Source organism: Brenneria tiliae, assembly GCF_023347575.1.
In the GTDB taxonomy this organism is placed as follows: domain Bacteria; phylum Pseudomonadota; class Gammaproteobacteria; order Enterobacterales; family Enterobacteriaceae; genus Brenneria; species Brenneria corticis.
Genome location: NZ_JAKPCB010000095.1, coordinates 114,456 through 229,798, shown reverse-complemented (window position 1 = coordinate 229,798; position 115,343 = coordinate 114,456). Strand labels below are relative to the sequence as shown.

Below are 115,343 nucleotides of genomic sequence, written 5' to 3'. Positions count from 1 at the left end.
GGCTTAACGTCGGATTCCAAAGGCTTGTAAGGATCAAGCGAATGGGTCGTCTTCCAGGTAATCGCGGCAAGAATAACGATTATGATTATTGGCACTGTCCAGACAACAGCTTCGATCTTGTTGGAGTGGGACCAATTGGGCGTGTACTTTGCTTTCTCATTGGAAGCTCTGAACTTCCAGGCGAAAGCGATGGTCATGATGATGACGGGAATGACAACGATCAGCATCAGGCCGATGGCCGTCAGTATTAACGATCGTTGTTCCAACCCGACCTGTCCTTTGGGATTCATCAATGCCATATCGCAGCCGCTGAGCAGTGCTGTAGCTGCAAATAAAGACAACATCCCAAAAATTCTATTGTATTTCCTGAGTCTCATCTAGCGACCTCAATTACAAGGGCTCTATTGTCATTTTACGCGAGCGGGCATTTTACGGGAAGGTTACTGTACTGTAAACATGATTAAGGCTATGTCAGTCGGTTGTTGCCGCTTTTGGCACTGAATGTCACAAAGGCAGCGGTAAATAAAAAATGACATTTAAAAACAGGTAATTATCGTTTTACCCAGGCAAAAGTATGGATTGATAATAAAAAATTACAACCCATAGCGACTTTTATTTTCCCGCCAGCAGAAATTTTTGCTACAGGACACATTTGGCTCAAAAAGCAAGATTATTTCGCAGCAAATGTTTGGCGCTGTGAAATAAATCATTTCCTTACCAGACTATTAACAAAAAAATAATTTAATAAGGGGATAACAGCCCACAATAAGGCGCTTTTATCCCCTTGGCCGCCGCTCGGCCGGTCGGGCGGCGGGCGAGCGCAGAGAAAGATAGTCCAGCAGGCTGCCCAGCACAATGCCCAGCAGCGCCAGTCCGCCCCCCGCCATCAGCAGGTAATCGGCCAGCAGCGGCAGGGTCGTCCACGCCATGGCGTTGGCGACCAGCAGCGCCAGCCACAGCCCCAGCAGGCACGAACCGGCGGCGAGCGTGCGCAGCGCCGCGGCGTAGTAGCCGGGAAAGGCGTTGCGCAACAGGAAGGCGTCGGTTTTTTGCGTGTATTCCAGCGTCCCGCGGCAGACCATTAAAAGAAACAGGCCCGGCAAGGCGGCGACGATGGAGAACAGATAAAACCACGCCCAGCCGTGCGCTTCGACGAACCAGCCGGCGATGGGGCCGACATACACCCGTCCCACCGCGGAAAGGGCCGAGAGCAGGGCAAACTGCGTCGCGGAAAACGATTTGTGGCACAGCGTCATTAACAGCGCCACGAACGCCGCGGTTCCCATCCCGCCGCACAGGTTTTCCAGAAAAACGGCGCCGGCCATGGTGAAGATATTTTTATCGGTGATCGCCAACAGCCAGTAGCCGGCGTTGGACACCGCCTGCAGAATGCCGAACAGCATCAACGCCCTGAACAACGTCAGCCGCTGCATCAGCAATCCGCCATAAACCGCGCCGACTATGGTGGCGAACAACCCCAGCGTTTTGTTGACCAGGCCGACATCGCCGGCGTTAAAGCCGACGCCGCGAATCAGGAAGGTGGTGGTTAAACTGATGGCGAAGGCGTCGCCCAATTTATACAGCACAATCAACAGCAGGATCAGCCAGGCGTTGTTGCGGCCGAAAAAGTCGCGCAAGGGCGCAACGATAGCCTGTTCCATCGTGCGGGGCGCGGGCTGGCTGTTATGCGGCTCCGGCGCCAGCAGGGTGGAAAACACGCCGATAAGCATTAAGCCCGCCATCAGCCAGTACGTCGCCTGCCAGCCCAATAAGCGGTCGGCAATCCACAGGGCAAGGCCGCCCGAGACCAGCATGGCCAGCCGATAGCCCAATACCGAAACCGCGGCCCCGGTTCCGCGCTCTTTGGCGGGGAGCAGGTCGGTTTTATAGGCGTCGAAAACAATATCCTGCGAGGCCGAGCAGAAAGCCACCAGCACCGCCAGCGCGGCCAGCCACCACAGGTGGTCCGCCGGATTCATAAACCCCATGGCGATAATCGCGCCGACCAGCGAGAGTTGGCTGAGCAGCAGCCATCCCCGGCGCCGGCCGAGAAAAGGCGGGGTATAGCGATCCATCAGCGGCGACCACAGAAATTTGAATACGTACGCCTGACCGACCAAAGAGAAAAATCCGATGGTTTTCAGGTCGACGTTTTCCACCGTCATCCAGGCTTGCAATGTGCCGGAGGTTAACGCCAGCGGTAAACCGGAGGCAAAACCCAGCAACAGCAGAAACAGTGAATTACGCTGGCTGAACAGATTTACGATACGACTAAGCATGAAAGGTCCTTTCCCTTGCTCCGAAGAGCAAAGGAAGCGGAATAAAAAGATTAACGGGCGTTTTCTTTAATAAAGGTGCTGACGCTGGTGTCTTGCGCCATCTCGCTGATCACATCGGCCAGCACCGTGTTGACGGCATTGGTGATATTCTGATTATTGGCGGTGAAAGCGCCCTGGACGCTGTAGGTCGCCCGGTAGTTTTTCACCTGTTTATTGCCGTTGTTGGCCTGAGCGAGGATAGAGATATCGGCCTTGGTGGTGATGTTGTAGCGCAGGTTGCCTTCGGATACGTCAGCATACAGGTTGTTTACCACGATCTGTAACGCCACCGGGCCGCCGGTGCCGATCATATAGCCGCGGGCGGTCATCTGTTTTTCCAGCGCCTCCTGCAACAGGAAACGCAGGTCGCGCGATGGCGTCAGGGTAATCAGCTGTCCGTCGCGGTTTACCTTCGCCAGCGCCTGGTCGGCGCGCTGGTCGGCGCCGTTGATGCTGATGGTGATGCCCATCAGCGTCGGATCCTGCGCGGGCAGGCCGATCTGGGGCGTAATGTTGAGCGTATTACTCTTGTTTGCGCAACCAGCAAGCAGCAGTACGGCCAGAAGCGGGAAAAATAGTTTTTTTAACATTGGTATTTTCTCGGTAATGATTAGGGTGGTGAGCTGATAAAAATTGCTGATATCATATCATCGCCGCGGTGCGGGGAAAGAGCGAGTGCGGGTAAATTGTTCTGAAATTTGTCTTTTTCATGCCATTGCGCGGGCAAAATCGCTTTTCATCATCTCCGCGCTGCCGAAAATATGACATTGTATTGCTGTTTATTAGCTATCGGCGGCCGCGTCGCTGTGCCATAACAGTTTGAAAAACAGCTAAGATTGAAGGGAGCGGGGGCATGTCAAGCCGCCTGCGATGCTGAGCTGATACCGAACTTCTCCAAAGCCGAAAGGGTAGCCGTATGATGCGTAAAACGATAGAAGAAAAATTGCGTGTGGAATTCGAACCGCTCCACCTGGAAGTGATAGATGAGAGCTATCGTCACAATGTGCCCGCGGGCTCGGAAAGCCATTTCAAGGTGGTGATCGTCAGCGAACGGTTCGCGGGGGAGCGGGTGTTGGGACGCCACCGGGCCATTTACGCCGTACTGGCCGCGGAATTGGCGAGCACGGTGCACGCCCTGGCGCTGCATACCTATTCGGTAAAAGAGTGGGGGAGCTTGCAGAATAGCGTGCCTTCCTCGCCGCCCTGCGGCGGCGCCGGCATCACCTCGTAATCATCGGTATAACCCGTTGCGCGACGGGTTATTGATATAAAGTGCGTATGCCCCGTTGAATAGTCTGCCCGCCGTCCTCGACTCATCCTATCTATATCGCTATAATGCCGCGTCTATTTTTCCGGAATGTATTCGGGACGCTTCTGACTACAGGGAACAGGGTCTGGTAACAGCATGACGGCCGTCCCGGTTCTGTGAGGCTTTTTTCAACCAGGTGCCTGCCGGCACGGGGCGAAAGGGCTTTGCTGTTGTGAGAATAGTTTTGGGGTTGACCGAGCACTGTGATTTTTTGAGGTAACAAGATGCAAGTTTCTGTTGAAACCACTCAAGGCCTTGGGCGCCGTGTAACGATTACCGTGGCTGCTGACAGCATTGAGAGTGCGGTTAAGAGCGAGCTGGTCAACGTGGCCAAAAAAGTACGTATTGACGGCTTTCGCAAAGGCAAAGTGCCGATGAATATTGTTGCTCAGCGTTATGGTGCCTCCGTGCGTCAGGACGTGCTGGGCGATTTGATGCAGCGTAATTTCGTTGATGCCATCATCAAGGAAAAGATTAACCCGGTCGGCGCGCCGAACTACGTTCCGGGCGAATACAAACTGGGCGAAGACTTCACTTACTCCGTTGAGTTTGAAGTCTATCCGGAAGTGGAGCTGAAAGATCTGGACGCCATCGAAGTCGAAAAGCCGGTGGTTGAAGTCACCGAAGCCGACGTCGACGGCATGCTGGAGACGCTGCGTAAGCAGCAGGCTACCTGGAAAGAAACCGATCGCGCCGCCGCGGCGGAAGATCGCGTGACCATCGATTTCACCGGTTCCATCGACGGTGAAGAGTTCGAAGGCGGCAAAGCGTCCGATTTCGTGCTGGCGATGGGCCAGAACCGCATGATCCCGGGTTTTGAAGACGGCGTGGTCGGCCACAAGGCCGGTGAAGAATTCACCATCGACGTCAACTTCCCGGAAGACTACCACGCGGAAAACCTGAAGGGTAAAGCGGCCAAATTCGCCATCGTCCTGAAGAAAGTGGAAGAGCGTGAACTGCCTGAACTGACCGAAGAGTTTATCAAGCGTTTCGGCGTGGAAGACGGTTCTCAGGAAGGCCTGCGCGCCGAAGTCCGCAAGAATATGGAGCGCGAGCTGAAAGGCGCGGTGCGCAACCGGGTGAAAACCCAGGTTATCGACGGTCTGGTCAAGGCAAATGAAATCGACGTTCCCGCCGCGCTGATCGACGGCGAAATTGACGTTCTGCGCCGTCAGGCCGCACAGCGTTTCGGCGGCAACGAAAAGCAGGCGCTGGAGCTGCCGCGCGAACTGTTCGAAGAACAGGCCAAGCGTCGCGTGGTTGTCGGCCTGTTGCTGGGCGAAGTGATCAGCACCAACGAGCTGAAAGCTGACGAAGAGCGGGTTAAAACGTTGATCGAAGAGATGGCTTCCGCGTATGAAGATCCGCAGGAAGTGATCGAATTCTACAGCAAGAACAAAGAGCTGCTGAATAACATGCGTAACGTCGCGTTGGAAGAACAGGCGGTTGAAACGCTGCTCGCCAATGCCAAAGTGGTTGAGAAATCCGTCAGTTTTAACGAATTGATGAACCAGACGCAGACAACAGCGGCATAAGCATCGTTTTGCTGTCGTATCCGGGAACGCGTTTCCCGGTCAACAAAGCCCGTGGCCTTCCGGCTCGGGCTTTTTTTCTATGTGCATGATATGGGTAACCCGCCGCCGGCGGTCAAACGCGACGGCTTAAATTGCACTACTATAAAAGAGCGGGTAAAAACCGGCTGCTGATAACGCTTTAATATAAAACAATCGATAGTGTAAGCTTGAAAAGCGGTGCGGCTACCCCCAGTAAGTGAACAGAGAAGTCCGTCGTCCGGGGAACTCTGGTGAATCCCGTTGTCCCACAGATGAGCGAACCAATGCATGAGCATGGTCATCATCATTTATCTCAAGTAGAATCGGGTAATAACGGCGCGGACGTATTTTATCTAGGAGACGTGAATGTCATACAGTGGCGAACAAGAAACACAAGCACCCCACATGGCCCTGGTGCCGATGGTGGTTGAGCAAACCTCGCGTGGGGAGCGTTCTTACGATATCTATTCCCGTCTGCTGAAAGAACGGATCATCTTCCTGACCGGCCAGGTGGAAGATTATATGGCGAACCTGATTGTGGCGCAGATGCTGTTTCTGGAAGCCGAAAACCCGGAAAAAGACATTTTCCTGTACATTAACTCCCCTGGGGGCGTGATTACCGCCGGGATGTCCATCTACGACACCATGCAGTTTATCAAGCCGGACGTCAGCACCATCTGTATGGGACAGGCCTGTTCCATGGGGTCGTTCCTGCTGGCGGCGGGCGCGAAAGGCAAACGTATCTGCCTGCCCAACTCACGGGTAATGATTCACCAGCCGCTGGGCGGATTCCAGGGGCAGGCGACGGATATTGAAATTCACGCCAAAGAGATATTGAAAGTAAAAGCCAGAATGAATGAATTGCTGGCGAAACATACGGGTCAGCCTCTTGAAGTGATAGAAAGAGACACGGAGCGCGACCGTTTCCTCTCCGCCAACGAGGCGGTAGACTACGGCCTGGTGGATTCCGTATTCACTAATCGTGTATGACGCTCCGCTTATAGTGGCTGAAAAGCAGTGTTCGACCGATGGTCTGCGGTGCGATGCTTTTGCGCGTATTGGCTATAATATCGGCGTTTGCTGTAGCGATATTGCTGTGGTTGGCCTGCGGGCAAAAAGACAAAGAAGAGGTTTGACTCATGACAGATAAGCGCAAAGACGGTTCAGGGAAGTTGCTGTACTGTTCTTTCTGCGGCAAAAGCCAGCATGAAGTACGCAAGCTGATTGCCGGGCCGTCAGTGTATATCTGCGATGAATGTGTTGACTTGTGTAACGACATTATTCGCGAAGAAATTAAAGAAGTGTCTCCGCATCGTGAGCGCAGCGCGTTGCCGACGCCGCATGAGATCCGTCGCCATCTCGACGACTATGTCATCGGTCAGGAACAGGCCAAGAAGGTGCTGGCCGTCGCGGTATATAACCACTATAAGCGGTTACGCAACGGCGACGTCGCCAGCAACGGCATTGAACTGGGCAAAAGCAACATTCTGCTGATCGGCCCGACCGGCAGCGGTAAAACCCTGCTGGCCGAAACCCTGGCGCGTTTTCTGGACGTACCTTTCACCATGGCGGATGCCACCACCCTGACCGAAGCGGGTTACGTCGGTGAAGACGTCGAGAACATCATCCAGAAACTGCTGCAGAAGTGTGATTACGACGTGCAGAAAGCGCAGCGCGGGATTGTCTATATCGATGAAATCGACAAGATATCGCGTAAATCCGACAACCCGTCGATTACCCGCGACGTGTCCGGCGAAGGCGTCCAGCAGGCGTTGCTGAAGCTGATCGAAGGCACCATCGCCGCCGTTCCGCCGCAGGGCGGGCGCAAGCATCCGCAGCAGGAGTTCTTGCAGGTGGACACCTCCAAGATCCTCTTTATCTGCGGCGGCGCCTTTGCCGGCCTGGATAAGGTCATCGAGCAGCGCACCGATACCGGACGCGGCATCGGTTTCGGCGCCACGGTAAAAGGTAACGCTGAAAAAGCGACGGAAGGCGAACTGCTGGGCCAGGTTGAGCCGGGCGATCTGATTAAATTCGGTCTGATCCCTGAATTCATCGGTCGTTTGCCGGTGGTTGCAACCCTGCGGGAACTGAGCGAAGACGCGCTGATCCAGATTCTGCGCGAGCCGAAGAATGCGCTGACCAAGCAGTATCAGGCGTTGTTCAACCTGGAAGGCGTCGATCTGGAGTTCCGCGACGAGGCCCTGACCGCTATCGCCAAGAAAGCGATGGCGCGTAAAACCGGCGCCCGCGGTCTGCGCTCGATTGTGGAAGCCGCATTGCTGGATACCATGTACGATCTGCCGTCGCTGGAGAGCGTCGACAAGGTCGTTATTGACGAGTCGGTGATCGCCGGCCAGTCCGAGCCTCTGCTTATTTACGGCAAGCCGGAAGCGCAGCAGGCCTCCGGCGAATAATTAGCCAAACAAACCGTCTTGCAAGACAAAAATGGGGGATTTTATCCCCCATTCGCTTTTACGCGGGTACTGGTCGTTGAATGTAAGATATTTATCCCCATATACTCGAATACCTATTTGGTGAAACCCGTGAAGATCGCGTTTCACGAGATTCCCTTAACCTGGCGGAAACGAAACTAAGAGAGAGCTCTATGAACCCTGAGCGTTCCGAACGCATTGAAATCCCCGTATTGCCGCTGCGCGATGTGGTGGTTTATCCGCACATGGTGATTCCGTTGTTTGTTGGTCGGGAGAAGTCAATTCGGTGCCTTGAAGCCGCGATGGATCATGATAAAAAGATCATGCTGGTGGCGCAGAAAGAGGCCTCAACGGATGAGCCAAGTATTAACGATCTTTTCTCGGTAGGGACGGTAGCCTCGATTCTTCAAATGCTGAAACTGCCGGACGGCACGGTGAAAGTGCTGGTTGAAGGCTTGCAGCGCGCGCGTATCACCACATTGTCCGACAGCGGCGAACATTTCGCCGCGCAGGCGGAGTATCTGGATTCCCCGGCCATTGACGAGCGTGAGCAGGAAGTATTGATGCGCACGGCGATCAATCAGTTCGAGGGATATATCAAGCTGAACAAAAAGATCCCGCCTGAAGTCCTGACGTCGCTCAACAGCATCGAAGACGCCGCGCGCCTGGCGGATACCATCGCCGCGCATATGCCGTTGAAATTGACGGATAAGCAGTCCGTGCTCGAAATGTCCGACATCACCGAGCGGTTAGAGTATCTGATGGCGATGATGGAATCCGAGATTGACCTGTTGCAGGTTGAGAAGCGGATCCGCGGCCGCGTCAAAAAGCAGATGGAGAAAAGCCAGCGCGAGTACTATCTGAATGAGCAAATGAAGGCGATTCAGAAAGAGCTTGGCGAAATGGATGATGCGCCGGACGAACATGAGGCGCTGAAGCGCAAGATTGAAGCGGCGAAAATGCCCAAGGAAGCGCGCGAAAAAACCGAAGCGGAACTGCAAAAGCTGAAGATGATGTCGCCGATGTCCGCTGAGGCCACCGTGGTGCGCAGCTACATTGACTGGATGGTGCAGGTTCCCTGGAACGCCCGCAGCAAAGTGAAGAAAGACCTGCTCAAGGCGCAGGAAATGCTGGATACCGACCACTACGGCCTGGAGCGCGTGAAGGAACGCATTCTGGAATACCTGGCGGTGCAGAGCCGGGTCAGCAAGATCAAAGGGCCTATCCTGTGTCTGGTGGGGCCGCCGGGGGTGGGTAAAACCTCGCTGGGACAGTCCATCGCCAAAGCCACCGGACGCCAGTACGTGCGCATGGCGCTGGGCGGGGTGCGCGACGAAGCGGAAATCCGCGGTCACCGCCGTACCTATATCGGCTCCATGCCGGGCAAACTGATCCAGAAGATGGCGAAGGTCGGGGTGAAAAACCCGCTGTTCCTGCTGGACGAGATCGACAAGATGTCTTCCGATATGCGCGGCGATCCCGCGTCGGCGCTGCTGGAGGTGCTCGATCCGGAACAGAACGTGGCGTTTAACGATCACTATCTGGAAGTGGATTACGACCTGTCGGACGTGATGTTTGTCGCCACCTCCAACTCGATGAATATTCCGGCTCCGCTGCTCGACCGTATGGAAGTGATCCGTCTTTCCGGCTATACCGAAGACGAAAAGCTGAACATCGCCAAGCAGCACCTGCTGCCGAAACAGATTGAACGCAACGCGTTGAAGAAAAGCGAGCTGTCGGTGGAGGACAGCGCGATTGTCGGCATTATCCGCTATTACACCCGTGAAGCCGGGGTGCGTAATCTGGAGCGCGAAATCTCCAAGCTGTGCCGCAAAGCGGTAAAAACGCTGTTGATGGATAAATCCGTTAAACATATCCAGATAACGGGCGATAACCTTAAGGATTTCCTTGGGGTACAGCGCTTCGACTACGGTCGGGCGGATGAAGAAAACCGCGTCGGCCAGGTCACCGGACTGGCGTGGACGGAAGTGGGCGGCGACCTGCTGACCATCGAAACGGCCTGCGTGCCGGGTAAGGGCAAACTGACCTACACCGGTTCGCTGGGCGAAGTGATGCAGGAATCGATTCAGGCGGCGCTTACCGTGGTGCGCGCCCGAGCCGAGAAGCTGGGTATCAATGCGGATTTCTATGAAAAACGCGATATTCACGTTCACGTTCCTGAAGGGGCGACGCCGAAAGACGGCCCCAGCGCGGGGATAGCGATGTGTACCGCGCTGGTCTCCTGCTTGACGGGGAATCCGGTACGCGCCGACGTGGCGATGACCGGCGAAATCACCTTGCGGGGGTTGGTGCTGCCCATCGGCGGCCTGAAAGAGAAGCTGCTGGCTGCTCATCGCGGCGGTATCAAAACGGTGTTGATACCGGATGACAACAAGCGCGATCTGGAAGAGATCCCGCAAAATGTGATTGCCGATCTGGATATCCATCCGGTGAAGCGCATTGAGGAAGTTCTGGCGTTAGCGTTGGTAAATGCGCCCTATGGCATGCAGGTGGTTAGCGCCACCGCCAAGGCAAAATAGTGACCTATCGCAAAAACCCTTGAGAAAATCAGCGCTGGTAAGTTAAATCGTGCTTGCCAGCCTTTTTTTGTACCGCTAAGTTAGAGCACTGTTGGTTTTAGCGGTAACTTGCTAAGGTCTGACAGGATTGATATAAAGTTGGGTGTCGTGTTTTGGGAAATTTCAGCGCGACCGTAGAATTCCAGAGGGGATGAGAGAGTGAACAAGTCACAATTGATCGACAAAATTGCCGCAGATGCTGACATTTCCAAAGCGGCGGCAGGGCGTGTGTTAGATGCAATTATTGGTTCCGTTACCGAGTCTCTGAAAGAAGGGGACGATGTTGCTTTGGTTGGCTTTGGTACTTTCTCCGTGCGTGAACGCGCTGCGCGTACCGGCCGCAACCCGCAAACGGGTAAAGAAATCAGCATCCCGGCAGCTAAAGTACCCGGCTTCCGTGCTGGTAAAACACTGAAAGACGCCGTTAACTGATTTACGTCACCGGTTTTGCGGGCAACACGCCGTGTTGCCAAACATTACCTGACGCAACGATATTGGTAAGGTAAGATACGGGGCGCATCATTTTATGGTGTGCCTTTTTTTTATCGCGGGCAATTCAGGTGTTACTATTGTCAGACAGAGCTTAAACGCGTCCCGGCCTGGTGTGGGCTATGGCATCAGGGGATGCCGGCTTCGGCCGGCGCAGGGCGCGTTATCCATTCTACAGCGGAGTGTTGTCACATTATGATGGACAATTTACGCGCGGCCGCTAATAACGTCGCGTTGAAAATTATTCTTGCCTTGATTATCGCATCATTCATTTTGACCGGCGTCGGCGATTATCTTATCGGCGGTTCCGGAGACTATGCGGCAAAGGTTAACGGGCAGGAAATTACCCGGGCTCAGCTTGAGCAGGCCGTACAGAACGAGCGCAGTCGCCAGCAGGAGGCGCTGGGTGAGAATTTTTCTCTGCTGGCGAGCAATGACGGCTATATGCAGCAGCTGCGCAGACAGTCTCTCGCACAGCTGATTGATGAAGCTCTGCTGGATCAGTATGCCGACAAACTGGGGCTGAATATCAGCGACGAGCAGGTCAAGCAGGCGATTTTTGCCGTCCCGGCATTTCAAACCAACAACCGTTTCGATAATGAAAAATACCTGGCCCAGGTTCGTCGCCTGGGGCTGACGCCGGATGTGTACGCGCAGCTGTTGCGCAAGCAGCTGACCTCACAGCAGCTTATTCGCGGGTTTGGCAATACCGAGTTCCTGCTGCCGCAGGAGATCGACAATCTGGTGAAGCTGGCGGCGCAGGATCGGGTTGTCCGCCTGGCGACGATTGATATTTCCGCCGGAGCCGGGGCGCAAAACGTTTCCGATGACGAAGTCCGCAGCTATTACGAGCAGAATCAGGCGCGTTTCCTGGCGCCGGAAGCGTTCAAGGTCAGCTATATCACCCTCGACGCGGCGGGCATCATGGATAAAGTTACCGTCACCGATGCGGACATCGCCGATTTTTATGAAAAAAATAAAAATGACTACGCCCAGCCCGAGCGCAAGAAATACAGCGTTATTCAGGTGAAAACCGAAGCCGATGCGCAGTCGGTGCTGGATGCCCTGAAACAGGGCGCGGATTTCGCCGCGCTGGCGCAGGAAAAGTCGACGGATGTCATCTCGCGCCGCAATGGCGGTGATTTGGGCTGGATGGATGAGAATTCCACCATTGACGAGCTTAAGCAGGCCGGGCTGACGGAAAAAGGGCAGCTATCCGCGGCGATAAAATCCTCCGTGGGATATTTGATCGTGCGCCTTGACGATATTCAAGCGCAGCAGGTTAAGCCGCTGAGTGAAGTGCGCGATGATATCGCCGCCAAAGTGAAGCATGAAAAAGCGCAGGACGAGTATTATGCGCTGCAGCAAAAAGTCAGCGAAGCCGCCAGCAACGACAACGAGTCTCTGGCTTCCGCCGAAGAGGCCGCCGGGGTGAAGGCAACGCAAACCGACTGGTTTACCCGTGAGCAGGTTCCCGCGGCATTGAATTTCCAGCCTGTCACCCAGGCCATTTTTGATGGCGGATTGGCGGGTGAGAACGGCGCGCCGGGCAGTAACTCCGATGTGATCACCGTCGATGGCGACCGCGCTTTCGTGATTCGCATCACCGATCATAAGGCGGAAAGCACCCGGCCGCTGGATCAGGTACGCGACCAGGTGATACAGACGGTGAAACGTCAGAAGGCGGAACAGCAGGCGCGGGTAGAGGCTGAAAAGATTCTGGTTGAACTGAAACAAGGTAAGGATGAGGCGTTGAAAGCCGCCAACCTGAGCTTCGGCGAGCCAAAAACCCTCTCTTCCGTCTCCCAGGGCGATGCCATGGCGGAGTCCATTTTCGCCCTGCCGCATCCGCAGGGCAAGGATAAGCCGTCTTACGGCATTGCTCAGGACCAGGCCGGCAACGTGGTTTTGGTGGCGCTGGACAGCGTTACGCCGCATCAGCTGACCGAGCAGCAGCAAACGCAGTTCGCCAATCAGATCCAGCAAAGTTCCGTCGGATCGCTGTTTGACGCCTTGCTGAGCAGTTTGCGCAGCGAAGCCAAAATCAAGATGGGCAGCGCGGCTCAGGAACAGCAATAAGTTACGCATAAATTTGCAAACCGCTGCAACAGGAAAAGGCCGCCTTCGCGGCCTTTTCCACATTCCGCCAAAGCCATTTGCGATGCCATCCCGCCTGCGGCAAGGTAGCCGTGCTGTCACACACACGGAGGAAACAGCATGAGAAAGTCAGGAGTGAAGGCGCTTTGCGTGGTCGTTGGGTTGAGTCTGGCCGGGCTGTCGCCGTTGGTTCAGGCGGCTGTGCAAAGCGAAAACGCCGGGGGCGCTGCGCAGTCGGCGCCCGTGGCGCAAAAGACGGAAAAAGCGCTGCTTCCCGCGGCGGATGAAGATGAAGTAAGCGTTAATTTGGCAAGCGCGCAGGAGTTGGCGGAGGTGATGAACGGCGTCGGTATTAAAAAAGCTGAGGCAATCGTCAATTATCGTGAACAAAACGGTCCTTTCACCCAGATAGAGCAGTTGCAGGAAGTACCGGGGATCGGCGCGGCTTTGCTGGAGCGTAATCTGTCGCGCTTAAAGTTGTGATGATTTTCGCAACCGGGGGGTGAAACAAGCCACCGGTTGCGAACCTTCTGCTAGGCTGGATCTCAGAACGTAGTCGTTGTGCGCGTCTTCCGTCGCAGGAGTAGGGATTTATGCAGACTTTCATCACCGTGCGTGGTTACCACATTGACGTTTACCAGCACGTTAATAACGCCCGTTATCTTGAGTTTTTAGAAGAGGCGCGCTGGCAATGGCTGCAGAAGCCGGCGCTTTTCGACTGGATGACGAGCCATCGTATCGCTTTTGTGGTGGTGAATATCAATATCAACTATCGCCGGCCGGCGGTGTTGGGGGATGAACTGCGTATTGACAGCACATTGCTGAAGATCGGCGCCAGAAGCGGAACCATTAGCCAGACCGTCACCCGCGTGGCCGATAACGCTATTATCGCGGATGCGACGCTGACGTTTGTCTGCATCGATCTCGCCAGTCAACGGGCCTTGCCGCTGGAAGGGCCGCTGCTGGAGCATCTGGACGCTATCCGCCAGGCGTAGGCCGGCTGGCGGCGTGGTTGGCGGCTATTGCAGGCCGCTTTTCTGCTTGAGCGCGGCCATAACGCCGGCGGGATCGCGGCGGTACTGTTCCAGTCCATTGGCGCGCAGGTGACAGGCGGCGCACTGGCCGCAGCCTTCACCTTTAATCCCGTTGTAGCAGGTCAACGTGTGGTCGCGAACGGTTTCCAACTGCTGGTAATAGTCCGCCAGCGCCCAGGTTTCCGCCTTGTTGAGCCACATCAGCGGCGTAACGAAACGGATATCGCGCGCCATGCCCAGTACCACGGCCTGATTCAATGCCTTGATGAATTCGTCGCGACAGTCGGGGTAGCCGGAAAAATCCGTTTCACACACGCCGGTGATCACCGCCTGCGCGCCAACCTGATAGGCATAGATGGCGGCCAGCGTCAGGAACAGGATATTCCGTCCCGGTACAAAGGTGCTGGGCAGCCCCTGCGCCTCGCTGTCATAGTCAGGGACGGGAATGTTTTCACGCGTCAGGCTGCTGACGGCCAGTTCATTCAGCAGGCCGGCATCCAGCACCTTATGCGCGGTGGCGCCGAGTCGCCGCGCCAGTTCTCGGGCGATATCGATTTCCGCGCGGTGACGTTGACCGTAATCGAAGGTAATACAGTGAACGTCATCATACTGTTTCAGGGCCTGGATCAGGCAGGTTGTGGAGTCTTGTCCACCGCTAAAAACGACGACAGCACGCTTCATTTTTCATTCACCTTGACGCATTCGAGCCTCAATGCGGACAGGATGCCCCGAGGCGTAAAGCCGCTATGTTACCTGAAAAACCGTCGTCGTTCAGCGGGTAATGTCGCTCACGCCGGACTGGATTGCGCGGCGGGACGGCGTTCTGTTCCGCCATGCAACATGTCCAGATAAGGGGTGAGATCGCCGATGTTGTTCGCCACCCAGTCGCTGTGGTAGTAGGTATCCAGATAGCGTTCTCCGCTGTCGCACAGCAGCGTAACGATGGCGCCCTGTTTCCCCTGGGCCTTCATCTGGTTAGCCAGTTGCAGCATGCCCCAGACGTTGGTGCCGGTGGATGCGCCGACTTTGCGACCCAGAATGCCTTCCAGCCAGTAGAGGGTGGCGATGCTGGCCGCATCGGGAACGCGCATCATGCCGTCAATGACGTCGGGAATAAATGAGGGTTCCGCCCGCGGGCGGCCGATACCTTCAATGCGGCTGGCGCGCTTGCCGGTAATGGCGCGATCGCGCCGTTGATAGCAGTCGTAGAAAACGGAGTTTTCCGGATCGACCACCACCAGTTGGGTATTCAGTCCCTGATAGCGGATATAACGCCCCAGGGTTGCGGAGGTGCCGCCGGTTCCCGCGCCCATCACAATATAGTCTGGAACGGCATAGGGTTCCCGCGACATCTGGCGATAAATACTATCGGCGATATTATTGTTGCCGCGCCAGTCGGTTGCCCGTTCGGCATAGGTGAACTGGTCCATATAATGGCCGTTAAGCTCGCGGGCCAACTGCTCGGATGCCGCATAAATGTGGTCGGCCTGTTCGACGAAATGACAGCGGCCGCCATAAAAAGCGATTTGTTCTATTTTTCGTCTGGCGGTGCGGGCGGGCATAACGGCGATAAAGGGTAATCCCAGCAGGCGGGCGAAATAAGCCTCTGATACCGCGGTGCTGCCGGAGGACGCCTCGACGATCGGCGTCCCTTCTTTTATCCAGCCGTTGCAAAGGCCGTAGAGAAATAAAGAGCGGGCCAGGCGGTGCTTCAGGCTGCCGCTGGGGTGGGTGCTTTCGTCTTTTAAATAGCAGTAAATCCCCGGGTAATCCGCCAAGGTCAGCCGAATAAGGTGCGTATCGGCCGAACGTTGAAAATCGGCTTCTATGGCGCGGATAGCATTTTTTACCCAGGTATTGGTCATGATTCTTTCCGTTCTAACGATGATGATGGTTAGCTTAGCGAGTTTTCAGGGAAAAAAGATTGCTTTTTTACCTACAGATGGGGGAGATTGGAGAAAAGTTTTCTATGGTGTGGCGCCATGATAGATAAAATAGATCGCACGCTATTGGGTTTACTGCAACAGGACTGTACGCTTTCCCTGCAAAAGCTGGCCGAGTCGGTGAATCTGACCTCAACGCCCTGCTGGAAAAGGCTGAAGCGGCTGGAAGAAGAGGGCTATATCCGCGGCCGGGTGGCGCTGCTGGATAACGAGCTGCTGGGATTGAGTCTGACCGCCTTTGTGCTACTGAAAACGCAGCAGCACAACAGCGCCTGGTATCAAACCTTTACCAGCGTGGTGTCGGAAATGCCCGAAGTATTGTCTTTCTATCGCATGGCCGGAGAGTATGATTATCTGATGCAGGTGCAGGTCGCTGATATGAAAAGCTATGATGATTTTTATAAGCGGCTGGTGAACGGCATTCCCGGGCTGGTGGACGTGACGTCCAGCTTCGCCATGGAGCGCATCAAGTACACCACCGCGCTGCCGTTATCATGGTAATTTTTCCTGTATAATCATTTTCCCGGATTCATTACGACTCCCCTGAATATTGGAATTGGAATTAAAACTGCGTGAGACTCTTTGCTCAACTAGGCTGGTTTTTTCGCCGTGAATGGCGGCGCTATATCGGCGCGGTGGCATTGCTGATTGTGATTGCCGGCCTGCAGCTGCTCCCCCCCAGACTGGTTGGCGTGGTGGTCGATGGCGTCACGCAGCGCAATATGCCCACGGCCGAGATGATGCAGTGGATCGGCGTTATGCTGCTGACCGCGGTGATGGTTTATCTGCTGCGCTGCGTCTGGCGGGTGTTGCTGTTTGGCGCGGCCTATCAGCTGGCGGTTGAACTGCGCGAAGATTTTTATCGTCAGCTCAGCCGTCAGCATCCCGCTTTCTATTTACGCCACCGTACCGGCGATTTGATGGCCCGCGCCACCAATGATGTGGACCGCGTGGTGTTCGCCGCCGGCGAGGGGGTGCTGACGCTGGTCGATTCGCTGGTGATGGGGTGCGCCGTGCTGGTGGTCATGTGTACCCAGATAAGCTGGCAGCTGACGTTGCTGGCGTTGCTGCCGATGCCGGTTATGGCGCTGATTATCAACCATTACGGTACGCAGCTGCACCAGCGTTTTAAATTGGCTCAGGCGGCATTTTCCTCGCTGAACGATCAGGCTCAGGAAGGCCTGACCAGCATTCGAATGATTAAATCGTTTGGTCTGGAAGACTATCAGTCGGCGCGTTTTGCGCAGGTCGCGGCGGATGCGGGCGCCAAAAATATGTATGTCGCCCGGGTTGATGCGCGCTTTGACCCCACCATTTACATCGCCATCGGGCTGTCGCATCTGCTGGCCATCGGCGGCGGCAGCTGGATGGTGGTCAACGGCTCGTTGACGTTGGGGACATTGACCAGTTTTGTTATGTACCTAGGGTTGATGATATGGCCGATGCTGGCGCTGGCCTGGATGTTCAATATCGTCGAGCGCGGAAGCGCCGCCTATGGCCGTATTCGCCAACTGCTGACGGAGGCGCCCGTCGTGAAGGACGGTACGCAATCTTTGCCGGCCGGGCGCGGCGCGCTCAAGGTCAATATCGAGGCGTTTCATTACCCTGAGAGCCCGCGCGGGGTGCTGAAGGATCTCCGCTTTACGCTCAAACCGGGGAAGGTGCTCGGGCTGTGCGGGCCTACCGGTTCCGGCAAGAGTACGCTGCTGGCGCTTATTCTTCGCCACTTCGATATCGAGTCGGGGGATATTCGCTATCACGACCTCCCCCTGTCGCACATTCGCCTGGATGAACTGCGCCACCGCTTTGCCGTCGTGGGGCAAACCCCTTTCCTGTTTTCCGATACCGTCGCCCGCAATATCGCCCTGGGACGGCCCGACGCCACCCGGCAGCAGATAGAGCAGGCCGCCCGGCTTGCCAGCGTGCACGAGGATATTCTGCGCTTGCCGCAGGGATATGACACCGAAGTGGGGGAGCGCGGCGTTATGCTGTCCGGCGGTCAGAAGCAGCGTATCGCCATCGCCCGGGCGCTGTTGCTGGACGCGGAAATTCTGATTCTGGATGACGCCTTGTCCGCCGTCGACGGGCGAACGGAGCATCGCATTCTGAGCAATCTTAAGCAGTGGGGCGGACAGCGCACGTTGATTATCAGCGCCCATCGGCTCTCCGCGTTAACGGAGGCGAACGAGATCCTGGTCCTGCAGCATGGACATGCCATCCAGCGCGGCGGCCATCGCGAGCTGGTGGCGCAATCCGGCTGGTATCGGGACATGTACCGTTATCAACAGTTGGAAGCCGCGCTGGATGACGCGTCGCCGGCCGAAGGGGAAAAGGATGAATAGCCCGCGCAAGCTCTGGCCGACGTTAAAACGGCTGCTGGCCTATGGCTCACCGTGGCGCAAGCCGTTGGCGCAGGGCGTCGTGATGCTCTGGGTGGCCGCCGCCGCCGAGGTTTCCGGCCCGGTTTTGGTGAGTTACTTTATCGACCATCTGGTGGCGCAGGGGGAGTTTCCGCTGGCGTTGGCGGCGGGACTGGCCTCGGCCTATCTGCTGTTGCAGATTCTGGCGGCGCTGCTGCACTATTTCCAGCGGCTATTGTTTAACCGGGTGGCGGTCGGGGTGGTGCAGCAACTGCGTATCGACGTTATGGATGCGGCGTTGCGTCAGCCGCTCAGTACTTTTGACACCCAGCCGGTAGGTCAACTGATATCGCGCGTCACCAACGACACCGAGGTGGTGAAGGATCTGTACGTGATGGTGGTGTCGACGGCCTTGCGCAGCGCGGCGCTTATCAGCGCCATGCTGGTGGCGATGTTCAGCCTGGATTGGCGGATGGCGCTGGTGGCCCTGACTATTTTCCCGGCGGTGCTGATCGTTATGCTGATCTATCAGCGTTACAGTACGCCGATTGTGCGCCGGGTGCGCAGCTATCTGGCGGATATCAACGACGGTTTCAATGAAGTTATCAACGGCATGGGCGTGATTCAGCAGTTTCGCCAGCAGGCCCGATTCGGCGAACGCCTGGGCGGCGCCAGCCGGGAGCATTATCGGGCGCGCATGCAGACTCTGCGCCTTGACGGGTTCCTGCTACGTCCGTTGCTCAGCCTGTTTTCCGCCATGGTGCTATGCGGTCTGTTGCTGCAATTTGGTTTTAGCGCCGTGGGTTCGGTCGGCGTCGGCGTGCTGTATGCGTTTATCAATTACCTGGGGCGTCTAAATGAACCGCTAATTGAGCTGACCACTCAGCAGTCCATGCTGCAGCAGGCGGTGGTGGCCGGCGAGCGCATCTTTGAACTGATGGACGGCGTGAAGCAAGGCTATGGCGGCGATGAGCGCATGCTTACTCAGGGGCGCGTGGAGATCGACGACGTCTCCTTCTCTTACGGTAGCGGCAAAAACGTTTTGCAACATATTTCCCTGACTATCCCTGAGCGCGGGTTCGTGGCGCTGGTTGGGCATACCGGCAGCGGCAAAAGCACCCTGGCCAATCTGCTGATGGGGTATTATTCGCCGGATAAAGGCGAAATTCGTCTGGATGGACGTCCGCTGCAAACCCTGTCGCATCAGGTACTGCGCCAGAATGTCGCCATGGTGCAGCAGGATCCGGTGGTGCTGGCCGAATCCATGTATACCAACGTCACCCTGGGGCGCGATATCAGCGAAGAGGAAGTATGGCGGGTGCTTGATATTGTGCAGCTATCCGAACTGGTGCGTTCGTTCCCTGAGGGGTTGCATACCTGCATTGGGGAGCAGGGGAACAATTTGTCCACCGGGCAGAAACAGCTGCTGGCGATCGCCAGGGTGCTGGTGCTAACCCCCAAGATCCTGATATTGGATGAAGCCACGGCGAATATTGATTCCGGTACGGAACAGGCGGTGCAGAAAGCGCTGAGCGTCATCCGCGACCAAACGACGCTGATTGTCATTGCTCACCGGCTATCGACGATCGTCGAGGCCGACGCCATTATGGTGCTCCACCACGGACAGACCGTCGAACAGGGCACCCACGAGCAGTTGCTGCGCCGGCAGGGGCGTTATTACCAGATGTATCAGCTGCAGCTGGCGGGAGAAGAGCTGGCGGTTACGCTGACTAACGAGTCTGCCGCCACGCCGTGACCGGATGCACCCAGAAGTACAAGAGAAAACCCGAGGCAGCCGGCTGCTTCGCACCATCACCAAGCATATTCATGCGGTTTTTCGTCTTCATGCACTGAAATTACGCGCGGCGCACCGTAGTGGTGCGCCGCGTGCCCCGCTTTTTTGGTTTTTTTCCCCCAGAGATGATTTTTCCCCCGGTTAACCGACCTGAACCGCGTTCTTTGCGCTGATATCCGTCGGTTAAATCATTTATGGCACAGCCTTTGCTTTATTTACCGCGTGAAGATAATCCGAAATGAGAGTAATCCGAGATAGCGGCGGGCGAAAGTCTGAACTTAACGGTTAGGGGGATGATGAATGAAACTGGTTACTGTGGTGATAAAACCATTCAAGCTGGAGGATGTGCGTGAGGCCTTGTCTTCCATCGGCATTCAGGGACTTACCGTCACTGAAGTGAAGGGGTTTGGACGTCAGAAAGGGCATGCCGAGCTGTATCGCGGCGCGGAATACAGCGTTAACTTTTTGCCGAAAGTGAAAATCGATATCGCGATTGCCGATGATCAACTGGACGAAGTCATTGATGTCATCAGCAAAGCGGCCTATACCGGAAAAATTGGTGACGGTAAGATTTTTGTTGCTGAATTACAACGGGTTATTCGTATTCGTACTGGCGAAACTGACGAAGCCGCACTTTAACACCCGGCTTAGATGCGTAAATAGGGATGGATGAAAATGAAAAAACTTGTCTCCTCATTGGGTCTTGGTGTGGCTGCTTTGCTCCCGTCCTGGGCGATGGCCGCGGCACCAACGATCGATAAAGCGGATAATGCTTTTATTATGATTTGTACCGCGCTGGTACTTTTTATGACTATACCTGGAATCGCGCTGTTTTATGGCGGTTTGATTCGCGCCAAGAACGTCCTTTCCATGCTGTCACAGGTGATAATTTCTTTTGCGCTGGTGTGTATTTTATGGGTCGTCTACGGCTATAGCCTGGCCTTTAGCGAAGGTAACGCTTTCTTCGGCGGTTTTTCCAACTTCCTGCTGAACGGGATCGCCGTCGATTCGATTACCGGTACATTCTATCAGTACGTGCACGTGGCCTATCAGGCTTCATTCGCCTGCATCACCGTGGCGCTGATTGTGGGAGCCATCGCCGAGCGTATCCGTTTTTCCGCGGTGCTGATCTTCGTCGCGCTGTGGCTTACTTTCTCTTACCTGCCGATGACCCATATGGTGTGGGGCGGCGGCTATCTGGCCGCTGACGGCGCGCTGGACTTCGCCGGTGGCACGGTGGTGCATATCAACGCCGCGGTCGCCGGTCTGGTCGGCGCCTACCTGTTGGGCAAACGTGCCGGTTTCGGTAAAGAAGCGCTGAAGCCGCACAATCTGCCGATGGTGTTTATCGGTACGGCGATCCTGTATATCGGTTGGTTCGGCTTTAACGCCGGTTCCGCCGGTGCGGCAAATGAGATTGCCGGTCTGGCCTTCCTGAATACGGTGGTGGCGACCGCCGCGGCGATTCTGGCATGGGTTGCCGGCGAGTGGCTGGTACGCGGTAAGCCTTCGCTGCTGGGTGCCTGTTCGGGCTGTATCGCCGGTCTGGTCGCCATTACGCCAGCCGCCGGGACGGTGGGCGTCGGCGGGGCGCTGATTATCGGCCTGGCCGGTGGTTTTGCCGGCCTGTGGGGGGTAACCGTACTGAAAAGATGGCTGCGCGTTGATGACCCCTGCGATGTGTTCGGCGTTCACGGCGTCTGCGGTATCGTAGGTTGTATTCTGACCGGCGTATTCAGCTCCGCGTCTCTGGGCGGCACGGGGTATGCGGAAGGCGTGACAATGGCTCACCAGGTTTGGGTACAGCTGTTCAGCGTTATTGTCTGCTTCGTGTGGTCCGGCGTGGCGGCCTTCATCGCTTTCAAAGTGGCCGATCTGGTCGTTGGGCTGCGCGTACCGGAAGAGCAGGAGCGCGAAGGTCTGGACGTCAACAGCCATGGCGAGAATGCCTACAACCAGTAAGTAGTTAGTGTGAATATATTGGGCAGGGCGCAGGATAATCTCCGCGCCCTGTTTTTTTATTTATGACGGGCCGTCGCAAGCGACGGCGGCTATTTGCCCGCGGAGAGGCGGCGCATAACGCCTTCCTGTACGCTGGAGGCGACCAGTACGCCTTCGCGAGTATAAAACTGTCCGCGTACAAACCCCCGGGCGCCCGAGGCGGAAGTGCTTTCCACGCTATACAGCAGCCAGTCATCGAGACGGCATGGGCGATGAAACCACATCGAGTGGTCGATGGTGGCAACCTGAATACCCGGTTCCAGAAAGGCGATGCCGTGCGGCTGTAATGCGGTTAACAGAAAATTGCAGTCGGATGTATAGCCAAGCAGATATTGATGCACGAGTTCATCGTCCGGCAGCGGACCGTTGGCGCGGCACCAGACATGCCGTATCGGTTCTTCCACTTTCCCTTGCAGCGGGTTATGAAATTTTACCGGGCGCATCTCGATGGGTCTCGGCTGGGTGAACTTATCACGAAACTGCGGCGGCAGCAGGTGCGCCATGCTTTGCGCAATATCCTGCTCCGATCGGAGCTCTTCCGGCGGGGTAACCACCGGCATCACATTTTGATGTTCAAAACCCTCTTCATGGCTCTGGAAGGAGGCCGTCATATAGAAAATCGGCTTGCCATTCTGGATGGCGCTGACCCGGCGCGCGCTGAAACTATTGCCGTCGCGCAGATTTTCCACATCATAAATAATCGGTTTGCGGCTATCGCCCGGTAACAGGAAGTAGCTGTGAAATGAATGGATGCCGCGCTCCGTCGGCACGGTCTGTTTGGCCGCTGACAGCGACTGGCTTACCACCTGTCCGCCAAAGACCTGACGCAGTCCTAAATCATCGCTTTGTCCCCGGAATAGCCCTTCCTCAATTTTTTCCAGATTCAGGAGGTCGAGAAGGTTTTTTAATGCCTGGCTCATGCTGTCGGCCTCATTGGTTGCACGTTATTTAGAAAGAGAAAACCCATCACGCATTTTAAATCGGGGGCTAACGGGTTGATATAAGTAATTTAAATCATAAACCAGGAAAATATCAGAATTTTGTACCATCATTATTCTATTAAGTAACCCATACTACTTATACCCTTCATTTTTTCAGGTTGCAGGTGTGTTCCCGGTCCCTGGGGGGTTATTTGATTGCTCCCTTCCCGCACCCTGAAGTCTATTGGGTATAGCGAAAGCCGGTTTCTTTGTACCGGCATTCCGACAATAATAAAAGGAGACTGATCGCATGAAATTATGGCATATCGCAGGTGGAATCATGGTATCGATGACGTTGACCGCTTGTGCAGATAAGAGTGATTATGGCGTTTCTCCTCATACCGGCGCGCCGGTAACATCCAGTTCCGCTCAGCATGCAACCATATCCCAGCCGGCCGTTACCGGGACGGTGAATATTCGTCAGCGCATCGCCTTACCGGCCAATGCGGTGGTAACGGTGACGGTATCCGATGCGTCGCTGGCGGATGCGCCTTCAAAAGTGATTACCCAGCGAGTCACCCGTACCGAGGGGAAACAGGCGCCTTTCCAGTTTGTGTTGCCGTATAATCCGGGCGATATCCAGCCTAAAGCGCGCATTTTACTCAGCGCGGCCGTGGCGATAGATAACCGGGTGGTGCTGGTGACGGAGAATGTTTTACCGGTTATCACCAATGGTGTGAATAATGCCGATCTGGTCCTGGTGCCGGTACCCTCCGTGCCTTTACCCGCACACAGCTCGGCGCCGTTGTCGTCGGAATCGCCGTCAATAACGCCACCACAACCGGTTCAATCCGCCTGGTGATTTATCTAAACGGTATGCGCCGCGGTTTTACGGCGCGTACCGCCAACGGAACCTGTCAAGATCGATTCTCCCCTCTCGGGTAAAGCGCACCCCCTCAGCCCGCAACGCTGATTTCTGACGCTGATGGTCGCCGCCCACCAGCGATATCTCACCTTTGCGGTTTATCACCCGGTGCCAGGGGAGCTTACTGTCCTTGGGCAAGCGTTTTAGCACCCCGCCGACCTGTCTCGATGCTCGAGGAGAGCCGGTCAGCAGCGCCACGTCGCCATAGGTCGCCACTTTCCCGTAAGGAATCGCCGCCACGATTTGAAAAACGCGTTGGCGAAAATTGTCGTTTTCCCCTGTCATCCAAGGCTTCCTGTATTTCAATTGGTAAGGTAAATAATGTAGAACCTATAGTGGCATAGCGTGCTGGGCAAGAAAACAACGTTCAGACGGCGTTAGCTTGCAATTGGCCTGTCCATCACCCATAATGCCCGTCGCTCTGTTGTAACGAACGTTTGACGGAGCACTGTCAATGGGGGCCCTGTCGGTTCTCCCGCAACACTAACCTGTGGACTCGGTCAGGTCCGGAAGGAAGCAGCCGCAGCAGGAGACGTGTGTGCCGGGATGTAGCTGGCATGGCCTCCACCAATTTCTACCTACCCGCCATTCACTCGACAAGCCTTCCTGTCACTCGAATTATTTAAGTTATATATCTGTTTTATTGCTGATTGGGGATAAGATATATCGATTTAATAATCTTTATAAAAAAGCAGGATTCTAATTATTTCTTTTATCAGAAATACAGTTTGTTACAAATGCTGCTTTATTCAAGCGTTAAAAAGACAATAGAAACAAAGGCCGATAATGTTATCGGCGCAATGTATTTTATATCTGGGCTGATGTACTTTGCGTCAAAAATTAACGGACGTATTTCCACACTGCGGTAGGGACTTTGTCGTAAAGTTTGTTCATCGTCAGTTCTGCCAGACGATGATCTGCCGCGGAATAGAACATCTCCAGTTCATCGTTAGAGAGCTCATACTTGTTTTTCTCTATAACGCGTTCCAGCGTGTCAATGGTTGTGCATTTACGCAAACGCATCAAATAATCGATTTTTTTCATGTTGGCCTTTATGCGAACAGTACCTGGTGGTTAATAAATATAAGATAAATTATTGCTTAAGTTTTAGCAGGCGTACAGATGTTCCCTTCTGAGAACATTCCGAATAATCTTTTTTTAGATTTCTGCCATCCGCGCAGCTCGGCATCATTGATGCCGTAGTTGCTAAATAGTACGTAGGTATCATCTAAATACTGTTCAACCTGCTGAGAAAGCTCGCTTTCATTAGGATACTTTATTTTAAATGTCAGAATAAATGTAGCTATATGCTCGATAAGTTCATTTAACTGGAGGTTGATCGCAGATGTTGGATCATTGACCCAGCCGTGACTACTATCGCCTAACGTTGCAACGCTTTCATCGCATAGATTTTCACATAAGAATCTGAGTTGGGCAATATCATAATGTTTGGGTGTGTACTCATCCATATCAATCCCTCCGTTAAGCCGTTATTCAGTAACGCCTGACAAACAGGCAGACTGACAAAACTCATAAGAGAATAGTCTTGACCATGCTTCTACAATCATGGTGTCTATACCCGTCATACTTCAAGCTGCAGGTGCGTTGGCTGCATTACTCGGCCCCTCCCTGGGCCTCGCCCCGTTGGGGCCGCTGCAAGCAGCGTTCAAATCTGCTCCAGGCAGATTTGTCAGTCACCCGAATCACTTAGCTGTGTAAGCTCATCGGGATTAAATGAGAGACATCCTGTCTCTCACCGGAGGCCAGCCGTTGGCTGGTCAAATTCGTTCCCGACGAATTTGTCCTTCCCTTGCCGCCTTCCTGCAACTCGAATTATTTAGGGTATACAAGCAATATTTCAACGTCTGGGATTTCGACAACCACAATTTAGCCCGCAATGGTTTTTGCACCTCCCGATATCACAGAATATCTTTTGGTTTTAATGAAAACAAGTGACGCTCATGGTATGCCGCGCTGACGCAGGTCATGACGCACTGTATATAACTATAGCAAAAGAGCCGCCAAGATTCGCGGACATTAGAGAAGGTTTTTTGCGCTATTTGTGATGATTAAATCACAAAACTTTTCGGTTAAGGAATAGTGGGTGAGTAATATTAGTTTATTAAACGGGGTTGTGGATAGATCGCATTTCGATGGCCTGAGGAGGATGGCCGGTTATCCGCGGGTATAAGAAAACATATAATCTCTCTCATTATCCTATTGTTTTTTATTGTTTTATTTTTGTGCTTTAAAAGGCTCTGTGACAGATATAACAGAGCCGTGGTGAATTGTTACAGGAAATGGATTAGCGTTTTTTCTTTTTCCTGCCCTGTACGGCGTTAAAGCGCGGGTTGGTTTTACATATTACGTAGATACGTCCGCGGCGGCGTACCACGATGCAGTCTTTATGGCGGTTTTTCGCCGAGCGCAGCGAGCTAAGCACCTGCATTTGAATCTCCTCGCTTGTTTACTTGAAGAAATGGCCGAAGCGCTGCTGAAAGCGGGCGGTGCTGCCCTCTTTGGCATACTCTTTCTGCTTCCCGGTGTAGTAAGGATGGGACGCAGAAGAAACATCAATGGTGACGTAGGGATAACTCACGCCTTCCAATTCGATGGTGCGCTCGGTTTTGATGGTTGAACCGAGCCTGTAATAGGTATCGGCGCTGGTATCATGAAACACCACGGTCCGATAGTCAGGATGAATGCCTGTTTTCATATCGCCTCAATTGTTATGTTATAACATAACTTAATATTGCGCTTTTTTATTGTGAAGATCAACCATGATATTTATCGGAGCGGGGCTGGTTCAGCGCGTGGGTTGCGCGCGAGCTATGCAATAGGGGGAAGGGGAGTAAAAAAAAGGCCGCGGTTGCGGCCTTTTCAAATAGAGAGCGGATTAGTGATGTTCTATATGCTGGTTGGGGTGCTCAACATCTTCGTTTTTCTTGCCGAAGCGGCGGCGCACCACCACGAAGAATACCGGAACGAAGAAGATGGCCAGCACGGTTGCGGTAATCATCCCGCCCATTACGCCGGTACCAACGGCGTTCTGCGCGCCGGAACCCGCGCCCGAGCTGATAACCAGCGGCACAACCCCGAGGATAAAGGCCAGGGAGGTCATCAGGATGGGGCGCAAACGCATGCGCACCGCATCCAGCGTCGCCTCGATCAGGCCTTTGCCTTCTTTCTCCATCAGGTCCTTGGCGAATTCGACGATCAGTATGGCGTTCTTCGCCGATAGCCCAATGGTTGTCAGCATGCCCACCTTGAAGTAGACGTCGTTTTCCAGCCCGCGCATGGAGGCGGCAACCACCGCGCCCAGAATCCCCAGCGGTACGACCAGCATGACCGAGAAGGGAATCGACCAGCTTTCATACAGGGCGGCCAGACACAGGAACACCACAATCAGCGAGATGGTGTAGAGCGCCGGGGCCTGGTTGCCGGACAGCCGTTCCTGATAGGACATACCGGTCCATTCATAGCCAATCCCCTGCGGCAGCTTGGTGACGAACTCTTCCATCAGCGCCATGGCTTCACCGGTACTTTTACCCGGCGCGGCCGCCCCCTGAATCTGCATGGACGGCTGGCCGTTATAGCGTTCCAGACGCGGCGAGCCGTATTCCCAGTGGCTTGTCGAGAACGAGGAGAAGGGCACCATCTGACCGTTGCTGCCGCGCACATACCAGTTTTTGATATCGTCCGGCAGCATACGGAACGGCGCGTCGCCCTGTACGTAAACTTTCTTCACCCGGCCGCGGTCGGTAAAGTCATTCACATAGGTACCGCCCAATGCCGTCGCCAGCGTGGCGTTGACATCCGACAGGGCTACGCCCAGCGCCTGCGCTTTTTCCTGATCGACAGTAAGCCGGAACTGCGGGGTATCTTCCATGCCGTTAGGGCGTACCTGCACCAGCGTATCCGAGCGCTGCGCGGCCATACCCAACAGTTGGTTACGCGCCTCGGTGAGTTTTTCATGCCCCAGGTTGGCCTGGTCGATCAGCTGGAAGTCAAAGCCTGTCGCCGTACCCAGTTCGACAATCGCCGGGATGTTGGTGGCGATAACGATACTTTCCTTGATCTGGCTGAAAGCGGCGTTGGCTCGGGCTGCGATGGCGGCCACCTTATTCTCCGAGCCGCTACGCTCGTCCCACTCTTTCAGGCTGACAAACGCCAGACCGGCGTTCTGACCGCGTCCGGCGAAACCGAAGCCATTGACGGCAAACACCGATTGAACCGTGTCTTTCTCATTTTCCAGATAGTGCTTGGTTATCTTATCCAGCACTTTCTGGGTATTTTCCTGCGTACCCCCGGCCGGTAATTGCACGATGTTGAGCAGCACGCCCTGATCTTCTTCCGGCAGGAAGGAGCTGGGCAGACGCATAAACAGCAGGGCCAGGCCGACGACAATCAGCAGATAGAGCAACAGATAGCGGCCGGTGCTGCGCAGAATATTGCCGATGCTGTCGGTATAGTGGAGCGTACTTTTCTCGAACAGGTTGTTAAACCAGCCGAAGAAGCCTGTTTTAGCGCCGTGATCGCCTTTGGCGACCGGTTTTAACAGCGTGGCGCACAGCGCCGGCGTTAAAATCAATGCCACCAGCACCGACAGCGCCATCGCGGAAACAATGGTGATGGAGAACTGGCGGTAGATGGCGCCGGTTGAACCGCCGGTGAACGCCATCGGCACAAACACCGCCGACAGGACCAGCGCGATACCGACCAGCGCGCCCTGTATCTGCCCCATCGATTTCCTGGTGGCCTCCCTGGGCGGCAGACCTTCCTCCACCATCACACGCTCGACGTTTTCCACCACCACGATGGCGTCATCCACCAGTAGCCCGATCGCCAGGACCATCGCAAACATGGTCAGCGTGTTGATGGAGTAGCCAAACGCCGAGAGGATGGCGAACGTCCCCAACAGTACGACAGGGACCGCGATGGTTGGGATCAGGGTGGCGCGGAAGTTTTGCAGGAACAGGTACATCACCAGGAACACCAGCACGATGGCTTCCACCAGCGTTTTCACCACTTCGTTAATGGAGATTTTAACGAAAGGCGTGGTGTCATAGGGGTAAACCACGTTCAGTCCGCTCGGGAAGAATTCCTGCAGACGAGAGAACTCCTCCTTTACCGCCGTCGCGGTATTCAGCGCGTTGGCGCCGGTCGCCAGTTTAATCCCGATACCGGCGGCCGGCTGGCCGTTGTAACGCGCAATCAGGTCGTAGCTTTCACCGCCAAGCTCAACGCGCGCCACGTCTTTCAGGCGTACCTGCGAGCCGTCCGAATTCACCTTCAGTAAAATATTGGCGAACTCTTCCGGCGATTTCAGCCGCGTTTGCGCAATGATCGACGCATTCAGCTGCTGGCCGGCGACCGGCGGCGAACCGCCCAGCTGACCGGCGGCAATCTGGTTGTTTTGTACGGTAATGGCCGAGGTGACGTCACCGGTGGTCAGTTGATAGTTGTTCAGCTTGTTCGGATCCAGCCAGATACGCATGGCGTACTGGGCGCCGAACAGTTGGGCATCACCGACGCCGTTGGTACGGCTGATGGGGTCCAGCACGTTGGCGGCCGCATAGTCGGCAATGTCCTGCTGGGTCATTTTGCCGTCTTCGCTGATGAAGGCGGCGATCAGCAGGAAGCTGCTGCTGGATTTCTGAACGTTGACGCCCTGCTGCTGAACTTCCTGCGGCAGTAACGGCATTGCCAACTGGAGTTTGTTCTGCACCTGCACCTGCGCGATATCAGGGTCGGTTCCCGCTTCAAAGGTCAGCGTAATCTGAACCGTACCTGATGAGTCGCTGCTGGAAGCCATATACATCAGGTTATCGATGCCGTTCATATTCTGTTCGATAACCTGCGTTACCGAGTCTTGCAGCGTTGAGGCGTCCGCCCCCGGATAGGTTGCTGTAATTTCAATCGCAGGGGGAGCGATTGTCGGGTATTGGGCTACGGGCAAATTCACAATCGCCAACGCCCCGGCCAACATCACCACGATGGCGATTACCCATGCAAAAATGGGTCGATCTATAAAAAAATTAGCCATTGAATTACCGGCTCCTGTTAAGACTTCGCGGGTTCAGCCTGAGACTGCTGCGGCTGTTCGTTATCTTGAGCGACTTCTTTTCCCGTTACCTGAATGCCGGGTTGAATCTTTTGCAAACCGGTCACAATGATACGATCGCCCGCTTTCAAACCGTCGGTGACCAGCCATTTATTACCCACGGCCTTTGATGTGGTCACGTTGCGAATCTCAACCTTATCACCTTCACCGATGACCATGGCGGTTGCCTCGCCGCGCGCATTACGGGTAATGCCCATCTGCGGAGCCAGCAATGCGTCGTCTTTCACGCCGGAATCCAGGCGAGCGCGGACAAACATGCCGGGTAAAAGATCGTGTTGCGGGTTAGGGAAAATCGCCCTCAGGGTGATAGAGCCGGTGGTTTCATCCACGGTGACATCGGAAAATTCCAACGTCCCGGGCTGCGCATATTCAGAACCGTTATCCAGCAGCAGGCGCACGTTGGCTTTGCCTTCGCTTTGTTTCAGCGTGCCGTCTTCCAGTTCTTTTTTCAGACGTAGAAAGTCATTGCTTGATTGGGTTACATCGACGTAAATCGGATCGAGTTGCTGCACGGTGGTTAACGCGGTGGTCTGGCCGGTGGAAACCAGAGCGCCTTCCGTCACCGTTGATTTCCCCACCCGGCCGGATATCGGCGTATTGACTTTGGTGTAGGCAAGATTGATTAGCGCGTTATCCACCGCGGCCTGGGCGGCCTGAACGCTGGCGTCGGCCTGACGCAAGGTGGCGACGGCCTGATCGTAATCCTGTTTGCTGATGTAATTGGTTCCCAGCAGCGGTTTATAGCGGTTAACCGTCAGGCGGGCGATTTCGGCGCTTGCCTTAGCCTGGGCCAGTGATCCTTTGGCGCTATTGTGATCGGCCTGATAAGGAGCCGGATCGATTTGATACAGCGATGAACCGGCCTGGACGTCGCTGCCCTCGGTAAAGTTGCGCTTAAGAATAATACCGCCGACCTGAGGGCGGACTTCCGCGATACGATAGGCGTTGGTGCGGCCTGGTAAATCGGTCGTCACATTGAGAGGTTGCGCTTTCAGCGTTACGATGCCGACTTCGGGGGGCTGTTGTTGCGCCCCTGCCTGTTGTTCACTATTATCACATCCCGCGAGAATTAAGCCGCCAGAAAGCATCAGAACTGCCGCCAGAGGCGTTAGCCCTCTGTTTTTGTTCATAGATAAACCTCAAGTATCCGATTTGAAATTGACCAATGGATCACGCGTTTTAAAACCCATTGCTGCGATAATCTTATGTTGATGCTATGTTACATACATACTCGAATGTATGTAAATCATCCTTTGTTTCAAATACAACGATATGGCACGAAAAACCAAACAGCAGGCTCAGGAAACCCGACAACAGATACTGGATGCAGCGTTGAGAGCGTTCTCAGAGCACGGCGTGTCCGCAACATCGCTGGCTGACATTGCCGCTGCCTCCGGGGTAACCCGCGGTGCTATTTACTGGCATTTTAAAAATAAAGCCGAGCTGTTTGACGAAATATGGATTCAGGCCGAGTTGAAGCTCGGTCAGTTCGAATTAGAGTATCAAACAAAATTTCCTGATAATCCACTCCATGTGATGCGTGAGCTGTTGATTTATATGCTTCGTTTAACGGTAAATGACAACCAGTGGCGATTGATGATGGAGATTGTATTTCATAAATGTGAGTTCGTCGGTGAAATGCTACCCTCTTTCAACGCCCGCAAGGAGCTTTATTTCGGCTGCTACTCCGATATTGAAAGCCATTTAATACGCTGTATCCGCATGGGCTTGCTGCCCGAGGATATTCAGCCCCATCGGGCCGCCGTCGCGCTGCGCGCTTATTTTTCCGGCCTGATGGAAAACTGGCTGTTTATGCCGGAAAGCTTCGATCTTGCGCGGGACGCCCCGGTGCTGGTTGACTCCTTTATCGATATGCTGCGCTTCAGCGCGTCGTTTCGTCAGTCCGCGCCGACGGAAGCCCATTCGGTAAGAAAAGAAGAGGGCTGATTCTCCATGCCGAACGGGCACTATTCGACCGCGTCGCCTCTTTCCCGCTGCGCTTTTTGCTGAAAATCTTTGCGCACGATTTCCAGGGCGGCGAGCGCCACCTGCGGGGCGATGTGGTTATCCTCCAGCAGCATAATCAGATCGACCGCCAGCTTGACTTCCGGAGCCGCATTTTCCAGTGACATGTCGCTCTCCCCTTCAGGCTTATAGATATAGCAGAGAATAAAAAGAACCCGCCGGAATTTACAATCCCTGCTCCCGGCGTTCAATTACTCGCTCCAGGCGTGACAGGGCCTGGCGGCATCGGGCCAGCCGTCCTTCCAGCGCCGCCAGCTCTTTTTGCAGGCGTTGCTGCTCGCCCGGCCGCGTTTCAGCGTTCAGCAGGCTTTCCCGGTCATGGATCATCGACAGCAGGCGCCGCTCATAGTCCTGGTGTTCGGCCAGCTTATGGTAAAGATCCTGCTCTGGCGTTGCCGTCGCCCGCTCCTGACGTCGTAAAGACTGCGTCGCCAGTTCGCGTTGCAGCGCCGTGATTTGCCTCACCAGTTTGTCGGCCATAAACGCCACCCGATCGGAACGTTGCTCGGCGACCAACTGCCTGATGGATTGCAGATTCTGCTCAACCTCGTGGAAATAATCTTTCAGCCTTGTGCCATAGCTGCTGAACAGCTGACGATCGAAGCGTGATTGCGACACCGGCTTATCCGCCAGCGGCGCGATCGCTTTCGCCAGCGTGTCGATTTGTCGTTCAAGCACCAGCAGCAGTTTGTGGGTATTCACTCGGTTCCCTACCTATTATTGGCTTGCCTAAGCCGATAGCCTAGCTTGCCCGGGAATAACGTCCGACACAACTTATTCGCCGGGATATGCTGATTTCCGCACCGCCATTAACACTCGGCCAATGTTGATGATAAAGTGTGGTTGGCCGGGTTGCGCTTTATTTACCCATTAACAGCGGACGGACAAAAGGTGAATATGTATCGCGCGGTGCTGATTGTCATAGGGTGGGTGGCCGTCGTTCTGGCAACGTTGGGCGTCGTATTGCCGGTGTTGCCGACCACGCCCTTTTTATTGTTGGCCGCCTGGTGTTTTGCCCGTTCGTCGCCGCGTTTCCATCACTGGCTGCTGTACCGCTCCTGGTTCGGGGGATATTTGCGCCACTGGCAGCGATACCGGGCATTGCCGCCCGGAGCGAAATGGAAAGCGGTTATGGTTATTTTATTGACCTTTGCGCTCTCCCTCTGGCTGGTTAAAATCAACTGGGTTAGAGTCTTGTTATTGGTGGTCCTGGCGATTTTGCTGACGTTTATGCTTCGTCTGCCGGTGGTGGACGGTCATAAAAAAATACGCTGAGATCGTGGGGACGTGTTGCATTTATCGGCCAGTTTGACTAGATTTGAGCGTTTTCGTGCGCGGACCGCCACTTTTCCTGTTTCGAAAACCGCCATTACCTTCTGATGTTGATGGAAGGATGGGCGGGGAGCGGCCGGCATTGGTATGAGCAGAACGTTTTATCAGGCACAGAGATGATGACCGCAACGGCGCAACAGCAAGAATTGATTAAAAGCAGCATCAAAAGCATTCCCGATTATCCGAAGCCGGGCATACTGTTCCGTGACGTGACCAGCCTGCTGGAAGATCCGACGGCGTATGCCGCCAGTATCGATATGCTGGCGCAGCGCTATCGCAATACCGGGATCACCAAGGTGGTGGGCACTGAGGCGCGCGGCTTTCTGTTTGGCGCGCCGGTTGCGTTGGCGTTGGGCGTCGGATTTGTTCCGGTGCGTAAACCGGGCAAATTGCCGCGTCCGATCATCAGCGAAAGCTATGAACTGGAATATGGCTCGGATAGCCTGGAAATTCATGCGGATGCGATTAACGCCAAGGATAACGTCCTGGTTATCGACGATCTGCTGGCGACGGGCGGAACGGTAGAGGCGACGATAAAACTGATCCGTCGTCTGGGCGGCACGGTAACCGACGCCGCGTTTGTTATCAATCTGTTCGATCTGGGCGGCGCGCAGCGCCTGGAAGCGCTGGGCGTGACCTGCTATAGCCTGGTCGACTTCCCCGGTCATTAATCACAACGGTCTCGCCGATAACCGCGCGGCTGTGTTAGCATGGCCTCCTCAATAACTCGACTGTTGCGGTATTGATGAGCTATCAGGTTCTTGCCCGTAAGTGGCGTCCTCAAACCTTTGCTGATGTCGTCGGTCAGGAGCATGTCCTGACCGCCTTAGCCAATGGCCTTTCTTTAGGCAGAATTCATCACGCCTACCTATTTTCCGGCACGCGCGGCGTCGGCAAAACCACCATCGCCCGCCTGCTGGCGAAAGGACTCAACTGTGAAAACGGCGTAACGGCGACGCCCTGCGGCCAGTGTGACAATTGCCGTGAAATCGAGCAGGGCCGCTTTGTCGATTTGATCGAAATCGATGCCGCTTCCCGCACCAAGGTCGAGGATACCCGCGACCTGCTGGACAACGTGCAGTACGCCCCGGCGCGCGGGCGTTTCAAGGTATACCTGATCGATGAAGTGCATATGCTGTCGCGCCACAGTTTTAATGCGCTGCTGAAAACGCTGGAAGAGCCGCCGCCGCACGTAAAATTCCTGCTGGCGACCACCGATCCGCAAAAGCTGCCGGTGACGATCCTGTCGCGCTGCTTGCAGTTTCACCTCAAGGCGCTGGATGTCGAGCAAATCCGGGCGCACCTGGAGAAGGTGTTGCAGGCCGAAAATCTGGCGAGCGAGCCAAGGGCGCTGCAATTGCTGGCCCGCGCCGCCGACGGCAGCCTGCGCGATGCGCTCAGCCTCGCCGATCAGGCTATCGCCATGGGGCAGGGGCAGGTGACGACGGCCTCGGTCAGCCAGATGCTGGGAACCCTGGACGACGAGCAACCGCTGGCGATCATTGAAGCGCTGGTGCAGGCCGACGGCGTGCGCGTGATGTCTTTGCTCGATCAGGCGGCGGCGCGCGGCGTCGACTGGGAGTCGCTGCTGGTTGAAACCCTGACGCTATTGCATCGCATTGCGATGGTTCAACTGCTGCCGGCCGCGCTGAGCAATGATTATGCGGCGGTTGAAGCCCGCCTGCGGGATCTGGCCCGCGCCCTGCCGCCGGCGGACGTACAGCTCTACTACCAGACATTGCTGATTGGCCGCAAAGAGCTCTCTTATGCGCCGGATCGCCGTATGGGCGTGGAAATGACGCTGCTGCGCGCGCTGGCCTTTCATCCCCAGCAAATTATTGACACGCGGACGGCGTCGGCCGATGCGCCGCCGCAGTCCGCGCCGGCGCTGAAACCCACGCCGGCGGCTAACCCGGCGTTAACCGCCGGGCGGCAGGAAAGCGCGGCCGCGCCGTCTCACCCGGCCGGCGCGGCGGATGCATCCTCGCCGCCCGCCGCTGAATCGCCTGAGCCGCCACCGCCGGTCGATGACGGGCTTTCCGACGCCACGTCGCAGCTGTTGCAGGCGCGCAGCCAACTGTTGCGCAAGCAGGGGGCGACCCCGCCAAAAAAAACTGAGCCGGCGGCGTTAAATAAAACGCGGCCGGCGAATTCGGCACTTGAGCGTTTAGCCTCGGTGACGGAGCGCAGCATGCAGCGCAAAAGCGCCGCAGACGGCGCATCGGCCGCGGCGAAGAAACCGGAAGCCTATCGCTGGCGGGCGCAGAACAAGGTGGAGCACGTCAAAACCGATGTCGCCACGCCGAAGGCGCTGCGTTCGGCGCTGGAGCATGAAAAAACGCCCGAACTGGCGGCGCGCCTGGCGCAAGAGGCGATGGAGCGCGATGAGTGGGCGGCGGAAATCAATCGCCTGCCGTTGCCGAAACTGGTGCAACAGCTGGCGTTAAACGCGTTCAGGGAGTGCCCGCAGGCCGGTAAAGTACAGTTGCATCTGCGCTCTTCCCAGCGCCATCTCAACTCGCCGGCGGCGCAGCAAACCCTGACGGAAGCCTTGACGGCGCACTATGGCCACCCCATCGAGCTGTCGGTGATCGAAGACGACAACCCGGCGGTGCTGACGCCGCTGGAGTGGCGCCAGGCAATTTATGAAGAAAAGCTGGCGCAGGCGCGCCAGTCGATTATGGCTGATAATACGATTCAAACGCTGCGGCGTTTCTTTGATGCGGAACTGGACGAAGAGAGTATCCGCCCTGTTTAACCGCTGCGTGTGCGCAGCCCGACGTGATAGAGAGAAAACTATGTTTGGTAAAGGTGGAATTGGCAACCTGATGAAGCAGGCCCAGCAGATGCAGGAAAAAATGCAGCAGATGCAGGAAGAGATTGCAAATCTGGAAGTCACCGGCGAATCGGGCGCGGGGCTGGTCAAAATCACCATCAACGGCGCGCATAACTGCCGCCGGGTGGAGATCGATCCCAGCCTGATGGAAGACGACAAAGAGATGCTGGAGGACCTGATCGCCGCGGCGTTCAACGACGCCGCCCGTCGCGTTGCCGAAACGCAGAAGGAAAAAATGGCGTCGGTTTCCAGCGGCATGCAGTTGCCGCCGGGCTTTAAGATGCCGTTCTGATGCAAACCAGTCCGCTTCTTGAATCGCTGATGGAGGCGCTGCGCTGTTTACCGGGCGTCGGGCCGAAGTCCGCCCAGCGTATGGCGTTTCAGCTGTTGCAGCGCGATCGCAGCGGGGGAATGCGTCTGGCGCAGGCGCTGACCCGCGCGATGTCTGAAATCGGTCACTGCGCGGATTGCCGCACCTTTACCGAACAGGATGTGTGTTCGATCTGCTCGAACCCCAGGCGCCAGCAAAACGGTCAAATCTGCGTGGTGGAAAGCCCGGCGGATATCCACGCCGTCGAGCAGACCGGGCAGTTTGCCGGGCGTTACTTCGTGCTGATGGGGCATCTGTCGCCGCTGGACGGCATCGGCCCGGATGATATCGGGCTGGGGCGGCTGGAAGAGCGGCTGCAAAGCGAATCCGTCAGCGAAGTGATTCTGGCCACCAACCCGACGGTGGAGGGCGACGCGACGGCCAACTATATTGCCGAACTGTGCTCGCAGTACGGCGTGATGGCCAGCCGCATCGCGCACGGCGTACCAGTCGGCGGCGAACTGGAAATGGTGGACGGCACCACATTGTCTCATTCGCTGGCCGGGCGTCAGCCTTTCAGATTCTAATGCTTCCGGCTGTTGGGCTTTCTGCCCGACGGCCCTTTCATTGCTTCCTTTCCTGGCGATTTTTCTCCGTTCCGTCTTTTATCGCCCCTTGAAATCATCGCCATGTATCCCCACTTTATGCTCATCGCCAATGTAATCAGCCTGAATAATATTAGGATTGAGGTAAGCAATAATGAGTATGAAAGGCCAAGAAACCCGCGGATTCCAGTCTGAAGTAAAGCAACTGCTGCACTTGATGATCCATTCACTCTATTCCAACAAAGAAATCTTTCTGCGTGAACTGATCTCCAATGCCTCCGATGCGGCAGATAAACTACGTTTTCGCGCGCTCTCCTCGCCTGAATTATACGAAGGGGACGGCGAGCTGCGCGTGCGCGTTTCCACCGATAAGGAAAAACGCACGCTGACGATTTCCGACAACGGCATCGGGATGAGCCGCGACGAGGTGATCGACAATCTCGGCACCATCGCCAAATCCGGCACCAAGTCATTTCTGGAGTCGCTGGGCTCCGATCAGGTAAAAGACAGCCAGCTGATCGGTCAGTTCGGGGTGGGGTTCTACTCCGCCTTTATCGTCGCCGATAAAGTGACCGTGCGCACTCGCGCCGCGGGCGCCGCCGCCGATCGAGGCGTGTTCTGGGAATCCGCCGGTGAAGGGGATTACACCATTGCCGATATCACCAAAGAAGATCGCGGCACCGAAATTACCCTGCACCTGCGCGAGGGCGAAGATGAGTTCCTCGATGACTGGCGCGTGCGTTCCATCATCAGCAAATACTCCGATCATATCGCGCTGCCGGTAGAAATCGAAACGCGCCATGAAAGTGAAGAGGAAGGCGGCGAAGCCACCGTAAGCTGGGAAAAAATCAACAAAGCCCAGGCGCTGTGGACGCGCAGCAAATCCGAAATCAGCGATGAAGAATATACCGAATTCTATAAGCATATCGCCCATGATTTTACCGACCCGCTGATCTGGAGCCACAACCGGGTGGAGGGGAAACAGGAATATACCAGCCTGCTGTACATTCCCGCCCAGGCGCCGTGGGACATGTGGAACCGCGACCATAAGCACGGCCTGAAACTTTATGTGCAGCGCGTGTTTATCATGGATGACGCGGAACAGTTTATGCCCAACTACCTGCGCTTCGTGCGCGGCCTGATTGATTCCAATGACCTGCCGCTCAACGTTTCCCGCGAAATTCTGCAAGACAGCCGCGTTACCCAGAATCTGCGCAATGCGCTGACCAAGCGCGTGTTGCAGATGCTGGAAAAACTGGCGCAGGACGATAAGGAAAAATATCAGACATTCTGGCAGCAGTTCGGCCTGGTGCTGAAAGAGGGACCGGCGGAAGATGGCGGCAACCGGGAAGCCATCGCCAAGCTGCTGCGCTTCGCCACCACCCATTCGGATAGCTCGGCGCAGACCGTCTCGCTGGAAGAGTACGTCGGCCGCATGGTGGAAGGGCAGGAGAAGATTTACTACATTACCGCGGACAGCTATGCCGCGGCGAAGAGCAGCCCGCATCTGGAGCTGTTCCGCAAGAAAGGCATTGAGGTGCTGCTGCTCTCCGATCGCATCGACGAATGGATGATGAGCTACCTGACGGAGTTCGACGGTAAGCAATTCCAGTCCGTCAGCAAAGCGGATGAGGCGCTGGACAAACTGGCGGATGAAGAAACCGACGCGCAGAAAGAAGCGGAAAAAGCGCTGGAGCCTTTCGTTGAGCGCGTAAAAACGCTGCTGGGCGATCGGGTGAAAGAGGTTCGTCTGACCCACCGTTTGACGGATACGCCGGCGATCGTCACCACCGACGCCAACGAAATGAGCACCCAGATGGCGAAGCTGTTCGCCGCCGCCGGGCAGCAGGCGCCGGAAGTGAAGTATATTTTTGAACTCAACCCGGATCATGCGCTGGTCAGACGCGCCTCCGACGTGAGCGACGACGCGCAGTTCGCCGAGTGGGTTGAACTGCTGCTGGATCAGGCTTTGCTGGCTGAGCGCGGTACGCTGGACGATCCTAACCAGTTTATCCGCCGGATGAATCAGTTACTGAGCGCCTGATGCTGCTCTGAGTCTCTGCCGCACAAACCCCCGATGCATTCGGGGGTTTTTGATCCTGCGGTAAAAAACATATTTCACAAAGATAAATATTGCTCTCGCAAAGATAAAAAAATCGACCGTCCCCGCATAAATCCATGCGCCATCGAAAAATATCTGCCGCATTCGCCAGACTTACCTGATTTAAATCACACTTTGATGACTCTTTATCCTCTCAACCAGTCACTAACCCGCCGTCAGGCCTACTATTTAATGGATCCCGGTATTTTCTTTTTTTATGGCGGGCGTCCTGCCCGCCACCTTTCAGGCCATCGCAAGCGACGTTGAAAAACGCCGGGAGCGTTTTTTTAACAGAGGAAATAACATTTCCTCAACGAGGAGAGTGCATAATGTCATTAAAAATGAAGGCGCTGTTTTGTCTGCCTTTACTGTTGCCGTTTTCAACAGAAACCCTGGCCAGCGGTGATAATTTTGCCTTGGAGCAGGTCGTGGTATTTAGCCGCCACGGTCTGCGGGCGCCATTGGCGAGTCCGAGCAGTACCCTCGGCAAAATGACGCCGGACGCCTGGCCGCAATGGGATACCCCCAGCAGCTATCTGACTACCCGCGGCGGCGTGCTGGAAGCTTTCTTCGGCCACTATTTCAGCGAATGGCTGGTGGATAACCGCCTGTTGGCCGCTGATAGCTGTCCGACGGAAAAAGAGGTGCGTTTTTACGCCAACAGCCTGCAACGTACCATCGCCACCGCCCAATACTTCGCCGTAGGGGCGTTTCCGGGCTGCATCGTACCGGTGGAGCATAAAGAAAAATTAGGCACGATGGATGCGACCTTTAATCCGATTATCCGCGACGGCAGCGCTGACTTTAAGCAGCGGGCCATTGATTCAATTAATAAAACGGCCGGCGAAAAAGGCCTTGACGGCCTGAATGAGAGGCTGAAGCCAACCTACCAGCAGATGGCGCAGGTGATCCGCTATGCCGAATCGGCAAATTGCAAAGATGATAAACAGTGCGATCTTACGGCTCAGCCAACCACGGTAAAAATCGTTGCCGATCAGGAACCCGGCGTCTCCGGCCCGCTAAGAACCGGCACCTCGATTTCAGATGCGTTTATTCTGCAATACTATGAAGGCGCGCCGATCGAGAGCGTCGGCTGGGGCAGAATCAAAGACAACCAGCAGTTCGAATCGTTGGTGTCGATCAAGGAATACTATAACAGCGTGGTGTTCAGCGCCCCGGTGGTCGCCAAAGAAGTTTCGGTGAATCTGGTTAAGGAACTGGAGCGTTCGTTCGGCGAGAACACGCCGAAATTTACTTTCCTGGTGGGACATGACTCAAACGTCGCGTCGCTGTTTTCGGCATTGGGCGTCAAACCCTACACATTGCCGCATCAGTTTGAAACCACGCCGATCGGCGGCAAAGTGGTATTCGAGCGCTGGAAAGATAACGCCAGCGGCGCGTCGCTGCTGAAAATGGAATATGTCTATCAATCCACCGATCAGCTCAGAACCTTGGCACAGCTTAATCGGGCCAATCCGCCGCAGCGCGTCACGCTTGAACTGCAAGGGTGCCCGGTCAACGCCGACGGCTTCTGTCCGTTCAATGACTTTGAGAAAGTGTTGTCCGGCTTGACGGGTAAATAATAGACCTTATGGCGGCGGCCCACGGCTGCCGCCAAACGACATTAAACGGGTGTTCCGCCCGTTTGCCGTCGCCCCAAAACGTCGGCAATGAAGTTTTCTGACCGCCGCCGACAGGCTGAAACGAGCCCGTTCCTTGAGGATAAACGCCTGGAATGGTATGGTTTAGCGCTTTTCAAATTTATTTTATAAATACTCTATAGCAAGGGGATTTACGCAATGCGTATTATTCTGCTGGGCGCTCCGGGCGCAGGCAAAGGTACTCAGGCTCAATTCATCATGGAAAAATACGGTATTCCGCAGATTTCCACCGGCGATATGCTGCGTGCGGCGGTAAAAGCCGGCAGCGAATTGGGCAAGCAGGCCAAGGAAATCATGGATGCCGGCAAGCTGGTCACTGATGAACTGGTTATTGCGCTGGTAAAAGAGCGCATCGCTCAGGACGATTGCCGTAACGGTTTCCTGCTGGATGGCTTCCCGCGTACCATTCCCCAGGCTGACGCCATGAAAGAGGCGGGCATCAACGTGGATTATGTTATCGAGTTTGCGGTTCCTGACGAACTGATTGTCGATCGCATCGTCGGGCGTCGGGTGCATCCCGCTTCCGGGCGTGTCTACCACGTGAAATTTAACCCGCCGCGGGTGGAAGGCAAAGACGACGTGACCGGTGAAGAGCTGGTTACCCGCAAAGACGATCAGGAAGAGACGGTGCGTAAACGTCTGGTGGAGTATCATCAGCAGACCGCGCCGCTGGTGGCTTACTACCAGAAAGAAGCGGATGCCGGCAATACCCGCTACTTCAAGGTGGAAGGGACGCGTAAAGTTGCGGAAGTGCGCGCCGAGCTGGAAAAGATCCTGGGTTAATTCCCGACGGTTTACGATAGTGCCGCCAGGCGTTCGCCTGGCATTTTTTTGCCCGTCGCTGCGCGCCGGCATCATTCCCCCTGTTTTTCCTATTGGTGGCATCGGTTTTATCCCCGCTATCTTGCCGTTTTTATGCGGCGTTTTTCGCTACAATAGACAGTCTGATACCAGATACGGAGCGGGCAGTGGAAGCCTGCCGCTCCAGAAGAGGAAGGCTGTGATGACGCAACAGAAGTACGGCGTGCTGATGGTGAACCTGGGCACCCCCGATGCGCCCACCCCGCGGGCGGTGAAACGCTATCTGGCTGAATTCCTCAGCGACCGGCGGGTGGTTGATACCTCACGGCTGCTGTGGTGGCCGCTACTGCGCGGCGTTATTTTGCCTTTCCGCTCGCCGCGCGTGGCGAAGCTCTACCAGTCGGTGTGGATGGAGGGCGGCTCGCCGCTGCTGGTGATTAGCCGCCGCCAACAACAGGCGCTGGCGGCGCGCATGGCGGATGTTCCGGTTGAGCTGGGGATGAGCTATGGCTCTCCCAGCCTGCATTCGGCGCTGGATAAGCTGTTGGCGCAGGGCGTCACGCAGTTGGTGGTGTTGCCGCTCTATCCGCAATATTCCTGCTCGACGACGGCCGCCGTCTGGGACGGGCTGGCCAGGCTGTTGCGGCAATACCGCCGTTTGCCCGCCATCCGTTTTATTCGCGATTATGCTCAGCATCCCGCTTATATCGCCGCATTGCGATCCCGCGTAGAGCGGGCGTTTGCCGAACAGGGGGAGCCGGACAGGCTGGTGCTCTCTTACCACGGCATTCCGGCGCGCTATGCCAGCGAGGGGGATGACTACCCGCTGCGCTGTATGGCGACCTCCAGGGAGCTGGTGGCGGCGTTAGGCTTGCCTGAAGAGAAGGTGCTGGTGACCTTTCAGTCGCGTTTTGGACGTGAGCCCTGGCTGACGCCCTATACGGATGAGACGATGAAAGGCCTGCCGGCGCAGGGCGTTAAGCATATTCAGGTTATGTGCCCCGGCTTTGCGGCGGACTGTCTGGAAACGCTGGAAGAGATTCAGGAGCAAAACAGGGAGATATTCCTGCACGCGGGCGGTGAGAAATTTACCTATATTCCGGCATTAAACGACGATCCGCTGCATATCGATCTGCTGGAACAACTGGTGGCGAAAGCGGAATAGGCGAAAAGAGCAGGCGGGCAACGCCCGCCTGATAAGGATTAGATCGGGCACTCCTGCGGCGTCGCCGGCATTTCTTCAAGCTTGAGCAAGGTAATCATGCTGTTGGCGATCTCTCGTTCGCCCATTACCACCTGATTGGCGCCGTGCTCGGTGATATAGGCGACTTCGTCGTCGTAATGCGCCCGGGCGATAATTTCCAGATCGTCCCTTCTTTCACGCGCCGCCGCGACGATTTCACCGGCTTCATAGCCGTTGGGGATGGTCAGCAACAGCCAGCGGGCGCAGTCCAGACGGGCGATCTCCATAATCTCCGGTTTGGTGGCGTTGCCGAGCACCGCCTTGATGCCCTGCTCACGCAGCGCGTCGACGCGCGCGCGGGAGTTCTCCACCACCACCACCGGGATACCCGCCTGATGAAGCTTGGCGCCGATCAGGCTGCCGACGCGCCCGTAACCGACCAGCAGCGCGTGGTTGCACATATCGACGGGGATCTGTTTCTCTTCTTCGATCGCTTCTTCCACTATCTGTTCTTCAATGGTTTCATTTTTCGCCAGATAGCGTTCGAGCATGGTAAAAAGCAGCGGGTTAAGCATGATGGAAAGGATGGCGCCCGCCAACACCAGGCTGCGTCCCTCTTCGGACAGCAATCCCAGGGCGATGCCCAGCCCGGCGAGAATAAAGGCGAATTCGCCGATTTGCGCCAGGCTGGCGGAGATGGTCAGCGCCGTGCGCTTCGAGTGGCCGAAGAGCCGCACCAGCAGAAACGCGGCGGCGGATTTACCAAAGACGATAATCGCCAGGGTAACCAGCACCGCGACCGGATCGTTGATCAGAATCATCGGGTCGAACAGCATGCCGACGGAAACGAAGAACAGCACCGCGAACGCGTCGCGCAGCGGCAGCGTATCATGCGCGGCGCGCTGGCTTAGCTCGGACTCGTTCAACACCACGCCGGCAAAGAACGCGCCCAGCGCAAAGGAAACGTCAAACAGTTTCACCGCTCCGAAAGCGATCCCCAGCGCCATGGCCAGCACCGCCAGCGTAAATAGCTCGCGGGAGCCGGTGCTGGCGCTTTTTGCCAGCACCCAGGGCACCAGGCGGCGCCCGACGACGATCATCAAGGTGATAAAGGCGATGACTTTACCGATGGTCCAGGCCAGATCGCGCAGCAGTTTACCGGTGTCGGCATGTTCTGCGCCGATCATGTCGCCAAAGGCGGGCAGCAGAACCAGCGTCAGCACCATGGCCAGATCTTCGACAATCAGCCAGCCGATGGCGATTTGGCCGCGCTGGCTGTCAATCAGCTGACGCTCTTCCAGCGCGCGTAATAACACCACGGTACTGGCGGTGGAAAGGCAGAGTCCGAACACCAGCCCGCTCGCCAGGCTCCAGCCCAGCAGGGCGGAAAGCCCCATCCCGAGCAGCGTCGCCACGGCAATCTGCGCAATCGCGCCGGGAATGGCGATCGATTTAACCGCCATCAGGTCTTTCAGGGAGAAATGCAAGCCAACACCAAACATCAACAGAATAACCCCGAGCTCGGCTAACTCAGACGCCAGCGAGGTATCGGCGACAAATCCCGGGGTAAAGGGTCCGACAAGCACACCGGCGGCCAGATAACCGACAAGAGGGGAAATGCGCAGGCGGTTTGCCAAAATACCGAGCAGGAAGGCGAGAACCAGCCCTCCGGCGATCGTTGAAATTAGAGGTGTTGCAACATGCATCCCGACTCCTTTTGCCATGTATGAAAAGTGAATGAGCGGACTTCTGGTATAAATTCTATTGCATATAGAGAAATGTTGCTTGGGTAAAACAGGTATTCTGTCAAAAATGTTAGCTTATCAGCATATTTCCATGGTAACACAGATTTACGGAGGGTTTCTCCGGAGAAGCATTGATAAACATGCGTAATTATCACTATAAAGCCTGCTTCTTGGTCAGTATACCTTATGATTTCTTTCCTTGTTTAGTAAAAAAACGCTCTCCGTCAGTCCGAGACCATAGAAAATAGGGAATAAAACGCATATTAACGGATTATTCCGATGAAGCATCCATATTATGAGGAATTCGTTACAGTGCGAAGACAGCCGGGCAAAACGGCCGGGGCTGTGTTTCTGGCGATATGTGTCTATTATACAATGCTGACGACAGGGAGAGGGCGGCTGCACGCTTTGCGTATGGCGCGTTGTCGGTATGTTCTGATAATGCTCTCTAGCGGCATATTTAAAATAAACGGGGATTTTTTCTGATGCGTTTTTCAACGAAAATACTGGGCTGTACTTTGGCGATATCGCTGGCGCTGGCGCCGTTTGGGGCCATGGCCTGGGAAAAAGATAAGACGTACGCCATCACCATACTGCACACCAACGATCATCACGGCCATTTTTGGCACAACGAACACGGCGAATATGGGCTGGCCGCGCAGAAAACGCTGGTTGATCAAATTCGTCAGGAGGTTGCCGCCAAAGGCGGAAGCTTACTGTTGCTTTCCGGCGGGGATATTAATACCGGCGTTCCCGAGTCGGATTTACAGGATGCCGAACCCGATTTCCGCGGCATGAATATGGTGGGTTACGATGCGATGGCGCTGGGTAATCATGAATTCGATAATCCGCTCAGCGTGCTGAGACAGCAGGAAAAATGGGCGCATTTTCCCCTGCTGTCGGCCAATATTTATCAAAAAAGCACCAGTAAACGCTTATTTAAGCCCTATGCGCTGTTTGATAAACAAGGCGTCAAAATCGCCGTTATCGGCCTGACCACCGATGACACGGCCAAATTGGGCAATCCCGAATATTTCACCGATATCGAATTTCGTCAGCCCGCCGCGGAAGTGAAGCAGGTCGTCGAGGCGTTGCGCGGCAATGAAAAGCCCGACGTCATCATTGCCGCAACCCATATGGGGCACTATGACGACGGCAAGCACGGTTCGAACGCGCCGGGCGATGTGGAAATGGCGCGCAGCCTGCCGGCGGGTTATCTGGATATGATCGTCGGCGGCCATTCGCAGGATCCGGTCTGTATGGCCGGCGAGAATAAAAAACAGGTGGACTATGTGCCGGGTACGCCATGCGCGCCCGATCGCCAGAACGGTATCTGGATCGTTCAGGCCCATGAGTGGGGAAAATATGTCGGCCGGGCGGATTTCACCTTCCGCAACGGAGAACTGACGCTGCGGCATTATCAGCTGATCCCGGTCAACCTGAAGAAAAAAGTCGCCGCTGAGGACGGTAAAACAGAGCGGGTTTTCTATACGCATGAAATCAAACAAGATTCGTCGGTACTGAAAATGTTGACGCCGTTCCAGGAAAAAGGGCAGGCGCAGCTGGATGTGAAAGTGGGGAGCGTCGAGGGAAAACTGGATGGCGATCGCAATCAGGTCCGTTTCCACCAGACCAATCTGGCGCGGGTGCTGCTGACCGCCCAGCGTGAGCGCGCCAATGCGGATTTTGCCGTTATGAGCGGCGGCGGCATCCGTGATTCCATTGAATCCGGTGATATCACCTATAAAAGCGTGCTGCAAGTGCAGCCGTTTGCCAACACGCTGGTCTATGTGGATTTGACCGGCAGCGAGGTCGAAAAATACCTGGCCGTGGTGGCGAATAAAGAGGTGGACTCCGGCGCCTATGCGCAATTCCTTAACGTCAGCCTGACGGCGGACGGCAAAGGCGTGCGGGATATTAAAATCAACGGCGAGCCATTGCGGGCGGATAAGGTCTACCGCATGTCGACGTTGAATTTTAACGCCATGGGCGGCGACGGATATCCGCGCATTGATAACCTGCCCAGCTATGTCAATACCGGCTTTATCGATGCGGAGGTGCTGAAACAGTACATCGAGAAGCATTCCCCGCTGGATGCCGCCGCGTTCCAACCCAAGGGCGAGATTGTCTATAAATAGCCGTTGGTCTGAGACTGCGTAAAGCGCAGTCTCAGATTGCTGACGAATCGCGGAGAATGTCTTTCTGGCGGGGAGTAACTTATTGATTTTTTATTTTAGTTTTTTGGGTGGGATTAAATACAATAATTTCTGTAGAACTTTAATATTCTGGGGTGAGTAAAGTCCGATAGGCCAAAACCATCAAGTACGCGCTGAAAAGTGGCTTCGGACATGTCTGCTCTCGGTATTAGCTCGCCACTCTGTTGTCGAGAAATGACATTTGGAACTTTCCAAATAATTGCATCTGTATAATAAATGTAACTATCATGTCGAATAAAATCATGATCCCCAGACCGCAAAATGCATGCAGGATCATGATAAGCTGGCGGCGGATATATCGTGGTTATATTGACAACCAAGATACAATCACACCCATTTATCGCATAATAAACAGGATCATTACAAATGACATGAAGATGGTTAGACCCACCAACAGGGGCCAATATGGTGCCCTTTCTGTATGGTAGGTATTGAGTCATGATAATTGATGGCTAAATTCTTGAACGGCATTGCGTTCGCGCATTCTTTCGATTAGTGCGTTAGCTTCTGCTTCTGTTTTTCCTCCTGCCATAAAAATATCTTTTGGGCTAATCGGAACGGAAGAACCATGCGGATTTTGCCATTCTGCACACATCTTGTGAGTAAGATCGCACAATTCAAAACGCTTGTACCCACCAAACTCTGAAAATACCTTATCCAATATTCTCAAGTCGGCCTTACTCAATTCATCAAATGCCTCATCGTCATCCAGACCGCGAACTTGTTTCTTGATTGATACCTCGTAATCCTTTTCCCCCGCAATCCATTCGCTCCATGGCGATTCATCTTGCGGACTTCCTGATTTTAACAGGTCATAGGTTTTCGAGAGCACAGGCCCATTATCCATGGACACTGCGCGATCGCCAGTCATAGAGTCGCCGTATGTCAGCATGTATTCTCGATCGGCCAAGTACAACAATTTCATGAGTTTGATGTATGCCATGCGTCCGCCGCGCTTGAGCAGCAGGTAACCAGCCATTTGAGCGGTTTTATTTTCGCTGAACATATTCATTCAACCTCCAAAACAATAACCAAAAAGGTAATTGTGTATACATTATGAGTACTAGCCATGCCGTAGTCAATTAACCCGCAGCGCGACGGGCTTTACATAAAACCCTATAAAACCAATCATCGTCAGACTTCCATGTCTTCTGTAGTCGATCTTTAACTTTTCGTTGCCGAGCGTGATTTCGGCGCCCTCTGTTAACTGTATTTATATACAGTATTCTATTATAAGAGACAAGAAACGGTTTCTGCAATAAAGTATTTACAATCATTTATGATTCAATGAATTGCGAATTTATCAACCCGGCTTAAGCCATTTTTCGGCGCGGCCAGAAGCTGTACAGCAGCAGCGCGACGGCGAATGTCGCCGGCGCGGAAAACGATTGCAGCGCCGCGCCGCCGTGCATCAGCGCGATGCCCGCGGCTACGCTTACAAACCAGGCGCAGAGCCCGCGCGGGCTGAAGGTCTGTTCGGTATGCTGCTGCGGCGTCCGACCGGCGAAAAAAATATGCCCCAGCGCCACGCCGACCCATGCCACCACGAATACGCCCTGATAAGCCAGCGCCTGGAGGATGTAGGCGAAAATATCCGCCAGCATCAACAGATACACCACCGCGCCGACGATGCACGCCCAGACGATCTTACGAGCGCGGATGCGCAGCAAGCGGTCGAAAAACACCTGCATATTCACCGTCGCCAGATAATAATTGGCGGTGTTGATGCGCGTCTGGCTGATCCAGACAAACAGCAATCCCCATAGCCCCAACAGGTTCAGGATCGCCACCACTACCGCGACTTCGCTCACCTCGCCCTGCGGTTCAAAGCTGCTGACCAGATAAATACCGGCCACGCCGTTCAGCAGGAAGGTGATCAGATAGAACGGCATGCCGAAGTTGAATTGCGCATGATAATTGATGTCTTGCTGTTTACCGAAGCGGGCATAGTCGAAGGTATACATCATCAGGATCCATACCCCCATATAGTAGGTGAAGCAGTTCCACCAGCCGTAAGCCGGCGGCGACTCCGGTCCGAAATCCAGCCATTGCGGCTGATAGCCGTAGTGGTTGATCGCCACCAGCACGGTTAGCAGCAGGCCCGCCAGATAGAAGGGCAGCAAAACGCCGTTAAACTTGTCCAGCCAGTGCTGTACGCTGCCGAAAATCAGCGGCACGCTGTATAGCACCACGATCAGCGCCGCCCAGTAATAGGCCAACTGGGGGAAGAGATGATGGATGGCATAGGCGATGACCGCCCCTTCAAACACTGCGTAGTAGATGGCGGTGGAGAAGAAAATCAGCGTGGCCAGCGCCGAACCAAGACGTCCGAACAGCAGATTGGAAAATAGCGCCACCGATAAACCGCTGCGAATGGCGAAACGGCTAATCGCCCCGTTTACCAGCCCGTAGCTGATTATCGACAGGACCATGCCGATAATGGCGTTTTTCGCGCCATAGCTCAGCGCCAGAGACGCCCCGACCACGATATAGAAAATGGCGCTGCAAACGGCCCACCAGGCCATCGTCAGGGAAAATTTCCCCATCCGCTCCGCATCGCTGACCGCTTCGGCGGCCGTGACGTTCTGCGAACCTTCAATTTGAGATAAATCAGCCATCGTAAACCTCCGGAAAGCAGGCGATGCCTTGCCGGACGGCAGAGGCGGCCTGATTGCGATCGTCGATATCAAGGGCGGGCACTTCTATCGTCCCGGCATAGCCAAAACCGACGGGAGAGACGTCCGGCCCGTGTGGGTTTAGTGCACCAACAAATGTTCCAGCCGCGCCAGGCGCTGACGATAGCGCCGTCGCGCCTCCAGCGCGTCTTCCAGCGAGACCGGCTCAAAACGTACGCGGTAATTGGGCTGTAGCTGGCCGACAAGATCCAAATCGGCGGCGATCACCGTGCCCAGCGTCATATAACCGCCGCCGGAAACCGCATCGCGCAGCAGGACAATCGGCTCCAGTCCGCCGGGCACCTGCACCGAGCCAATCGGATAGCAGGCATCGACGATATTGGACGGGTCCGATCCCGCGCCAAACGGCGGGGTACGCGGCTGGAAGGCCAGCGGACTTCCGCCTTTCAGCCGATAGCCGATACGGTCCGCTTCGGTTCCCACCGACCAGTCATCGGCAAAAAACTGCGCCGTTGCTTGCGAGGTGAGGCGATGGATATACAAACCGGGCACCATGCGCAGCGAGACTTCCTTGCCGAGCGCCGGCAGACAATCCGCGGGGACGGCGGTTCCCGCTTTGGCTTTGCCGACGGGCGCGCCTACGGGAAGCACGTCATTCGCCGCCAGGCGGCGCCCCTGATGCCCGCCCAGCGCGCCCAGGGTATAAGTGGAACGGCTTCCCAGCGCCAGGGGCACCTCGATACCGCCGGCGACGGCCAGATAGCTGCGGCAACCCGCGGCGGCGTAACCAAAACGCAGTATCTGTCCCGCCTTGACGCTAAAGGCGGTATGCATGGGCATCTCCGCGCCGTCCAGCCGCGGTTGCATGCTCGCCCCGCACAGGGCCACCAGCCCGGCATCGCTAAACTCCAGTTCCGGCCCCAGCAGCGTGATTTCCAGCACCGCGGCGGATGCGGGATTTCCCACCAGCAGATTCGCCATACGCAGCGAATACTGATCGAGCCCGCCGGAAGGCGGAATGCCGAGATGGTAATAGCCTTCGCGTCCCGTATCCTGCACGGAGGTCGCCAGCCCGGGTTTAAGGACCTTAATCTGCATACAGCACCTCCTGGAGATATTTTTTATAGCCGGCGGGGTCGGCGGCGAATTTATCCGCTTCGAAGGTTACGGGCCGGATGCGCAGGCCGAAGGTGCCGGCCTCGACCGCCTGTATCGCCTCGTCATAGCGCTGCCGGTCGATGGGCTTGAACTGCACGATGTCCCCGGCGCGAAAAAACACCAGCGATTCGCGTAAATAGTCCAACTGCTGCTGCGGGTCGTAAATGGGGGCGGGGGTGACGCCGAATAACTGATAGCCGCCGGCGCCGCGTACCGAATAAATACAGCCGAAGCAGCCGCCGTGCCCCAGCGACAGGCGCGGCGTATCGGTGCGCGGGCGCAGATATTTGGGCACCTGAAGCTGTTTTTCCCGTTCGACCATCTGAAACATAAACGGCAGACCGGCGACGAACCCGACCATCGACACAAACCACGGCGTGGCGCTGTGGGCCTCGATAAACCCGGCGATATCCTGATAACCATTGATGCTGGCGGCGTACTCCAGATCGGTGGCGTCGGGATCCTGATGGCGATCGCGAAAACGCATTAGCGTGTCATGCGTCCAGGGATCGTTGTACAACACCGGAATTTCAATAATGCGCGTTTCGAGCCGGTTAACCGTTTGCGCCTGACTTTCCTCCTGTTGCACCGCCTCCAGCAGCGTCTGCGGCGCAACCACATCCGGATTGAAACGGATCTGAAAAGAGGCGTTGGCCAGGCAAATATCCAGAACGCCGGGGATCGCCCGCCGCTCGATGGCGCGGGTAATCGCCAGCCCGCGAAAAAACGCGGACAGCGACATGGCCTGATCAATTTCGGCGAAAAGATGCTCGTCGCCGCCAAAGCTGTAACGAATTGCGGTGTTATCCATCTCAGGCCTCCCGGGAAAGCGGCGTCTTGGCCGACGCGCGTTCCGTTAACCACGCTTCCAGCGCGTTAGTGTCGAACCGTCCGGCCTGCAGGCGCGGATCGGCTATCAGCCACTGATGCAGCGACTGGGTGGTGGCGATCCCCGTCAGGCGCAGCTGGCGTAGCGCCAGATCCGCGCGCGCCAGCATTTGCCGGCGATCGCCGCCGTGAATCACCAGCTTCGCCAGCAGGGAATCGTAGTAGGGCGGGATGCGGTAACCGCTGAACAGGTGGCTGTCGATACGGACCCCATCCCCCTGCGGCCAGACCAGCTTTTCCACCACGCCGGGGCAGGGGAAAAAATTGCGCTCAGGATCCTCGGCGTTGATGCGCAACTCGCAGGCGTTGCCGCTGAGAGTAATATCCTGCTGACGCAGGCTGAGTTTTTCGCCCTGCGCGATGCGCAGCATCCATTGCACCAGGTCGATTCCGGTGACCATCTCGGTCACCGGATGCTCCACCTGAATACGGGTATTCATTTCAATGAAATAGAACTCGCCGCTCTCCTCATCAAACAGGTATTCCAGCGTTCCCGCCCCGCGATACCCCAGCTGCCGCGCCAGCTGCAGGGCGCTATGGCAAATGGCCTGGCGCTGAGCGGGGGAGAGCGCCGGCGAGGGCGCCTCTTCAAATATTTTCTGGCGCCGCCGCTGTAATGAGCACTCCCGCTCATACAGATGCACAACCCGTTCGCCGTCGCCGAGTATCTGCACCTCAATGTGCCGCGCATGCTGAATAAAACGTTCCAGATAGACGTCGCCGCAGCCGAATGCGGCGTTGGACTCGCTGCGGGCGATGGGGAAATCACGCGCCAGCTCCGCCGCATCGGCGGCAATACGGATGCCCCGGCCGCCGCCGCCGGCCGCCGCTTTAATCAGCAGCGGATAACCGATCTCTTGCGCGCAGCGCAGCGCTTCATCGATGTCGCTCAGCGCGGCGGCGGAGCCGGGCACCACCGGAACGCCGGCCGCCTGCGCGGTGCGCCTGGCGACGGCTTTGTCTCCCATCATGCGGATGGTGTGCGGCGCGGGGCCGACGAACAGCAGCCCGGCCTGTTCAACCGCCTGGGCGAAGTCGGCGTTTTCCGACAGGAAGCCATATCCCGGATGAATGGCGTTGGCGCCGCAGCGGCGGGCGCCCTCAAGCAGCGCATCGCTATTCAGATAGCTTTGATCGGCGCGGGCCGGGCCGAGAATACAGACTTCATCGGCCAGGCGGGCGGGCAGAGAATCCGCGTCCGCTTCGCTGCATGCCGCCACGGTAGGGATCCCCAGGCTCTTAGCCGCGTGGATAATACGTACCGCTATTTCACCACGATTGGCGATAAGTAATTTGGTTATCGGTATTTTCATCTCCCCTCCGCAGACAAACGTTATTGTGGTATTTATGTATTCGTTTTTATGATGGCTATTACCTGCCCTGGTTCGACCGCCTCGCCGTTGCCGACGTTAAACGACATTAATTGCCCGGCCTGCTCTGCATAAACTTCACTGAATTGCTTCATGACCTCAATTAATCCAATGACGGTATTTTCAGTAACAATATCTTTTTCCTGGATAAAAACGGCTGCATCCGGCGCGGGCTGCCGATAAAAAATACCGGGTAAAGGGGAACGCACCTCATATTCTTTCATCTCAGCTCTCCTTATATTATTAAGATGTGGGATAAGAAATTATTCTGGCCGGCGATTTAACATTAATACCGGCGTCATTAAGCCGTTCGCGCGTGCTCTTGATTAATGCCAGCGCCCCTGGGGTATCGCTGTGAATACAGACTGAATCAAACGCCACGGGAATATCGTCGCCTTCAACGGTACGCACTTTCCCTTCCCGGCAGGCGCGTAATACTTTCTGCGCCACCTGCTCGGGATCGAGCGGATTGACCCGGCGCACAAAGACGATCGATCCGCTGCGGTCATACTCTCTGTCGCCATAAAGCTCGCAAATAACAGGATGTTGTAGGTTTTTAGCCTCCTGCCACAGCGCGGAGCCGTGCAGGCAGTACAGCAATAAATCGGGAGACAGCGCATGGAGCGTGGCCGCGAATAGCCGCGCGGCGGCCCGATCCCGCGCCAGGTGCATATACAGCGCGCCGTGCGGTTTTATATGCTGTAGCGGCATCTGGTGCAGGCCGGCGAATTCGCGTAACGCACCTAATTGATAAATAATGTCATTAGTCAGCTCCTGCGGCGTAATATTAATATTACGTCGCCCGAAACCCACCAAATCACGAAATCCGGGATGGACGCCAATCGCTACGCCATGATATTTCGCCAATTCAATCGTCTGGCTTATGGTATTGGGATCGCCGGCGTGAAAACCGGCGGCAATATTGGCGGAACTTATATAAGGCATAATTTCTTTATCGACATTATCGCCTATTACCCAGGGGCCGAAATTCTCACCCATATCGGAATTCAGATCGATTTCGTGTTTCATAACTATTTCTTATTTGTGATGGCTTTGTTTAAAAATAATATAGAGTGAATATTTTCCATTCGGAAAGACGTATTTTCAGATGGTTGAATATCTGAAAAACAGAACGCAGCAACAATAAGAGAAAGATATGATCACACTACGTCAGGTTCGGTATTTCGTGGCGACCGCCGAGATGGGGCAAATATCCCAGGCGGCCATCCATTTGAATATTTCACAGTCGGCGGTGACCGCGGCGATCCAGGAACTGGAAAATATGCTGGGGAAACCGCTGTTTCTGCGCTCGGTCCACGGTATGACGCTGACCGAAAACGGCAGCTACTTTCTTAATCATGCCTATTCCATTCTGCGCAGCGTCGATGACGCCATGATGGTGCCGCTCACGGATAATCGCACCAAAGGGGCGCTGAATATGGCGGCCAGCTACACGGTAATGGGGTACTTTTTGCCGTTTCATCTGCAGCGCCTGGCCTACGGCTTTCCGCAGGTCACCATCAATCTGAATGAACGGGAACGCAGCGACATCGAGCAGGGGCTGATCGACCGCTCCCTGGATATCTCGCTGGTGTTGACCGCCAATCTCACTCACCCGGAAATCACCGCGGAAAAGTTGTTTAACTCCGAGCGGCGTCTATGGTTGCCCAGCCGCCACCCGCTGTGTGAAAAACCGCAGGTGAGTCTGGCCGATGTGGCGCAAGAGCCCTTTATCATGCTGACGGTGGATGAGGCGGATCACAGCGCCATGCGCTATTGGGAGCTGAGCGGATACCGTCCGCGCATTATGCTGCGCACCAGTTCGGTGGAAGCGGTGCGCAGCATGGTGGCGAATGGGCTGGGCGTGGCGATTTTATCCGATCTGGTTTACCGGCCGTGGTCGCTGGAAGGACGGCGTATCGAAACCCGTTCCCTGCAAGATGTCGTGCATCCGATGAGCGTCGGGCTGGCTTGGCATCGTGACGCCGTATTCACCCCGCCGATGCAGGCTATTCGCGAATATTTCCGCAGCGCCTTTCTGACGCCGCAGCTTAACGTGTCACGGCGCTGAGCGCCCGGCGCTTTTTTCTCCAACCGCTCACCGGGCGATTCCAACCGCTTAGCTCGCTATTTTACCGGCTGGTGAAATCCTCCCCTCGCACGCGCGTGCGATAACGTAATGTGCTGCAACCTGACCATTTCCATTTATCCGAATGCAATGTGCGACGGCTGAATCTGACGATCGACGCCAGCGCACCATTTTTTTAATAAACATCAAATTCAAACGATTACGACTTTTTAATTTTAATGAAGGATGTCTTATGAAGAGCAGTACCTTTCTTAAACACATCCCCTGGGTGATCCTCGGGATCATCGGGGCGGCTTGTCTGGGCGTGGTTGCGCTACGCCGCGGCGAGCATGTCAGCGCGTTATGGATTATCGTCGCTTCCGTCGCCGTCTATCTGGTGGCCTACCGCTACTACAGCCTGTATATCGCCGAGAAAGTGATGCGGCTGGACCCCACCAGGGCGACGCCGGCGGTGGTGAATAACGACGGCCTCAACTACGTTCCGACCAACCGCAACGTGCTGTTCGGGCACCACTTCGCGGCCATCGCCGGCGCGGGTCCGCTGGTCGGTCCGGTTCTGGCGGCGCAGGTCGGCTATCTGCCGGGCACGCTGTGGCTGCTGGGCGGCGTAGTGCTGGCCGGCGCGGTGCAGGACTTTATGGTGCTGTTCCTGTCTACCCGGCGCAACGGCGCGTCGCTGGGGGAAATGGTCAAGAAAGAGCTGGGGCCGGTGCCGGGCACCATCGCCCTGTTCGGCTGTTTCCTGATCATGATTATTATTCTGGCCGTTCTGGCGCTGATCGTGGTGAAAGCCCTGGCGGAAAGCCCGTGGGGCGTGTTTACCGTGTGCTCCACGGTGCCGATCGCGCTGTTTATGGGCATCTATATGCGCTTTATCCGCCCCGGCCGCGTGGGCGAGGTATCGGTGATCGGTATCGTGCTGCTGGTGCTGTCCATCTGGTTCGGCGGCGTGGTGGCCCATGACCCGTACTGGGGACCGGCGCTGACCTTTAAAGACACCACCATCACCTTTACGCTGATCGGCTATGCGTTTATTTCCGCGCTGCTGCCGGTATGGCTGATCCTGGCGCCGCGCGACTATCTGGCAACCTTCCTGAAAATCGGGGTGATCGTCGGTCTGGCCATCGGTATCGTAATCCTTAATCCGGATCTGAAAATGCCGGCGGTAACGCAGTTTATCGACGGCACTGGTCCGGTATGGAAGGGCACGCTGTTCCCGTTCCTGTTTATCACCATTGCCTGCGGCGCGGTTTCCGGCTTCCACGCGCTGATCGCCTCCGGCACCACGCCGAAACTGCTGGCTAACGAAAACGACGCCCGTTTCATCGGCTACGGCGCGATGCTGATGGAGTCCTTCGTTGCGGTCATGGCGCTGGTGGCGGCCTCTATCATCGAACCGGGTCTGTACTTCGCGATGAACACCCCGCCGGCGGCGCTGGGCATTACCATGCCGGATCTGCACCGTCTGGGCACGGCGGATGCGCCGATGATCCTGGCGCAGCTGCAGGATGTCTCCGCGCACGCGGCGGCGGCGGTCAGCTCCTGGGGCTTCGTGATTTCTCCCGAGCAGATCCTGCAAACGGCGAAAGATATCGGCGAGCCTTCCGTTCTCAACCGTGCCGGCGGCGCGCCGACGCTGGCGGTGGGTATTGCGCACGTATTTCACCAGATCATTCCGGGCGCCGACATGGGCTTCTGGTATCACTTCGGTATTCTGTTTGAGGCGTTGTTCATTCTGACCGCGCTGGATGCGGGCACCCGCGCCGGACGCTTTATGCTGCAGGATCTGCTGGGCAACTTCGTGCCGTTCCTGAAGAAAACCGACTCGCTGATCGCCGGCATGATCGGCACCGCCGGCTGCGTCGGGCTGTGGGGCTACCTGCTGTATCAGGGCGTGGTGGATCCGCTGGGCGGCGTGAAGAGCCTGTGGCCGCTGTTCGGCATCTCCAACCAGATGCTGGCCGCCGTGGCGCTGGTGCTGGGCACCGTTATCCTGATCAAGATGAAGCGCGCGCAGTACGTTTGGGTGACGCTGCTGCCGGCCGTCTGGCTGCTGATCTGCACCACCTGGGCGCTGGGTCTGAAACTGTTCAGCGACAACCCGCAGTTGGAAGGCTTCTTCTATATGGCCAACATGTTTAAAGGCAAGATTGCCGAAGGCGGCGCCGACCTGAGCGCGCAGCAGATTGCCAACATGAACCATATCGTGACCAACAACTACACCAACGCCGGTCTGAGCATCCTGTTCCTGATCGTGGTCTACAGCATCATCGCGTATGGCATCAAAGCGGGGCTGGCTGCCCGCAAGAACCCCGAGCGCTCCGACCAGGAAACGCCTTATGTTCCGGTTCCGGAAGGCGGCGTGAAACTCTCTTCCGGCCACTAAGCCGGCGATATCGCCCGTCGGATTTCGCGAGGTCGCCAACACGACCGAGTAATGAAAGATGACGGGTATAAATACCCCGTATAATATATAAATGTTATGCGGGGTATTTTTTATAAAGCGGCCGATGGCCCGGAGGTAATTTATGTTCGGTAATCTGGGAAAGGCGGGCAAATATTTAGGCCAGGCGGCGCGTATGCTGGTTGGTATGCCAGACTACGATACCTATGTGACGCATATGCAGACCAATCATCCGGATAAGCCGATGATGACTTACGAAGAATTTTTCCGCGAGCGCCAGCAGGCGCGCTACGGCGGAGATGGCAAAGGCGGGATGCGCTGCTGTTAACCAATCGGAATCCGTTATGACTCAACCACTTTACGTCACCATTCTGACCGGCTTTCTCGGCGCCGGTAAAACCACCTTGTTGCGCCATATTCTCAATGCCGATCACGGTTACAAAATCGCCGTGATTGAAAACGAGTTCGGCGAAGTGCCGATCGATAACGCGCTGATCGGCGAGCGGGCCAGCCAGATCACCACGCTGAGCAACGGCTGTATCTGCTGTACGCAATCCAATGAGCTGGAGGATGCGCTGCTTGATCTTTTGGACGGCGTGGATAACGGCGCGCTGGATTTCGATCATCTGATTATCGAATGCACCGGCATGGCCGATCCGGGGCCGGTGGCGCAGACATTTTTCTCCCATGAGGTGATTTGCCAGCGCTTTGTGCTGGATGGGATTATCACCCTGGTGGATGCGGTGCACGCCGGGCAGCAGCTCGATCAATTCACTATCGCCCAGGCGCAGATTGGCTACGCCGACCGTATTCTGCTGACCAAAACCGATATCGCCGGCGAAGACGACGCCCTGATTCAGCGCCTGCAGCGCATCAATGCCCGGGCGCCGCTTTATCCGGCGGTAAACAGGGAAATCGACCTCAGACTGTTATTCAATATCGAAGGCTTTATGCTTAACGACCGGCTGGCGCTGAATACGCCGGTCTTCCGCTTTATCGCCCCGGCGCAAAACAGCGTTCAGTCCATCGCGATTTCTTTCTCTACCCCGGTAGAGCTCGGCGCGGTGTCCGATCTGATGGAAAGTTTTCTGGTGAACTACGCCGATAATCTATTGCGTTACAAAGGCATTCTGGCGATTAAGGACGACTCGCGCCGTCTGCTGTTTCAGGGAGTGCAGCGGCTGTACAGCGCCGACTGGGATCGCGAGTGGCGCGCGGACGAAGCCAGAGAAAGCGTATTGGTGTTTATCGGCCGGGATCTGCCCGAGCAGGAAATCCGCGAGGGGTTCGCCCGGCTGACGGCGCACTTATTGTCGGACTCTTTTTAGCGGCGGGTGGTGCGCCCGCCGCCGTTATGCCCGCGAGTCCCCGCCTGCGCGAGGAGGCATCTCAAACTACAATCATCCATCCTGTTTGGCGATATCCGCAAAGGTCGCTTGCAGCAGGGCGGCCAGATCGTTTGCCGCCAGTTCGATATCCAGTCCGCGCTTGCCGCCGGAAATAAAAATGGTGTCGAACCCTTGCGCGGCGGCGTCAATCACCGTCGGCAGACGTTTTTTCTGCCCCAGCGGGCTGATGCCTCCCACCAGATAGCCGGTTACCCGCTGAGCAATGGCGGGATCGGCCATATCGGCTTTTTTGGCCGCCAGGGCGCGCGCCACTTTCTTTAAATCCAGCATTCCGGCGACCGGGGTCACCGCCACGGCAAGATTCCTGGCGTCGCCGTTCAGCGCCACCAGCAGCGTTTTGTAAACCTGTTGTTTATTCAGCCCCAGCTTTTGGGCCGCTTCCTCGCCGAAATTGGTTTCATCGCTGTCGTGATGGTAGCTGTGTAACCGAAAGGCGACGTTGTTTTTCTCAAGCAGTTTGATTGCGGGTGTCATGATTCAAATATCCTTACGGGCGCGATACCCGTCATACTTCAAGCTGCATGTGCGTTGGCTACGCTCAGTCACCCGAATCACTTACTTGAGTAAGCTCATCGGGATTCCTTCCCTTGCCGCCTTCCTGCAACTCGAATTATTTAGGGTATATACGTCGCTCAATTTTCCTGTAATAACTCGGGCAGATTGTTATCACCATATAAATGCAGGGCGCCGACCGCAACCACATAGTTTCCGGGCGGCAGCGCCTGAAGTTGCCGTTGCCAGCGGCGGTTGCGCTGGTTCATCAGCAGGTCGGTCATTTCATTGCCGAAGGTGGCGGGAATTTTCGGGGTCAGTTTGCCGGGTTTGCTGTCCAGCCACCAGCCCACCATGGTTTGCAGCAGGCGGGCGTTGATGTGCCAGTGCCTGATGGTATCTTCCAATAGCGGCAGACCGCCCTGCGGCAGCTGTTGCAACAAATCGACCTGCGTTTGCTGCCCCTCAAGCTCAATAACGTTCAGCCCCTGCGCCTTGGCGGCGTTTATCAACTGATAGTCGATGCCGTAATCCGGGCGCAGCCCCAGCACCTGCGCCTGACGGGCCTGGAGCATCAGCGCCGCCTGCCAGGCGGGCAGGCGATCGATAAGATTTTCGCTGAAAGAGAGCGTTTGGCAGATTTGCCGTAGCTGAGCGTAATCCTCCGCGGCGAGGCGTTCCGCCAGGGGGGGCTCAGACTCGGTATGCGCGAAAGGCGAAGCGGAATCGGCGATATCGGCTTCGACAATCAGCGCCGTGGCGCCTTTTAGCTGTTTAAGCAATTCATCGGGCAGGGGAGCCATATCCATACTGCCCATATGAATACTGCCGACCAGATGGAGCTGGCGCTGGTCCGCCAACTGGACGTCCACCGCCGGATAGGCGTAAGTCAGCGGCGAGATAAACCCGAGAAACGTCGCCATTCTGCGCAGCAGTTGCCCCATAGATCCTGTCTCCTGATATCAACAGGTCTATGCTAAACGCTAAACGGGATAAGTTGTACCGCTAATCGGCTGAAAAATGCTTATCCCCGGCCTTACGCTTGCGGCTTGAAACACAGCAGGCGGTTGGCGTTGCCGACCACGGTGATGGACGATAATGCCATCGCCGCGCAGGGCAGTATGGAGCATTAATGATCCACCGGGCGCACATACAAGGTGATACCTTCAACGGCAATGACTTCGATATGCGTGCCGGCGGCCAGATCCTGTTCCGCTTTCACCCGCCAGGTGCTGTCGCCAATTCTGACGCGTCCGAAACCGTCCACTACGGGTTCGCTCAGCGTGGCGCGCAGCCCGACCAACTGCTGCCCGCGCTGATTCAGCGTCGACGGCGGGCGGGCGAGCGTGCGTTTGCGTAGCCAGTACCACCACAGCAAGGCGGTGATAATGGTCAGCAGCGCGAATGCGATGCCCTGCCACGGCCATCCTATCGGCGTTAGCCAGACCAGTAACCCGACCACCACCGCGGAGATCCCGCTCCACAGCAGGTAGCCGCTGGCGCCCAGCATCTCGGCCGCCAGCAGCAGACCGCCGAGCGACAGCCAGAACCAGTGCGCATTTTCCATCACCAGTTCGATATCCATTATTGACTCCGTTTGTCCTGGCTATCCTTGATCAGTTCGGTAATACCGCCGATAGCGCCCATCAGGTTGCTGGCTTCCAGCGGCATCATAATGACCTTGCTGTTGTTGGATGAGCCGATTTGTTGCAGCGCGTCGGTATATTTCTGGGCCACGAAATAGTTGATGGCCTGGATATTGCCCGCGGCGATCGCCTCGGACACCATTTTGGTCGCCTGCGCTTCGGCTTCCGCCGCACGTTCACGCGCTTCCGCCTCTAAAAAGGCGGACTGGCGCTGGCCTTCCGCTTTCAGGATCTGCGACTGTTTCTCCCCCTCGGCGCGCAGAATGGCGGCCTGGCGAACCCCTTCGGCCTCAAGAATATCGGCGCGTTTGTTACGTTCCGCCTTCATCTGCGCGTTCATCGCCGCAATCAGCTCGGCCGGCGGGCGCACGTCGCGGATTTCGATACGGGTGATTTTAACGCCCCAGGGGTTGGTGGCCTCATCGACGATATGCAGCAGACGGCTGTTTATGCTATCGCGCTGGGAGAGCATTTCGTCCAGCTCCATCGAACCCAGCACCGTACGAAAGTTGGTCATGGTCAGGTTGACGATCGCCTGCTCCAGATTGCTGACTTCATAAGCGGCGCGCGCCGGATCGATAACCTGGATAAAACAGACCGCGTCGATCGCCACATTGGCGTTGTCGCGTGAAATGACCTCCTGCGACGGGATATCCAGCACCTGCTCCATCATATTGATTTTGCGGCCGACGCGATCCATAAACGGCACCACCAGATTCAGCCCCGGCATTAATGTTTTGGTGTAGCGGCCGAAGCGTTCGACGGTCCATTGATAGCCCTGCGGGACGATTTTAATGCCTGACCAGACAAGGATCAGCGCAACAAAGATCAAAATAGGGATGACGGTAAGCATTATCTAAAACCTCCTGATTGTTTTATCTGCCGTTAGTGTAACCCAAGCGTAGCCGGAATCAGTTGGCTGTGTGGTTATTTCCCACCGTTTTGTCGCCTTTGGCATCCTTTGCCGCGTTAGCGTAAAACCCCGCGCAATGAATTGCCTGACAAGTTTGATAAGTTTGTCGTATTAGACAAGTTTGGAAAGTTTTTGCTACGGTGATGCTGCGCAATCGATTGACTTAATTCTTGGTCTATATCCGGCGATGCATCCGTGCTGTGGCAACGGCGTCTCTGGGAATGCTGTTAATCAGGAGTATGCGATGAACCTTTCACCTGCAATAAACGAGTCACCGACAACCGCTCCCGCATCGCCTCCGGTAGCTATCTCGATGAGAGGCGTAAAAAAGCAGTTTCTGGATCACGATGAAAACGTGGTGGATGTGATTAAAGATATCTCGATTGATATCTATCACCGGGAATTTATCAGCATTGTCGGTCCCAGCGGATGCGGCAAGAGCACCATGTTCAATATGATTGCCGGCCTGTTGACGCCCACCGCCGGCGAGATCCAGGTATTCGATCAATATTACGCCATGCCCAAGAAAGGCCGGGTGGGCTATATGCTGCAAAAGGATCTGCTGTTTCCCTGGCGCACCATCCTCGATAACGTCTGCCTGGGGCTGGAAATCAGCGAAGTGCCGAAGAAAGAGCGCCATGAACGGGCCATGGACTACCTGTTGAAATATGGTCTGGGGGATTTCGCCCATGCCTATCCGTCCACGCTCTCCGGCGGAATGCGCCAGAGAGCGGCGCTGATCCGTACGTTGGTGACCGACCCGGACATCATTCTGCTCGATGAGCCTTTCTCCGCGCTGGATTACCAGACCCGGCTGGTGCTGGAAGAGGAGATCCTGTCGATCCTTAACGAATTCGGCAAAACGGTGGTGCTGATCACGCACGATATCGGCGAAGCCATCTCCATGTCCGATCGCATCGTGGTGATGTCGCAGCGGCCGACGTGGAATAAAAAAACCTATGAAGTCGGCCTGGCCAAGCAACACGGCTCCGCCATGGGCGCCCGCAAAGATGCGCGCTATCAACAGTTTTTCGATGCGATATGGGCTGATATGGATATTCAACTGGGAGGTCGGCCATGAACATACCCGTTACCGCGGCGGATAAAACGCGTTCCAACCCGTCGGCGGCGAACCGGCGGCGCAAAAAGAAATGTCTGTCGTTGCTGAAAGATAATAGCTGGCGGGCGCTGATCCTTATCGGGATGGTGGCGCTGTGGCAGTACGGCGTGGATAACGGCATGGTCAATGCCTTTCTGATGGGATCTCCGGCGGGGATCTGGCATGAGTTTGTCCGTTTGCTGGCTAACGGCGAACTGCTGACCAATACCTATTTCACGGTGTACGCCACGGTGATCGGCTTTGTGCTCGGCAGCCTGCTGGGGTCATTGTCCGGGCTGCTGCTGTGGTTTTCACCTACGCTGGCGCGCATTCTCGATCCGTTCTTTATCGCCCTGAACGGACTGCCGAAAATTGCGCTGGCTCCCATCATTATTATCTGGTTCGGCTCCGGGCTGTTTTCCAAAATCGCCCTGGCGTTTATCGCCACCTACATCGTTGCGCTGTTGTCGGCGTGGCAGGGGACACATCAGATTGATGACAGCCAGGTGAATTTGATGCGTTCGCTGGGCGCCAACAAGAACCAGATTTTCCGTAAGGTGGTGATCCCCTCCACGCTGCCGTGGATTATCTCCGCCTTTCGTCTGAATATCGGTTTCGCGCTGATTGCCGATATCGGCGGGGAATTTATCTCCTCGGATTACGGCCTGGGAAAAATGATTTTCGTCGCCGGCAATCTGTTCAACCTCAACGTGGTGTGGGTCGGCGTCTTTACCTTGCTGTTCGTCGCTATCGTGCTTTATCTGCTGGTTATCCAGCTACAGCGCTGGCTGCTGCCCTGGGAACGCCAGTCCGTTAATCGTTAGTCATGCCGTTTGCCTGTTCCGTTACCATTAGCCGAAGGAATTCACCGATGAATAAAATTGTTTCATGGCTGTGCGCCGCTCTCTTTACCCTGGGGTCCGCAGGCGGTTTTGCCGCTGATGGCAAGGCTGAACGCGTGCTGGTAACCGAAGCGTTTCACTCGCTGCTGTATCTGCCGGTCTATGTGGCGAAACATCAGGGAATCTTCGCTCAGAACCAGATCGATGTGGCGACCATTCGTTCGGCCGGCTCCGGCCCCACCGCGCTGGCGGCGGTGCTGTCCGGCGAGGCGCAGTTCTCGGTTCACGGTCCCGAACATGTGGGATTCGCTCAGCAGAAAGGCGGTAAAGCCAAAGCCGTCAGCGCCGTCGCCAACAGCGCGCCGGTGTGGATACTGGCCAGGCCGGATTTTACCTTTAATTCGCCGGCCGATCTGAAGGGAAAACGGCTGGTTTCCGGGCTGGCGCCCGGCACGTCCAATACGCTGTTGCTGCGTTTACTACAGCAGCAGGGTTTGGATCCCAAGAAAGACGTCACGATCAACGAAGTGCAGAATGGTTCCGAACTGGGACCGTTGCTGGCCGGCAGAGCGGACGCCGCGGTGGTCTATGAGCCCCAGACGGATCAGGGCGTGGAGCAGGGGCTGAAAGTGGTTTACGACTTTACCCGTGATTACCCCGAGTATGCTTTCTCCACCATCAATACCTCGGAGAAAACCATCACCGACAATCCGCAGCTGGTTGCGCGTTTCGTCAAATCCATCAACGAATCTCTGGCTTTTATTCACCAGCACCCGGATGAAGCGAAAAAGGTGGCCCGTCTGGAATTCGCTTCCCTGGACGGCAAGGTGGTGGACGCGGCGGTTCAGCGTATGATCGACAGCAATGTCTATCCCGCCAATGCGGTTATTTCACCTTTGGCATTCACCACCGCGATCGACATCCAGAAATTCGTCGGCAATATCACGCAGGATATGCCTTATGAACAGATTGTGGATGGCCAGTTCGCCGGCAAACCCTGATAAGGAGAGGCATTATGAAAAATGTGTTGGACCATTCGCCTTTTGCCACCATTGCCGCCACCCGGCGGCTGTTGGCGGCACGCAAAGTCTCTCCGGGAGAGTTGCTGCATCATTTTCTGGCGCGCATCGACGAGCGGGATACTCAGATCAAGGCCTGGCGCTATCTCGATCGCGACGGCGCCAGACGGCGGGCGGCGGAGCTGGATCGGCAGATGGCGGCGATTGCCTGCAAGCCGGCGTTATTCGGCATTCCCTATGGCGCCAAGGATATCTTCCATACGCGCGGATTGCCCACCGAAGGCGGTTCTAAAGTCCGTCAGGGAATGATCTCCAGCGAGAACGCCAGCGTTATCGATCGGCTGGATAAGATGGGGGCGCTGTTGCTGGGCAAGCTGACCACGACGGAGTTCGCCAATTTAGGCACGCCGCCCGAAACCGGCAACGCCTGGAATCCGCAGCATACGCCCGGCGGTTCAAGCAGCGGTTCCGCGGCGGCGCTTGGCGCGCGTATGGCGCTGATGACGCTGGGGACGCAGACGGCCGGATCGCTGTCCCGTCCGGCGGCGTTTAACGGCGTCACGGTGCTTAAGGCGACCTACGGGCGCATCAGCAAGGCAGGGGTTATCCCCGCCAGCTGGTCGCTGGATCACGTCGGCGCCTTTACTCACACCGTTGAGGATGCGGTGCTGGTGTATAACGCGCTGTCGGGTCCCGATCCGCGGGATGAGACCACTCAGAACCTGCTTTACACGCCGCTGCAATTAAGGGAGAAGCACGATTATACTGTCGGTATCGTGGAACATCCGTGGTTTGCCGACGTGGATGACGAGATCGGCGTCGCCTGCCGGCAGGCGATGGACCAACTGGCCGGACGCGGCGTTCGGCTGCGACGCATCGAGTTGCCGGAGAGTTTTGCCGCGGCCTGTCAGGCGCATCAGATCGTGATGCAGGCCGAATGCGCGGCCTATCACCGCACCACGTTTCTGCAAACGCCGGCGTTATTCGGCGCTTATTTACAGGAGTTCCTGCAACAGGGGGGGGCTATTTCCGCCCATGAGTATTTGCAGGCCCAGCAGACGCGGGCCCGTTACCGCTCTGAACTGGCGGAGCTGTTTGAGCAGGCGGATATCCTGATGACGCCGGCCACGCCGACGCTGGCGCCTTATAGCCTGGAACTTACCGGTTCGCCGGCGTTTAATATGCCGTTCACCAACGCCGGTGTGCCGACGCTGGCGCTGCCGGTGGGTTTTTCCCGTTCGGGATTGCCTATCGGCATGCAGTGGGTCGCCCGGCACGGTAATGAACAGGCGCTGGTGGATCTGGGGCTGTACTATCAGCAGATGACCGATTGGCATGCCTGTTTACCGCCGGTGTGCCAGCAATGAAAATAAGCCGCCCGCCAGTTTATCCGGCGGGCCGCCGCCAGCGGCGTTGAAAAATGCTCCAGGCATTTTTTTATGACGGGCTATCCCTGCCCGTCACCCTGGGGGCCGCCGCCAGCGGCGTTGAAAAATGCTCCAGGCATTTTTTTAAGCGCACGGTTTGTGCGTGTAGTCTTTTCCGGTTAACCAGGATTGCGTGTTATGTACGATAAGTTATTGACGGTTTCTGATGCGGCGAAAATGCTGGGGATCTCCGCCAGCACTCTGAGGCGCCTGGAGGAAAACGGCGAAGTGAAAACCTATGGCCTCAAAGTGGTTTACACCCCCGGCGGCCAACGCCGCTATCTGGCCGATGAAATCCAGCGCATTTATTCACAGACCGGGTTTGCCAGTAAAATCGGCTTTGGCTCGAAGGCGGCCGTCCTGATACGGGACGTGACCTATGCCTTTATGGATTCGGGATCCACGCTGGCGATCAATACGTCGTTTAATAAAACCGCGCTGTGCCGGTTGCTGGAACTGGCCAGGCAACGCCAATCGCCGACGGTATTTACCCGCACGATTTATCGGCAAGATCACCATTTTTCGCGGATGTGGGGGAAAAAGTTTTCTTCTATCACCGTCCTGGCGGAAGATGCCTACCTTAATCGGATCGATGCTGCGCTGGAAAGCGTTGCTTTCGATCGGATGCAGTCCACCTGCTATATCTCCGATTTGCACGGTCACGATCTGACGATGTGGCTGAAACAACAGGGGGTGGATACGCTTATCCTGGGAGGCGTGACCGCCAGCGGCAGTCTGCGCGCCACTGCGATTGAAGCGTTCCAGGCGGGGTTTCACGTGGTATTGCCGCGGGAGATTACCGGCGACAGAAGTCAGTCCGTGCTGGATTTCACCCTATTGGATCTTAACGCCCGCTATGCGGATGTGCTTGGCATTGACGAGGTGCTCGGCTGGCTGGCCGAACAGCCGGTTGCGGCGGAGCAGGAGCAGGCGTAGCTCGCGCATCACATATCCAATTCAATATCATTAGGATCAGCGCAACAAAAATCAAAATAGGGATGACGGTAATTTGGCAGGTTCATTCGAATACCGAGGACTATTACGGTGTTCTGGATAGTTATTCCATCAAGACAGTGCAGAGAACTGGCTTGTTCTTCCGTTGGGCCTAAAAGAGTGCGAGTATTTATTTAGCCGGAAGTCTTTGGGTTATATCTTCGTTTTAATGTCCGTACAATCCAAAACAGCAGCTTATAAGAGAGATAAGTGCATATCAGAGACACTAAAATGATGGCAATCATTAAGCTGTTAAACGCACTTCCATTGGGGAAGATGTTCACAACCCCGGCCAGCCACATAATTCTTTCCTCCGAAAAACGGGTGAAAATTAGCGTGCTAATAATTTGCAGCCAGAACAAAAGGAAGATGATAAAGATACATATGTTTCTGATTGTCTTCATGACAGTTCTTTTTTTGTTCATCGCACTTCTCTTTTTTGTTTATGATGAATTATTATAGCGTAAATATTGTACTGAACAGTTTACATTATATCAACTTTAATAACAGGGTATTCAATGTCTTACATGTTGGAAGTGAAGGATAAAATGGAGGCCGATCACCAACTTGCCCTCCAATTGGAGCGGGCCCTGCAAGGCGTCAAGGAAATTGCTAAAGAGCAAGTTCAGGTATTGAATAATGGTATTGAAAGGGCAAGCTGGTGGAGTTCCTGTTTTTTTGATAGTTATCAGGATGTTTGTGACAATCTCAAGCATGAAGATAAAAGAATGGTCCAAGCCGTTATCAAAATGTTTAAAAGTAATGACATTATCTTTGAAATGGTCAAACTTTACGTAGACTCAATCCTGAGTAACGCCAGTCTTTCAACGATTAATAAAATTAGCCAATCTTTATTAAAAGTTTCATCAAGTTATGCATCTGCAAAACTAACCAACAATACTGTTTCTTATGTGGTTGCTAAAGCCGCATGTGAATCTTTTGGATTTGTTTTTTCCGTGAGGCAAGGGCTAAATAAATATTTAAATGGTGCTCTTATGACGTTAACGGGATATGGAAAAGTTGCTCATGCCGCTAGTGCAGCGAACCGTTTAAAATCCGCCAACCCGAACTACTATCACATACTGTATGCGAATAATATTGAAATGCTGTATTTTTTAGTTGAGCCGCATTTTTCCAATAACGCTTACTTTTCAAAAATTATGTTAAGTGAGGATGAAGTAGTGTCTCTGGTGGAAAGTTTAATCCGGTGATTGGCGTATGAAAAAATTCTTAAAATACACCTTTATTGATTTGTGCTTCGAGCTCCTTCCCATTATTGCAATAATAGCGATTGCCATTTTTTCCGTAAGCTTTTTCCCTGACCATTGGCACTATATTACTGGTACGGGAATAGTGGTCGTTTTTATTTTATTATGGAAATTCGCCAAAAAGCCCTGGTAAACGCTGAAGTGTCGTTCACTACCGGGCTCACATATCCAATTCAATATCATTAACGGGCATGCAGCAGCAGGGCAGGATTTCTCCCTGCTGAATGCAGGCCAGCGGCGTCTGGCGGTAGGCGACCTGGCCTTTCAGCAGACGCAGGCGGCAGGAGCCGCAGTACCCGGAGCGGCACTGGTATTCGACGCTCACCTGATGGGACTCCAGCACATCCAGCAATGAATTGCCCGCGTCCGCGCAGGTCAGCTGCGCACCCGAGGCGCGCAGGGTGATGGTTGCGTTATTCATGGCGGTTAAAGCTGGAAATCACTCAGGTCGTCGGCGTTCATTTCGGAATCAATCTGACCCACCAGATAAGAGCTGACCTCCACTTCCTGCGGCGCGACCTGGACGTTATCGGACACCAGCCAGGCGTTGATCCACGGAATGGGGTTGGTGCGCGTTTCGAACGGCAGCGCCAGGCCCACCGCCTGCATACGGATATTGGTGATGTATTCGACGTACTGACACAGAATCTCTTTGTTCAGGCCGATCATGGAGCCGTCGCGGAACAGATAGTCGGCCCACTCTTTTTCCTGCTGGGCGGCGAGCACGAACAGGTCATAGCACTCCTGCTGACATTCCACGGCGATTTTAGCCATGTCAGGGTCGTCGTGGCCGGAGCGCATCAGGTTCAGCATATGCTGGGTGCCCGTCAGGTGCAGCGCCTCGTCGCGGGCGATCAGCTTGATGATTTTGGCGTTGCCTTCCATCAGTTCGCGTTCGGCGAAGGCGAACGAGCAGGCAAAACTGACGTAGAAACGGATTGCTTCCAGCGCGTTGACGCTCATCAGGCACAGATAGAGTTTCTTTTTCAGCTCATACAGATTAACGGTAACGGTTTTGCCATTCACCTGATGGGTGCCTTCGCCCAGCAGGTGGTAGTAGCTGGTCATTTCGATAAGCGAATCGTAGTAGCCGGAGATGTCCTTGGCGCGCTTGAGGATCTCTTCATTGGTCACGATGTCGTCAAACACCACCGACGGGTCGTTAACAATGTTGCGGATAATATGGGTGTAGGAGCGCGAGTGGATGGTTTCGGAAAACGCCCAGGTTTCCACCCAGGTTTCCAGTTCCGGGATGGAGATCAGCGGCAGCAGCGCCACGTTGGGGCTGCGGCCCTGAATCGAATCCAGCAGCGTCTGGTATTTCAGGTTGCTGATGAAAATGTGTTTCTCATGATCAGGCAGCGCCTGGTAGTCGATGCGATCGCGGGAAACGTCCACCTCTTCCGGGCGCCAGAAGAAGGAAAGCTGTTTTTCGATCAGCTTTTCAAAGATTTCGTATTTTTGCTGATCGAAACGGGCAACGTTAACCGATTGACCGAAGAACATGGGTTCGAGTAGCTGGTCGTTTTTATTCTGTGAAAATGTGGTATAGGCCATTGTTTTCTCCTAAAAAAATGCCGGGAGCATTTTTTAACGCCGCTTGCGGCGGCCGTAGGGGCGGGCATGGATAGCCCGCCATAAAAAAATGCCGGGAGCATTTTTTAACGCCGCTTGCGGCGGCCCACAAAGCGTGGTTGCAGGGATTGCCCGCGATAAAAAACGCAGAAGCTGCGTAGCACCTGGGGCGCCTGAATCAACCCCACCCCAACCCTCCCCTTCGCAGGGGAGGAAGTTTAGCGCCTCCCCCTGATAAGGGGGAGGGTGGGAGGGGGAAAGGCTTAAATCTTACAGGCGCCGCCTTCGCAACCGTCGTCCTGCGGCTGTGCCGTCAGGTCGTCCTGCGCGTCTTCCGCGCCGTCGCGGGTGTTCTGGTAGTAAAGCGTTTTAACGCCGAATTTATAGGCCGTCAGCAAATCTTTCAGCAGTTGCTTCATCGGCACTTTTCCCGACGGGAAACGCGACGGATCGTAGTTGGTATTGGACGAAATCGCCTGATCGACAAATTTCTGCATCAGGCCGACCAGTTGCAGATAGCCGTCGTTGTTCGGCATTTCCCACAGCAGTTCGTAAGCGTCTTTCAGATTTTCATATTCCGGCACCACCTGGCGCAGAATGCCGTCTTTGGACGCCTTCACGCTGATATGTCCGCGCGGCGGCTCAATGCCGTTGGTGGCGTTGGAGATCTGCGAAGAGGTCTCGGACGGCATCAGCGCGGAGAGCGTCGAGTTGCGCAGGCCGAACTCCTTAATCTCATGACGCAGCGTTTCCCAGTCATAGTGCAGCGGTTCGCTGCAAATCGCGTCGAGATCGCGCTTGTAGGTGTCGATGGGCAACACCCCCTGGGAATAGGTGGTTTCGTTGAACCACGGGCAGGCGCCTTGCTCGCGCGCCAGCACGTTGGAGGCTTTCAGCAGATAATACTGAATGGCCTCAAAGGTTCTGTGCGTCAGGTTGTTGGCGCTGCCGTCGGAGTAGCGCACGCCGTTTTTCGCCAGATAGTAGGCGAAGTTGATAACGCCGATGCCCAGCGTACGACGGCCCATGGCGCCGCGTTCGGCGGCGGGGATCGGGTAGTCCTGATAATCCAGCAGGGCGTCCAGCGCGCGTACCGCCAGCGTCGCCAGCTCTTCCAGATCGTCCAGGCTGTCGATGGCGCCGAGGTTGAACGCGGAGAGCGTACACAGGGCGATTTCGCCGCTGTCGTCATTCACGTCGTTCAGCGGCTTGGTCGGCAGCGCGATTTCCAGACACAGGTTGGACTGGCGCACCGGCGCAATCTGCGCGTCGAACGGGCTGTGGGTGTTGCAGTGATCCACGTTCTGAATATAGATACGGCCGGTGGAGGCGCGTTCCTGCATCATCAGCGAGAACAGCTCGACCGCCTTGATACGCTGCTTGCGGATGCTGTCGTCCTGCTCGTATTGCACGTACAGACGCTCGAACTCGTCCTGATCGGCGAAAAACGCGTCGTACAGCCCCGGCACGTCCGACGGGCTGAACAGGGTGATATCCCCGCCTTTGACCAGGCGCTGGTACATCAGCTTGTTAAGCTGCACGCCGTAGTCGAGATGGCGCACGCGGTTGCCTTCCACGCCGCGGTTGTTTTTCAGCACCAGCAGGCTTTCGACCTCCAGATGCCACAGCGGGTAGAACAGCGTCGCCGCGCCGCCGCGCACGCCGCCCTGGGAGCAGGATTTGACGGCGGTCTGGAAATGCTTATAGAAAGGAATACAGCCGGTATGGAAGGCTTCGCCGCCGCGGATCGGGCTGCCCAGCGCGCGGATGCGCCCGGCGTTGATGCCGATGCCGGCGCGCTGGGAAACGTATTTTACAATGGCGCTGGAGGTGGCGTTGATGGAATCCAGGCTATCGCCGCACTCGATCAGCACGCAGGAGCTGAACTGGCGGGTCGGCGTACGCACGCCGGACATGATCGGCGTCGGCAGCGAGATTTTGAAGGTGGAGATGGCGTCGTAGAAGCGTTTGACGTAATCCAGCCGGGTTTCGCGCGGATAGCCGGAGAACAGGCAGGCGGCGACCAGGATATACAGGAACTGGGCGCTTTCGTAGATATCGCCGCTGACGCGGTTCTGCACCAGATATTTCCCTTCCAACTGCTTGACGGCGGCATAAGAGAAGTTCATATCGCGCCAGTGGTCGATAAAGCCGTCCATCGCGGCGAACTCTTCCGCGCTGTAGTCGTCCAGCAGATGCTCGTCGTATTTGCCCATATCGACCATTTTTCTGACGTGATCCAGCAGCGCGGGCGGTTCAAACCGGCCGTAGGCTTTTTTGCGCAGGTGGAAAATCGCCAGCCGCGCCGCCAGATACTGGTAGTCGGGGCTTTCACGGGAGATCAGATCGGCGGCCGCCTTAATGATGGTTTCATGGATGTCCGCGGTGCGGATACCGTCATAAAACTGGATATGGGAGCGCAGTTCCACCTGAGAAACAGAGACATTGTGTAATCCTTCCGCAGCCCAGGTAATGACTCGGTGGATTTTATCCAGATTGATTCTTTCTTTACTGCCATCGCGTTTGGTTACTAGCAGGCTCTGGTTCATGGGAAGTAACACCTATCCGTTTTTTTAACCCCGTATTGACTGTGCCACACAAAAAAAAACGCCAGGCACGGTAGTACCTTTTCGTTCGCTGTAAACACAATATGTAGGGGGGTGGGTTTAATTTGATAACAAGATAATGATAAAAACCGGTTATTGCAAGTGAGCAAAAACGGGGTAAATTGTGGATAACTTGGGTAGGAAATGTTATTGATTCGCTAAATACCGGTGCGCTAGCGGCCTCTGGCATTGTCAATGCGTGGGGATAAAAAAATAAATATTTGATCGCTTGCCGCTTTCTTGTTCGCGACGAAAATCGTCATCTTTTGATCAAATCATAAAAACGGCAATGATACTCGGAATCGTCTGATTATCAAGCTGCTGGTTGCCAGTTTGGCAACTGCGGCGCGGTCGGCTATAATGTTGCCAACTTGGCAATTATGGTGAATGGATATGCACCTTATTTCAATGAAAACCATTGTCGAAGCCTCTCGTCGCTTCCCGCAATATGCTGAGGATCTGATGAAGCTGGGAAGGGTAATAGAGAAAGGGAACTTCCCTGCGCCGGACGAATTAAAGAAAGTTTATCCGTCACTGGATAACTTTAAATACCTGGATAAACACTACGTCATTAACGTGGCCGGGAACGAATTGCGGGTTATTGCGCTGATATTCTTTGCCGGACAGAAGTTTTACGTTCGCGAAGTAATGACCCATGCTGAATATGATCGGTACACGGCTTTACGCCGGGGGAAAAAGAAATGATCGCTGATGCGCTGAAAGCCACTGAAGAACTGAAAGCCGCTGTGCCGCTGCTGGCGGGGAGCACCAGCGAAAAAGATTACCGCGACGCCCTGGCGTTGGTGGAACATCTCCTGACGCACGATCCGTCGAGCCCGCTGCTGGATATGGTCTGCGTCAAAATCGCCGAATATGAAAACAATCTGCCGGAAGTGGCTGAGTTTCGTAAACACATGGCGGCGTTGCCGTCCGGCATCGCCGTTCTGAGCACGCTGATGGAACAATACCATCTGAAACAACAGGATTTCCCTGATGAGATCGGCAGCAAATCTCTGGTATCCCGCATTCTGAAAGGTGAACGTCAGCTTACCACCGAGCATATTCGCAAACTGTCGCAACGTTTTGGGATCTCGCCGGCGTTGTTTATCTGACCCACGCCTGGCAGGTAAACTGTCCTTCAGCGCCCGGACAGTTTACCTTTACTCACCAATCAGCCTGTTCATCATCGGCGCATTCAAAACGGCATTACGCGTCGCGCCGGGTGTGCAGCATATAATTCACGTCCACATTGGGGCCGAGCTTAAAGCGGTCGGTCAGCGGGTTGTAGTGTAATCCGGTGATATGTTTTTCGCGCAGCGGTGTGGCGTCGACCCACTCAATCAGCTCGGCCGGACGGATGAATTTTTTAACGTCATGGGTGCCGCGCGGCAGCATCTTCAGAATATATTCGGCGCCGACCACCGCCATCAGCCAGGCCTTGGCGTTACGGTTAATGGTGGAGAAAAACACATGGCCCCCCGGCTTGACCAGATTCGCGCAGGCGCGCACCACCGACTGCGGGTCGGGAACGTGCTCCAGCATTTCCATACAGGTCACCACATCATATTCGCCGCTGTGCGCCTGGGCGTGCGCCTCGACGGTTTCCTGAATGTAATTCACCGCCATGCCGCTTTCCAGCGCGTGTAAACGGGCCACCTGCAAAGGCTCTGCGCCCATATCCAGCCCGGTGACGTCGGCGCCTTCCCGCGCCATGCTTTCGGCCAGAATGCCGCCGCCGCAGCCTACGTCCAGCACTTTCTTGCCGAACAGGCCGTCGGCGCGCTGCGCGATATAGCCCAGCCGCAGCGGGTTGATGCGGTGTAACGGTTTGAATTCCCCCTCCAGATCCCACCAGCGTGAAGCAATGGCTTCAAATTTGGCAATTTCCTGCTGGTCGACGTTCGGGGTTTGATTTTCTGCATTCATCTGCAATTACGACCTTTGGTTATTTTCATCTTCCGCGAGTATATCGTCAGCGCCGGTAATGTTGTAGCCGTCATCGAATTTCCCGCTCCGCGCCTAAAACGCATCCCCTTTATCAGGCGGCGGGGAGTTTCCCCCAAAACCGCGCTTTGTGATATACTTTTTCACCTTTTGAACTCGGGTAGATGCATAAATAGAGGGATAGCGGCTCCATGAGCGACCTTGCCAGAGAAATCACACCGGTCAACATTGAAGAAGAGCTGAAAAGCTCGTATCTGGACTATGCCATGTCCGTTATTGTCGGGCGTGCGTTACCAGATGTTCGTGATGGACTAAAACCGGTACACCGCCGCGTACTGTACGCGATGAGCGTATTGGGCAACGACTGGAACAAACCGTATAAAAAATCAGCCCGCGTGGTCGGGGACGTGATCGGTAAATATCACCCGCATGGCGATACCGCGGTATACGATACTATTGTGCGTATGGCGCAGCCTTTCTCGCTGCGCTATATGCTGGTCGACGGACAGGGCAACTTTGGTTCGGTTGACGGCGACTCCGCCGCGGCGATGCGTTATACCGAAGTCCGCATGGCGAAAATCGCCCATGAACTGTTGGCCGATCTGGAAAAAGACACCGTTGATTTTGTGCCGAACTATGACGGCACGGAGCAGATTCCCGACGTTATGCCGACCCGTATACCCAACCTGCTGGTTAACGGGTCTTCCGGTATCGCGGTCGGGATGGCGACCAATATTCCGCCTCATAACCTGACGGAAGTGGTGAACGGCTGTCTGGCCTATATCGACGACGAAAACATCAGCCTTGAAGGCTTGATGGAGCACATTACAGGGCCGGACTTCCCGACCGCCGCCATTATCAATGGCAAACGCGGTATCGAGGAAGCCTACCGTACCGGACGCGGCAAGATTTATATTCGCGCGCGCGCCGAAGTGGAGGCCGACGCCAAAACCGGGCGTGAAACCATCATCGTGCATGAAATTCCGTATCAGGTGAACAAAGCGCGCCTGATTGAAAAAATTGCCGAACTGGTTAAAGACAAGCGTATTGAGGGCATCAGCGCGCTGCGCGACGAGTCCGATAAAGACGGTATGCGCATCGTTATCGAGATCAAGCGCGATGCGGTGGGCGAGGTGGTGCTGAACAATCTGTATTCCCAGACCCAGTTGCAAACCTCTTTCGGCATCAATATGGTGGCGCTGCATCAGGGCCAGCCGAAGATCATGCCGCTGAAAGATATTCTTTCCGCCTTTATCCGCCATCGCCGCGAAGTGGTCACCCGCCGGACTATTTTCGAACTGCGCAAAGCCCGCGACCGGGCGCACATTCTGGAAGGGCTGGCGATTGCGCTGGCGAATATCGATCCGATTATCGAACTGATCCGCCGCGCGCAGTCACCGGCGGAAGCAAAAGCCGGATTGATCGCTGAGTCCTGGGAACTGGGTACGGTTGCGGCGATGCTGGAGCGTGCCGGCGACGATGCCGCGCGCCCTGAATGGCTGGAGCCGGAGTTCGGCATCCGCGACGGCCGCTATTATCTGACCGAACAGCAGGCGCAGGCGATTCTGGATCTGCGTTTGCAGAAACTGACCGGCCTGGAACATGAAAAGCTGCTGGACGAATATAAAGAGCTGCTGGCGCAGATTGCCGAGCTGCTGTATATCCTGGCAAGCCCGGAACGGCTGATGGAAGTGATCCGCGAAGAGCTGGAAGCCATCAGGGATCAATACAGCGACGAACGCCGCACCGAGATCACCCACAATACCGCCGACATCAATATTGAAGACCTGATCTGTCAGGAAGACGTGGTGGTGACCTTGTCGCATCAGGGTTACGTCAAGTATCAGCCGTTGAGCGACTATGAGGCCCAGCGTCGCGGCGGACGCGGTAAATCCGCAGCGCGCATCAAGGAAGAGGATTTTATCGATCGTCTGCTGGTCGCCAATACCCACGATACCATCCTGTGCTTCTCCAGCCGCGGCCGCCTGTACTGGATGAAGGTTTATCAGCTGCCGGAAGCCAGTCGCGGAGCGCGCGGCCGGCCCATCGTCAACCTGCTGCCGCTGGAGCCGAACGAGCGTATCACGGCGATCCTGCCGGTGCGGGAATATGAAGAAGGGCGCCATGTGTTTATGGCCACCGCCAGCGGTACGGTGAAGAAAACCGCGCTGACCGAATTCAGCCGTCCGCGCAGCGCCGGTATTATCGCCGTTAATCTGAACGACGGCGATGAACTGATCGGCGTGGATCTGACCGACGGCGGCAACGAAGTGATGCTGTTCTCGGCGCACGGCAAGGTGGTGCGCTTCTCCGAAGGGGCGGTTCGTTCCATGGGCCGTACGGCCACCGGGGTGCGCGGCATCAATCTGCAGGGCGAGGACCGCGTGGTGTCGCTGATTATTCCACGCGGCGACGGCGACATCCTGACGGTGACGCAGAACGGCTTCGGCAAGCGCACCGCCGTCAGCGAGTATCCGACCAAATCCCGCGCCACCAAGGGGGTTATCTCCATCAAGGTGAGCGAGCGCAACGGCAACGTTGTCGGCGCGGTACAGGTGGATACCGCCGACCAGATCATGATGATTACCGATGCCGGCACGCTGGTTCGTACCCGCGTTTCCGAAGTCAGTATCGTCGGGCGTAATACTCAGGGCGTTACGCTGATCCGCACGGCGGAGGATGAGAACGTGGTCGGTCTGCAACGTGTCGCCGAACCGGTGGAAGATGAAGAGTTGGATGACGTGGTGAAAGTCGAAGGTGAAATTGCCGAAGACGAAGACGTCGCCGACGATATCGATACCGATGACGACATCGTGGAAGATGATGAATAATCCGGGGTATCGGGTTGTTGATCGCGGCTCCCCGCTCTGGCGGGGATGACGACACTGAGCCGGCGCGTGATGCGCTGGCTTTTTTTATGCGGTATCGGTAGTGTATCGGCAGGTCCCGCGGGGCATTACTTCTTTCACAATGCAATGGTATCCACTTGAAATATTTGGCCTCGTTCCATACGACATTAAAAGTTTCCCGTTATTTATTTCGGGTGCTGGCGACTATGCTGTGGGTGCTTGGCGCGCTGATATCGCTTTTTTATATCAGTAAGGCGCTGAATGAAAAAGAGTCGGAACTGCGGCAGGAATACAATCTGAGCTTCGATCAGTCTCAGGGATATATTCGCCATGCGGCCGATATTGTGCGCGAGCTTAAATATTTAGCCGCCAACCGCCTGATAAACGTCGAGGGCAATCAGCCCCGGCGGACGAGCGAAGATGCGGCGTTACCTATTTATCCGTTATCGCCGGGAGCGAATTGTTCGGTTAATGAGGGTGAAAATAACGATCCCCTGGCGTCGTTGAATGATTTTTTTAATGGCTGGCGCGAAAACTTTTCCGCGGTGTACGATCTTAACCGGGTCTTTTTCGTCGGCGGCGATCGACGCTGTATGGTTGATTTCGGCATCCGCAATCAGGCGCTCGACCGTGATAACCTGCTGAAAAACGTGCAGGATCGTTTTCTGGAGCAGAAAAATACCATCCAGTCGGTGGCGCGGGACGAAACCGTCTACTGGATTACCCCGGCCTCAATTCCGGACGTCGGTTATCTCTACGCGCTGACGCCGATTTATGTCGATAATAAGCTGGAAGTGATCATGGGGATTGAACAGACCATCCGCCTCGATGACTTCGTGACCCTGGGAAAATTCCCGATAAACGCCAAGCTGCTCAATCAGTATAACCAGACCGTTTTGCAGTTTTCCGAAGGGGCCGGGCGCCACGCCTCTTCGGTGAACAGCTATCCGATAGAGCATAATTACTTTGGCTATGTGAACGGCTATGATGAAATTATTCTGAAAAAAAACCTGCCGCCCACCGCGTTCAGCATTATTTATTCGCTGCCGCTAAAGGTGCTACTGTCCCATATCGGCGGGCTGATAATGAATATGGCGCTGCTCAACGCGCTGTCGGCCATCTTGCTGTTTGTGCTGGCGTGGATTTTTGAGCGCAAGATGCTGTTGCCCGCCGAAGTCAATGCGTTTCAATTAGAAGAAAACGAACAGTTCAACCGCAAAATCGTGGCATCCGCCCCGGTGGGGATTTGTATTCTGCGGATTAATGACGGCACGAATATTCTCAGCAATGAGCTGGCGCATAATTATCTTAATCTGCTTACCCATGAGGATCGTCTGCGTATTACCCGTATTATCTGCGAGCAGCAATCCAAATTCGTCGATGTGATGACCAGCAGGAACGATCACCTGCAAATCAGCTTTGTTCACTCCCGCTATCGTAATGAGAATGTAGCGATTTGCGTGCTGCTGGACGTCAGCGCCCGGGTCAAAATGGAAGAGTCGCTACAGGAGATGGCCAACGCCGCGGAGCAGGCGAGCCAGTCCAAATCGATGTTTCTGGCCACGGTGAGCCACGAATTGCGCACGCCGCTGTATGGCATTATCGGTAACCTGGACTTATTGCAAACCAAGGCGCTGCCCAAGGATGCGAACCGTCTGGTGGCGGCGATGAATAATTCATCCTCGCTGCTGCTGAAAATCATCAGCGATATCCTCGACTTTTCCAAGATTGAATCGGAGCAGCTGAAAATCGAGCCCTGTGATTTCGCGCCGCATGAGGTTATCAGCCATATCACCAGCAACTATTTGCCGCTGGTGGTGAAAAAACGCCTGTCGCTGTACTGCTTTATCGACCCGAATGTGCCGGTGAGCCTGTCCGGCGACCCGGTGCGTTTACAGCAGGTGCTCTCCAATCTGTTGAGCAACGCCATCAAATTTACCGATACCGGATGCATTATTTTCCAGGTGGGCTGTCGCGACGGCTATCTGGAGTTTCTGGTGCGCGATACCGGTATGGGGATCCCGGCCCGTGAAACCATGAAATTGTTTGATCCCTTTTTTCAGGCGGGGAGCGGCGTGCAGCGTCATTTTCAGGGAACCGGGCTGGGGCTGGCCATCTGCGAGAAGCTGGTCAACCTGATGGACGGCGATATTACCATCGAGTCGGAGCCGGGGCTGGGCAGCCAGTTTGGCGTCCGGATCCCCCTCTATAAGGCGCGCTATGTTTCGGTGGCGATTAACGACGCTTTGCAGGGAAAAATGTGCTGGCTGATGGTGCGCAATGTCCGGCTGGAGTCCTATCTGCTGGCTTTTTTACAGGCGCACGGGGTGCAGGCCTGTCGCTATCAGCGCCAGACGATCGGCGCTGATGATGTGATCATCAGCGATTATACGCCTGCGCAGACGTTCGAGGCGCGGGCGCATATCGTGATGAGCGGCGCACATACCGGCTCGGCGCAGGAAGTCAGCCCCGGCCGCTGGTTGCACAGTACTTCGACGCCACAATATTTGCCTGATTTACTGGAGAAAATTTACCTTCCGGAGGCGAGCGACGCATCGCATTCCGCGCTGTCGTCGCCGTTGACCAACTATGGCCGTATCGAGAATGGCGATATCATGATTCTGGTGGTGGACGACCATCCGATCAACCGCCGTTTGCTGGCGGACCAGCTCGGATCGCTGGGATATATGGCGCTTACGGCGAATGATGGCGTCGATGCGTTAAGCGTATTAAGTAAAAACACCGTTGATATTGTGCTGACGGACGTCAATATGCCGAATATGGACGGTTACCGCTTAACGCAACGCCTACGCGAATTAAAGCGGACTTTCCCGGTGATCGGCGTTACGGCGAATGCGCTGGCGGAAGAGAGGCAGCGCTGTTTACAGTCGGGCATGGATAATTGTCTCTCCAAGCCGGTGACGCTGGATACCCTGCAGCAGACGCTGTTTTACTACAGCAACGTGGTGCGCCAGGCGCGGGAAGCGTCGGCGTCGCCGGAAACCTGAACCGCCGTCAAGGATAGGAAATAATGCCCGCGTATGTCGCGGGCATGAACAGCGCGGGAGATTACTCTTTTTCCGTATGGGTGGCGTTGCCGTTAACGGAAGAGAGGTAGTTCAGCAGCGCAATGTCGTTATCCACGCCCAGTTTGGTCATCGCCGATTTTTTCTGGCTGCTGATGGTTTTAATACTGCGGTTCAGTTTCTTGGCGATTTCGGTTACCAGAAAACCTTCGGCGAATAAGCGCAACACTTCGCTCTCTTTCGGCGACAGGCGTTTGTCGCCGTAACCGCCGGCGCTGATTTTTTCCAATACCTTGAGGACGCTGTCCGGGGTAAACTTCTTGCCTTTCTGCAGCGCCGCCAGCGCCTTGGGCAGATCGGTCGGCGCGCCCTGTTTCAGCACAATGCCTTCAATATCCAAATCCAGCACGGCGCTCAGAATGGCCGGGTTATTGTTCATGGTCAGAACAATAATGGAGAGGTGCGGAAAGTGACGTTTAATATATTTAATTAAAGTAATTCCATCGCCGTATTTATCTCCCGGCATGGACAAATCGGTAATTAAAACGTTGGCGTCCAGTTTCGGCAGGTTATTGATCAAGGCGGTAGAGTCTTCAAATTCACCCACCACGTTAACCCATTCAATTTGTTCAAGCGACTTTCTGATGCCAAAAAGAACAATAGGATGGTCATCGGCAATAATTACGTTTAGGTTACTCATCGTTTTGGTTACTCATATGTTGGCTACCTTGCTGTAGTAATGCACCGACGAATCCTCCAATTTCATGAAGGTTATTTTCTATCTGTACACTATCGTGCGCGGTAATATGCTGTTCAAGCTGCTCACATAGCTGTTTGCCGGGATGCAGGTTTAACATGGCAAATACGCCTTTCAGCCGATGTGCCGTTTGCGCAAGTGACAAAAAATCAGCCTCTTGCGCCTCAGTATACAGCCTCTTTAAATCATCCGGTACTGTCTCGACAAACAGCGAAAAATAATCGCCTGACGCCAATTGCCGGGCGTAAAACGCTGCATCATGACTCTCTTCCGTCGGCGGCGTATCCGCCGGCGTTTCCAACTGCTGCTCAATCAGCTTAAGCAGCGCCTCCAGAAGTAGCTGGCTGATATTATAGTTCACCCGCAGCCGATGGGGCCCCAGCGCAACGACCGCGGTATCGTCGCCGCTGAGCAAGATGGAATAATCCGCGCTCCTTTGCGCATCGTCGGTGATGCACAGATCGGCTTGCTGATTAACCTGGCGATCGTCGACCAGCAGATAGTTGGCTCCCCAGCCGGTCAGCAGATGGCTGACGATATGCTGTACTTCGTTTGAGGTGATATCCAGCAATACGTTGATGCCGTCCAGCAGTTTCTCTTCCTCGGCCGGCAGGGCTTCGGGCTCCAGTCTTACCGTCAGGGTATAGTGTGTGCCAAGCCCAGTTTTACTGTGGATATGCAGCTTGCCGCCCAGTTTATTGCACAGTTGATTACACAGGAATAGGGTCAATCCTGAATTTTGACTGAAACGATCCGCGCTTGCCGGATGTAAGAACGGGTAGTTAAGATTATCCTGTTCGATGCCCGGAATACCGGCGCCGGTATCGCTGATTTGTATCACCAGCTTTTCCGGCGCATTGGCATCACGATCGATGGAAAGCGTAATCTTGCCGTAGTCGGTATTGGTAATGGCGTAATTCAGCAGCAGCGACACTATTTTTCTCAGCAGTTCGCCATCACCCAAATAGGTTTGATTAATATCCAGCTTGTAGTGATTAAACAGGGAAAGCCCTTTTTGATTAATCTTCGGCAGTAATTCCAGCAATAGGCCGTCGACCATCGTCAGCGGAGAAAAGCTCTCATGGGCGAGCTGCCATTCCTGCGTCTCCAGCTTTTCCTGCAGCGCGATATTCTCCAGCAGATCAATGGCGTTGCCCGCATCGGTCAGCAGTTGCCGAACGATCTGCCGCCGTTCGGCAATATCATCGCCGCGGCGCAGGGAAAGTATATTTTGACGTAGCGAAAGCAGCGGCTGTTTGAATTCATTGAGCAGATTTCTGAACAGATGCTTCCTGGCCTGAACATTTTTTTCATATTCACGCTGCGCCAGCTGGAGTTTTTTATTCACCAGAATCTCTTTATCCTGCTCACGCAGCAGAAACAGGCAATAGTCCGCGGAATATTGACTGCGGAACTGGCGTATTTCATACATTTCGTTATTCACCGTAACCTGAACAACGCCCTGATGTTCATCGGCCATATTGGTGATTTTTTGCAGGCTGAGATGGGGCAGCAAATTTTCCGCCAGCGCGTTCTGCACAATAACCTTATTGCTGCTGAAGTCATAAATCAGTACGCCCAGCGGAATGCGGCCGAGCGTTTCATTATAGATATCCAACCGCTTACTCAGCAGTTGTGATAAATCTTCGCTGGGGTGAGCGTATTTCTGACGGAAAAGATAAAAGCCGGCAAGGGAGAGTATCAGTAATACCAGCGTCAGCAACAGCAGCCAGATATTATTATGCAGCATATCGACGGCCAGCACTTTTACCGGAATCTGGAAAACGATTTTTACCGGCGCATTAACCAGCAGCGCGGATATCTCGAGCAGCGAGCCGTTCAACTGGATCTGCGCGCTATCTTCATTGCCGCTATTGGCGTCATACGCGGCCGGCGTGTCCTGGCGCAGGACGAAATTTTCGCGCGGCATATTGGCCGGGATCAGATCGTTGATGGGTAAGTCGAAGGCAATAATGGTCGCCAGGTGGCCGGGCTGATTGAATGTGGTACGCAGGGTGAAATAATAATCGTTATAGAACCGCAGTTTGCGCAGAGGCGAAAAACTTTCGCGCTCGTCCAGTATATTGGCCTGCTGCAGCATCTCCGTGCGGCGCGCTTCCGCAATGGCGCTGATATAGCTGCCGCGGAACTGGGACGAGATGTCTTTCAGGGTCTGGGTTGAAATCATCGTCAGGCTGTTATCGATGCCGTTAAGATAGTACATGGAATAGACATCGTTTTCCGCGCCCCACAGAATGTCCAGATAGTACGATATGCGGTAGACGGCGTTCAGGGTGGCTTGATCGTGCTGGCCGAATATCAGCGCGTCGGTGACCTGGCCGCTTTTCGCCACGTAAAAGACATTCGGCATCAGATTGATGGCGTTGATATTATCATCGCTGGCGGGAGTATCGCCGTTCAGGTTGCCGTAAATCTGATAGGTAAAAAAGCGATAGGTATCGATGCGCTTTTGTATCCCCTGGGCAATATCCGTCAAGGCATATTTTTTCTCCGTCAGCCAGCTACTGAGGTAGTTGTAGCCGAAGGTGCCGGTAAGCAGGAGCAGCAGCACGATGAACAGAGCAAAATAACGCATGATGGTTGCCGGCATTGAATTTACGCTCCTGATTAACGGATAACGGCGCGCGCGCTGACGCCGACGAGCAACAATAACAGCGCGACGCATCCGAAGGCGACGCCCAGGCTGCTGGCCTGCGCGATAAAGCCCAGCAGCGCCGGCCCCGACAGAATACCCGCGTAACCGACGGTGGTAATAGCGGCGATAGCCAGATTCGCCGGCATGACTTGCTGATTGCCCGCCGCGGTGAACAGGATAGGCACCACGTTTGAGGCGCCGATCCCCACCATGACGAAACCCAGAATAGCGGTCGCCGCGTTGTCGATGCCGACGGCCAACAGCAATCCGCACGCCGCGCACAGGCTGCCGCCGGTAAGCACGGCATAGCGCCCCAGCGCATTGACGACGCGATCGCCGTTAAGCCTGCCCAGCGCCATGGCGACGGAAAAAGCGGCGTAGCCAATGCCGGCCTGGGCGCCGTCCAGACTGCGCTCCACGGTTAAAAACAGCGCGCTCCAGTCCAGTATCGCGCCCTCGGCCAGAAACATAATGAAGCACAGCAGGCCGATAAACATCACCCAGCCGCGGGGGATGGCGAATAACGGACCGCTATCGCCCTGATTGGCGGCGCGCAGCAGATGGCGCTGCGCCTGCGACAGTAACGCCGCAAGCAGCGCCACCACGATCAGCATCGCCGCCGCGGGAGACAGCCCCAGCCACAGCAGCGCGCTGACGCCGCCGGCGCCGGCTATCCCGCCAATACTGAAAAATCCGTGAAAACCGGACATCATCGCCCGGCCGCTGGCCTGTTCGACAATCACCGCCTGAATATTCATGGAGACGTCAATCATGCCAATGGCCGCGCCGAAAAAAAGCAGCGCGATCGCCATCAGCGGCAGCCTGTCCGCCTGCGTCAGCATCGGCAGCACCAGGCAGAGTACGGCGCCGGCCAGTAATATGACCGTCCGGCATCCCAGCTTGCCGGTTAACCATCCGCTGAGCGGCATCGCCAGCAGCGAACCGATGCCGAGAGAAAGCAACAGCATTCCCAGCGAGCCGTCATTGATCGCCAGACGGTTTTTGACGAAAGGCACCAGCGGCGCCCAAGAAGCCATGGCGAAACCGGCGATAAAAAAAGCGCTGCGCGTGGCGGCCTGAGCCTTTTTGCCCGGCTGTTCCTGCCGGATGCAGGATGTTTCGGAATGCAGTGTGGTACTCATAGCCTGAACGACGGATACCCAATGGACGCAATAAGGGCTTCTTTCTACCATAATTGGGGGGCTGAATCGAAGGATTCGTGATCGTAAGCCGGCTGATGGAGGGATTATCGGATAAGTTAACGCGGGCCGGCTAAAAAATAAGCGACGGATGGCCTTTTTCAAGCGGCGTAACCTCTCACCCACGGCGCCTTTTTTTCCCGTATAATCCCGTACTTTACATCAGGAGACGGCGGCGTTTATCAATTCGTTCGGCTGAAATCAGCGACACTATTTTAACGCCGTATGCCGGCGCCGGCATTGTGGCGGGTTCCGATGCGCAACAAGAATGGCTGGAGCTGGAAAACAAGGCCGCCGGGTTAAAATCCCTGTTAGAGGACGATATATCATAGTTCTGTTTTATGTTTGTTGTGTCCGGCGCCGGTTTATATCAAAGTCGGCCGAATGGAAAAAATTATAATTATTGCCATATGCCCTGAATAATTCGAACTGCGGGAAAGCCAACGCCCCGCAGCTTGAAATATGACGGGGATAACCCGCAACCTGAATTGCTGAGTACATAATGTCGACAAGTGTATTTAATCGCCGCTGGGCCGAGTTGTTGCTTGAAGCGCTAACCCGCCACGGCGTGCGCCATATCTGCATCGCGCCGGGCTCCCGTTCCACTCCGCTGACGCTGGCGGCGGCCGAGCACGGTGCGCTGATTTGCCATACCCATTTTGACGAGCGGGGATTGGGGCATCTGGCCCTGGGGTTGGCAAAGGCCGCCGCTGAACCGGTGGCGGTGGTGGTGACCTCCGGCACGGCGGCGGCGAATCTTTATCCGGCTATCGTGGAAGCGGGGCTGACCGGCGAGCGGCTGATCGTGCTGACGGCCGACCGTCCTCCCGAATTGATTGACTGCGGCGCCAATCAGGCCATTCGCCAGCACGGCCTGTATGCCTCCCACCCGGCGCTGGCGCTGAATCTGCCGCGGCCCACGGCGGATATTCCGGCCCGCTGGCTGGTTTCGACGCTGGATAGCGCCATGGCTCAGCTGACGCACGGCGTACTGCATATCAATTGCCCGTTTGCGGAACCCCTATACGGCGCTGACGACGAAGCCGCCTACCGCGACTGGCTGACGGCGCTGGGCGACTGGTGGCGCAACCGCGAACCCTGGCTGCGTGAAATGCGCCAGACGACCTTGGCGCTGCAGCCCGACTGGGATGAATGGCGGCGCAAGCGCGGCGTCGTCATTGTCGGACAGGTCGGCCCGCAGCAGGGGGCGCAGATCGCGCGGTGGGCGAGCGCCCTTGGCTGGCCGCTGATCGGCGATGTGCTGTCGCAAAGCGGTCAGCCGTTACCCTGTGCGGATATCTGGCTGGCGAATCCCGCGGCGCTGGAGCGGCTCGATCGGGCGGAAATCGTGGTGCAGTTCGGCGGCTGCCTGACCGGAAAACGGCTGTTGCAGTGGCAGGAAACATGCCGGCCGCAGTCGTTCTGGCTGGTGGATGCGCTGCCCGGCCGGCTGGATCCGGCGCAGCATCGCGGCCGCCGTCTGATCGCCGACATCGGCGACTGGCTCGCCGCGCATCCTCCGCTGACGCAAACCCCCTGGGCCGACGATCTGACGGCGATAGCCCGTCATGCCCAGCAGCAGGTTAGGGCCCATCTGGCTGCGCGTTTTGGCGAGGCGCAATTGGCGCAACGGCTGCCGGAACTGCTGCCGCCGGACGGCCAGCTGTTCGTCGGCAACAGCCTGGTGGTGCGGCTGATTGACGCGCTGGCGCAGCTGCCGCAACAATATCCGGTGTACGGCAACCGGGGCGCCAGCGGCATCGACGGGCTGATCTCCACCCTGGCCGGCGTTCAGCGCGGCAATGGCAGGGCGACGCTGGGGATCGTGGGCGATCTCTCCGCGCTGTACGATCTTAATGCGCTGGCGCTGCTGCGCCAGGCGCCGGCGCCGCTGGTGCTGATCGTGGTCAACAATAACGGCGGACAGATCTTTTCCCTGTTGCCGACGCCGCCACGGCAGCGGGAAGCGTTTTACTGTATGCCGCAAAATGTGGAGTTCGGCCATGCGGCGGCGATGTTCGGCCTTGACTACGTACGCGCCGACAGCTGGCGGCAGATAAGCGATGCCGTCGCCCGCTGCTGGGCGCAGGGCGGCGTCACTCTGCTGGAGGTGGTGGTGCCGCCGAAGGATGGGGCGGAAACGCTGAGCGCCCTGGTGGCGCAGGCGGCGACGTGGTAATGCTGCACTGCCGGAAAATAACCCCGGCCGAAGGCTCCCCCCCTCGGCCGTGGCTGGTGTGCCTGCACGGCCTGTTAGGCAGCGGCGAGGACTGGCAGCCGATAGCGCCTTTTTTCAACCAATGGCCCTTGCTGCTGGTGGACTTGCCGGGGCATGGCGGCTCCCTCGGCGTTACGCCCGGCGGTTTCGCCCAGGTCAGCGAACTGTTGAGCGCCACGCTGCGCCAACAGGGCATTGAGGAGTATTGGCTGCTGGGGTACTCGCTGGGCGGCCGCATCGCCATGTATCATGCCTGCTGCGGGCAGCCCCGCGGCATGCGGGGGCTGCTGGCGGAGGGCGGCAATCCGGGGTTGGCCCAGCCCCGCTTGCGTGAACAGCGCCTGTTGCACGACGCCGGCTGGGCGCGGCGCTTGCGCCATGAACCGCTAGCGGCGGTATTGAACGACTGGTATCGGCAGGCGGTATTCGCGGATTTAAACGCCGCGCAGCGCGCCGGCCTGGTTGCCCGGCGCAGCCGCAATCACGGCCCCGCGGTGGCGGATATGCTGGAAGCCACCTCGCTGGGGCGGCAGCCCTGGCTGGGGGAGAAGCTGCGACGGCTGGCTTTTCCCTTTGCTTATCTGTGCGGCGCCGACGACGCCAAGTTTCAGGCGCTGGCGGCGCAGTATAATTTGCCGTTACTGAGCGTGGCGCGGGCCGGCCATAATGCGCATCAGGCCAATCCGGCGGAGTACGCCGCGCGGATACTTTCTTTTCTTTCGCATCCCGTTAAGGATTAATTATTATGCTTTATCCCAGTGAAGAACTGCTTTACGCCCCGGTAGAATGGCACGATTGCAGCGGCGATTTCGTCGATATCCTCTATCACAAATCTACCGACGGCATTGCCAAAATCACCATCAATCGTCCCCAGGTGCGTAATGCTTTTCGCCCGCAAACGGTGAAAGAGATGATCCAGGCGCTGGATAATGCCCGTCACGACGACGGCGTCGGCGTGATTATTCTGACCGGGGCGGGAGAAAAGGCCTTCTGCTCCGGCGGCGATCAGAAGGTGCGCGGCGATTACGGCGGCTATCAGGACGACAGCGGGGTGCATCACCTGAACGTGCTGGACTTCCAGCGTCAAATCCGCACCTGTCCGAAACCGGTGGTGGCGATGGTGGCCGGCTACTCCATCGGCGGCGGACACGTGCTGCATATGATGTGCGATCTGACCATCGCGGCGGAAAACGCCGTCTTCGGCCAGACCGGTCCGCGCGTCGGATCGTTCGACGGCGGCTGGGGCGCTTCTTATATGGCGCGTATCGTCGGCCAGAAAAAAGCGCGCGAAATCTGGTTCCTGTGCCGGCAGTACGACGCGGCGCAGGCGCTGGACATGGGGCTGGTCAATACCGTGGTGCCGCTGGCGGAGCTGGAAAAAGAGACGGTGCGCTGGTGCCGCGAAATGCTGCAGAACAGCCCGATGGCGCTGCGCTGCCTGAAAGCCGCGCTGAACGCCGACTGCGACGGGCAGGCCGGTTTGCAGGAGCTGGCTGGCAACGCCACCATGCTGTTCTATATGACCGACGAAGGGCAGGAGGGGCGCAACGCCTTTAATGAAAAACGCCAGCCCGATTTCAGTAAATTCAAACGGAATCCGTAATGCGTCAGGTTAAGGTTTATCGCTACAGCGTGCCGATGGAGGCCGGCGTGGTGCTGCGCCATCAGCGCCTGAAAACCCGCGACGGGCTGATCGTTAACCTGCGACAGGGTGACGGGCAGGGCTGGGGGGAGATTGCGCCGCTGCCGGAGTTCAGCGCGGAAACGCTGGCGCAGGCCGAGTCGGCCGCCCTTGAACAGCTGCGGCGCTGGGCGGCGGGACAGCCGCTGGCGGATGACCTTCCGCCGTCGGTGGCTTTCGGTCTGAGCTGCGCGCAGGCCGAGCTGGAGCAGCGTTTGCCGCAGGCGGCGGATTACCGCAAGGCGCCGCTGTGCAGCGGCGATCCCGACGAACTGTTTGCCATGCTGCAGAGCATGCCGGGCGAAAAGGTGGCCAAGGTCAAGGTCGGGCTGTACGAGGCGGTGCGTGACGGCATGATCGTCAACGTCCTGCTGGAAGCCTTGCCGGACCTGCAACTGCGGCTGGACGCCAACCGCAGCTGGACGCGCGCCAAAGCCGACGGCTTCGCCCGCTACGTGGATCCGGCGTTGCGTTCGCGCATCGCCTTTCTCGAAGAGCCGTGCAAAACCCGTCAGGAATCCCGCGAGTTCGCGCGGGAAACCGGCATCAATATCGCCTGGGACGAGAGCGTGCGCGAGGCCGATTTCCGGGTGGAAGCGGAACCCGGCGTCAGCGCCATCGTGATCAAACCGACGCTGGTCGGCAGCCTGGCGCGCTGTCGGGAGCTGGCGCAGCAAGCCCAACAGGCGGGGCTAAGCGCGGTGATCAGCTCCAGCATCGAATCCAGCCTGGGGTTAACCCAACTGGCGCGGGTGGCGCACTGGCTGACGCCGCACACGGTGCCCGGCCTGGACACGCTGGACCTGATGCAGGCGCAGGTGGTCAGGGGCTGGCCGGAAAGCCGGTTGCCGCTGTTGACCGCCGAACAGCTGGAAACGGTATGGCAATCCTGAGCGACTGGCCCTGGCATTACTGGGCCGAACGCGCGCCGCAGGGGGCGGCGCTGGTGGAGGACGACGTCCGCTGGAGCTGGCGGCAGACGGCGGAGCGGATTAATCAACTGGCGGCCGACTTTGAGCGGCAGGGCGTGACGCCAGGCTGCGGGGTGGCGCTGCGCGGCAAAAACAGCGGGGCGATGCTGTGGTGTTATCTGGCGCTGTTGCAGTGCGGCGCCCGTTTGTTGCCGCTGAATCCGCAACTGCCGGCATCGTTAACCGACGCGCTGTGGGATTCGCTCGGCGTGACTTACGGGCTATGCCTGAATGAGCAATCATGGCCGTCGGGCGTGGTCGCCCTGCGGTATGCGCCCGGCGAACGCGGCGGTGCCGCGTATAAAGCGCCGCCCTGGCGGCCGGAACGGCTGGCGACGCTGACGTTAACCTCCGGCTCCAGCGGCGCGCCGAAGGCGGCGGCGCATACCTATGCCGCCCATCTGGCCAGCGCGGCGGGGGTATTGGCGATGATGGCGTTCGCCCCCGGCGACAGCTGGCTGCTCTCATTGCCGCTGTTTCATGTTTCCGGGCAGGGCATCCTGTGGCGCTGGCTGCTTTGCGGCGCGACGGTGGTGGTGCGCGTCCATCAGCCGTTGGAGCGCGCCCTGCGGGGCTGCTCTCACGCCTCTCTGGTGCCGACCCAGCTATGGCGGCTGCTGACGCACGATGCGGCGCCGGCCGCGCTGAAATCGGTATTGCTGGGGGGCGCGGCGATCCCGCAGGAGTTAACGCGCGAGGCCCAGACCCGCGGCATCAGCTGCTGGTGCGGATACGGTTTGACCGAGCTGGCGTCCACGGTGTGCGCCAAGCGCGCCGACGGCCGGGCGGGCGTCGGGCTGCCGCTGCAAGGTCGGGAAATCCGTCTGGCGGGCGAAGAGGTGCTGCTGCGCGGCGCGACGCTGGCGGCGGGCTACTGGCGCGACGGGCGGCTTTTGCCGCTGGTCGACGAAGAGGGCTGGTTTCATACCCGCGATCGCGGGCGTTTCGCCGACGGCGAGTGGCATATTCTGGGCCGTCTGGATAACCAGTTCTTCAGCGGCGGCGAGGGGATTCAGCCGGAAAATATCGAGTCCGTGCTGCTCACGCATCCTGATGTTCAGCAAGCCTGCGTGGTGCCGATTGATGACCTGGAGTTCGGTCAGCGCCCCGTCGCGGTGGTTGAAATAAGCGGCTCGACCACGCTGGATAAGCTCCGGGATTGGTTGCTGCCGCAGTTGGCGGGATTCCAGCGTCCGGTGGCCTATTACCATCTGCCGGCGGCATTGAAGAACGGCGGCATTAAAATCTCCCGCCGGCAGGTGAGGGAGTGGGTGGATAGCGAGATTGATAAACAAAAAGCGTGAGGGGTAACCTCACGCCTGTCCGCTTATTTCCCCAGCGCTTGCGCCACCCCGGCCCCGTAGGCGGGATCGACCTTGTTGAACAGCGCGATCTGCCGCTGCTGGATAAACTCGGGCACCTGCGACAGTTCGCCGGCGATGCGCTGGAACATGCGCTGGTGTTCTTCTTCGCTTAGCAGATTGAACAGCGCCCGCGGCTGGCTGAAATAATCTTCATCCTCACGGTGGTTCCAGTGATCGGCGGCGCCTTCAATGGTTAACGGCGGTTCGCTAAAGTCCGGCTGCTCCTGAAATACGCCAAAGCTATTCGGCTCATAGGTGGCGCCGTTGCCGCTGTTGCCGTCAACGCGCAGCGCGCCGTCGCGATGGTAGTTATGAAACGGGCATTGGGGGGCATTAACCGGGATCTGATGGTTATTGACCCCTAAACGGTAGCGCGCGGCGTCGCCGTAAGAGAATAGACGCCCCTGCAGCATCTTATCCGGCGAAAAGCCGACGCCGGGCACGACGTGCGCCGGGTTGAAAGCCGCCTGCTCCACTTCGGCAAAGTAGTTGTCCGGGTTGCGGTTCAGTTCGAAAAAGCCGACGTCGATCAGCGGGTAATCGCCGTGCGGCCAGACTTTCGTCAGATCGAACGGGTTGTACGGAACCTGCGACGCCTCGGCTTCCGGCATAATCTGGATCTGTAGCTTCCAGCGCGGGAAATCCCCGTTTTCAATGGCGTCGAACAGATCGCGCTGCGAGCTCTCGCGGTCTTTGCCCACCAGCGCTTCCGCTTCGTCGTCCATCAGATTCTCGATGCCCTGCTGGCAGATAAAGTGGAATTTTACCCAAAAGCGTTCGTTTGCGGCGTTGATAAAGCTATAGGTATGGCTGCCGAAGCCGTGAATATGGCGGAAAGACTTGGGTAATCCGCGGTCGCTGAAATCAATGGTCAACTGATGCAGCGATTCCGGCAACTGGGAGAAGAAATCCCATTTGTAGACCGGGTTGCGCAGGTTGGTGCGCGGATCGCGTTTGACAATATGGTTGAGATCGGGAAATTTCAGCGGATCGCGCAGATAGAACACCGGGGTATTGTTGCCCACCAGATCCCAGTTGCCCTCTTCGGTATAGAATTTCATGGCGAAACCGCGAATATCGCGCTCCGCGTCGGCGGCGCCGCGTTCCCCTGCCACGGTGGAGAAACGGATAAACATATCGGTTTTCTTGCCGATTTCAGCGAAGATTTTTGCCCGGGTATAGCGGGTGATATCGTGGGTAACGGTGAAGGTGCCGTGCGCGCCGGAACCTTTGGCGTGCATCCGTCGTTCCGGAATCACTTCACGATCGAAATGCGCCAGTTTTTCCAGAAACCATACGTCCTGCATCAACATGGGGCCGCGCCGTCCGGCGGTTATGATATTATTATTATCAACAACCGGCGCGCCCGCTACGGTCGTCAGCTTTTTCTTGCTCATCATTTCTTCCTTATAGTAATAGCATTAGTACGAGTATTTACTCTTAATACTATTGTTCATTTTGTGGTTTTTAGCCAAATAGGCGGCGCTTATCGTTACTGCCGCCAGCCGTCGGGAATGGAAATGGTTAGCATTATTTAGCGTAACAGGCTGCGTTTTAGGATAATGTCGCGCTGGAGCCGCGGCGGGATTGGGGTAGAATCGGCAACGATATCAACACATTTTGCACGTGCGTTTACTAACTATTTGAGGGAAATCGACAATGAAAAAACTTGTGATTGCCTGTGCGGGAAGCTTGCTGCTTGCCACGGCCTCCGTGCATGCTATCGGTATTTCCGGGGAAGCGGGGAGCGACTACGCGGGCGCGAACGCCAGCTTCGGACTGCTGGTTCCTGGTCTGTCCGGCAACGTAAGCTATGCTCACGGCGACAATAACGATGTGTACGGTTTCGGGTTGGGCTACACTATTCCCGCCGGACCGCTGAAGGTAACGCTGGGCGGCAAGGCGCTGTATCTGGATCCGGAACAGGGTTCGGACGGTCATGCGCTGGCGCTGGGCGGCGGGGTGCAGTGGCCGATCAACCGTTACTTCTCCCTTTACGGCGAAGGGTACTACTCGCCGGACGCGTTCTCCAGCCATGTCGATCACTATGTTGAAGGCAAGGCCGGCGTGCGCTGGCAGCCGCTGCCGATACTCAATGTGGATGTGGGTTACCGCTATATCAATCTGGCCGGCGAAAGCGGCCGTTCAGACAACAAGCTGGCGGATTCAGCCTACATCGGCGTTGGTTTGAGTTTCTGATAGCCGGCGCTATTCACGGCCATCGGATGTGTTGACGGGCGCGAGCGATCGCGCCCGTTTGCTATTACACAGGAGTGAAAAATGCTTAGGGTCGAGATGTTATGTACCGGCGATGAAGTGCTGCATGGTCAGATTATTGATACCAATGCGGCCTGGCTGGCGGACTTCCTGTTTCAGCAGGGATTGCCGATGAGCAGCCGGATGACGGTGGGGGACGATCTCGACGCGTTGGTCAGCGCGATGACCCAGCGCAGCCGGATTGCCGATGTTCTGATTGTCAATGGCGGGCTGGGGCCGACCAGCGACGACCTCAGCGCCCTGGCGGCGGCCACCGCGGCGGGCGAAGGACTGGTTGAGCACGCGGAGTGGCTGGCGCGCATGGAGGCCTTTTTCGCCGAGCGCGGAAGGGTGATGGCGCCCAGCAATCGTAAACAGGCGCAGATCCCCGCCGGCGCGGAAATGATCGATAACCCGGTCGGCACCGCCTGCGGTTTTTCCCTGCGGTTGGATAAGTGCCTGCTGTTTTTTACCCCGGGCGTGCCTTCCGAATTCAAGGTGATGGTGGAACAGCAAATCATGCCGCGTCTGCGCGAGCGCTTTTCCATCGGCCAGCCGCCGCTGTGTCTGCGTTTAACCACCTTCGGCCGTTCGGAAAGCGATCTCGCCAACCAGTTGGACGGGCTGGCGCTGCCGCCGGGCGTGGTGCTGGGCTATCGCTCGGCGATGCCGATTATCGAGCTGAAACTGACGGGACCGGCGGCGCAGCGGACGGCGATGGAGCAACTGTGGCAACGGGTGCGTAGCGTGGCGGGGGAAAATACGCTATTTGAAGGCACCGAGGGGTTGCCCGCGCAGCTGGCGCGCCGGCTGGCTGAACGCGGGCTGCGGCTGGCGGTGAGCGAGCGTTTTACCGCCGGCCTGCTGAACTGGCGGCTACAGGCGGCCGGGGTGCCGCTGGCGGGGGGGGAGTTGCCGGAAAATACCGGCGCGCGAGACTTGAACCAACTGGCGGCCGATACCCGTCAACTGGCGAAACGTCACGCCGCCCCGCTGGCGCTGACGGTCGGCGCCAGGGAAGACGAGCGGCTGACCATTGCGCTGCATACGCCGCAAGGGACGTTTGCCCAGACGATACAGTCCGCCGCGCCGCGCTATAGTCTGAAGATACATCAGGAACTGACGGCCATATTCGCCATGAATATGCTGCGCCGCTGGCTGAATGGCTGGCCGGTTTACGGCGGCCACGGCTGGATCGCCGTGCTGGAGACGCTGGACTGATTATTGTGTTATGCCCATTCCTCTCCGTCATTCCCGCGTAGGCGGGAATCAGTCAATGGCTGCTCATGGTTTCAGTAGCAGATCCCCGCCGCCGCGGGGATGACCGGTGGCGGTATGCGGGAGCGCTGGCAGGCATTAATACAGCAGTGAATAAAGCTGGCGGCGGTAGCGGGCGGCGAGGGCGTCGCCGGTGCCGAGCGCAGCCAGGATATCCAGCAGCGTTTTGCGGGCGTTGCCCTGCGCCGCGCCGAGATCCTGCTTCAGAAAGCCGAGCAGCAGCTCAAGCGCTTCTTCATTACGCCCGACCTGATGTAGCTGCAACGCCAGCTGTACCGCCAGTTCGGCGTTCTGCGCATCGTCCGCCAACTGCTGTTGCAGCTGTTGGATTTCCGGCGTGTCGGCGGCCTGCTTCAGCAATTCAATCTGTGCCACCAGACCGTGGTAGCGGGTATCCTGATCCTGGAGCGGAACGGTCGCCAGCACGGCTTCGGCGTCTTCGCTGCGGTTGAGCTGAATCTGCACCTCCGCCAGCAGCAGACCGATGTCGCTGCGCTGCTGGCTCAACTGCCAGGCTTCTTTCAGCAGCGGCAGGGCTTCCGGCAGTTTGCCTTCCTGAATCAGCTGCTGAGCTTCGGCGACCTTCAGTTCTTCCGCTTTCGGCAATACCCGCTGCAGCAGGTCGCGGATGGCTTCTTCCGGCTGCGGCCCCTGAAAACCGTCGACGGGCTGGCCGTCCTGGAACAGGTAGACTGTGGGGATCGCCCGCAGGCCGAACTGCGCCGCAACGCGCTGTTCGGCGTCGCAATCCACGCGGGCAAGAATAAATTGCCCGGCATATTCCTGCGCCAGTTTATTTAGCGCCGGCTCCAGTTGCTGGCAGTGTTGACTGCGCTCCGACCAGAAATAAAACAGCACGGGCAGCGTCGCGGACTGTTCCAGCACCTGATGGAGATTGGACTCGTTAACATCGATAATCGTTGCTTGTTGTTCTAGCATGGGGTTCTCTCTTATCCGTTTCGATTTGATATGGGGGCGGAATGTGTCGCTTCAAGCCATTATCAGGAACGGGTGCGTAATACATTATCCAGACAGCGTCCGGGCAGCAGACGGCGCAGCCAGGACAGAGCGTGCGCCACCAGCGTCACCGGATAGCGCAGCCTGGGGCGCGGACTCTCCAGCGCATGACGCAGTTTGGGCAATACGGCTTCCGGCGGCAGCGTAAAGCGTCTGGCGATGCCAGGATTGGTGACCGGCAGATCGGCCCGGGTCTGGTCGACGTTGGCGGTAAAGCGGGTGGTCAACGGGCCGGGTTCGATCAGGCTGACGTGCAGACCGCTGCCGTGCAGCTCCATGCGCAGCGCATCCGACCAGGCTTCAAGGGCGAATTTACTGGCCGCATAGGCGCCCCGTCCGGGCGTCGCCACCAGCCCCATCACCGAGCTGGTTTGAATAATACGCCCTTCGCCGTGCGGCAACATGGCCGGCAGCAGCAGTTGCGTCAACTGATGCGTACCGAACAGGTTGCTGGAAAACTGCTGCGCCAACTGCCGGCGCGATATATCGCGCAACGCGCCGTATAATCCGTATCCGGCGTTATTAAACAGCCCGTACAGGCGATTTCCGGTTAGCGCGATGACCTCGGCGGCGGCCTTTTCAACGCTGGCGGAGTCGTCCAGATCGAGTTCGATCCCTTGCAGACCCAGCTCCGCCATGCGCGCGACGTCCTCGGGGCGGCGACAGGCGGCGAGCACCCGGTAGCCGCGTTTTTGCAGATCCTGCGCCGCAATCAGACCAATACCGCTGGAACAGCCGGTAATCAGCACCGTTTTTTGCATAACTTTACCTAATTCAAGAGCCTGTTTATCAAGACTCATGGTTAACTAAGGATTCCAGCTGTTGCGCCATCCAGTCGGCGATAAAGGGTTGGGCATCACGGGTGGGATGGATGCCGTCCTCCAGTATCCACTCTGGCTTAAGATACACCTGCTCCATAAAGAACGGCACCAGAGGAATGGCGAACTGTTTCGCCAGCCGCGGATAAACGTCGCTGAACGACTCATTGTAGCGGCGGCCGTAATTGGTCGGCAGGCGGATTTGCATCAGCAGCGGCTGCGCCTGCGCCTGTTGGACCAGCGTGATGATTTTGCTCAGATCCTGTTCTATGTTGTTCGGCGGAAAGCCGCGCAGCCCGTCATTGCCGCCAAGTTCGATCAGCACCCAGCGCGGCTGATGCTGTTGCAGCAGCGCCGGAAGACGCGCCAGCCCTTGGCCGGCGGTGTCGCCGCTGATGCTGGCGTTAACGACTTTTACGCCGTCCGGCCGCGCCTGCCATTTCTGATCCAGCAGGGCGGGCCAGGCGCTGGCGGCAGGCATGCGATAGCCCGCGCTGAGGCTATCGCCCAGTATCAGTAAAGTATCCGCCGCCAAAGCGCGTACACTGAATAATCCCAGAAGTAAAAGGACGAAAATATGTTTGCAAAGACCAGTCCAGCGAGAGCTATGGCAACCAATCTCGGACCCGCGGAAAACATTCTTGAAGTTCATCATCTTAGTAAGCACGTCGGTCAAGGGGAACATCGGCTTTCCATCCTTACCGGAGTTGAGCTGATTGTCAAACCCGCGCAGACAATCGCCCTGATCGGCGAGTCGGGTTCGGGTAAGTCGACGCTGCTGGGGATTCTCGCCGGTCTGGACGACGGCAGCGAGGGCGAGGTCAGCCTGATGGGCGAATCGTTGAATAAACTGGACGAGGAAGGCCGCGCCGCGCTGCGCGCCAGAGACGTGGGGTTTGTTTTTCAGGCGTTTATGCTGGTGCCGACGCTGACCGCGCTGGAAAACGTCCAGTTGCCGGCGTTGCTGCGCGGCGAAAGCGACGGTCACAGCCGCGGGCAGGCGGAGCAGCTGTTGCAACAACTGGGGCTGGGCGAGCGCCTGCATCATCTCCCGGCGCAGCTTTCCGGCGGGGAGCAGCAGCGGGTGGCGCTGGCGCGCGCCTTCAGCGGGCGTCCCCAGGTGCTGTTCGCCGATGAGCCGACCGGCAATCTGGACCGCAAAACCGGCGAGCGCATCGTCGAACTGCTGTTTTCCCTCAACCGCGATTACGCCACCACGCTGATTCTGGTCACCCATGACGAACAGCTGGCGGCGCGCTGTGAGCGGCGGCTGCGGCTGGTGGACGGCAAACTGCGGGAGGACGCATGATCTGGCGGTGGTTCTGGCGCGAATGGCGCTCTCCTTCATTATTGATTGTCTGGTTGGCGTTAACGCTCGCCGTGGCCTGCGTGCTGGCGCTAGGCACCATCGGCGACCGGATGGAAAAGGGGCTGAGCCAGCAAAGCCGTGATTTTCTGGCCGGCGATCGGGTGTTGCGCGCATCGCGCCCGGTGGATGAGGCCTGGCTGCAGCGGGCGCAGCAGCAGGGATTGACGCTGAGCCGGCAGATTTCATTTATGACCATGACCTTTGCCGGCGATACGCCGCAGCTGGCCAGGGTAAAAGCCACCGACCAGCTCTATCCGCTATACGGCGAGCTGCAGACCCGTCCGGCCGGGCTGCGGGCGGAGCAGGGAACCGTGCTGGTGGCTCCGCGCCTGTTGGCGCTGCTGGGGCTTAAGGTCGGCGATATGCTGGACGTCGGCGATACCTCGCTGCGGATTAACGGCGAGCTGATTCAGGAGCCGGATTCCGGTTTTAACCCTTTTAATACCGCGCCGCGGATTTTGATGAATCTGGCCGACGTGGAGAAGACCGGGGCCATACAGCCCGGCGGGCGCATTAGCTGGCGCTATATGTTTGCGGGCGACGAGCGGCAAATCACCGCGTTCGGCGATTTTATCAAGCCGCAGCTCAAGCCCGACCAGCGCTGGTACGGCATGGAGGATTCCGAAGGGGCGCTGAGCCAGTCGTTGAAACGCTCGCAGCAATTTCTGCTGCTGTCCGCGCTGCTGACCCTGTTGTTATCCATCGCCGCGGTGGCCGTCGCCATGGGGCACTATTGCCGCAGCCGCTATGATTTGGTCGCGGTGCTGAAAACGCTGGGCGCCGGGCGACGGGCGCTGCGACGGCTGATCGTCGGGCAGTGGCTGTCGGTGCTGGGGCTGGCGGCGCTGTGCGGCGGTCTGGCCGGTCTGGGCTTTGAGGCGGTGCTGATGAAAATGCTGGCGCCGGTTCTGCCGGCGACGCTGCCGGCCGCCGGGCTGTGGCCCTGGGTATGGGCGCTGGGATCGCTGCTGCTGATTTCATTACTGGTGGGGCTGCGCCCCTATCGTTTACTGCTGGCGACGCAGCCGCTGCGCGTACTGCGTCAGGATGTGACGGCCAATGTCTGGCCGCTGCGTTACTACCTGCCGGCGGTGCTGGCGATTGTGGTGGGGCTGCTTGCCGTGCTGTCCGGCGGCAGCTCCCTGCTGTGGTCGCTGCTGGGCGGCATGGCGGTGCTGTCGTTGTTACTGGGGGTGATTGGCTGGGGCGGGTTGCTGCTGCTGCGCCGTTTAACGGTTAAGCAACTGGCGATGCGGCTGGCGATTAACCGCCTGCTGCGTCAGCCGTGGTCGACGCTCAGCCAACTGGCGGCGTTTTCGCTGTCGTTTATGCTGCTTGCCCTGCTGCTGGTGATGCGCGGCGATTTGCTGGAGCGCTGGCAACGGCAGCTGCCGCCGGACAGTCCCAACTATTTTCTGTTGAATATCACCGCGGAGCAGGTGCCGCAGGTGAAAACCTTTCTTGAGCGGCACCAGGTTAAACCGGAGCTGTTCTATCCCATTATTCGCGCCCGTCTGACGGAAATTAATCAGCAGGCGGCGACGGAAGTGATTCATGAGGACGATCCGGGCGGCAACACGGTAAACCGCGAGCTGAATCTGACCTGGATGCACGGGATACCGGATCACAACGTGCTGGTCGAGGGGGAAGCGCCGAAAGCCGGCGAAGTCTCGATGGAGGCGGAAGAAGCAAAAGAGATGGGGATTAAAATCGGCGATACGCTGACCTTTACCGGCGACACGCAGCCGTTCAGCGCCCGGGTCACCAGCCTGCGCCAGGTGGATTGGGAAAGCCTGCGCCCGAACTTTTTCTTTATCTTTCCTCGCGGCGCGCTGGACAGCCAGCCGCAGTCGTGGCTGACCAGCTTCCGCCACGATGGCGACGAGCAGATGGTCGTCCAGCTAAACCGCCAGTTCCCGACGCTGAGCGTGATGGATGTGGGCAGCATTCTGCGTCAGGTGGGGCAGGTATTGCAGCAGGTGAGCCGGGCGCTGGAAATTATGGTGATCCTGGTGCTGTTCTGCGGCGTATTGCTGCTGCTGGCGCAAATCCAGGTGGGGATGCGTCAGCGTCGGCAGGAGCTGATGGTATACCGCACCCTGGGCGCCGGGCTGCGCCTGTTGCGCACCACGCTGTGGTGCGAGTTCGCCGTACTGGGGCTGGTGGCGGGGGCAGCGGCCGCTATCGGCGCGGAAGCGGCGCTGTGGCTGTTGCAGAGCCAGGTGTTTAATTTCCCGTGGCAGCCGAATCTGGCGATGTGGCTGATCTTGCCGTTGGCGGCGGCGCTGTTGTTATCGCTATGCGGCGGCTGGCTGGGGCTGCGGTTGCTGCGCGGCAAGGCGCTGTTCCGGCAATTCGCCGGGTGACATCAACGGGCCGGCGATACCGGCCCGTTGACGGGAACTAGAAATCCACGCTGGCGCGCAGCACAAACTGGCGCGGTTCGCCAATGGCGACGCGATACTGACCGCCGCTGGAGGGGTAATAGGTTTTATCGAACAGGTTCTTGATATTAAGCTGCCACTTCACCTGGTAGCCGTTAAGCGGCAGGCTGTAAGCCACGAACGCATCCGCCACCGTGTAGTCATCCAGATAGAAGCTGTTCGCCGTATCGCCGGCGCGGCGGCCGACGTAGCGCGCCCCGGCGCCGGCGCGCAGGTTATCGCCGGCGTGAATGCCGGTGTCGCCGAAATCCTGGGTCAGAAACAGCGAGGCGGTATGACGCGCGGCGTTGGCCATTTCATTGCCGTTATTTTCCGGGTCGGCGGTAACGCGGGCATCGGTCCAGGCGTAGGAGCCGATCAGGCTGAGGGAATCCGTCAGCTTGCCGGCCAGATCCAGCTCGATGCCCTGCGAGCGCACTTTGCCGGCGGTGCGGGTCACCGTTTCGCCGTTAATGGTTTCGCTGACCATCACATTGCGTTTTTCAATATCGAACAGCGCCACGTTGGCGGTGATCCGATTGGGCAGATCCAGCTTGGCGCCCACTTCATAGGCGGTGCCGATTTCCGGCGGCAGCGCGCCGATTTGGCTGGCGATCGACGAATTGGGTTTAAACGACTCGCTGTAGCTGGCATAAAGCGAAGAATAGGGCGTCAGGCTGTAAATAACGCCGGCGCGCGGCACCGCGCGGTTATAGGAGCTATCGGTACGGGTGACGAACGGGCGGCCTTTGCCGGCCATCACGTCGAAGCTGTCGTAACGCACTCCGCCCAGCAGCTGCCAGCGATCGTTCAGGCGAATGACGTCCTGTATAAAGAAGCCGCTGCTGTCGATATTTTCCCGCTGATCGCTGTCCGAGGCGATGACATTGGTGGATGCCGCCAGCTGACCGTATACCGGCTGGTAAATAGTAAAGTCCGTTCTGTTGTTGGTCCCGCGGATCATATCGCCGCGGAAGGTGCGGTCGGCCTCATGGTCAAAGCCGAGCAGCAGCTGGTGATTGACCCGTCCCCAGTCGATATCCCCGTTAAACGTAAGCTGCACCACCTGGGTTTGCGCATGGGCGTAGCCGGTGGCGTCCGGGCGCCGGGTCAATATGCCCGTATCGGCATCGTAGCTCATCGCCCGCGCCTGATTGTCGCTATAGCGGTTGCGGTTATAGGAGTAGGTCAGGCTGCTTTTCCAGCGATCGCCCAAGTTGCGCTCCGCCTGTAGGGTGATGCTGTCCTGATCGCCGCGGGTGGCGTTGTAATGCTCGTCGAAACGGCGTTCGCGCGGGGTATTCACCGGCTTGCCGCTGTTGGGGTCGATAATGGTGCCGCGATCGAACGGCGTCAGGTATTCCATATGCTCGTAGGCCACCCGCACCGTGGTCTCTTCCCCGTACCACATCAGCGACGGGGCGATGGTGGTTTGCCGGTTGCGGCCGAAGTTGCGCCAGTAGTCGGTTTCATCGTGATCGACCACCATACGGTAAGCCAGCCCGGAGGCGCCCAGCGGTCCGGTCACGTCCAACTGGCCGCCGCCGCCGTCAAAGCTGCTGCCCCAGCCTTCGATATGCGTTTTTTGCACCAGCTGCGGTTTTTTGCTGATGATATTGATCACGCCGCCGGGTTCGCCCATGCCGTACAGCATGGAGGCCGGGCCTTTCAGCACTTCCACGCGCTCGCTGGTCGGGGTGAAGTTGCGGGCCTGGATGGAGCGCACGCCGTCGCGAAACAGGGAACCGTCGCGGTTGTCGCCAAAGCCGCGCTTGATCAGCGCATCCTGGGTGCCGCCGAGCGTGTTGGATTGGGTAATGCCGCTGACGTTATACAGGGCTTCGTCAATATTGCGTACCGCGCGGTCGGCAATCACCTGGCTCGGCACCACGTTGACCGCCTGCGGTACGTCCAGCAGGCGGCTTTCGCTGCGGGTTCCGGTTACGGTTGTATGCGGCTGATAGCCGGTTTCCGTCTGTTCCGTGGTCGTCGCGATAACCTCCAGCGTGTCGTTCCGCGTTTCGGCCGCCGCCTGAATGCCGAACGGCAGCAGCGCCAGCGCCGGCCAGCCGTTACGCCGCATTTTCTTATTCTTCATGTGCAAGTTGACTCCAGTATGTCCCTGAAAAATCAATAGGTAAAAACTGCTGGTAGAGTTTTTGTAGCGTGAGTTGCGGCTCGATATCCGCGAACAGGTCGGGGTAGAGGGCTTTAGCGAACATCTCCACCATCACGACGTGATAAGGGCTGAGGTAAAAGTTGTGCCACATGCTCCACGCCCGCCCTTGTTGCACCGCCGCAAGGTGCGAGAGGATGGCGTCCTGACGAATCAGTGCGCTGAAGCTGTTTTGCGCCTGTTGCCGGCTGACCGCGGGCCCCAGCATCAGGCTGGAAAAGCGCTTGCCTTCCGGCCCGGCCATGCCGGTGGCGATGTAGACGTCGGGGTTGGCCGCCAGTACGCGTTCCGGGCTGAGCTCGCCATATACGCTGCTGATGGCGCCGGCGGCGATATTTTCACCGCCGGCGAAGGCCAGCAGATCGCCCAGGTTTCCCCCCACGGCGGTGGTGCAGCAGGTATCGCGGCGGCCAAGATGCAGATGCAGCATCACCCTGGTTTTTTTACCCTGGTATTGCGCGATGCGCTGACGAATGACATTCATATGCTGCTGATAAAATTCGCTGAACGCCGCGGCCCGCAGCGGCTGATTCAGCGCCTCTCCCAGCAACTGGATGCTGGGCAGGGTGTTGCGGAGTAAATCAACGCGCAAATCGACGTAGATGACCGGAATACCCGCGCTGGTCAGCGTCTGTTGCAGCAGGTCATCGCTGGCGCGCTGTTTTGCCAGCCGCGGCAAAATCACCAGATCGGGTTTTAACGGCAGCAGGGTTTCCGCATTCAGGGTAGCTAGACCGCCGCTGCCTAACTGCGGGATCTGCTTGATCGCCGGGAATTTTTCCGTATAGCGTTGCCAGCTTTGCGCGTCATAACGCGCCATGTCGCCCGGCCAGCCCACGACGTATTTCGCCGGATTCCCCGGCTCAAGCAGGGCCAGCGTATAGAGCATGCGGCTTTCACCGAGGATGATGCGCCGCGGATGGTCCGGGATCGTCACCTGCCGGTCCAGAATATCGGTAACGGTTTTTGCCGACGCCAGCGGGCCAAGAAGCGATAAAATAATAAAGATGGCAAGGCGCATGATTGACTCTGCAAAAAAGCGGGTGGCGAAAGATAATTACTCCCATTTTTATTTTCAACGGAGCGTTAGTGGGGGTAATGGGGACCGGCGACAGATATCGTTGCGGGACAACAGATTACGGCTAGTTAAATAAGTAATTAAAGCGGGGCGGCCGCAGGAAAAAAGCAGGCGTCGTTGCGTTACCGGTTGATCTAATATAAGAAAGTTCCTATTGCAAGTGAAAATTTCATCATCGTGAGATAGGATGTGAACGGAGAGCCGCCGCGCAAGGAGAAAGGGAGTGGGAGCCGATCGCCGTGCCGGGGATAAACCCCGGAACCCTGCAAAATCCGCCATCGATAAACCATCCGGCCGCTTGGGCGCCCTGGACGACGCCTGGGCGACGGATCCGGGCGGCCTGCTGCAATCCATTCTCGATCATCTGCCGGCAGGCGTGTTCTGGAAGGATACGTCTTCCCGCTACCTCGGCGCCAACCGCTATTTTACCCGCGACGCGGGACGAGACGATCCCGGCGAGATCGTCGGACGCGATGATTTCGAACTGTTTGACGCGGCGGCGGCCGAGCGCTATCGCCAGGACGATCTGGCGGTGCTTGACGGCGCACAGCCCCGGATGAACGCCGTTGAGTTCGTGGAACGGCAGGCGGGCGAGGGGCGCTGGTTCAGCGTGAACAAGGTTCCGCTGCGCGACGCGCAGGGCGCACTGGTCGGGCTGCTGGGGATGTACCTCGATATTACCCGTTTCAAAGAGGCGGAACGGGAACTACAGGAGAGCGAAGCCCGTTTCCGTTTCTTTCTGGATAATGTGGACGAGGGGGTGGTGGTCTTCGATCGGCAAGGCATTATTGTCGACGTCAGCACCCGCTGGCTGGAACTGTTCCGCTGTCGGCGCGAGGAGGCTATCGGCCTGCCGGTGCTCGACTTTACCAGCCCGACGGCGGTGCCCATGGCGACTCAGCTGATCGGTGAAAAGTGGTCCGAGTCCTATGAGTCCGAAATGCTGAGAAAAGACGGGACCACGTTTCCCGCCATCGTGCGCGGCCGGGATCAGGTTTTGGACGGTCAGGGGTTACGCCTGACCACCGTACTGGATATCACCCGGCAAAAAGAGAGCGAGCAGGCGCTGAAGCTGGCCAAGATCGAAGCGGAGCGCGCCAATCAGGCCAAATCCGAGTTTCTCTCCAGCATGAGTCATGAATTGCGCACCCCCATGAACGCCATTCTGGGGTTTTCCCAGATTCTGGAATTTGATGAGCAGCTGAACGCCGACCAACGGGACAATGTGACTGAAATCCTTAAGGCCGGCCGACATCTGCTCGGGTTGATCAATGAGGTGCTGGATCTGGCCAAAATCGAATCCGGCGTGGTGCCGCTTGCCATTGAGGCGGTGTCGCTCTCCGCGCTGATGCGGGATTGCCGGCAGCTGGTGCAACCGCTGGCCGCGGAGCGGCAAATATCCCTGAGTCTGGATGTTCCCGAGGCGCTGGCGGTGGCCGCCGATCGGCAGCGCGTTAAGCAGGTGCTGCTCAATTTGCTGTCCAACGCCATCAAATACAACCGTACCGGGGGCGAAGTGCGCATCGCGCCGGAGACGCGCGGCAAATGGTTGCGCATTGCGGTGGTCGATACCGGCGACGGCATTGCCGGCGAGCGCCTGGGCGAGCTGTTCCAGCCTTTCAATCGGCTGGAAGCGGAGCGCAGCGGCGTGGAGGGAACCGGTATCGGTCTGGTGATCACCCGCAAGCTGATCGAGGCCATGGGGGGGCGGATCGGCGTGGAAAGCGAGCCCGGCAAGGGCAGCCGTTTCTGGGTGGAGCTGCCGCAGGCCGATGCGCTGGCGCAGGCGCCGGCGGCGAGCAGGCCGGCACCCGTCGCCGCGCCGCACGTCCACGGACAGAGACAGCATTACATCCTTTATATTGATGATAACCCGGTGAACCTCAAGCTGGTGACGCAGATCCTGGATAAATTGCGCCATATTCGCCTGGTCACCATGCGCACCGCCGAATCGGGGATCGCCTACGCCATGGCGCATCGGCCCGATTTGATTCTGCTCGACATCAATCTGCCGGGTACGGATGGCTATGAAGTGTTGGAGGCGCTCAAGTCTCATCACCCGCTGCGGGACGTGCCGGTGCTCGCCGTATCGGCCAACGTGATGCCGCAGGATATCGCGCGCGGCATGGCGGCGGGTTTTGACGATTACCTGACCAAGCCGTTGGACATCGGCCGCTTTCTGACCAGCGTCGACGCTCATCTGCACTATGACCAAGGGAATCCACACGATGATCGATAATCATGATGATGCGCGTATCCTTATCGTCGACGACGAAGCGGCAAACCTTAAGGTGCTGGAAAAACTGCTGGCCAGCGAAGGTTATTTCCGGCTGGTCAGCGTTCAGGATCCGCGTCTGGTGGTGCGCGCCTATCTGGAGGCGCGTCCCGATCTGATCCTGCTGGATATCAAGATGCCGCATCTGGACGGCTATGCGATTATGAAGCAGTTGAAATCGCTCCACGATCCGCTGCTGCCGCCGATCATGGTGCTGACGGCGGAACAGGGGCGGGAGCAACTGCTGAAAGCGCTGGGGGGCGGGGCGCGGGATTACGTCAGCAAACCCTTCGACCGTACCGAACTATTAATGCGGGTGCGCAACCTGCTCGACGCCCATCTCGCGCACCGGCTGATGTATGAGCAGAACGACGTACTGGAAAAAATGGTGCGCCTGCGGACCCGGGAACTGCTGGATACCCGCCTGCAGGTGGTGCGCCGCCTGGCGCGGGCCTCGGAGTACCGCGACAGCGAAACCGGTCAGCATATTCTGCGCATGAGCCATACCTCCGCGCTGCTGGCGCGCCGGATGGGATGGAGCGAAAGCGACGTCGAGCTTATTCTGCATGCCAGCCCGATGCACGATGTGGGGAAAATAGGCATTCCGGACGCTATCCTGCTCAAGCCGGGCAAGCTGGATGCCGCCGAATGGGAGGTTATGCGTCAGCACACCGTTATCGGCGCCGAATTACTGGCCGGCGACGACTCGCGGCTGATGGTGATGTCGCGCGAGATCGCGTTGACGCACCATGAGAAATGGAACGGCGGCGGCTATCCGCGCGGCCTGTCGGGGGAAGACATTCCGCAGTCCGGGCGCATTGCCGCCGTGGCGGACGTGTTCGATGCGCTGATTTCCGAACGGCCCTACAAACGCGCCTGGCCGCGGGAAAAGGCCGTTGCCTATATCCGCTCGGAATCAGGCTCTCATTTCGATCCCGCGGTCGTCGAGGCGTTTATCGACATTCTGGACGACGTGGTAAGAATTCAGGACATCTACCGGGAATCCGCTGAGGGCTAAAAGCGGCCGCGTCATGCCGCCTGTAAGGAAAACGATTATTCGGCGGCGTAACCCTGCGGGGGAACGCGCACGCCATCCAGCCAGGCCTGATTTTCCCGCATAACCAACCGGCCGGAGATAAACCAGCCGACCACCATGGGATAAATGGTGTGTTCCTGCGTCTGCACCCGCTCCCGCAGGCTTTCTTCGCTATCGTCGCTGAAAACGGGGACCTTGGCCTGCAGAATCAACGGCCCGCCATCCATTTCGTCGGTGACGAAATGCACCGACGCGCCGTGTTCGGCGTCGCCGTTTTCCAGCGCCTTACGATAGGTATGCAGGCCGGGATACTTAGGCAGCAGCGACGGATGGATATTGAGCATTTTGCCGGCGAACTGCGCGACAAAATCGGGACTGAGAATCCGCATATAGCCCGCCAGCACAATCAGCGCCGGCTGGTACTGCTCTATTTCCTGCGCCATCGCCGCATCGTAAGCGGCGCGATCGGCAAATCCTTCCGGGCTGACGGCGTGCGCCGGTATGTCGGCGTCCTGCGCCAGCCGCAGGCCCGGGGCTTCGGGATTATCACTGAATACCGCGGCTATCTTGCCTTTAATGCGTCCGCGCTTGCAGGCGTCTATCAACGCCTGCAAATTACTTCCCTGACCCGATATCAAGATAACGAAATTTTTCATCAGCTAATGACCACTGCATCTCCGGTATCGGTTTGATTAATCAAGCCGATTTTCCATGCGGTTTCACCACTGCCGTTCAATAACGCCACGGCCTCGTCTGCCTGCTCGGCGGGCAGTACGACGATCATACCAACACCGCAGTTAAATGTGCGATACATTTCGTGGCGGCTGACGTTGCCCGCCTGCTGCAGCCAGTTGAATACCGCCGGCCACCGCCAGCTTGCCTCGTCGATATTCGCCTGAACGCCTTCCGGCAGCACGCGCGGAATGTTTTCCCAGAAGCCGCCGCCCGTGAGGTGGGAAATGGCGTGGACGTCGACTTTTTCAATCAGCGACAGAATGGACTTAACGTAGATTTTGGTCGGCGCCAGCAGGTGGTCGGCCAGGGGGCGGTTTTCCAGTTTTACCTGGGCCGGATCGGCTTTGCTGACTTCGAGAATTTTACGCACCAGCGAGTAGCCGTTGGAGTGCGGGCCGCTGGAAGCCAGGGCCACCAGGGCGTCGCCGGCGCGCACTTTACTGCCGTCGATGATGGCGGATTTCTCGACCACGCCGACGCAGAAACCGGCGACGTCGTAATCTTCGCCGTGGTACATGCCCGGCATTTCCGCCGTCTCGCCGCCCACCAGCGCGCAGCCTGATTGCTTACAGCCTTCGGCGATACCGCTAATCACGCTGGCCGCGGTGTCGACGTCCAGCTTGCCGGTGGCGTAGTAATCCAGGAAGAATAACGGCTCGGCCCCTTGCACCACCAGATCGTTGACGCACATGGCGACCAGATCGATGCCGATGGTGTCGTGACGTTTGAGATCCATCGCCAGACGCAGCTTGGTGCCGACTCCGTCAGTGCCGGAAACCAGAATGGGTTCGCGGTATTTTTGCGGTAAGGCGCACAAGGCCCCGAAACCACCCAGACCACCCATGACTTCCGGGCGACGGGTCTGTTTCACTACACCTTTGATGCGGTCTACCAATGCGTTGCCAGCATCAATATCCACGCCTGCGTCTTTATAGCTGAGAGAGGTTTTGTCGGTCACTGCGGAGTCCCCACGGAGGTTGCTGTCGGTAGTTAAAATGGAGCGCGCTAATTCTAACAGCGCGGGCAATCGTTTGCGAGCGATGTGTCGCCGGGTTTTTATTTTTCCTCCCCGTGGGCAATTTCTGTTATCGGTTGATCTGGATCAGGCTTAATCCTGTATCACTCGGCCAAAAAAGCGGTATAATCCGGCGATTTTTTTTATAGTGGGCGTCCTGCCCGCCACCCTGCGTGCCGCCGCAAGCCGCGTTTTTCTGACCGTCCACAGTCTAGGGGAGATAATGATGAAGATCGTCGAGGTGAAACACCCGCTCGTCAAACATAAACTGGGCCTGATGCGTGAGAGCGAGATTAGCACCAAGCGTTTTCGCGAGCTGGCTTCCGAAGTGGGCAGTTTATTGACCTATGAAGCGACGGCCGATTTAGCCACCGAAAAAGTGACCATTGACGGTTGGTGCGGTCCGGTTGAAGTCGATCAAATCAAAGGCAAAAAGATTACCGTGGTGCCGATCCTGCGCGCCGGTCTGGGGATGATGGAAGGGGTGCTGGAAAATGTTCCCAGCGCGCGTATCAGCGTGGTCGGCATCTACCGCAATGAAGAGACCCTGGAGCCGGTGCCCTATTTTCAGAAACTGGTTTCCAATATCGAGGAACGGATGGCGCTGGTGGTCGACCCGATGCTGGCGACCGGCGGCTCGATGATCGCCACCGTCGACCTGCTGAAAAAAGCCGGCTGCCAGAGCATCAAGGTACTGGTGCTGGTCGCCGCCCCGGAAGGCATTGCCGCGCTGGAAAAAGCGCACCCGGATATCGAACTCTACACCGCGGCGATCGATAAGGGCCTCAATGAGCAGGGCTATATCATGCCGGGCCTGGGCGATGCGGGCGACAAGATATTTGGTACCAAATAATAGGCAAGCCGACTTAAACAGTCGGTTTTTTTATGGCGGGCTGTCCTGCCCGCCACCCTGGCGGGCCGTCGCGGGCGACGTTGAAAATCGCTCCCGGCGATTTTTTATGGCGGACAATCCCTGTCCGCCACCCTGTCCGCAGCCGCAACAAATAGCAAGGTTACAGAGGATACAAAGATGACTCGTCGCGCCATCGGGGTAAGTGAACGGCCGCCCTTGTTGCAAACCATACCGCTGAGCTTCCAGCATCTGTTCGCCATGTTCGGCGCCACCGTGCTGGTCCCGATCCTGTTTAAAATCAACCCGGCGACGGTACTGTTATTCAACGGTATCGGCACTTTGCTCTATCTGTTTATCTGCAAAGGGAAAATACCGGCCTATCTGGGATCGAGCTTCGCCTTTATTTCGCCGGTATTGCTGCTGTTGCCTCTGGGCTATGAGGTGGCGCTGGGCGGTTTTATTATGTGCGGCGTACTGTTCTGTCTGGTGGCGCTGATCGTTAAGAAAGCGGGGACCGGCTGGCTGAACGTGCTGTTCCCGCCGGCGGCGATGGGGGCGATTGTCGCCGTTATCGGTCTAGAACTGGCCGGCGTGGCCGCGGGCATGGCGGGATTGCTGCCCGCCGACGGCGCGTCCGTTGACGGCACGGCGGTGACGATTTCACTGGTTACGCTGGCGGTGACGATCCTGGGGTCGGTGATGTTTCGCGGTTTTCTGGCCATTATCCCGATCCTGATCGGCGTGTTGGCCGGTTACGCGCTGTCGTTCGCCATGGGTGTGGTGGATTTGGCGCCCATCGCCCAGGCGCACTGGTTTGCCCTGCCGACGTTTTACACCCCGCGTTTCGAATGGTTCGCCATTCTGACCATACTGCCGGCGGCGCTGGTGGTGATCGCCGAGCACGTCGGGCATCTGGTGGTGACCGCCAATATCGTCAAGAAAGATTTAATGCGCGATCCGGGGCTGCACCGCTCGATGTTCGCCAACGGCGTTTCCACCATGCTGTCGGGCTTCTTCGGTTCGACGCCGAATACCACCTACGGCGAAAATATCGGCGTGCTGGCCATCACCAAGGTGTACAGCACCTGGGTGATCGGCGGCGCGGCGATCCTGGCGATCCTGCTCTCCTGCGTCGGCAAACTGGCGGCGGCGATTCAGGCGGTGCCGGTGCCGGTGATGGGCGGGGTATCGCTGCTGCTGTACGGGGTAATCGGCGCTTCCGGTATACGCGTGCTGATTGAGTCCAAAGTGGATTACAACAAGGCGCAAAACCTGATCCTGACCTCTGTGATCCTGATTATCGGCGTCAGCGGGGCGAAAGTTCATATCGGGGCGGCCGAACTGAAAGGGATGGCGCTGGCGACGGTGGTCGGCATCGGCATGAGCCTGCTGTTTAAAGCGATTAGCCTGTTTCGCAGCGAAGAAGTGATCCTCGATGCGCCGGAAACGCAAGAGCCGTCTCAGCGTTAACGCCGGCTTAATCGGGTACGGCCTATCATCCCGTTGAGTCGTTGCCTGCGACTCAACAGGGCCGAGTTTATGTGATAAACTCGCTCTGTTTTCCTGCCAGCCCTGCTTGAGGTGATTCTGAACACGCCGGCACAGCTTTCACTGCCACTCTATTTACCCGACGACGAAACCTTTGCCAGTTTCTACCCGGGAGAAAACGCGTCGCTCCTTGCCGCCATTACCGGCGCGCTGCGCCAGGAACATGGCGGTTATATTTACTTCTGGTCGCGGGAAGGCGGCGGACGCAGCCATCTGCTGCACGCGGCCTGCGCCGAGCTGTCCCGTCACGATCGCGCGGTCGGCTACGTGCCGCTGGATAAACGCGCCTATTTCGTGCCTGAAGTGCTGGAGGGGATGGAGCAGCTGGCGCTGGTATGCATCGATAATATCGAATCGATCGCCGGCGACGAAGCCTGGGAAATGGCGATGTTCAACCTCTATAACCGCATCCAGGAGACCGGACGTACCCGCCTGTTTATTACCGGCGATCGTCCTCCCCGCCAGCTCAATCTGCATTTGCCCGATCTCTCTTCCCGCCTGGACTGGGGACAGATCTATAAACTTCAGCCGCTGTCGGATGAAGAGAAAGGGGAAGCGTTGCAACTGCGGGCCAAACTGCGCGGATTCGAACTGCCGGAAGACGTCAGCCGTTTCCTGCTGAAACGGCTCGATCGGGAAATGCGCACGCTGTTTATGACGCTGGATCAGCTCGACCACGCCTCCATCACCGCCCAGCGCAAACTGACCATTCCCTTTGTCAAAGAGATCCTCGGGCTGTAATCCGCGGATCTTCGCCTGTTACAAAATGTCCAGTACCTGTTCCGGCGGGCGGCCGATGCGCGCCTGCCCGTCGGCCACCACGATGGGGCGCTCAATCAGTTTGGGATGGTCGACCAGCGCCTGAATAAGCTGCGCCTCGGTCAGCGTGTCATCCGCCAGATTAAGCTCCCGGTAAATCTCTTCCTTGCGGCGCATCAGATCGCGCGCGCTGCTTAGCCCAAGCTGCTGGATCAGGCGCGTCAGGGTTGCGGCGTCGGGCGGCGTTTCCAGATACGGCACCACCTGGGGTTCAATGCCGTGCCGTTGCAGCAGCGCCAGCGTCTCGCGGCTTTTGGAACAGCGCGGGTTGTGATAAATGGTGACATTTTTGCTCATGGTTGACGATCCTTCTCCCGTCAGGACTTCTGATATTGGCGGAAACGTTGCTGCAGCTGGCGCAGCTGGTCGATTCGCGCGTCGTAGCGCGCCTGCTCCAGGCTGCCGAGTTTCACCTGCGAGCTGGCGTTGCTCAGCAAACGGATAGACTGGTCGAGCTGCCCGGCCAGCGCCAGGCTTTCGGCGCGGGCGGATAACTCCTCCGCGCGCGATCCCTGGGCGGCGGCGGCCTGCGCCAGCAGATCCCAGCCGTTGGGATCGTCCGCGTGGGCGTAGGTGTAGCGGTAGAGTATTTTGCTCGCCGCCGCGGGCTGTTTCCCCTCGACGTAGGCGTTCGCCAGATTGAGCTGCAGCACCGGGTTGGTCTGCACCCCCGGCGCTTTTTGCAGCCGGGCGATCGCCTGCGCGGCGCGGTTTTGCCCCAGATCGATATCGGTCATCAAATCCAGAAACCACGGGTTGTCCGGGGCGTTGTCCAGCAGCGGTTGCAGCACGCTGCGAGCCTCGTCGTATTTCTTGGCCTGATAAAAGCGGATGGCGTCGCCGTATTTGGCCGCCAGCTGCTCGCGTACGTTGCCTTTCGCCCAGGCCTTCAGCAGGTCGTCGTCGAGCGGCCTGCCTTCCGAACCGTACATGCCGAAGGTGCGCACTTTGGCGAACAGAAAATCCTGGGATGACTGCACCGGCGTGGATCTCATCTGATTCGCCCGGTTGCGGGCATCGGACAGGCGGCTTTCCGGCAGGGGGTGGGTGAGCAATATTTCCGGCGGCTTCGAGGTGTAGCGCGATTGATCGGCCAGCTTTTGCAGAAAGTTCGGCATGGCCCGCGGATCGAAGCCGGCGCGCTGCAACACCTGAATGCCGATGCGATCCGCTTCCTGTTCATTGCCCTGGGTAAAGGTGATTATCCCCTGTTGCGCCCCGGCCATGGTTCCGCTCAGCGCCGCCATCCCCAGTTGCGGATTGGCCATCGCCAGCAGAATGGAACCCAGCGCGCCGACCCAGGTCAGCGGCGCGCTGCGCTGCTGCGACTCCATGGCGCGCGCCAGATGGCGCTGGGTAACGTGCGAAATTTCATGCGCCAATACCGAAGCCAGCTCGCTTTCGTTGTCCGCGTAGCGAAAGAGCGACGAGTGGATCACCACGTTGCCGCCGAAAAAGGCGAAAGCGTTGATATCATCGTTGCGGATCAGGAAAAAGCGGAAGGGGGTGCGTACCGAATCGGCCTGCTTGACCAGCCGATTGCCTAACTGGTTGATGTAGTTGGATAACAGCGGATCGTTAATCAGCGGCGCGCCCGCCCGCAGCTGGCGGACATAAAAATCGCCCATCGCCAGTTCCTGATTGATGCTCAGCGTGCCGCCGGCGGTGGTGCCGATATCCGGCAGCCGATCCTGGATCTCGGCCTGAACGGGAAGCATATTGCCGGTCATCATCGCCCCCAGCAGGACGGAAACGACCGTTTTTCTTAACCGGTTAGACATAATGAGAAGCAACCTTATCAACAGCCAATATTGCAGCGCTTTGCCAACCATCTTAGCCAGCCATGGCGCACAAAGAAATATTTATCCGGGAAAAACGTGGGCAACGCGTTACGGGTTCCAGAGTGGAAAAGCGGAGATGAAGCCTACACTAGGCATTTTTTAATGCTTCCAGACGATTTAACCAGTACTCAAAATGGGGACAGGCTCGACGCATAGAGTCTAAACCAATATCTGCGGCAATCAGCGGGCCGTGCAATGTTTTTTGATATTCAGGCACTACGGATAAAATTCGTTTTGAAGGAGACGTATGGGGACTGTTGTTAATCTCTTCCGGGGAGGGAAATTTCGCCCTGATTTGTTGTAGTTTCTCAATAGGGCGCTTGTCAGCCAGCCAATCGGCAAATTTGTCAGGTTCGCAAAACAGCAAGGCTTCAAATTCATGCAGTAAAAAATTGGCGATAAAGTTAGGTTGCGAAATGTCCGCCTGAAAGGCCTGTTCCAGTTCTAAAATCCACCTATGAACATCACTATTGGCCGGTTTGCCGTGAGCTAAACCAGGAAAGTCAGCTGGTAAACCATAGTAATCGATCAACGTGGTTACCCAGGCTTTTTTATCTGTTTTGCAAAGACGAATGACCTGATTTTTGACTTTCCCATAGCTGACGATACCGCCTTTATAGCCACGACTTGTTTGCGCTAAAATTGGATTAAGATAAAGTCCATGACGTATAAAGTAAGGTGCGAGCGTATCGCGTACAAAGGTTTCTTCCGTTTGGCCTTCAACAAAAACGTTTATCCTTGTCATCGCTGTGGCCTCCCGCCAAGCAGGTTTTTCTTCCACAGTTCACCTAAACTGTAATCTTCAAGCCATTCATGCAGGCTATCTTGTTCCAGGCGTTTAAATGTCGATTCACCATGATGCTTATCGACAACGATTAAATCTTCGGCTTCAAATTCATTAACCAGTTCCACTGACTGCGTTGAAACGATTAATTGATGCTGCTTGCTGGCACTTTTGATTAACGCGGCCAGGATGCTGATGGCATAAGGATGCAGACCCAATTCAGGTTCATCAATGATGATGGCGCTGGGCATATATTCTTCGGGTTGCAGTAAGACGGTGGCTAGCAGAATGAACCGCAAGGTGCCATCGGAAAGCTCACTGGCCTTGAAAGGGACATCTTGTTCTTTTTCAACCCATTCCAACTGAATGCTGTCTGGGTTATCCGGCGTGGGGCGCAGATAGAAATCGCCAAAAAATGGAGCGGCCATTTGGATGGTCTTAATGATACGCTGATAATGGTCGGCATGATTTTTTTGCAAACGGTATAAAAATGCGGCCAGGTTGGCCCCGTCCTCTCTCAGGTAGTCATTATCGTTAATGCGGTGAATTTGTTTTACTCTGGCGCTTTCACTGGTGTCATGGAAATGATAGACGCGCCAGCGGCGCATGGCGGGTAACGTATATTTTCTGATACCTGAACGATGTTCTTCCGCCAGCGATTCAAAATGACCTGATTTTACGCCTTTATCACCACTCATGTTCCACCAGAGCGCTTCCCGTTGAAACATCATACGATTATCGTTAGTGGGTTCTAGCGTGAACTTATAGCCGTTATTGCCAAAGAACAATTCACCTTTTAACGCTTCGGTTTTTTTTCGACCGAAAT

At 56.7% G+C, this 115,343-nt stretch carries 101 protein-coding genes, 1 other RNA gene, 2 pseudogenes and 1 other annotated feature (2 of these 105 cut by a window edge); of the genes and pseudogenes, 57 read left to right on the top strand and 47 right to left on the bottom strand.

Translation table 11 applies throughout. The annotated features are described in order from the left end of the window. The 3 genes from cyoA to MFP24_RS09670 form a co-directional block, all read right to left on the bottom strand. A protein-coding gene (cyoA, locus tag MFP24_RS09680; RefSeq protein WP_249230015.1) for a cytochrome o ubiquinol oxidase subunit II crosses the window boundary here: on the bottom strand, positions 1–377 show its 5' end (the start). 586 nt of this gene lie to the left of the window's left edge; 377 of the gene's 963 nt are visible here — the first part of the coding sequence; it begins with the start codon at positions 375–377; the stop codon falls past the left edge of the window. Positions 378–776: 399 nt separating this feature from the next. Continuing rightward, entirely contained in the window at positions 777–2,279 is a 1,503-nt protein-coding gene (gene ampG, locus MFP24_RS09675) for a muropeptide MFS transporter AmpG (RefSeq protein ID WP_249230016.1), read from the bottom strand. A gap of 50 nt (positions 2,280–2,329) precedes the next feature. After that, positions 2,330–2,908: a lipoprotein gene (locus MFP24_RS09670; RefSeq protein ID WP_136165235.1), complete on the bottom strand. Its 579-nt coding sequence runs from the start codon at positions 2,906–2,908 to the stop codon at positions 2,330–2,332. Between the two features lie 326 nt (positions 2,909–3,234). Between MFP24_RS09670 and bolA the strand changes: the two genes are divergently transcribed. The 9 genes from bolA to MFP24_RS09625 all read left to right on the top strand — a co-directional run bounded on the left by bolA (position 3,235) and on the right by MFP24_RS09625 (position 13,775). Next, positions 3,235–3,549: a transcriptional regulator BolA gene (gene bolA / locus MFP24_RS09665; RefSeq protein ID WP_136165236.1), complete on the top strand. Its 315-nt coding sequence runs from the start codon at positions 3,235–3,237 to the stop codon at positions 3,547–3,549. 302 nt (positions 3,550–3,851) lie between these two features. Further along, positions 3,852–5,162 (top strand): trigger factor, encoded by a 1,311-nt coding sequence (gene tig / locus MFP24_RS09660; protein ID WP_249230017.1) that lies wholly within the window; start codon positions 3,852–3,854, stop codon positions 5,160–5,162. Positions 5,163–5,546: 384 nt separating this feature from the next. Beyond that, positions 5,547–6,170: an ATP-dependent Clp endopeptidase proteolytic subunit ClpP gene (gene clpP / locus MFP24_RS09655; RefSeq protein ID WP_136165238.1), complete on the top strand. Its 624-nt coding sequence runs from the start codon at positions 5,547–5,549 to the stop codon at positions 6,168–6,170. 149 nt (positions 6,171–6,319) lie between these two features. Then, the gene (clpX, locus tag MFP24_RS09650; RefSeq protein WP_249230018.1) at positions 6,320–7,597 is read left to right on the top strand and encodes an ATP-dependent protease ATP-binding subunit ClpX; all 1,278 of its coding nucleotides are present in this window, start codon (positions 6,320–6,322) and stop codon (positions 7,595–7,597) included. Between the two features lie 191 nt (positions 7,598–7,788). Next, positions 7,789–10,155: an endopeptidase La gene (lon, locus tag MFP24_RS09645; RefSeq protein ID WP_136165240.1), complete on the top strand. Its 2,367-nt coding sequence runs from the start codon at positions 7,789–7,791 to the stop codon at positions 10,153–10,155. 198 nt (positions 10,156–10,353) lie between these two features. Next, positions 10,354–10,626: a nucleoid-associated protein HU-beta gene (gene hupB / locus MFP24_RS09640; RefSeq protein WP_005976031.1), complete on the top strand. Its 273-nt coding sequence runs from the start codon at positions 10,354–10,356 to the stop codon at positions 10,624–10,626. 252 nt (positions 10,627–10,878) lie between these two features. Further along, complete coding sequence (gene ppiD / locus MFP24_RS09635) at positions 10,879–12,762, top strand: peptidylprolyl isomerase (RefSeq protein ID WP_249230019.1); 1,884 nt, start codon at positions 10,879–10,881, stop codon at positions 12,760–12,762. 138 nt (positions 12,763–12,900) lie between these two features. Next, positions 12,901–13,263, top strand: a complete 363-nt coding sequence (locus MFP24_RS09630) for a ComEA family DNA-binding protein (RefSeq protein WP_249230020.1) — start codon at positions 12,901–12,903, stop codon at positions 13,261–13,263. A gap of 110 nt (positions 13,264–13,373) precedes the next feature. After that, positions 13,374–13,775 carry an acyl-CoA thioesterase gene (locus MFP24_RS09625; RefSeq protein ID WP_249230021.1) on the top strand — a complete coding sequence of 134 codons (402 nt, stop codon included), beginning with the start codon at positions 13,374–13,376 and terminating at the stop codon, positions 13,773–13,775. Between the two features lie 24 nt (positions 13,776–13,799). Here the strand turns inward: MFP24_RS09625 and queC are convergent, their stop codons facing one another. Together queC and MFP24_RS09615 are read right to left on the bottom strand one after the other, a co-directional pair. Further along, entirely contained in the window at positions 13,800–14,495 is a 696-nt protein-coding gene (gene queC, locus MFP24_RS09620; RefSeq protein WP_249230022.1) for a 7-cyano-7-deazaguanine synthase QueC, read from the bottom strand. A 107-nt stretch (positions 14,496–14,602) separates the two neighbouring features. Continuing rightward, on the bottom strand, positions 14,603–15,679 hold the full coding sequence (locus tag MFP24_RS09615) for a PLP-dependent cysteine synthase family protein (RefSeq protein WP_263458452.1): 1,077 nt from the start codon (positions 15,677–15,679) through the stop codon (positions 14,603–14,605). A gap of 117 nt (positions 15,680–15,796) precedes the next feature. On the opposite strand from MFP24_RS09615, the gene MFP24_RS09610 reads away from it, so the two are divergent. From MFP24_RS09610 to amtB, 5 genes are all read left to right on the top strand, one after another. After that, positions 15,797–16,258 (top strand): Lrp/AsnC family transcriptional regulator, encoded by a 462-nt coding sequence (locus tag MFP24_RS09610; RefSeq protein WP_249230023.1) that lies wholly within the window; start codon positions 15,797–15,799, stop codon positions 16,256–16,258. Positions 16,259–16,329: 71 nt separating this feature from the next. Beyond that, positions 16,330–18,099, top strand: coding sequence for a SmdA family multidrug ABC transporter permease/ATP-binding protein (locus MFP24_RS09605; protein ID WP_249230024.1), 1,770 nt, complete (start codon positions 16,330–16,332; stop codon positions 18,097–18,099). Beyond that, a complete protein-coding gene (locus MFP24_RS09600; protein ID WP_249230025.1) occupies positions 18,092–19,873 on the top strand; it encodes a SmdB family multidrug efflux ABC transporter permease/ATP-binding protein in 1,782 nt (593 codons plus the stop codon). Before MFP24_RS09605 ends, MFP24_RS09600 begins: the two co-directional genes overlap by 8 nt. Positions 19,874–20,212: 339 nt before the next feature. Continuing rightward, positions 20,213–20,551: a P-II family nitrogen regulator gene (gene glnK, locus MFP24_RS09595; protein WP_009114005.1), complete on the top strand. Its 339-nt coding sequence runs from the start codon at positions 20,213–20,215 to the stop codon at positions 20,549–20,551. A 36-nt stretch (positions 20,552–20,587) separates the two neighbouring features. Continuing rightward, complete coding sequence (amtB, locus tag MFP24_RS09590) at positions 20,588–21,874, top strand: ammonium transporter AmtB (protein WP_249230026.1); 1,287 nt, start codon at positions 20,588–20,590, stop codon at positions 21,872–21,874. Positions 21,875–21,963: 89 nt separating this feature from the next. Here the strand turns inward: amtB and tesB are convergent, their stop codons facing one another. Beyond that, on the bottom strand, positions 21,964–22,833 hold the full coding sequence (tesB, locus tag MFP24_RS09585) for an acyl-CoA thioesterase II (protein WP_249230027.1): 870 nt from the start codon (positions 22,831–22,833) through the stop codon (positions 21,964–21,966). Positions 22,834–23,143: 310 nt separating this feature from the next. Here tesB and MFP24_RS09580 point away from each other — a divergent pair, with 310 nt between their 5' ends. Continuing rightward, positions 23,144–23,695 carry a YbaY family lipoprotein gene (locus tag MFP24_RS09580; protein ID WP_249230028.1) on the top strand — a complete coding sequence of 184 codons (552 nt, stop codon included), beginning with the start codon at positions 23,144–23,146 and terminating at the stop codon, positions 23,693–23,695. A 27-nt stretch (positions 23,696–23,722) separates the two neighbouring features. Here MFP24_RS09580 and MFP24_RS09575 read toward each other — a convergent pair whose 3' ends face one another. Next, positions 23,723–24,043: an MGMT family protein gene (locus MFP24_RS09575; RefSeq protein ID WP_249230029.1), complete on the bottom strand. Its 321-nt coding sequence runs from the start codon at positions 24,041–24,043 to the stop codon at positions 23,723–23,725. A gap of 179 nt (positions 24,044–24,222) precedes the next feature. Between MFP24_RS09575 and ffs the strand changes: the two genes are divergently transcribed. Then, positions 24,223–24,319, top strand: an RNA gene (ffs, locus tag MFP24_RS09570) — signal recognition particle sRNA small type. 279 nt (positions 24,320–24,598) lie between these two features. Here the strand turns inward: ffs and MFP24_RS09565 are convergent. The 6 genes from MFP24_RS09565 to MFP24_RS09540 all read right to left on the bottom strand — a co-directional run bounded on the left by MFP24_RS09565 (position 24,599) and on the right by MFP24_RS09540 (position 31,012). Further along, a complete protein-coding gene (locus tag MFP24_RS09565; RefSeq protein ID WP_009114000.1) occupies positions 24,599–24,802 on the bottom strand; it encodes an HHA domain-containing protein in 204 nt (67 codons plus the stop codon). A gap of 56 nt (positions 24,803–24,858) precedes the next feature. Next, positions 24,859–25,227: an Hha toxicity modulator TomB gene (gene tomB / locus MFP24_RS09560; RefSeq protein ID WP_136165253.1), complete on the bottom strand. Its 369-nt coding sequence runs from the start codon at positions 25,225–25,227 to the stop codon at positions 24,859–24,861. Between the two features lie 836 nt (positions 25,228–26,063). Next, positions 26,064–26,207: a type B 50S ribosomal protein L36 gene (gene ykgO, locus MFP24_RS09555; protein ID WP_249230030.1), complete on the bottom strand. Its 144-nt coding sequence runs from the start codon at positions 26,205–26,207 to the stop codon at positions 26,064–26,066. 18 nt (positions 26,208–26,225) lie between these two features. Continuing rightward, the gene (locus MFP24_RS09550; protein WP_249230031.1) at positions 26,226–26,474 is read right to left on the bottom strand and encodes a type B 50S ribosomal protein L31; all 249 of its coding nucleotides are present in this window, start codon (positions 26,472–26,474) and stop codon (positions 26,226–26,228) included. Positions 26,475–26,654: 180 nt separating this feature from the next. Continuing rightward, entirely contained in the window at positions 26,655–29,804 is a 3,150-nt protein-coding gene (locus MFP24_RS09545) for an efflux RND transporter permease subunit (protein ID WP_249230032.1), read from the bottom strand. A gap of 17 nt (positions 29,805–29,821) precedes the next feature. Next, the gene (locus tag MFP24_RS09540; RefSeq protein ID WP_249230033.1) at positions 29,822–31,012 is read right to left on the bottom strand and encodes an efflux RND transporter periplasmic adaptor subunit; all 1,191 of its coding nucleotides are present in this window, start codon (positions 31,010–31,012) and stop codon (positions 29,822–29,824) included. Between the two features lie 142 nt (positions 31,013–31,154). Here MFP24_RS09540 and acrR point away from each other — a divergent pair, with 142 nt between their 5' ends. Beyond that, positions 31,155–31,829 carry a multidrug efflux transporter transcriptional repressor AcrR gene (acrR, locus tag MFP24_RS09535; RefSeq protein ID WP_249230034.1) on the top strand — a complete coding sequence of 225 codons (675 nt, stop codon included), beginning with the start codon at positions 31,155–31,157 and terminating at the stop codon, positions 31,827–31,829. Positions 31,830–31,849: 20 nt separating this feature from the next. Here acrR and rsmS read toward each other — a convergent pair whose 3' ends face one another. Together rsmS and priC are read right to left on the bottom strand one after the other, a co-directional pair. Beyond that, positions 31,850–32,014 carry a pleiotropic regulatory protein RsmS gene (gene rsmS / locus MFP24_RS09530; RefSeq protein WP_249230035.1) on the bottom strand — a complete coding sequence of 55 codons (165 nt, stop codon included), beginning with the start codon at positions 32,012–32,014 and terminating at the stop codon, positions 31,850–31,852. A gap of 58 nt (positions 32,015–32,072) precedes the next feature. Continuing rightward, positions 32,073–32,609, bottom strand: coding sequence for a primosomal replication protein PriC (priC, locus tag MFP24_RS09525; protein ID WP_249230036.1), 537 nt, complete (start codon positions 32,607–32,609; stop codon positions 32,073–32,075). Between the two features lie 195 nt (positions 32,610–32,804). On the opposite strand from priC, the gene MFP24_RS09520 reads away from it, so the two are divergent. The 10 genes from MFP24_RS09520 (at position 32,805) to hemH (ending at position 42,718) form a co-directional block, all read left to right on the top strand. Next, complete coding sequence (locus MFP24_RS09520) at positions 32,805–33,182, top strand: DUF454 family protein (RefSeq protein ID WP_249230147.1); 378 nt, start codon at positions 32,805–32,807, stop codon at positions 33,180–33,182. 176 nt (positions 33,183–33,358) lie between these two features. Further along, on the top strand, positions 33,359–33,910 hold the full coding sequence (apt, locus tag MFP24_RS09515; RefSeq protein ID WP_249230148.1) for an adenine phosphoribosyltransferase: 552 nt from the start codon (positions 33,359–33,361) through the stop codon (positions 33,908–33,910). Between the two features lie 74 nt (positions 33,911–33,984). Beyond that, positions 33,985–35,997: a DNA polymerase III subunit gamma/tau gene (gene dnaX / locus MFP24_RS09510; protein WP_249230037.1), complete on the top strand. Its 2,013-nt coding sequence runs from the start codon at positions 33,985–33,987 to the stop codon at positions 35,995–35,997. After that, positions 35,327–35,391, top strand: a sequence feature (DnaX frameshifting element). Its footprint overlaps the gene before it by 65 nt. A 40-nt stretch (positions 35,998–36,037) precedes the next feature. Then, a complete protein-coding gene (locus tag MFP24_RS09505; RefSeq protein ID WP_009113988.1) occupies positions 36,038–36,367 on the top strand; it encodes a YbaB/EbfC family nucleoid-associated protein in 330 nt (109 codons plus the stop codon). Then, the gene (gene recR, locus MFP24_RS09500; protein WP_249230038.1) at positions 36,367–36,972 is read left to right on the top strand and encodes a recombination mediator RecR; all 606 of its coding nucleotides are present in this window, start codon (positions 36,367–36,369) and stop codon (positions 36,970–36,972) included. Before MFP24_RS09505 ends, recR begins: the two co-directional genes overlap by 1 nt. Positions 36,973–37,150: 178 nt before the next feature. After that, entirely contained in the window at positions 37,151–39,034 is a 1,884-nt protein-coding gene (gene htpG, locus MFP24_RS09495) for a molecular chaperone HtpG (protein ID WP_249230039.1), read from the top strand. Positions 39,035–39,067: 33 nt separating this feature from the next. Continuing rightward, positions 39,068–39,358 (top strand): hypothetical protein, encoded by a 291-nt coding sequence (locus tag MFP24_RS09490; protein ID WP_249230040.1) that lies wholly within the window; start codon positions 39,068–39,070, stop codon positions 39,356–39,358. Positions 39,359–39,420: 62 nt separating this feature from the next. Further along, the gene (agp, locus tag MFP24_RS09485) at positions 39,421–40,674 is read left to right on the top strand and encodes a bifunctional glucose-1-phosphatase/inositol phosphatase (protein WP_249230041.1); all 1,254 of its coding nucleotides are present in this window, start codon (positions 39,421–39,423) and stop codon (positions 40,672–40,674) included. Between the two features lie 216 nt (positions 40,675–40,890). Continuing rightward, positions 40,891–41,535, top strand: coding sequence for an adenylate kinase (gene adk, locus MFP24_RS09480; RefSeq protein WP_249230042.1), 645 nt, complete (start codon positions 40,891–40,893; stop codon positions 41,533–41,535). A 220-nt stretch (positions 41,536–41,755) separates the two neighbouring features. Continuing rightward, positions 41,756–42,718 carry a ferrochelatase gene (hemH, locus tag MFP24_RS09475; protein ID WP_249230043.1) on the top strand — a complete coding sequence of 321 codons (963 nt, stop codon included), beginning with the start codon at positions 41,756–41,758 and terminating at the stop codon, positions 42,716–42,718. Positions 42,719–42,756: 38 nt separating this feature from the next. On the opposite strand, the gene ybaL is transcribed toward hemH, so the two are convergent. Continuing rightward, positions 42,757–44,442 carry a YbaL family putative K(+) efflux transporter gene (ybaL, locus tag MFP24_RS09470; protein ID WP_249230044.1) on the bottom strand — a complete coding sequence of 562 codons (1,686 nt, stop codon included), beginning with the start codon at positions 44,440–44,442 and terminating at the stop codon, positions 42,757–42,759. Positions 44,443–44,966: 524 nt separating this feature from the next. On the opposite strand from ybaL, the gene ushA reads away from it, so the two are divergent. Then, the gene (gene ushA / locus MFP24_RS09465) at positions 44,967–46,619 is read left to right on the top strand and encodes a bifunctional UDP-sugar hydrolase/5'-nucleotidase UshA (protein WP_249230045.1); all 1,653 of its coding nucleotides are present in this window, start codon (positions 44,967–44,969) and stop codon (positions 46,617–46,619) included. A 514-nt stretch (positions 46,620–47,133) separates the two neighbouring features. Here ushA and MFP24_RS09460 read toward each other — a convergent pair. The 7 genes from MFP24_RS09460 to MFP24_RS09430 all read right to left on the bottom strand — a co-directional run bounded on the left by MFP24_RS09460 (position 47,134) and on the right by MFP24_RS09430 (position 53,778). Next, positions 47,134–47,709: a Panacea domain-containing protein gene (locus MFP24_RS09460; RefSeq protein ID WP_249230046.1), complete on the bottom strand. Its 576-nt coding sequence runs from the start codon at positions 47,707–47,709 to the stop codon at positions 47,134–47,136. Between the two features lie 301 nt (positions 47,710–48,010). Then, positions 48,011–49,315 carry a purine-cytosine permease family protein gene (locus tag MFP24_RS09455; protein WP_249230047.1) on the bottom strand — a complete coding sequence of 435 codons (1,305 nt, stop codon included), beginning with the start codon at positions 49,313–49,315 and terminating at the stop codon, positions 48,011–48,013. Between the two features lie 138 nt (positions 49,316–49,453). Beyond that, entirely contained in the window at positions 49,454–50,431 is a 978-nt protein-coding gene (locus MFP24_RS09450; RefSeq protein WP_249230048.1) for a 5-oxoprolinase subunit C family protein, read from the bottom strand. Continuing rightward, on the bottom strand, positions 50,421–51,302 hold the full coding sequence (locus tag MFP24_RS09445) for a 5-oxoprolinase subunit B family protein (protein ID WP_249230049.1): 882 nt from the start codon (positions 51,300–51,302) through the stop codon (positions 50,421–50,423). The genes MFP24_RS09450 and MFP24_RS09445 overlap by 11 nt, the downstream gene beginning before the upstream one ends. Position 51,303: 1 nt before the next feature. Then, positions 51,304–52,692: an acetyl-CoA carboxylase biotin carboxylase subunit gene (locus tag MFP24_RS09440; protein WP_249230050.1), complete on the bottom strand. Its 1,389-nt coding sequence runs from the start codon at positions 52,690–52,692 to the stop codon at positions 51,304–51,306. A gap of 32 nt (positions 52,693–52,724) precedes the next feature. Further along, positions 52,725–52,973, bottom strand: a complete 249-nt coding sequence (locus tag MFP24_RS09435; protein WP_249230051.1) for an acetyl-CoA carboxylase — start codon at positions 52,971–52,973, stop codon at positions 52,725–52,727. A 19-nt stretch (positions 52,974–52,992) separates the two neighbouring features. Then, the gene (locus tag MFP24_RS09430; RefSeq protein ID WP_249230052.1) at positions 52,993–53,778 is read right to left on the bottom strand and encodes a 5-oxoprolinase subunit PxpA; all 786 of its coding nucleotides are present in this window, start codon (positions 53,776–53,778) and stop codon (positions 52,993–52,995) included. Positions 53,779–53,905: 127 nt separating this feature from the next. On the opposite strand from MFP24_RS09430, the gene MFP24_RS09425 reads away from it, so the two are divergent. The 4 genes from MFP24_RS09425 to yjiA all read left to right on the top strand — a co-directional run bounded on the left by MFP24_RS09425 (position 53,906) and on the right by yjiA (position 58,570). Continuing rightward, positions 53,906–54,820, top strand: a complete 915-nt coding sequence (locus tag MFP24_RS09425; RefSeq protein ID WP_249230053.1) for a LysR family transcriptional regulator — start codon at positions 53,906–53,908, stop codon at positions 54,818–54,820. Positions 54,821–55,070: 250 nt separating this feature from the next. After that, positions 55,071–57,224: a carbon starvation CstA family protein gene (locus tag MFP24_RS09420; RefSeq protein WP_249230054.1), complete on the top strand. Its 2,154-nt coding sequence runs from the start codon at positions 55,071–55,073 to the stop codon at positions 57,222–57,224. A gap of 142 nt (positions 57,225–57,366) precedes the next feature. Further along, entirely contained in the window at positions 57,367–57,570 is a 204-nt protein-coding gene (locus MFP24_RS09415; RefSeq protein WP_009113967.1) for a YbdD/YjiX family protein, read from the top strand. Between the two features lie 16 nt (positions 57,571–57,586). Next, positions 57,587–58,570, top strand: coding sequence for a GTPase (yjiA, locus tag MFP24_RS09410; RefSeq protein WP_249230055.1), 984 nt, complete (start codon positions 57,587–57,589; stop codon positions 58,568–58,570). A 72-nt stretch (positions 58,571–58,642) separates the two neighbouring features. Here yjiA and ybaK read toward each other — a convergent pair whose 3' ends face one another. From ybaK to MFP24_RS09390, 5 genes and pseudogenes are all read right to left on the bottom strand, one after another. Beyond that, positions 58,643–59,125: a Cys-tRNA(Pro)/Cys-tRNA(Cys) deacylase YbaK gene (gene ybaK / locus MFP24_RS09405; protein WP_249230056.1), complete on the bottom strand. Its 483-nt coding sequence runs from the start codon at positions 59,123–59,125 to the stop codon at positions 58,643–58,645. A 158-nt stretch (positions 59,126–59,283) separates the two neighbouring features. After that, the gene (locus tag MFP24_RS09400; RefSeq protein WP_249230057.1) at positions 59,284–60,087 is read right to left on the bottom strand and encodes a TraB/GumN family protein; all 804 of its coding nucleotides are present in this window, start codon (positions 60,085–60,087) and stop codon (positions 59,284–59,286) included. A 92-nt stretch (positions 60,088–60,179) separates the two neighbouring features. Beyond that, positions 60,180–60,254: pseudogene (locus tag MFP24_RS24390) on the bottom strand (hypothetical protein); the annotation flags it as partial. Between the two features lie 18 nt (positions 60,255–60,272). Beyond that, positions 60,273–60,728 carry an NfeD family protein gene (locus tag MFP24_RS09395; protein ID WP_249230058.1) on the bottom strand — a complete coding sequence of 152 codons (456 nt, stop codon included), beginning with the start codon at positions 60,726–60,728 and terminating at the stop codon, positions 60,273–60,275. Continuing rightward, positions 60,728–61,642, bottom strand: a complete 915-nt coding sequence (locus MFP24_RS09390) for an SPFH domain-containing protein (protein ID WP_009113905.1) — start codon at positions 61,640–61,642, stop codon at positions 60,728–60,730. The genes MFP24_RS09395 and MFP24_RS09390 overlap by 1 nt, the downstream gene beginning before the upstream one ends. 373 nt (positions 61,643–62,015) lie before the next feature. On the opposite strand from MFP24_RS09390, the gene MFP24_RS09385 reads away from it, so the two are divergent. The 6 genes from MFP24_RS09385 (at position 62,016) to MFP24_RS09360 (ending at position 68,293) form a co-directional block, all read left to right on the top strand. Beyond that, positions 62,016–62,783, top strand: a complete 768-nt coding sequence (locus MFP24_RS09385; protein WP_040343348.1) for an ABC transporter ATP-binding protein — start codon at positions 62,016–62,018, stop codon at positions 62,781–62,783. Then, positions 62,780–63,625 (top strand): ABC transporter permease, encoded by an 846-nt coding sequence (locus tag MFP24_RS09380; protein ID WP_249230059.1) that lies wholly within the window; start codon positions 62,780–62,782, stop codon positions 63,623–63,625. The genes MFP24_RS09385 and MFP24_RS09380 overlap by 4 nt, the downstream gene beginning before the upstream one ends. A gap of 47 nt (positions 63,626–63,672) precedes the next feature. Then, positions 63,673–64,644, top strand: coding sequence for an ABC transporter substrate-binding protein (locus MFP24_RS09375; protein ID WP_249230060.1), 972 nt, complete (start codon positions 63,673–63,675; stop codon positions 64,642–64,644). Between the two features lie 14 nt (positions 64,645–64,658). Beyond that, complete coding sequence (locus MFP24_RS09370; RefSeq protein ID WP_249230061.1) at positions 64,659–66,029, top strand: amidase; 1,371 nt, start codon at positions 64,659–64,661, stop codon at positions 66,027–66,029. Positions 66,030–66,227: 198 nt separating this feature from the next. Further along, positions 66,228–67,025, top strand: a complete 798-nt coding sequence (locus MFP24_RS09365) for an isochorismatase family protein (RefSeq protein WP_249230062.1) — start codon at positions 66,228–66,230, stop codon at positions 67,023–67,025. 575 nt (positions 67,026–67,600) lie between these two features. Continuing rightward, a complete protein-coding gene (locus MFP24_RS09360) occupies positions 67,601–68,293 on the top strand; it encodes a hypothetical protein (RefSeq protein WP_249230063.1) in 693 nt (230 codons plus the stop codon). 217 nt (positions 68,294–68,510) lie between these two features. Here the strand turns inward: MFP24_RS09360 and yfaE are convergent, their stop codons facing one another. The 3 genes from yfaE to nrdA all read right to left on the bottom strand — a co-directional run bounded on the left by yfaE (position 68,511) and on the right by nrdA (position 72,474). Further along, the gene (gene yfaE, locus MFP24_RS09355) at positions 68,511–68,771 is read right to left on the bottom strand and encodes a class I ribonucleotide reductase maintenance protein YfaE (protein ID WP_136165291.1); all 261 of its coding nucleotides are present in this window, start codon (positions 68,769–68,771) and stop codon (positions 68,511–68,513) included. A gap of 5 nt (positions 68,772–68,776) precedes the next feature. After that, complete coding sequence (nrdB, locus tag MFP24_RS09350; RefSeq protein ID WP_249230064.1) at positions 68,777–69,907, bottom strand: class Ia ribonucleoside-diphosphate reductase subunit beta; 1,131 nt, start codon at positions 69,905–69,907, stop codon at positions 68,777–68,779. Positions 69,908–70,188: 281 nt separating this feature from the next. After that, positions 70,189–72,474 (bottom strand): class 1a ribonucleoside-diphosphate reductase subunit alpha, encoded by a 2,286-nt coding sequence (gene nrdA, locus MFP24_RS09345; RefSeq protein ID WP_249230065.1) that lies wholly within the window; start codon positions 72,472–72,474, stop codon positions 70,189–70,191. Positions 72,475–72,924: 450 nt separating this feature from the next. On the opposite strand from nrdA, the gene MFP24_RS09340 reads away from it, so the two are divergent. Continuing rightward, positions 72,925–73,236, top strand: coding sequence for a type II toxin-antitoxin system HigB family toxin (locus tag MFP24_RS09340; RefSeq protein ID WP_249230066.1), 312 nt, complete (start codon positions 72,925–72,927; stop codon positions 73,234–73,236). After that, positions 73,233–73,643, top strand: coding sequence for a helix-turn-helix domain-containing protein (locus tag MFP24_RS09335; RefSeq protein WP_249230067.1), 411 nt, complete (start codon positions 73,233–73,235; stop codon positions 73,641–73,643). Before MFP24_RS09340 ends, MFP24_RS09335 begins: the two co-directional genes overlap by 4 nt. A gap of 94 nt (positions 73,644–73,737) precedes the next feature. Here the strand turns inward: MFP24_RS09335 and ubiG are convergent, their stop codons facing one another. Continuing rightward, entirely contained in the window at positions 73,738–74,457 is a 720-nt protein-coding gene (gene ubiG / locus MFP24_RS09330) for a bifunctional 2-polyprenyl-6-hydroxyphenol methylase/3-demethylubiquinol 3-O-methyltransferase UbiG (protein ID WP_249230068.1), read from the bottom strand. Positions 74,458–74,666: 209 nt separating this feature from the next. On the opposite strand from ubiG, the gene gyrA reads away from it, so the two are divergent. Both gyrA and rcsC read left to right on the top strand, forming a co-directional pair. After that, positions 74,667–77,306, top strand: a complete 2,640-nt coding sequence (gene gyrA / locus MFP24_RS09325) for a DNA topoisomerase (ATP-hydrolyzing) subunit A (RefSeq protein ID WP_249230069.1) — start codon at positions 74,667–74,669, stop codon at positions 77,304–77,306. Positions 77,307–77,461: 155 nt separating this feature from the next. Further along, positions 77,462–80,332, top strand: a complete 2,871-nt coding sequence (gene rcsC, locus MFP24_RS09320; RefSeq protein ID WP_249230070.1) for a two-component system sensor histidine kinase RcsC — start codon at positions 77,462–77,464, stop codon at positions 80,330–80,332. Positions 80,333–80,393: 61 nt separating this feature from the next. Here the strand turns inward: rcsC and rcsB are convergent, their stop codons facing one another. From rcsB to MFP24_RS09305, 3 genes are read right to left on the bottom strand one after another with little or no spacing between them, the layout of a single operon-like run. Then, on the bottom strand, positions 80,394–81,050 hold the full coding sequence (rcsB, locus tag MFP24_RS09315) for a response regulator transcription factor RcsB (protein ID WP_136163845.1): 657 nt from the start codon (positions 81,048–81,050) through the stop codon (positions 80,394–80,396). Then, positions 81,043–83,718, bottom strand: a complete 2,676-nt coding sequence (rcsD, locus tag MFP24_RS09310; RefSeq protein WP_249230071.1) for a phosphotransferase RcsD — start codon at positions 83,716–83,718, stop codon at positions 81,043–81,045. The genes rcsB and rcsD overlap by 8 nt, the downstream gene beginning before the upstream one ends. A 17-nt stretch (positions 83,719–83,735) precedes the next feature. Continuing rightward, entirely contained in the window at positions 83,736–84,905 is a 1,170-nt protein-coding gene (locus MFP24_RS09305) for an MFS transporter (RefSeq protein ID WP_249230072.1), read from the bottom strand. A gap of 236 nt (positions 84,906–85,141) precedes the next feature. Here MFP24_RS09305 and MFP24_RS09300 point away from each other — a divergent pair. The 6 genes and pseudogenes from MFP24_RS09300 to menE form a co-directional block, all read left to right on the top strand. Further along, positions 85,142–85,294 (top strand): annotated as a pseudogene (locus tag MFP24_RS09300) (chorismate-binding protein); the annotation flags it as partial. A 170-nt stretch (positions 85,295–85,464) separates the two neighbouring features. After that, complete coding sequence (menD, locus tag MFP24_RS09295; RefSeq protein WP_249230073.1) at positions 85,465–87,141, top strand: 2-succinyl-5-enolpyruvyl-6-hydroxy-3-cyclohexene-1-carboxylic-acid synthase; 1,677 nt, start codon at positions 85,465–85,467, stop codon at positions 87,139–87,141. Further along, entirely contained in the window at positions 87,141–87,920 is a 780-nt protein-coding gene (gene menH, locus MFP24_RS09290; protein ID WP_249230149.1) for a 2-succinyl-6-hydroxy-2,4-cyclohexadiene-1-carboxylate synthase, read from the top strand. The genes menD and menH overlap by 1 nt, the downstream gene beginning before the upstream one ends. Positions 87,921–87,925: 5 nt before the next feature. Further along, positions 87,926–88,783 carry a 1,4-dihydroxy-2-naphthoyl-CoA synthase gene (menB, locus tag MFP24_RS09285; RefSeq protein ID WP_249230074.1) on the top strand — a complete coding sequence of 286 codons (858 nt, stop codon included), beginning with the start codon at positions 87,926–87,928 and terminating at the stop codon, positions 88,781–88,783. Further along, positions 88,783–89,754 carry an o-succinylbenzoate synthase gene (menC, locus tag MFP24_RS09280; protein ID WP_249230075.1) on the top strand — a complete coding sequence of 324 codons (972 nt, stop codon included), beginning with the start codon at positions 88,783–88,785 and terminating at the stop codon, positions 89,752–89,754. The genes menB and menC overlap by 1 nt, the downstream gene beginning before the upstream one ends. Beyond that, positions 89,742–91,136, top strand: a complete 1,395-nt coding sequence (gene menE / locus MFP24_RS09275) for an o-succinylbenzoate--CoA ligase (RefSeq protein WP_249230076.1) — start codon at positions 89,742–89,744, stop codon at positions 91,134–91,136. The genes menC and menE overlap by 13 nt, the downstream gene beginning before the upstream one ends. 23 nt (positions 91,137–91,159) lie before the next feature. Here the strand turns inward: menE and MFP24_RS09270 are convergent, their stop codons facing one another. Continuing rightward, complete coding sequence (locus MFP24_RS09270; protein WP_249230077.1) at positions 91,160–92,593, bottom strand: catalase; 1,434 nt, start codon at positions 92,591–92,593, stop codon at positions 91,160–91,162. Between the two features lie 262 nt (positions 92,594–92,855). On the opposite strand from MFP24_RS09270, the gene MFP24_RS09265 reads away from it, so the two are divergent. Continuing rightward, entirely contained in the window at positions 92,856–93,395 is a 540-nt protein-coding gene (locus MFP24_RS09265) for a YfaZ family outer membrane protein (RefSeq protein ID WP_249230078.1), read from the top strand. An 81-nt stretch (positions 93,396–93,476) separates the two neighbouring features. Beyond that, a complete protein-coding gene (locus MFP24_RS09260) occupies positions 93,477–94,673 on the top strand; it encodes a nicotinamide mononucleotide deamidase-related protein YfaY (RefSeq protein WP_249230079.1) in 1,197 nt (398 codons plus the stop codon). 135 nt (positions 94,674–94,808) lie between these two features. Here MFP24_RS09260 and MFP24_RS09255 read toward each other — a convergent pair whose 3' ends face one another. The 3 genes from MFP24_RS09255 to tesA form a co-directional block, all read right to left on the bottom strand. Further along, positions 94,809–95,669, bottom strand: a complete 861-nt coding sequence (locus tag MFP24_RS09255) for a thioredoxin family protein (protein ID WP_249230080.1) — start codon at positions 95,667–95,669, stop codon at positions 94,809–94,811. Positions 95,670–95,731: 62 nt separating this feature from the next. Further along, the gene (locus MFP24_RS09250) at positions 95,732–96,508 is read right to left on the bottom strand and encodes an SDR family oxidoreductase (RefSeq protein WP_249230081.1); all 777 of its coding nucleotides are present in this window, start codon (positions 96,506–96,508) and stop codon (positions 95,732–95,734) included. 28 nt (positions 96,509–96,536) lie between these two features. Beyond that, positions 96,537–97,217 (bottom strand): multifunctional acyl-CoA thioesterase I/protease I/lysophospholipase L1, encoded by a 681-nt coding sequence (gene tesA / locus MFP24_RS09245; protein ID WP_249230150.1) that lies wholly within the window; start codon positions 97,215–97,217, stop codon positions 96,537–96,539. Here tesA and ybbA point away from each other — a divergent pair. Together ybbA and ybbP are read left to right on the top strand one after the other, a co-directional pair. Continuing rightward, positions 97,173–97,874, top strand: coding sequence for a putative ABC transporter ATP-binding protein YbbA (gene ybbA / locus MFP24_RS09240; protein ID WP_040343345.1), 702 nt, complete (start codon positions 97,173–97,175; stop codon positions 97,872–97,874). The genes tesA and ybbA overlap by 45 nt on opposite strands. Beyond that, positions 97,871–100,300, top strand: coding sequence for a putative ABC transporter permease subunit YbbP (gene ybbP, locus MFP24_RS09235; RefSeq protein WP_249230082.1), 2,430 nt, complete (start codon positions 97,871–97,873; stop codon positions 100,298–100,300). The genes ybbA and ybbP overlap by 4 nt, the downstream gene beginning before the upstream one ends. A gap of 37 nt (positions 100,301–100,337) precedes the next feature. Here the strand turns inward: ybbP and MFP24_RS09230 are convergent, their stop codons facing one another. Next, positions 100,338–102,455 (bottom strand): TonB-dependent siderophore receptor, encoded by a 2,118-nt coding sequence (locus MFP24_RS09230; RefSeq protein ID WP_249230083.1) that lies wholly within the window; start codon positions 102,453–102,455, stop codon positions 100,338–100,340. Continuing rightward, a complete protein-coding gene (locus MFP24_RS09225) occupies positions 102,445–103,554 on the bottom strand; it encodes an ABC transporter substrate-binding protein (protein ID WP_249230084.1) in 1,110 nt (369 codons plus the stop codon). The genes MFP24_RS09230 and MFP24_RS09225 overlap by 11 nt, the downstream gene beginning before the upstream one ends. Positions 103,555–103,834: 280 nt before the next feature. Here MFP24_RS09225 and MFP24_RS09220 point away from each other — a divergent pair, with 280 nt between their 5' ends. Together MFP24_RS09220 and MFP24_RS09215 are read left to right on the top strand one after the other, a co-directional pair. Further along, positions 103,835–105,850 (top strand): PAS domain-containing hybrid sensor histidine kinase/response regulator, encoded by a 2,016-nt coding sequence (locus tag MFP24_RS09220; protein ID WP_249230085.1) that lies wholly within the window; start codon positions 103,835–103,837, stop codon positions 105,848–105,850. Continuing rightward, entirely contained in the window at positions 105,840–106,904 is a 1,065-nt protein-coding gene (locus tag MFP24_RS09215; protein ID WP_249230086.1) for an HD domain-containing phosphohydrolase, read from the top strand. Before MFP24_RS09220 ends, MFP24_RS09215 begins: the two co-directional genes overlap by 11 nt. 35 nt (positions 106,905–106,939) lie before the next feature. Here MFP24_RS09215 and purN read toward each other — a convergent pair whose 3' ends face one another. Both purN and purM read right to left on the bottom strand, forming a co-directional pair. Then, complete coding sequence (gene purN, locus MFP24_RS09210) at positions 106,940–107,578, bottom strand: phosphoribosylglycinamide formyltransferase (protein ID WP_249230087.1); 639 nt, start codon at positions 107,576–107,578, stop codon at positions 106,940–106,942. After that, entirely contained in the window at positions 107,578–108,615 is a 1,038-nt protein-coding gene (purM, locus tag MFP24_RS09205; RefSeq protein ID WP_249230088.1) for a phosphoribosylformylglycinamidine cyclo-ligase, read from the bottom strand. The genes purN and purM overlap by 1 nt, the downstream gene beginning before the upstream one ends. Positions 108,616–108,898: 283 nt before the next feature. Between purM and upp the strand changes: the two genes are divergently transcribed. The 3 genes from upp (at position 108,899) to hda (ending at position 111,814) form a co-directional block, all read left to right on the top strand. Next, on the top strand, positions 108,899–109,525 hold the full coding sequence (gene upp, locus MFP24_RS09200) for a uracil phosphoribosyltransferase (RefSeq protein WP_249230151.1): 627 nt from the start codon (positions 108,899–108,901) through the stop codon (positions 109,523–109,525). A gap of 177 nt (positions 109,526–109,702) precedes the next feature. Then, entirely contained in the window at positions 109,703–110,995 is a 1,293-nt protein-coding gene (gene uraA, locus MFP24_RS09195; protein ID WP_249230089.1) for a uracil permease, read from the top strand. Between the two features lie 111 nt (positions 110,996–111,106). Beyond that, complete coding sequence (gene hda / locus MFP24_RS09190; protein WP_249230090.1) at positions 111,107–111,814, top strand: DnaA inactivator Hda; 708 nt, start codon at positions 111,107–111,109, stop codon at positions 111,812–111,814. 18 nt (positions 111,815–111,832) lie between these two features. Here hda and arsC read toward each other — a convergent pair whose 3' ends face one another. The 4 genes from arsC to MFP24_RS09170 all read right to left on the bottom strand — a co-directional run. Beyond that, positions 111,833–112,189, bottom strand: a complete 357-nt coding sequence (gene arsC, locus MFP24_RS09185) for an arsenate reductase (glutaredoxin) (protein ID WP_249230091.1) — start codon at positions 112,187–112,189, stop codon at positions 111,833–111,835. A 20-nt stretch (positions 112,190–112,209) separates the two neighbouring features. Then, on the bottom strand, positions 112,210–113,673 hold the full coding sequence (gene bepA, locus MFP24_RS09180) for a beta-barrel assembly-enhancing protease (RefSeq protein ID WP_249230092.1): 1,464 nt from the start codon (positions 113,671–113,673) through the stop codon (positions 112,210–112,212). Between the two features lie 148 nt (positions 113,674–113,821). Beyond that, positions 113,822–114,478, bottom strand: coding sequence for a DUF4276 family protein (locus MFP24_RS09175; protein ID WP_249230152.1), 657 nt, complete (start codon positions 114,476–114,478; stop codon positions 113,822–113,824). After that, positions 114,475–115,343 carry the 3' portion of an AAA family ATPase gene (locus MFP24_RS09170; RefSeq protein ID WP_249230093.1) on the bottom strand. It continues 223 nt past the right edge of the window, so the window shows 869 of its 1,092 coding nt (coding positions 224–1,092); its start codon lies beyond the right edge, outside the window — the gene reads right to left on this strand; the stop codon is at positions 114,475–114,477. The genes MFP24_RS09175 and MFP24_RS09170 overlap by 4 nt, the downstream gene beginning before the upstream one ends.

Excerpts from the sequence above, each read along its gene's own strand:
- ampG (WP_249230016.1), bottom strand. The coding sequence starts at position 2,279 with ATGCTTAGTCGTATCGTAAATCTGTTCAGCCAGCGTAATTCACTGTTT.
- MFP24_RS09670 (WP_136165235.1), bottom strand. The coding sequence starts at position 2,908 with ATGTTAAAAAAACTATTTTTCCCGCTTCTGGCCGTACTGCTGCTTGCT.
- bolA (WP_136165236.1), top strand. The coding sequence starts at position 3,235 with ATGATGCGTAAAACGATAGAAGAAAAATTGCGTGTGGAATTCGAACCG.
- tig (WP_249230017.1), top strand. The coding sequence starts at position 3,852 with ATGCAAGTTTCTGTTGAAACCACTCAAGGCCTTGGGCGCCGTGTAACG.
- clpP (WP_136165238.1), top strand. The coding sequence starts at position 5,547 with ATGTCATACAGTGGCGAACAAGAAACACAAGCACCCCACATGGCCCTG.
- clpX (WP_249230018.1), top strand. The coding sequence starts at position 6,320 with ATGACAGATAAGCGCAAAGACGGTTCAGGGAAGTTGCTGTACTGTTCT.
- lon (WP_136165240.1), top strand. The coding sequence starts at position 7,789 with ATGAACCCTGAGCGTTCCGAACGCATTGAAATCCCCGTATTGCCGCTG.
- ppiD (WP_249230019.1), top strand. The coding sequence starts at position 10,879 with ATGATGGACAATTTACGCGCGGCCGCTAATAACGTCGCGTTGAAAATT.
- MFP24_RS09630 (WP_249230020.1), top strand. The coding sequence starts at position 12,901 with ATGAGAAAGTCAGGAGTGAAGGCGCTTTGCGTGGTCGTTGGGTTGAGT.
- MFP24_RS09625 (WP_249230021.1), top strand. The coding sequence starts at position 13,374 with ATGCAGACTTTCATCACCGTGCGTGGTTACCACATTGACGTTTACCAG.
- queC (WP_249230022.1), bottom strand. The coding sequence starts at position 14,495 with ATGAAGCGTGCTGTCGTCGTTTTTAGCGGTGGACAAGACTCCACAACC.
- MFP24_RS09615 (WP_263458452.1), bottom strand. The coding sequence starts at position 15,679 with ATGACCAATACCTGGGTAAAAAATGCTATCCGCGCCATAGAAGCCGAT.
- MFP24_RS09610 (WP_249230023.1), top strand. The coding sequence starts at position 15,797 with ATGATAGATAAAATAGATCGCACGCTATTGGGTTTACTGCAACAGGAC.
- MFP24_RS09600 (WP_249230025.1), top strand. The coding sequence starts at position 18,092 with ATGAATAGCCCGCGCAAGCTCTGGCCGACGTTAAAACGGCTGCTGGCC.
- glnK (WP_009114005.1), top strand. The coding sequence starts at position 20,213 with ATGAAACTGGTTACTGTGGTGATAAAACCATTCAAGCTGGAGGATGTG.
- amtB (WP_249230026.1), top strand. The coding sequence starts at position 20,588 with ATGAAAAAACTTGTCTCCTCATTGGGTCTTGGTGTGGCTGCTTTGCTC.
- tesB (WP_249230027.1), bottom strand. The coding sequence starts at position 22,833 with ATGAGCCAGGCATTAAAAAACCTTCTCGACCTCCTGAATCTGGAAAAA.
- MFP24_RS09580 (WP_249230028.1), top strand. The coding sequence starts at position 23,144 with ATGAAATTATGGCATATCGCAGGTGGAATCATGGTATCGATGACGTTG.
- MFP24_RS09575 (WP_249230029.1), bottom strand. The coding sequence starts at position 24,043 with ATGACAGGGGAAAACGACAATTTTCGCCAACGCGTTTTTCAAATCGTG.
- MFP24_RS09565 (WP_009114000.1), bottom strand. The coding sequence starts at position 24,802 with ATGAAAAAAATCGATTATTTGATGCGTTTGCGTAAATGCACAACCATT.
- tomB (WP_136165253.1), bottom strand. The coding sequence starts at position 25,227 with ATGGATGAGTACACACCCAAACATTATGATATTGCCCAACTCAGATTC.
- ykgO (WP_249230030.1), bottom strand. The coding sequence starts at position 26,207 with ATGCAGGTGCTTAGCTCGCTGCGCTCGGCGAAAAACCGCCATAAAGAC.
- MFP24_RS09550 (WP_249230031.1), bottom strand. The coding sequence starts at position 26,474 with ATGAAAACAGGCATTCATCCTGACTATCGGACCGTGGTGTTTCATGAT.
- MFP24_RS09545 (WP_249230032.1), bottom strand. The coding sequence starts at position 29,804 with ATGGCTAATTTTTTTATAGATCGACCCATTTTTGCATGGGTAATCGCC.
- MFP24_RS09540 (WP_249230033.1), bottom strand. The coding sequence starts at position 31,012 with ATGAACAAAAACAGAGGGCTAACGCCTCTGGCGGCAGTTCTGATGCTT.
- acrR (WP_249230034.1), top strand. The coding sequence starts at position 31,155 with ATGGCACGAAAAACCAAACAGCAGGCTCAGGAAACCCGACAACAGATA.
- rsmS (WP_249230035.1), bottom strand. The coding sequence starts at position 32,014 with ATGTCACTGGAAAATGCGGCTCCGGAAGTCAAGCTGGCGGTCGATCTG.
- MFP24_RS09520 (WP_249230147.1), top strand. The coding sequence starts at position 32,805 with ATGTATCGCGCGGTGCTGATTGTCATAGGGTGGGTGGCCGTCGTTCTG.
- apt (WP_249230148.1), top strand. The coding sequence starts at position 33,359 with ATGACCGCAACGGCGCAACAGCAAGAATTGATTAAAAGCAGCATCAAA.
- dnaX (WP_249230037.1), top strand. The coding sequence starts at position 33,985 with ATGAGCTATCAGGTTCTTGCCCGTAAGTGGCGTCCTCAAACCTTTGCT.
- MFP24_RS09505 (WP_009113988.1), top strand. The coding sequence starts at position 36,038 with ATGTTTGGTAAAGGTGGAATTGGCAACCTGATGAAGCAGGCCCAGCAG.
- recR (WP_249230038.1), top strand. The coding sequence starts at position 36,367 with ATGCAAACCAGTCCGCTTCTTGAATCGCTGATGGAGGCGCTGCGCTGT.
- htpG (WP_249230039.1), top strand. The coding sequence starts at position 37,151 with ATGAAAGGCCAAGAAACCCGCGGATTCCAGTCTGAAGTAAAGCAACTG.
- MFP24_RS09490 (WP_249230040.1), top strand. The coding sequence starts at position 39,068 with ATGCATTCGGGGGTTTTTGATCCTGCGGTAAAAAACATATTTCACAAA.
- agp (WP_249230041.1), top strand. The coding sequence starts at position 39,421 with ATGTCATTAAAAATGAAGGCGCTGTTTTGTCTGCCTTTACTGTTGCCG.
- adk (WP_249230042.1), top strand. The coding sequence starts at position 40,891 with ATGCGTATTATTCTGCTGGGCGCTCCGGGCGCAGGCAAAGGTACTCAG.
- hemH (WP_249230043.1), top strand. The coding sequence starts at position 41,756 with ATGACGCAACAGAAGTACGGCGTGCTGATGGTGAACCTGGGCACCCCC.
- ybaL (WP_249230044.1), bottom strand. The coding sequence starts at position 44,442 with ATGCATGTTGCAACACCTCTAATTTCAACGATCGCCGGAGGGCTGGTT.
- ushA (WP_249230045.1), top strand. The coding sequence starts at position 44,967 with ATGCGTTTTTCAACGAAAATACTGGGCTGTACTTTGGCGATATCGCTG.
- MFP24_RS09460 (WP_249230046.1), bottom strand. The coding sequence starts at position 47,709 with ATGAATATGTTCAGCGAAAATAAAACCGCTCAAATGGCTGGTTACCTG.
- MFP24_RS09455 (WP_249230047.1), bottom strand. The coding sequence starts at position 49,315 with ATGGCTGATTTATCTCAAATTGAAGGTTCGCAGAACGTCACGGCCGCC.
- MFP24_RS09450 (WP_249230048.1), bottom strand. The coding sequence starts at position 50,431 with ATGCAGATTAAGGTCCTTAAACCCGGGCTGGCGACCTCCGTGCAGGAT.
- MFP24_RS09445 (WP_249230049.1), bottom strand. The coding sequence starts at position 51,302 with ATGGATAACACCGCAATTCGTTACAGCTTTGGCGGCGACGAGCATCTT.
- MFP24_RS09440 (WP_249230050.1), bottom strand. The coding sequence starts at position 52,692 with ATGAAAATACCGATAACCAAATTACTTATCGCCAATCGTGGTGAAATA.
- MFP24_RS09435 (WP_249230051.1), bottom strand. The coding sequence starts at position 52,973 with ATGAAAGAATATGAGGTGCGTTCCCCTTTACCCGGTATTTTTTATCGG.
- MFP24_RS09430 (WP_249230052.1), bottom strand. The coding sequence starts at position 53,778 with ATGAAACACGAAATCGATCTGAATTCCGATATGGGTGAGAATTTCGGC.
- MFP24_RS09425 (WP_249230053.1), top strand. The coding sequence starts at position 53,906 with ATGATCACACTACGTCAGGTTCGGTATTTCGTGGCGACCGCCGAGATG.
- MFP24_RS09420 (WP_249230054.1), top strand. The coding sequence starts at position 55,071 with ATGAAGAGCAGTACCTTTCTTAAACACATCCCCTGGGTGATCCTCGGG.
- MFP24_RS09415 (WP_009113967.1), top strand. The coding sequence starts at position 57,367 with ATGTTCGGTAATCTGGGAAAGGCGGGCAAATATTTAGGCCAGGCGGCG.
- yjiA (WP_249230055.1), top strand. The coding sequence starts at position 57,587 with ATGACTCAACCACTTTACGTCACCATTCTGACCGGCTTTCTCGGCGCC.
- ybaK (WP_249230056.1), bottom strand. The coding sequence starts at position 59,125 with ATGACACCCGCAATCAAACTGCTTGAGAAAAACAACGTCGCCTTTCGG.
- MFP24_RS09400 (WP_249230057.1), bottom strand. The coding sequence starts at position 60,087 with ATGGGGCAACTGCTGCGCAGAATGGCGACGTTTCTCGGGTTTATCTCG.
- MFP24_RS09395 (WP_249230058.1), bottom strand. The coding sequence starts at position 60,728 with ATGGATATCGAACTGGTGATGGAAAATGCGCACTGGTTCTGGCTGTCG.
- MFP24_RS09390 (WP_009113905.1), bottom strand. The coding sequence starts at position 61,642 with ATGCTTACCGTCATCCCTATTTTGATCTTTGTTGCGCTGATCCTTGTC.
- MFP24_RS09385 (WP_040343348.1), top strand. The coding sequence starts at position 62,016 with ATGAGAGGCGTAAAAAAGCAGTTTCTGGATCACGATGAAAACGTGGTG.
- MFP24_RS09380 (WP_249230059.1), top strand. The coding sequence starts at position 62,780 with ATGAACATACCCGTTACCGCGGCGGATAAAACGCGTTCCAACCCGTCG.
- MFP24_RS09375 (WP_249230060.1), top strand. The coding sequence starts at position 63,673 with ATGAATAAAATTGTTTCATGGCTGTGCGCCGCTCTCTTTACCCTGGGG.
- MFP24_RS09370 (WP_249230061.1), top strand. The coding sequence starts at position 64,659 with ATGAAAAATGTGTTGGACCATTCGCCTTTTGCCACCATTGCCGCCACC.
- MFP24_RS09365 (WP_249230062.1), top strand. The coding sequence starts at position 66,228 with ATGTACGATAAGTTATTGACGGTTTCTGATGCGGCGAAAATGCTGGGG.
- MFP24_RS09360 (WP_249230063.1), top strand. The coding sequence starts at position 67,601 with ATGTCTTACATGTTGGAAGTGAAGGATAAAATGGAGGCCGATCACCAA.
- yfaE (WP_136165291.1), bottom strand. The coding sequence starts at position 68,771 with ATGAATAACGCAACCATCACCCTGCGCGCCTCGGGTGCGCAGCTGACC.
- nrdB (WP_249230064.1), bottom strand. The coding sequence starts at position 69,907 with ATGGCCTATACCACATTTTCACAGAATAAAAACGACCAGCTACTCGAA.
- nrdA (WP_249230065.1), bottom strand. The coding sequence starts at position 72,474 with ATGAACCAGAGCCTGCTAGTAACCAAACGCGATGGCAGTAAAGAAAGA.
- MFP24_RS09340 (WP_249230066.1), top strand. The coding sequence starts at position 72,925 with ATGCACCTTATTTCAATGAAAACCATTGTCGAAGCCTCTCGTCGCTTC.
- MFP24_RS09335 (WP_249230067.1), top strand. The coding sequence starts at position 73,233 with ATGATCGCTGATGCGCTGAAAGCCACTGAAGAACTGAAAGCCGCTGTG.
- ubiG (WP_249230068.1), bottom strand. The coding sequence starts at position 74,457 with ATGAATGCAGAAAATCAAACCCCGAACGTCGACCAGCAGGAAATTGCC.
- gyrA (WP_249230069.1), top strand. The coding sequence starts at position 74,667 with ATGAGCGACCTTGCCAGAGAAATCACACCGGTCAACATTGAAGAAGAG.
- rcsB (WP_136163845.1), bottom strand. The coding sequence starts at position 81,050 with ATGAGTAACCTAAACGTAATTATTGCCGATGACCATCCTATTGTTCTT.
- rcsD (WP_249230071.1), bottom strand. The coding sequence starts at position 83,718 with ATGCCGGCAACCATCATGCGTTATTTTGCTCTGTTCATCGTGCTGCTG.
- MFP24_RS09305 (WP_249230072.1), bottom strand. The coding sequence starts at position 84,905 with ATGAGTACCACACTGCATTCCGAAACATCCTGCATCCGGCAGGAACAG.
- menD (WP_249230073.1), top strand. The coding sequence starts at position 85,465 with ATGTCGACAAGTGTATTTAATCGCCGCTGGGCCGAGTTGTTGCTTGAA.
- menH (WP_249230149.1), top strand. The coding sequence starts at position 87,141 with ATGCTGCACTGCCGGAAAATAACCCCGGCCGAAGGCTCCCCCCCTCGG.
- menB (WP_249230074.1), top strand. The coding sequence starts at position 87,926 with ATGCTTTATCCCAGTGAAGAACTGCTTTACGCCCCGGTAGAATGGCAC.
- menC (WP_249230075.1), top strand. The coding sequence starts at position 88,783 with ATGCGTCAGGTTAAGGTTTATCGCTACAGCGTGCCGATGGAGGCCGGC.
- menE (WP_249230076.1), top strand. The coding sequence starts at position 89,742 with ATGGCAATCCTGAGCGACTGGCCCTGGCATTACTGGGCCGAACGCGCG.
- MFP24_RS09270 (WP_249230077.1), bottom strand. The coding sequence starts at position 92,593 with ATGAGCAAGAAAAAGCTGACGACCGTAGCGGGCGCGCCGGTTGTTGAT.
- MFP24_RS09265 (WP_249230078.1), top strand. The coding sequence starts at position 92,856 with ATGAAAAAACTTGTGATTGCCTGTGCGGGAAGCTTGCTGCTTGCCACG.
- MFP24_RS09260 (WP_249230079.1), top strand. The coding sequence starts at position 93,477 with ATGCTTAGGGTCGAGATGTTATGTACCGGCGATGAAGTGCTGCATGGT.
- MFP24_RS09255 (WP_249230080.1), bottom strand. The coding sequence starts at position 95,669 with ATGCTAGAACAACAAGCAACGATTATCGATGTTAACGAGTCCAATCTC.
- MFP24_RS09250 (WP_249230081.1), bottom strand. The coding sequence starts at position 96,508 with ATGCAAAAAACGGTGCTGATTACCGGCTGTTCCAGCGGTATTGGTCTG.
- ybbA (WP_040343345.1), top strand. The coding sequence starts at position 97,173 with ATGGCAACCAATCTCGGACCCGCGGAAAACATTCTTGAAGTTCATCAT.
- tesA (WP_249230150.1), bottom strand. The coding sequence starts at position 97,217 with ATGAACTTCAAGAATGTTTTCCGCGGGTCCGAGATTGGTTGCCATAGC.
- ybbP (WP_249230082.1), top strand. The coding sequence starts at position 97,871 with ATGATCTGGCGGTGGTTCTGGCGCGAATGGCGCTCTCCTTCATTATTG.
- MFP24_RS09230 (WP_249230083.1), bottom strand. The coding sequence starts at position 102,455 with ATGAAGAATAAGAAAATGCGGCGTAACGGCTGGCCGGCGCTGGCGCTG.
- MFP24_RS09225 (WP_249230084.1), bottom strand. The coding sequence starts at position 103,554 with ATGCGCCTTGCCATCTTTATTATTTTATCGCTTCTTGGCCCGCTGGCG.
- MFP24_RS09215 (WP_249230086.1), top strand. The coding sequence starts at position 105,840 with ATGATCGATAATCATGATGATGCGCGTATCCTTATCGTCGACGACGAA.
- purN (WP_249230087.1), bottom strand. The coding sequence starts at position 107,578 with ATGAAAAATTTCGTTATCTTGATATCGGGTCAGGGAAGTAATTTGCAG.
- upp (WP_249230151.1), top strand. The coding sequence starts at position 108,899 with ATGAAGATCGTCGAGGTGAAACACCCGCTCGTCAAACATAAACTGGGC.
- uraA (WP_249230089.1), top strand. The coding sequence starts at position 109,703 with ATGACTCGTCGCGCCATCGGGGTAAGTGAACGGCCGCCCTTGTTGCAA.
- arsC (WP_249230091.1), bottom strand. The coding sequence starts at position 112,189 with ATGAGCAAAAATGTCACCATTTATCACAACCCGCGCTGTTCCAAAAGC.
- bepA (WP_249230092.1), bottom strand. The coding sequence starts at position 113,673 with ATGTCTAACCGGTTAAGAAAAACGGTCGTTTCCGTCCTGCTGGGGGCG.
- MFP24_RS09175 (WP_249230152.1), bottom strand. The coding sequence starts at position 114,478 with ATGACAAGGATAAACGTTTTTGTTGAAGGCCAAACGGAAGAAACCTTT.